The sequence below is a fragment of the Dietzia lutea genome (assembly GCF_003096075.1).
Taxonomy (GTDB): domain Bacteria; phylum Actinomycetota; class Actinomycetes; order Mycobacteriales; family Mycobacteriaceae; genus Dietzia; species Dietzia lutea.
This window is the reverse complement of the sequence record NZ_CP015449.1, coordinates 1,261,305-1,376,373: the sequence shown is the minus strand read 5'-3', so window position 1 is coordinate 1,376,373 and position 115,069 is coordinate 1,261,305. Positions and strand designations below refer to the sequence as shown.

Genomic DNA, 115,069 nt, shown 5'->3' with positions numbered 1-115,069 from the left:
CCTTGGCCTTGGCCAGGGCTGCCTCCGCCTCGCCGCGCGTGGCGTACGGGCCCATCCGGTTGTCCCAATTGGTCACCTTGCCCTGCAGTGCCTGACCTGTGGCGATGTCGTAGTACCACTGCTCTCCCGACACGGCGGACCTCCTCGGATCGACGGGCTGGACCTCTCCCCCGACCCTACTAGCGACGGCCCGGCGATGCGCGGCGTGACGACCCGCGACGCGAGAACGGGCGGCGCGGCGGCATGACGGTGGCGGCGCAGCGGGCCAGCACGTGCCGGGGCCATCCGGCGGGGCCCCGCCCGCGACCGGGCCGAGAGCCAGCGCATCCCCCTCCGGATGCGCTGGCTCTTCGTCTTGCGATGGGAAAATGGTCCATTTCGCCATCACAACCGGGCGATGTTCGAGCAAGGGGCCAGCGTAGGGCGAAGGGGCAGCGCGTCTGGGGGCGGTCGCGCTGCCCCTCTGCCCGCGCGGCCTTTCTGGTTGCGCCGCCGCTCTGTCCGCGCAAGCTCTCTGGTCGCGCTACCGGTTCGGTGCCGAACTGGTGGGGGCGGGGGGCTGGGCGAACGAGCCGGCCTGTAAGCCGGATCCTGTGCCCACCGCGTGCGGCGGGCGACGGCCATCCATCTGGGCACACCGTCACCGGGTACCTCGAGCGGTCCACCCGCGGACTCGGGCGAGCAGCCCTCCCCGTGCGTCACCGCACGTCCATCCGCGCAGTCGCACCGCGAGCGATGCGACCTTCGACCTTGCTCCGGGCGGGGTTTACCGAGCCACCCCGGTCACCCGGGGTGCTGGTGCGCTCTTACCGCACCGTTTCACCCTTACCGCGCCGGCGTGGGCGCGGCGGTCTGTTTTCTGTGGCACTGTCCCGCGGGTCGCCCCGGGTTGCCGTTAGCAACCGCCCTGCTCTGTGGAGTCCGGACTTTCCTCGGGCCGGGGCCTGGCCACCCGTGGGCGCCGGTTCCCCTGTCCGCGGCCGTCCGGCCGACTCGTTCGCCGCCCCAGTCTAGTCTCCGGCGCACGCCGGTCGAGGGCGAGGTGCCGCGTCAGTCGAGGTGCGAGGTGTCGTTGACCAGGTGGACCGACGTGGGCCCGTCGGAGTAGAAGCGCACGTCGGACACCGAGGCCAGGTCCAAATGCAGGCGGAACAGCAGTTCGTCGCCAGCGCCGAGGCCGGCACGGATGGCCAGCTTGATGGGGGTGACATGGCTGACCACCGCGACCACCTCTCCGGGACGCTCGGAGACGATGCGACGCAGGCCCCGCTCGACGCGCTCCCGCACCACCTCGAAGCTCTCGCCCCCCGGCGGCGGGACGGAGGTGTCGCCGAGCCAGCGGGAATGGGTGTCGGGGTCCTGCTCGGCGGCCTCGCGGAAGGTCAGCCCCTCCCACCGCCCGAAGTCGGTCTCGATGAGGTCGTCGTCCACGATCAGCGGCACGCCGGCGGCCTCGGCGGCGCGCTCGGCGGTGCCCAGGCACCGGCGCAGCGGCGAGGACACCACGGCGGCCAGGTCCGGCAGGGCGGCGAGCCGCCGGGCGGTGCGTTCGGCCTGGGCCAGGCCGAGGTCGGTGAGCTCGGGGTCGCCCTGGCCGGAGTAGCGCCGGTCGACCGAGAGGGCGGTCTGGCCGTGCCGGGCCAGGACGATACGGGTGGGCCGACCGGCCGCGCCGGTCCAGCCGGGACCCGCGCTCACTGGTTGCCGGTACGGACGACGATCACGCCGCATTCGGGGCAGGTGAGCACGTCGTCGGCCGGCGCGGAGCGGAACGCGGCCACGGTGCTGCGGTCCAGATCCATCGCGCAGGCCGAGCACCGGCCGCCGCCCAGGATCGCCGCGCCGACGCCGACCCCGGCGCTCTCCGCGCACCGGGCGTAGAAGTCGAGGAGCTCGGCGGGGATCCCCTCCGCCTCGCGCGCCCGCTCGGCCGTCGTGGCGGTGACCGCGTCCTCGAGCTCGGCCAGCGCGGTGTCGCGCAGTGTCCGCGCCATGCCGATGCGCGCATCGAGGTCGGTGACGATCGCCCCGGAGTGGCGGACGTCGGCCTCCATGGCCTCGTGGCGTTCGCTGAGCTCGCCGAGCTCTGACTCGAGCGCCTCCTGCCGACGGGCCAGCGAGCGCAGTTCGTAGTCCAGCTCGGTGGACTGGTGCTCGGACAGGCTGCCGGAGGCCAGCAGGTCGGAGTCGTGGGCGCGGCGACGGCGGACGGCGTCGAGGTCCGAGCGCAGCTTGGCCAGGGCGCGATCGAGGTCCTCGAGGTGGATCCGGGCCCGGGCGACGGACTCCGTGGCGGCGCGGCGCTCGGCCGTGAGACCGTCCAGCGTCTCCTGCTCGGGCAGGTGCTCTCGCCGGTGGGCGAGACCGGCCAGGCGCAGGTCGAGGTCGGCGATGTCGACGAGTCGACGCTGGTCGTGGGGATCGGCCTTCATGGGAGCCAAGACTACCGCTGCCCGCGCGCTCCCCCGGCGGCCACCGTCCACGGATCGGTCCGCAGGTCGCACACGCTCGCGGTGACCCCGGCGCCCTCCTCGAGCAGGGCCGCGGCCTGCGCGCACCACGGGAACTCCAGCGCCCAGTGGGCGGCTTCGACGAGCATCGGCCCGCCCTCGCGCAGGTGCTCGTCCACGACGTGGTGACGCAGATCCCCGGTGAGATAGATGTCGGCGCCGGCCGCGCGGGCGGCTCCGAGCAGCGAGTCACCGGAGCCGCCGCACAGGGCGACGCGCCGGACCTCGGCGTCCGGATCGCCGGCGGCCCGCACCCCCCACTCGGTGGTGGGCAGGCGGTCGGCGACGAGGCGGGTGAACGCGGCGAGGGTGGTGGGCTCGTCGAGATCGCAGATCCGGCCCAGCCCGGTGTCCTCCGGCCCGGGGCCGGGCCCGGCGTGGTTGACGAGGACGTCCATCGCGGGCACCTCGTACGGGTGCCCGGCCACGACGGCGCGCCGGACCGCGGAGCGCAGCTCGGGCGGGGCCACGAACTCGACGCGGGTCTCGGAGACCTGTTCGGGCTCGCCGATGCTTCCGATCGCCGGGTCGGTGCCGTCGCCGGGCCGGAAGCGCCCCGTGCCGCGCACGGAGAACGAGCACTCGGTGTAGCCGCTCATCCGTCCTGCCCCGGCCGCGAAGACGGCGTGTAGGAGATCGTCGAGGTCGTCGTCGGGCACTGTCACCACCAACCGGTCGACGGTGCCGTCTCCGGTCGGTGAGAGCGGGGCGCCGGCGGTGAGACCGAGCGCGTCGGCGAGGGCGTCGTTGACGCCGGGCCGCGCGGAGTCGGCGTTGGTGTGCGCGGCGTACAGGGCGCATCCGCCGGCGATGAGGCGGTGCAGCAGGCGCCCCTTGGGCGTGTCGGCGGCCACGGAATGCACGCCGCGCAGCAGCGGCGGGTGGTGGACGAGCAGCAGGTCGGCGCCCTCGGCGAGGGCGTGGTCGACGACGGCGTCGGTGGCGTCCACGGCCACGACGACGCGCGAGACCTCGGCGGCGGGGTCGCCGGCGACCAGTCCGACGCGGTCCCACGACTCGGCCAGGCGCGGCGGGTAGGCGCGCTCCAACAGGTCGATCACGTCGGCCAGGGTGGGCCTACCGGTGGTCATGCTCGCTCCCCTTCCAGTCGGTTCCGCGCCGCGCCGGCCTCCGCGTGCCAGGCGCCGACGAGCTCGTCCACCATCGTGCCCGGCCGCACGGCCAGCCGCAGGTAGGTCGCGTCGAGGCCGGGGAACGTGTCGCAGCGACGGGTGACCACGCCGCGGCGCACAAGGCCGCTGCGGAACGCCTCCGGATCGAGGCCCGGCGGGGTGCGGACCAGCACGAACGGCGCCGACGGGGGCACGGCCACCTCGATCCCGGCGGCGGCGAGGGCCTCGACCATCGCCTCCCGCTCCGCCGCGACGTCGACGCGCAGGCGGGCGAGCTCACCGTCCGCGTCCGTCCCGACGCACGCCCGGATCGCCTCCAGTTGGAGCGTGCCCAGCGGCCAGTGCGGTCGGTGCGCGGCGAGGTCGGTTAGCACGGCGGGGTCGCCGACCGCGTACCCCACGCGCAGGCCGGCCAGCGCCCACGTCTTGGTGAGCGAGCGCACCACGACCAGGCCGGGCAGGTCGGCGCCCGCGAGGGAGTGTTCGGGTTCGTCGTCCACCACGTCGCAGAACGCCTCGTCCACCACGGTGACGCGCCCGGGACGGCACAGCGCCGCGACGGCGGCGCGGGGGTGCAGCACCGACGTGGGGTTGGTGGGATTGCCGACGACGACGAGGTCCGCGTCCCCCGGGACCAGGGCCGGGTCGAGACGGAACGGATCCGGCAGAAGGACGCGCTCGACTTTGACGCCGGCCCGTCGCAGCTCCAGCTCGGGTTCGGTGAAGGACGGGTGCACCACGGCGGCGCGCAGGCGTTGCCGGGACGCGTGGCCGGCGAGGAGGTGGAACCCCTCCGACGCCCCGCCCAGGAGCAGGACGCGCTCGCGCATCACCCCGTGACGGGCGGCCACGGCCGAGACGGCGGCCTCGTCGTCGTCGCCGCCGGGATATCCCCCCAGGTCGACGAGGCGCGCGGCCAACCTGTCGCGCAGCCACGCCGGCGGCCCCGACCCGCGCACGTTGACGGCGAAGTCCAGGGCGCCGGGGACCAGTTCGGCGTCCCCGTGGTGACGCAGCGCCGCCCACGACGGCTCGTCGGCACGGACCCCGGTCGGTTCGGTCATGCCCGAAGCGTATGGGGCCCCGCCCGCGCGCCGACCACCGACCGGCGTGGCCCCCGCCTCTGGGAGGATGGGGGCATGACCGACCGCCCGATCCTCCTCGTGGACCTCGACGGCACCATCACCGACTCCCTCGACGGCATCGCCCGATCGCTGCACCACGCGCTCGACGTCGTGGGCACCCGCTGGGACGTCTCCCGCGACATCCGCTCGATCGCCGGGCCGCCCATGATCGACACCCTCGCCTCGCTCGGCCTGGCCGGCGCCGACCTCGACCGCGCGATCGACGCCTACCGCGAGCGCTACGACGAGGTCGGCTGGCGCGAGAACGCCGTCTTCACCGGCATGGACACGCTGCTGAACCGGCTCGCCGTGGACGGTTACCGGATGGCCGTGGCCACCAGCAAGGACCAGAACGCCGCCCGCAGGATCCTCGGCCACTTCGACCTGCTCGCGCCCTTCGAGTTCGTCGGTGGCGCCGACATCGGTGTGGGGCGGCTGGCCAAGGCCGACGTCGTCGCGCACTCCCTCGCCGCGATGGGGGTCGAGCCGGTGGCCGCCGCCGACGGGGGCACGGAGGCGGTGCTGATGATCGGCGACCGCGAACACGACATCGACGGCGCCGCCCGTTACGGCATCCCCACCGCTCTCGTGCGCTGGGGCTACGGCCGGCCCGAGGAGTGGGACCGTGCTCGCTGGTCGGCCGTCGACACGACAGGACTGGAGGAGATCATCCGTGGCTGGTGACCGCACGATTCGCGTGGTGTTCGTCTGCACCGGCAACATCTGCCGCTCCCCCATGGCCGAGGTCATGGCGCGGCACGAGTTCGACGAGGCCGGGCTCGGCGTCCGGGTGAGGATCTCCAGCGTCGGCACCGGCGACTGGCACGTCGGTCACGGCATGGACCCGCGCGCGGCGTCCGAGCTCGCGGCCCACGGCTACGACACCGCGCACGTGGCCGCGCACCTGTCCGACGACGACCACGACGCCGACCTGCTCGTGGCGCTCGACAGCGGCCACCGCGACCACCTCCTGCGGGCCGGCGTCGACCCCGACCGGGTCCGTCTGCTGCGCGCGTACGAACCCGGTGCCGACGGCGCGGACGTCGCCGACCCCTACTACGGCGACGACAGCGGCTTCACCCGCACGCGCATGCAGATCTCGCGCGCCCTGCCCGGCCTCGTCGCCGAGGTGCGCGACCTCCTGGGGTAGCGGCCACCACCGCGGCGGTACCCCGCCCCGCTCGCCCGATATCCTGGGGGCATGCGGATCCTGCGGCGCTTCCTGACCCCCGGGTGGGTGATCGGGGTTCTCGCGGCGATCCTGTTCGCCTGGGCGTGCTTCGCGTTCCTGGCCCCCTGGCAGCTCGGCAAGAGCGACGACCTCGAGGCCCGCAACGCCCGGCTGGTCGAGTCCGTCGAGGCCGAGCCCGCCCCGCTCGACGAGGTCGTGCGCGGCCCGCAGGACTACGCCGAGCGAGAGTGGCGGCTCGTGACCCTCGACGGCCGGTGGCAGCCGGAATCCGAGGCCCTGCTGCGGCTGCGGTCGGTCGACGGCGAGCTCGTCTACCACGTGCTGACCGTGTTCGACCCCGTCGACGGGCCGGACCTCCTCGTCAACCGCGGCTACGTTCAGGTGGGCGAGAACAACGCCGTCCCCGACTACCCCACGGCGCCCGCGGACGAGGTCGGGATCACCGCCCGCGTGCGCGTCGCCGAGCCCGGCCAGGCCGAGCCCGTGGAGCTCGACGGCCGTCCCACGGTCCGCGTCGTCGACCCGACCGTCATCGGCGACACCCTCGGGCACGACCTCCGGCCCGCCGGATACCTGCAGCTGACCGGCGACCAGCCCGGCTCGCTCACCCCCGCTCCGATCCCGGGCATCGAGAACGGGCCCTACCTGTCCTACGGACTGCAGTGGCTCGCCTTCGGCGTCCTCGCCCCGGCCGCCCTCCTCTACTTCGCGTGGGCCGAGATCCGCGCCCGGCGCCGCGACGACGACGCCGGGCTCGCCGGCCACACGGCGGGCACCGGTGCCGCCGCGTCGGGCGGTGGCCCGGACGGCGACGCGAGCTCCGGTGACGACGTCAGCGCGGTCGGCGGAGACGCCGTCGGCGGCGACGTGGACGACGGCCCGGCCCCCGGGAGCGGCGGCGACGCGTCGGCCCCGGGCGGCGAGGCCTCGACCGACGACGAGATCTCGGCCCGCGAACGCGCGATGCGCGCGCGCTACGGCGACCGCGACGCCGCCGAGCAGCGGCGCGCGTTCCGCCGCGCCGACCGCCTGCGCAGCTGACGAACCGCTCGACAACCGCCCGTCGCCCCAGCAGAATCCGGGGATGAGGATCCCGCGGCACGTCGTCAGCGTGACCACCGCCCTCTGCCTCGCGCTCGGCGGAACGGCCGCGTGCAGCCCGGCCGACCGCGCCGTCCTCCTCGCCTCCGCCTGTCCGGACTCCACCGCCTTCCCCGCGGCCCCCCGCCACGAGCCCGGGCAGGCCCACCTGATCGGTCAGGTGATCCGGAGCGGTCTGCCCACGGGTCCGATCCCCGGGTGGGACGACGTCGTCTCGGTCGCCGACGCCGGCCCCGCGCTGGCCGCCGTGCACGCCGGCGGGACCGTCTCCGTGGTGGGCGTCGACCACGAGGGCCTCCTCGCCGGGACGGCCGGCGGGGCCGGGCAGACCCTGATGCCGCGCCGGGTCCCCGGGGTCTCGGACGCGATCTCGGTGGCCGCGGTGGGGTCGGCGTTCCTCGTCACCCACGCGGACGGCACCGTCTCCGGCTGGGGCGACTCGTTCATCGCCTCCGGCGGTTTCCGGGGCGACTCCCCGGTCCGCACCACCCCGGCCGCGGTGCAGGGCGCCGAAGAGGTGGTCTCCGTGGCCGACGGCTCCCTCAGCGCCCTCGCCCTCCGGTCGGACGGCGGTGTCCTGGGCTGGGGCGTCAACCTCACCGAGATCCTCGGTGAACCGGCCGGGACCACGGTCCGCCGGATCCGCGACGCCCCCGGTGCGGTCAGTGTGTCCGACGCGAGCGGGGCCGCGGTGATCGCCACCGCGACGGGCGAGGTGTGCGCGTGGGGCAACAACGTCCACGGCCTGCTGGGCGTGGAACCGCGCGGCGGGCAGACCAACCGGCCCGTCCGCGTGGACGGTTTCGGTGACGCCGGGGTGGTGCAGGTCGCCGGCGGCCAGCACTTCGCGCTGGCGCTCGACTCGGCCGGCACCGTCTGGACCTGGGGACGCACCGTCACGGGGGTGCTCGGCGACGGCACGACCGACGACACCGTCCTCACCTCTCCGAGGCCGGTGCCGGGGCTGCCGCCGTTGCGGTGGATCGGGGCGAGGGAATCGTCCCCCTACGGGATCGACGGCTCCGGCGCGTTGTGGTCCTGGGGTCGCGGCCCCGTGCGCTCACCGGAGCCCGCTCGCGACGCCCGGCCCCGGCGCGTCCCGCTGCCCGGGCCGGCCCAGACCGTCTCGGGCGCCCTCGTCCTGCGGGCGCCGGTCGGGTGACCCGCGGGGCCCGGATCAGTCGGCTGACCCGCGGAGCCCGGATCGGGCGCCGGGCACGCCCGCGGCGGCAGCGCAGACGGCGGCCACCGCGGCCCCGATCTGCACCGCCCGCATGAGCCGGACGGCCCGGCGGATGTCGACGGGGCGCGGCGCGGGGCCGTCACCGAGACCGGGCCGCTGCTCCGTCCCGTACGGGTACGGGGTGGGCCCGCCGAGCCGGACGCCGAGCGCGCCCGCGCACGACGCCTCCGCCACGCCGGCGTTGGGACTCGGGTGGGACGACGCGTCCCGACGCCAGATCCGGATCGCCTCCGCGGGCCGCCCGCTCACGACAGGGGCGACGGCCGCCGTCAGCAGGCCCGCGAGCCGGGCGGCCGGCCACCCCAGCACGTCGTCGAGACGAGCCGACGCCCAGCCGAAGTCGAGGTAGCGCGGTGAGCGGTGCCCGACCATCGCGTCGAGCGTGTTGGCCGCCCGGTGGGCCGCCGCCCCGGCGGGGCCCGCGAGACCGGCCCAGAACAGGGTTGCCACCGCGGCGTCGGAGGTGTTCTCCGCGACCGATTCGACCACCGCCCGTGCGAGCTGGCCGGCGTCGAGCGCCCCGGGCACCCGGCCACACAACCACGGGAGCAGCCGCCGCGACCCCTCGACGTCGGACCGCTCGAGCAACTCCGCCTGGCGACGTGCGATCCGGAGTAGAGAGGTTCCGCCGAGGCAGGCCCACACGGTGGCCGCAGTGGTCGCCACACGCAGGGCGGGCCTGGTGGCCACGGCCGAGTCGAGACCGCGGGCGGCGGCCGTCACCCCGCCGACGAGCACGACGGTGAAGACGACACCGCGGGCCCGCACGGCCACGCGGCCCGCCGTCGTGTCGTGGGCGCCGGCGGTCTCGTGGGCCTCACCGGTGTCAGCGGGCGGGTGGAGCAGTCCCTCCAGACGCGAGGCCACCGCGCCGAAGCCGGCCACCGGGTGCCGCCTCGACGGGTCGGCCAGCGCCGCGTCGACGAGGAAGCCCAGGGCGATGCCGCATGCGCGGGCGCGAGAGGTGTCCATGGGGTGCGCGCGGAGGGAATCGAACCCCCGACCGCTGGTGTGTAAGACCAGAGCTCTAACCGCTGAGCTACGCGCGCGTGCACCGGCGCCTCACGGCCGCCGGCGCGGCTCAGATTATCCCACCGTGGGCCGCGCCTCCCCGCAGGGCCGTCGCGGAGCCCGAGGGCCCCTGCCCTACTTGCGCGGCATGCTGTTCTTGCGGAGCGCGAGCCGACTGCCGACCCAGTCCCCGATGGCCGCCGTCCGGGTCTGGAGCATCCCCGCAGTCTGGGCGGACTCCGCGATCACGGCGGGCTCCACGTGCCCGTCACGCCCCGTTTTGGGGGTGAGGACCCACACGGACCCCTCGTCCGCGAGCGGCGTGACGACGTCCATCAGCCGATCCACGAGGTCTCCGTCCCCGTCCCTCCACCAGAGCAGCACCGCGTCGACCACCTCGTCGGTGTCCTCCTCCAGCAGCTCCGATCCGACGGCGTCCTCGACGGCCTCGCTGATCGACTCGTCGCAGTCGGAATCCCATCCGACCTCCTGAACGAGCATGCCCTCCGTCAGATCGAGCTGACCAGCGACCTGGTCCGCTCCGTCCTGCTGGTTCGCCGCGGCGACCACCGTGGTGTTCCTCCCTCTATTCCGAGTAGTCCATCGAGGACTTTCGCTGACCAGGAACACTACCCGCGGACAGGCACCGGGGAAACGACTACCGCCCATTTACCGGCGCGCGGCATCCCGCGACGGTGTCGCGGGTCACGCTTTGGGGCACAATCGGAAACGACGGGCCGACGGTGGCCCGGTCCGAGCCCGACGCGGTCCACCACACACCCGTGGACCGCGGCGCGGGCCCGACGATGTACCACGACGAGTGGTGGCCCCACCGGACCGCCGCGGGTACGAATCACAGAAGTGAGGACGAGAAGCATGACCGAGAACGCAGGCCCCAGGAACGGTTCCGCACCCACCAACGTGCCGATCCTCCGCGAGGGCGTCGCGTCCTACCTGGCGGACTCCGATCCCGAGGAGACCCAGGAGTGGATGGATTCGCTCGACGGTCTGCTCGCCGCCGCCGGGCCCGAGAGGGCTCGTTACCTGATGCTGCGGCTGCTCGAACGTGCCTCGAAACAACGCGTGCCGCTCCCGGCGCTCACCTCCACGGACTACGTCAACACGATCCCCACCAGCCTCGAGCCGGAGTTCCCGGGCGACGAGGCGGTGGAGCGGACCTACCGCCGGTGGATCCGCTGGAACGCCGCGATCATGGTCCACCGAGCCCAGCGCCCCGGCATCGGCGTGGGCGGGCACATCTCGACCTACGCGGGCGCGGCGCCGCTCTACGAGGTGGGATACAACCACTTCTTCCGCGGCAAGGACCACCCCGGCGGCGGTGACCACATCTACTTCCAGGGCCACGCCTCCCCCGGCATGTACGCCCGCGCGTACCTCGAGGGCCGGCTCCGCGAACACGATCTCGACGGCTTCCGGCAGGAGAAGAGCCACCCGGGCCGATCCCTGCCCTCCTACCCGCATCCCCGCTCGATGCCCGAGTTCTGGGAGTTCCCGACGGTCTCGATGGGCCTCGGGCCCATCAACGCCATCTACCAGGCGCGGTTCAACCGCTACCTGCACAACCGCGGCATCAAGGACACCTCCCAGCAGCACGTCTGGGCGTTCCTCGGCGACGGTGAGATGGACGAGGTCGAGTCGCGCGGCGCGCTGCAGATCGCGGCCAACGACGCGCTCGACAACCTCACCTTCGTCATCAACTGCAACCTCCAGCGACTCGACGGGCCCGTCCGCGGCAACGGCCAGATCGTCCAGGAGCTCGAGTCCTACTTCAACGGCGCGGGCTGGAACGTCATCAAGGTCGTCTGGGGCCGTGAGTGGGACGCGCTGTTCGAGAAGGACACCGAGGGCGCGCTGGTCTCGCTGATGAACTCCGTCTCGGACGGCGACTACCAGACGTTCAAGGCCAACGACGGCGCCTACGTCCGCGAGCACTTCTTCGGCCGCGACCCCCGCACCGCCAAGCTCGTCGAGGACATGACGGACGAGGAGATCTGGGACCTGCGCCGCGGCGGGCACGACTACCGCAAGATCCATGCCGCGTACAAGGCCGCGCTCGAGCACACCGGTCAGCCGACGGTGATCCTGGCCCACACCATCAAGGGCTTCGGGCTGGGTCAGAACTTCGAGGGGCGCAACGCGACCCACCAGATGAAGAAGCTGACGCTGGACGACCTCAAGCTGTTCCGCGACAAGCAGCAGATCCCCATCACCGACGAGGAGCTCGAGGCCGACCCGACCCAGCCGCCGTACTACAACCCGGGGCCGAACTCCCCGGAGATCCGGTACATGCTGGACCGCCGTGCCGCCCTGGGCGGCCACGTGCCCGAGCGGCGACAGACCTTCACGCCGGTGAACGTTCCCGACATCGACGCCCTGAAGTCGCTGCGCAAGGGCTCGGGCAAGCAGGCCGTGGCCACGACGATGGCGCTCGTGCGTACGGCCAAGGAGCTCATGCGCGACGAGTCGCTGCGTGACCGTTTCGTGCCCATCATCCCGGACGAGGCCCGCACCTTCGGTATGGACTCGTGGTTCCCGACGCTGAAGATCTACAACCCACACGGCCAGAACTACACCTCGGTCGACCACGAGCTCATGCTGAGCTACAAGGAGGCCAAGAACGGCCAGATCCTGCACGAGGGCATCAGCGAGGCCGGCTCGGTCGCCGAGTTCACGGCCGCGGGAACCGCGTACGCCAGCCACGGCGAGCCGATGATCCCGCTCTACATCTTCTATTCGATGTTCGGCTTCCAGCGCACCGGCGACGGCATCTGGGCCGCCGCCGACCAACTCGCACGGGGCTTCCTGCTCGGCGCCACCGCCGGCCGCACGACCCTCACCGGCGAGGGCCTGCAGCACATGGACGGACACTCCCCGCTGCTGGCGGCGACCAACCCGGGCATCATCTCCTACGACCCCGCCTGGGCCTACGAGGTCGCGCACATCATGCGCGCCGGCGTCGAGCGGATGTACGGGCCGGGTTCCGCCCACGAGACGGAGACCGACGGCATCGACCGCAACGTCTCGTACTACATCACCCTGTACAACGAGCCCGTTCCGCAGCCGGCCGAGCCGGATGACCTGGACGCCGACGCGCTGCTGCGGGGCCTGTACCGGTTCCGTGCCGCCGAGTCCGGCACTCACAAGGCCGCCATCCTCGCCTCCGGCGTGGCCATGTACGCGGCGGTCGACGCACAGCGGATCCTCGCCGAGGACTGGGACGTCGCGGCCGATCTGTGGTCCGCGACCTCCTGGACCGAGCTGGCCCGCGACGGATTCGAGTGTGAGCGCCACGCCCTGCGCCACCCCGACCAGCAGCCGCGCACCCCGTTCGTCGCGGCGGCGCTGGCCGAGGCCGAGGGGCCCAAGGTCGCGGTGAGCGACTTTCAGAAGGCCGTGCCGGACCAGATCCGCGCCTGGGTCCCCGGTGACTTCACGGTCCTCGGCTGCGACGGGTTCGGGTTCTCCGACACCCGGCCGGCGGCGCGTCGCTTCTTCAACACCGACGCCGAGTCGATCGTCGTCGCCGTGCTGGCGGGGCTCGTCCGCGAGGGCGCCATCGAGAAGGTCACCCTCCTCGAGGCCGCGCGGCAGTACCGGATCGACGACGTCATGGCCGCCCCCGAGCCGACGACGGATCCCGGAGTGGCGTGACCGAGACGTCCGACCCCGTCACCGGGGAGAGCGAGCCGGAGCGCGTCCGGCGGCGGTCGTCCACGCCGCCGGACGACAGGCCGGTCTCCGACGCCCTCCTCAAGCGCATCACGCGGTACTCGGGGACCCTGTCCACCGAGGCGGTCCGCGCACTGGAGCAGGAACTGCCGTTCTTCGCCGAGCTGTCGGCGGACCAGCGGGCGGAGATCCAGCTGATCATCCAGAGCGCGGTCCGTGACTTCGTCACCTGGGTGCGCAACCCCGAGGCACCGCACACCGACACCATCGCCGGCTTCAAGCTGCTGCCCAAGGGCGTCGGCCAGGGACTCACCCTGCAGCAGACGGTGCAGCTCGTGCGCTCGACTCTCGAGTACTTCGAGCTGGTGATGCCCCGGATCACCCACAACGAACGACAGCGCGGTCTGATGATCGCGGCGGTTCTGAAGTTCGGCCGCGAGCTGGGGTTCACCGCGGCCTCGGTGTACGCCGCGGCGGCGGAGAACCGCGGCGCGTGGGACACGCGCATGGAGGCGATGATCGTCGACGCCGTGGTCCGCGGGGACCGGCACGCGGACCTCATCTCCGGTGCCTCCGCACTGAACTGGGACCCGACGACCGCGGCCACGGTCATCATCGGGACCCCGAGGGAGGACCTGGGTCTCGCCTCGGTGCCCGCCGTCCACAGGGCCGCCGTCTCGTCCGATCGGCACGCGCTGGCCGTGGTCCAGGGAGCCCGCCTCGTCGTCATCCTCTCGGGAGAGCTGGAGTCCTCCGCGTCGATCCCACCCGCCGTCCTCGACGCCTTCTCCTCGGACGCCCCCGTCGTCCACGGTCACACCGTGGGCTCTCTGGTCGAGGCCCCGGACAGCGCGGCGGAGGCGCTGTCCGGGGCGGCGGCGGTGAGCGGCTGGCCCGGCGCGCCTCGGCCCGTCGCGGCGATCGACCTCCTACCCGAGCGCGTCCTCGGGGGCGACCGCGGCGCGGCGGCGATGTTGGTCGACCGGATCGTCACACCCCTGCGGGGTGCGGACGCCTCCGTCGAGGACACCCTGCGGGCCTATCTCGATTCCGGCGGGCACGTGGAGAAGTGCGCCCGCGAGTTGTACGTCCATCCCAATACCGTCAGGTACCGCTTGAAGAGAGTGAGTCAAATCACTAAATTCGACCCCCTCACCGCGCGGGACGCGTTCGTGCTGAGAATCGCGCTCGTCCTCGGAAAGTTTGCCGAGCGAACTACTCAAGAGGGCTAAATATTCACTCGCGTCACAACCTGTAACGAATCTCCTCCTCCCGGAGATGGACGGGCGGCCAGCTCGCAATTTGTAGAAACCCCACAAAATCCGGGCCTGGTTTCTGGCTTCGGGAACATCATCTGAACGGGGCCCGGCCGTGTTGTCTGATACCCGTGCTTTGCCTAACCGCCCCTGGACAAGGGTCACAGAAGGCCGGGATGCTCGCGCCCTGGCTCGAGTTGCCCGGCGCCTCCGACCGTCTCGCCGACTGGTCCGCGTCGAGCGGACTGGATCTCGAACGCCTCGGCACCACGGCGACCCTGCAGGAGATCACCGACACCGCGGTGACCCAGCCGCTCGTCGTGGCCTCCGCCCTCCTCGGTGCCGCGGAGTTGCGCCGACGCGGTCAGGTCCCCTCCGACACGCTCGTCGCGGGCCACTCGATCGGCGAGATCGCGGCGCTGGCGATCGCCGGCGTTGTCTCAGAGGCGGACGCCCTGCGCCTCGCGTCGGTGCGCGGGGCCGCGATGTCACGGGCGTGCGCGGAGCGACCGACCGGAATGATCGCGGTTCTCGGCGGGGTCGAGGCCGACGTGCTGCTGGCCCTTGACAACGCCGGGCTCGCGCCGGCGAACCGGAACGGCGCGGGACAGATCGTCGCCGCGGGACCGCTCGAGGCCTGCGACGCGCTCGAGAAGAACCCGCCCACCCGGGCGCGCCTGCGGCGACTCGAGGTCGCCGGCGCGTTCCACACGAATCACATGGACTCCGCCGTCGACGAGTTCCGCGCGCTGGCCGACACGATCGAGGTGAACGATCCCGAGCTGACGCTGCTGTCCAACGCCGACGGCGTGGCCGTCGCCTCGGGGCGCGACGCCCTCGACCGGGTCGTCTCGCAGATCACCCATCCCGTGCGCTGGGACCTGTGCACGCAGACCATGCTCAAGCTGGGCGTCGACGCGTTCGTCGAGCTCCCGCCCTCGGGCGCCCTGGTCGGACTGGCGAAGCGCTCGATGCGTGACGTCGCCCGCCACGGCGTGACCGTCCCCGAGGACATCGAGACCGCTCTCGAGACGGTCCCCGCACTCAGCGGAGCCTGAGGCTCCCCCGACCACCCCCCGCTCATCGGCCGTCGTCGATGATCGGATACGAAAAACGTCCGTCGCGCCCGTCGGGCTCGACATCACCCATCAGAAAGGACACCACCACATGGCACGCACCGAGGCCGAGATCATCGCAGGACTCGCGGAAATCGTCGAGGAGGTCACCGGGATCGAGCCGTCCGAGGTGACTCCCGAGAAGTCCTTCGTCGACGACCTCGACATCGATTCGCTCTCCATGGTGGAGATCGCCGTGCAGACCGAGGACCGCTACGGAGTGGAGATCCCCGACGAGGACCTCGCCAAGTTGCGTACCGTGCAGGATGCGGTCGACTACATTCAGAAGATCGACCAGAGCTGATTTCCCGCCCCGCACGTCGGGGGCGGGGACGCGTTCAGGGCCGAAGGTGCGGTCGGTGCACCATGTCGAGCCCGCGTCCCCGCCCCGCGAGCAGGGCACTTCACAGATCGCCCCGCCCAGCGCGGGGCACCGGGCACGAGGTCCGGAAGCGGGACGGGGGTCCCGCTTCCGGTCAACGTCCGCCCACAAGCCAGTCCGGGGGTCCGTCACAGGTGCATGCTCCCTCCCCGGGACGTGCACCAAGGAAAGGACTGCACTCATGACCATCACCAGCGCTGTTGACCAGAACACCCAGATCGATCCGCGCGACCCCGTCGTCCGGCTCGAGAACCTCTTCGATCCCGCCTCGCTGGAGTTCATCACCGAACCCGACGCGTCGGGAGCCCTCGCCGCACGCGGCCTGATCGACGGTGTGCCCACCATCGCCTACGCCACGGACGCCACCGTCATGGGCGGCGCCATGGGCCTGGACGGGTGCCGGCACATCGTCCGCGCGATCGACGTCGCGATCGACGAGGAGCTGCCCATCGTGGGCGTCTGGCACTCGGGAGGCGCCCGCCTCGCGGAGGGTGTCGAGGCCCTGCACGCCGTGGGCACCGTCTTCGAGGCCATGGTCCGCGCATCGGGTCTGGTCCCCCAGATCTCCGTCGTACTCGGGCCCGCCGCCGGTGGCGCCGCCTACGGCCCCGCCCTCACCGACGTCGTCATCATGGCGCCGGCTGGCAAGATCTTCGTCACCGGGCCCGACGTGGTCCGCTCGGTGACCGGCGAGCAGGTCGACATGGAGGGTTTGGGCGGCCAGGACGTGCACCACCGCAAGTCGGGTGTGTGCCACATCGCCGCCGATGACGAGCGCGACGCCCTGAACCGGGCTCGCCGTCTGGTCACCCTCCTGACCGCGCAGGGCGAGTTCGATCAGCGCCTCCTCGAGGGCGACCACACGGACCTCGCCGGGCTGCTGCCGGAGTCGCCCAAGCGCGCGTACGACGTCCGCCCGCTCGTCCACGGCCTGCTCGACTCCTCCGAACTGGACGGCAACACCACGTTCGAGGAGCTGCAGTCCAAGTGGGCGCCCAGCATCGTCGTGGGCTTCGGGCGGATCGCCGGCCGCACCGTCGGCGTGATCGCCAACAACCCGCTGCGGTTGGGCGGGTGCCTCAACTCCGAGTCCGCGGAGAAGGCCTCCCGATTCGTCCGGCTCTGCAACGCCTTCGGCGTGCCGCTGGTCGTGATCGTGGACGTGCCAGGGTACCTGCCCGGCGTCTCGCAGGAGTGGGACGGCGTGGTGCGCCGCGGCGCCAAGCTCCTGCACGCGTTCGCCGAGGCGTCGGTCGCCCGCGTCACGCTCGTCACGCGCAAGATCTACGGCGGCGCCTACATCGCCATGAACTCCCGCGCTCTCGGTGCCTCCGCCGTGTTCGCGTGGCCGGACGCCGAGGTGGCGGTCATGGGCGCGAAGGCGGCCGTCGGCATCCTCCACAAGCGCACCCTCGCGGCCGCGCCGGAGGACGAGCGTGAGGCCCTGCACGAGCGGCTGGCCGAGGAGCACGCGGCGATCGCCGGCGGTGTCGGCCGCGCCGTGTCGATCGGGGTGGTCGACGAGGTCATCGAGCCGACCGACACCCGTCGTCGTCTCGCCGAGGCCCTGGACGCCGCTGCCCACACCCGCGGTCGGCACAAGAACATCCCGCTGTGACCTGACCCGTCGGGTCAGACCCACGCACGAGAAGGCGCCCGCCCCGGGAGATCCGGGAGCGGGCGCCTTCTGTCGTGAGTGCGGGAGGCGCGGCGGCTCAGCCTACGCGCGAGAGCCAGGTGACCTCGGAGGCGGCCGGGTGGCCGCGCAGCGGCTCGAGCGCGCGGTCCCACGGGGTGCCGAGCTCCGCCTCGACGGCGGCGTGGAAGGCGGCGGGGCCGGCCTTCATGAGGTGGCGCAGCCGGTTTTCGCTGATGACGACGTCACCGCTCGCGCCGGTCTGGCCCCGCCACATGCCGAGCTCGGGCGTGTGCGAGAAGCGTTCGCCGTCGACGAGGTCGCTCGGGTCCTCCGTCACCTCGAAGGACAGCATCGACCACTTGGCCAACGACTCAGCCAGCCGTGCGCCGGTGCCGACCGGGCCGATCCAGTCGACGATCGCCTTGCGAGCGCCCGGCTGGGCCGGCTGGTCTTCCCAGCGCATGGCCGAGTTGGCGTCGAGCGTGCTCGCCAGAGCCCACTCGACGTGAGGACACAACGCGGTCGGCGCGGCATGGATGAACACCACGCCGGTCGTCGTATCCGCGAAATGGTTATGGTCAGACATCACTTCACTCCCGACTCACTGAGGGACGTCTTCCCCAACGACCTCACGAAATCGTGTGAATGATGTGGCTTGTGTTGTTGTTGGTTTCTACTGTGCCCGAAGTGATCGGATTACACCAGTGACACTTCTGGACTCTCAGCAAAGTTACAGCACCGTGATTCCGGCGCCGGGCGCCGCCTCGGCGTGTCGGCGCGTCGGCCAGCCCACCGGGCGGCTCATCGATCAGCCCGGGCCGGACCCGGGCACCGACGGCTGCGCGGCTACTGCCCGAGCGCCGCCACGACGCCGTCGGACAGCTCCGGCCACAGCGGCTTGGCCCAGTCGCCGAAGTCGCGGTCGGTGAGCACGACCAACGCCGCGGACAGCGCGGGGTCGACCCACAGCAGCGTCCCCGACTGGCCGAAGTGGCCGAACGTCCCGGCCGAGTTCCGCGAACCGGTCCAGTGCGGGTCCTTGTCGCCACGCAACTCGTACCCCAGGCCCCACGGACACGGCTTCTGCGTCCCGTACCCGGGCACGATCCCGTCGAGCCCGGGGAACTGCTCGGTCACGGCCTCGGCCAGGGTCTCGGCGGCCAGCAGCCGCGGCGCGACGAGTTCGCGCGCGAAAGCCACGAGGTCGGCGAGGCTGGCGGAGGCACCGTGCCCGGCGGAGCCCTCGAGGGCGGTGGAAGCCATTCCGAGCGGCCGGCACACGGCCTCGTGGAGGTATTCGGGGAAATCGATCCCGGTGGAGTCGGCGATGTGGTCGGCCAACACCTCGAACCCGGCGGACGAGTAGATGCGTCGCCGGCCCGGTTCGGCGCGGACCTCGTCCCGGTCGGCGAAGTCGAGGCCGGAGGCGTGCGCGAGCAGGTGCCGCACGGTGGAGCCCTCGGGCCCGGCGGGATCCTCGAGGCCGATCGCCTCCTCCTCGACCGCCAACAGGGCGGCCGTGGCGACGAGCGGCTTGGTCACGGAGGCGAGGCGGTAGACGCGGCTGTCGTCGCCGTGCGTGGCGAGCGCGCCGTCGGATCCGACGACAGCGGCCGAGACGGTGTCCACCGGCCAGTCCGCGACCACCGCCAGCGCGGCGGCGAGCGCGTCTCGATCGACCTGGTCCGACATCGGTTCCTCCCTGGTTCGCGTCCGGCCGGCGGCGCCGCCGACAGTGCCCGTCAGTCTGTCAGGTCGGCGTGGACGCCGCGGGGAGGCGGGCGGACCGGCCCCCGAGGCGGGCCGTCCCCGAGGCGGACTGGCCCCCGAGGCGGGCCGTCCCCGCGAAGGCGCGCGGCGGTCAGGGCCGGGGCACGTCCCGGCGCCGGAACGCGGCGAGCCCCACGGCGACCAGCAGGGCGTCGGCCACGAGCAGGACGATCACGCCCGCGGTGTCGACGGGGCCGGTGGGGGCGGTGCCCACCGCGCCGAACGGCGACAGGCGCATCTGCGCCTCGGTGAGTCGGAGCGTCGGGCCCATGAGGGTGACGACGACGGCGAGGGCGAACGGAGCCCAGGCCAGGACCTGCAGTCGCGGGGCCGCGCCGAACAGGCAGACGGAGACCCCGACGAACAGCAGCGCGGCGGGGAGCTGCCACGCTCCCGCGCCGAGGATCCGGCCCGCCAGTTCCGGGTCGTCGAGCACCGCTGCCGCGGACACGGCGAACGCGGCCGCGCCGGCGAGCACGACCACCGCGGTGCCGGCCGCCACGACCGCCGCGTGCCCGGCCAGCCAGGACCACCGCGACCGCCCGGCGGCGAGCATGAGCTCGAGTCGACCCGAGGTCTCCTCGCCGCGCAGCCCGCCGAGGGTCTGCAGCGCGAACCCGGCGCCGAGGAACCCCGCGAACGCGACGAGCATCTGCACGATCGTGTCGACCAGGGCATCCGGGTCGCCCAGGAAGACGGCCAGGTCCGGATTGGCGACGATGGCCTCCACCGTGACGTCCATGAGGGCGCCGTAGACGGCCATGAGCGCGACCACGCCGACCGTCCAGCCGGTGAGCGCGCCGAGGTGCTGGTGGAGAGCGGCCCCGGCGTGGGAGGTGCGCCACCGCGACGCGGTGGCGGGTCCCGTGCGGGCGGGCACCATGCCCGAGCCGAGGTCGCGGCGGGCCGCGAGCCACAGCGCGAGGGCGGCCAGCGCGGCGGCGGTCGCGAGCGACACCGCGAGCGGGAGCGGGGCCGGCTCGCCGAACGGCCGGGTGAGACCGTGCCAGCCGAGCGGGGACGCCCAGCTCAGCCAGTTCTCCTCTGCGTCGCCGATGCCGCGCGTGACGAGGGTCAGTCCGGCCACCGAGAGCGAGGCCGTCCAGACGGTGCGGTGGTGCGCGAGGACCTGGGCGAGGACGGCGGTGGCCGAGACGTAGACCCAGCCGGTGGCGACGATCGAGGCCACGTACAGCGCCGCGCCGCCGCGGTCCACGTCGAGCGCCAGTGTCGCGACCCAGAGGCCGGCGCCCAGTGCGAGGAAGACCCCGGCGACGACGACGAGGGCCGCCGCCGCCGGGGCGAGCCGGCCGACCCCGCCCGCCACGAGTAGTTCGGGTCGTCCGGACTCCTCTTCCCGCCGGGTGGAGCGCGCGGTCAGGGCGATCGCCATGAGCGGGACCCCGAAGCCGACGAGGAACGAGTACTCGTTCATCACCACGCCGCCCGTGGTGTCGAGGCCGGCGACCCGCCCGGTGAGCATGACCATCGACTCGCCGACGGAGGCGCTGTACGCGGCGAGCTCCTCCGGGGTGTCGTAGAGCGTGGCGATGGACAGTCCGGTGGCGAGGAACAGGGCGACGGCCCCGGCGACCCACGCGACCATCGCCGGCCAGCCGGTCCGGAGCGCGATGCGGGCGAGCAGAGCCGTACCGGCCAGGGGTGCGCCGACGAGGGGTGCGCTCATCACCGGGCTCCGGAGTAGGCGCTGAGGAACAGGTCGTCGAGGCTGGGCGGGGTGGCGGTGAGGGTGTGGACGCCGGCGGCGTGGAGGATGCCGGCGACCTCCCCGAGCGCGGGCGCCGGGACGTGGCAGCGGACGTCGTACCGGCCGTCGTCGGCGTCGCCGATCCGCAGGTCGTCGACGCCGCTCACGCGCTCGAGCGCCCGCGGGTCGGTGTCGGTGACGGCGTGGACCTCGGTGGTGGTGTGGCGCCGCAGATCGGCCAGTGTGCCGGAACTGACGGTCCGGCCGTCGCGGATGATGCTCACGCGGTCGGCGAGCGATTCGACCTCCCCCATGATGTGGCTGGACAGCAGCACGGTCGCCCCCGCGTCGACGGCCTCGCGGACGCAGTCCTGGAAGACGCGCTCCATGAGCGGGTCCAGGCCCGAGGTGGGTTCGTCCAGCACGAGCAGGTCGGCGCCGGAGGCCAGCGCGGCGATGAGCGAGACCTTCTGCCGGTTGCCCTTCGAGTAGTCGCGGCTGCGCTTGGTGGGGTCGAGGCGGAACCGCTCGACGAGCTCGTCGCGCCGGGCCGGCTCGAGACCTCCCAGCGACCGGCCCACCAGGTCGATGCACTGGCCGCCCGTGAGCCGCGGCCACAGCGTGACCTCGCCGGGGACGTAGGCGACCCGCGAGCGCAGCCGGACGGCGTCGCGCCACGGGTCGGCGCCGAACACGGTCGCGGTGCCGGAGTCGGCGCGCACGAGCCCCAGCAGGACGCGGATGGTGGTGGACTTACCGGCGCCGTTGGGCCCCAGAAATCCGTGGATCTCGCCGCGCCGGACTTCGAGGTCCAACCCGTCGAGGGCCCGCACGCCCCCGAACGTCTTGACCAGCCCCTCGACCCGGATGACCCCGTCGTCTTCTGAACGCATGACCAGCTCCTTCGCCCGATTACTGAAGATCATCCCGCGTTCCACGTCACAATGTGGCCATGCGCTCCGCACTGTCACGAACTGGAATGTCCGGCCACCGCGCCTACACGCCGTCGCTCCGCGACCGCCTGACCAAGGCCGTCATGACCGCCGCCGGATACCTGCCCGGTCCCCTGCTGCGCCCCGTGGCGGGTGCCCCCCGGCGCGTCGACGGGCAGGTCCTCGACCCGCATTTCCAGGCCGGGCTCCGGGTCATCTCGCTCATGTCCGAGGGGGAATACCAGGACCTCACCCTCGAGCGGGCGCGCTCCGTCGTCGAGCGGTCGGCCTACACCGTCTCGGGGAGGAAGATCGACCTCGCCGTCGTCACCGACATCGTCCTCCCGCTCGGCGGTGCCGATCCCGACCGCGCCGACCTGCCCGCACGCCTGTACTCGCCCGTCGACGGTGACGAGGCGCTGCCGGTCCTCGTGTACTTCCACGGCGGCGGGTGGGTGCTCGGCAGCATCGACTCGCACGACGCGACGTGCCGCTACATCGCCGACACCGGCCGCCTCAAGGTCATCAGCGTGGACTACCGGATGGCGCCGGAGTTCCTCTTCCCCACCGCCGCCGAGGACGCCCTGGCCGCGTTCCGGTACGTCCGCGACCACGCCGCCGAACTCGGAGTGGACCCGCAGCGCATCGCGGTGGGCGGCGACAGCGCCGGCGGCAACCTCGCCGCGGTGGTGTGCCAGCAGACCCGCGACGCGGGCGAGAAGACCCCGGACTTCCAACTGCTGTTCGTCCCGGCGACGAACATGTCCGCCCGGACGCGCTCCTACGAGCTGTTCGGCGACGGGTACTTCCTCACCCGCGGCAACATGGACTGGTACGAGCGCACCTACATCCGCTCGGACGACGACCGCCTCGATCCCCGCGCGTCTCCCCTGCTGGCCACGGACTTCTCGGGGCTGCCGCCGGCGCACGTCGCCACGGGCGGGTTCGACCCGCTGCGCGACGAGGGCGAGGCGTACGCCCGCAGGATGGCCGACGCCGGGGTGAAGGTGTCGCTGCGGCGGCATCCCACGCTGGTCCACCCGTTCGTCAACGCGGTGGGCGCGACCCCGCTCGCCAAGGCCGCGTTGTCGGAGGCGGTGGGCGCGATGCGGATGGCGTTGGCCTACTGACGCCGGGCCGTCACCTAGAGGTCGTTCTCGCGGAGCCACGCGCGCAGCCGCCCGCGTGCGTTGCGCCAGGGTGACACCGTGTTCAGCTGGATCATCCGACCCGCGGTGTACGTCCGGTACCACGGCGCGCCGTACAGTTCCGTGTCGTCCAGACCGTCGACGAGCGCGACGATGTGGTCCTTCGCCGCCGCGAACCCGCCTAGCAGGTCCGGCCAGGAGTCCTCGGCGTGGTCGGCGTAGAACTTCTGCGCCAGCTCGCCCAGCTCGTTCCACGAGTAGCCCTGCGCGGGGAGATCCGGCTCGATCCCCGCCCGGCGATCGGCGTGCCACGACAGGACCAACTCGCTCCAGCCGACGAGATAGGCGACCAGATCAGCCGGGCTCATCCGGGCCCCGGCCCTATGCCCCGGCAGCGAGGCCTCACGGGCGCGCGAGGCCGGAACCCTCGCCAGGTCGGCGGCGAGCCTGTCGTACGACTCCGCGAGTGCTCCCAGCAGCTCGTCCCTGCCGCGTGGAATCGCCACCATCGACCTCTCCGCCGGCACCGACACGGTCATCCGGAGTGGGGCCAGCGGGGCTCGAACCCGCGACCAGCGGATTATGAGTCCGCGGCTCTAACCAACTGAGCTATAGCCCCTCGCGTGACGGGCGTCTCGCCCACACGCGCGGCGCAATCGTAGCAAGGCGTCAGGTCGCGCCGTCCGGCCACCAGACCTCACGGACGTCGGCCAGGCCGTCGTCCACGACCGCGGGCGGCTCGTCCCACACCTGCACCCGCCGCGCGGGTGCCTCGTAGGCCGGCGAGCCGGGGTCGCCGGAGCGCACGAAGCTCACCCACGAGCCGTGCATCGCCGCGACCAGGTCCGGCGGAGCGGGCGCGTCCAGGTACGCGCGCACGTTCGCGGCCTCGGGGACGGACCAGAAGAAGGGCAGGTCCGCGCAGTGCACCGCGCCGCGGCCCGCCGCCCACCGGAAGTCGTACACCCACGTCGGGCCGCCGGCCGCGATGCGGGTCTCGGCGGCCCGCACGACGGTCGAGTGGATGGTCGCCGCGTCGACGACCGCCCCCACCGCTCGACGCAGCGACCGCCCCGACGACTGACGGGCCAATGCCCGCAGGCCCGTGGTGGGCAGCTCCTGCGACCGCAGGATCATCGCAGCGCCCGGCACCAGCGCGGGGCCCGGGAGCGCGCGGACGAGTCCCTCGAACTCGGTGGCCGTGGAACCGATGAGCAACGGCACCCCGAGCCCCGGCCCCTCCCCGATCCCCTCGAGCGGCGGCACGGGGACCGTCTCGTTGCCGATGGTCGGCCGGAACGGCATGAGAAACGGGTTGTCCCTGCGGAGGCGGCGGTGGAACTCGTCGACCGCGCCCCGACCGCCCGCCGCCAACTCGGCGGCCGTCGCGCCCTTGGGGGCCTGCGCGGCCGGAGACCGCAGCACCGCGGGCGAGGAGGCGATCCCGCGGTGGAACAGCCCGGCCGCCGGCGGCGAGGCCAGCAGGCACAGCACGGCGCCGCCGCCCGCCGACTGGCCCGACACGGTGACCTGCCCGGGGTCACCGCCGAAGGCCGCGATCTCGTCGCGGACCCACTCCAGCGCCATGATCCAGTCGCGCACCCCACGGTTGTCCGGGGCGTCGGGGAACGAGGTGAAGCCCTCGACGCCCAGCCGGTAACCCACGGACACCACGACGATGCCCGCACGGGCGAACGCGGTTCCGTCGAACCACGGCTGATGCGACGACCCCGACTCCCACCCGCCGCCGTGGATCCACACCAGGACCGGATGCCCGGCACCCTCGGGAGGCGCCCACACGTCGACGTGCAGAATGTCCGTGCCCGCGACGATCGGCTCGGGGATCGCCGGATCCGGGTCGAAGCGCAGGCGCTGCGCGGTGGCCGCCGGACGCGTGGCGTCGCGGACCCCGGGCCATGAACTCCGCCTGACGGGCGCCGCGAACCGCAGATCGCCGACCGGGTCCTCGGCATACGGGATGCCGTAGAAGCGGACCACGTCCCCCAGGTCGGTCCCGCGCACACGGCCGGTGGACACGGTGACCTCGACGGCGCTTCCTGCTCCGGGACGACTCATGGCGTCAGAGTAGCGACCGGGCCCGGGGACCCAGCAGAGGCAGCAGTAGAACAGGACAGCAATGCGGAGCGCTGAACGCTGCTGCACGAAATTCTCGAATGGCCGTCGGCAGCGGAGCCACCTGCTTAAGTTAGTCCTTATCACAACGCCTGACGCTGGGAGAACACAGTGCCGACTATCGAAGAGTCAGTCCGCCACCTCGCCGCGAAGGTTCGCGACCTCAAGACGCACATCTCCACCGAGGAGGCGACGAAGACCGCGTTCATCGCCCCGTTCATCCAGGACGTCCTGGGATACGACATCTTCGATCCGCGCGAAGTCATCCCTGAGTACGTGGCTGATGTCGGGCGGAAGAAGGGTGAGAAGGTCGACTACGCGATCAAAGACGGGGACGACTTCCGGTTCCTGATCGAATGCAAGACAGTCGGATCCCCGCTGAGTCTGGACCATGCCACCCAGCTCGTGAGGTACTTCAACGTCACCGACACCGAGTTCGCGATTCTGACGAACGGCGAGGTGTACCACTTCTACGCCCAGCTCGACGCGGCGAACCGGATGGACGAAAAGCCGTTCATGACACTGGATCTGACCGACATCGACGCCCGGATCTTTCCCCATCTCGAAAAATGCACGAAGAGCAAGTTCGACGCCGAGACCATCGTCGCCTCCGCCGAGCAACTGAAGTACGTCGCGGAGGTTCGCAAAGTGATGGCGGCTGAGTTCAAAGAGCCGTCGGATGAATGGGTTCGCTACTTCGCCAGTCGAGTGACGGCGAAGCGGTTGACCGCGCAGGTCCTAGAGTTTTTCCGCGACATAGTCGGAACCGCTGGGACACAGTTCGTCCGTGACGAGGCGAACCGCCGATTGCGTACCGCGCAAGACCTCGACGAGGAGGTCACGGCGGATGTCGCAGCGCCCACAGCCCCTGTCGACGCGGAGAACGCGGCGACGGACTCGTCGGACGATGGCATCACCACCACGCCGGAAGAGACCGAGGCCTATCAGATCATCAGAGCGATAGCCCGGCAACGGGTCCCCGCCTCGAGAGTGACCATGCGCGACGCGAAGACCTACTGCGCCATCCTGTTCGACGACAATAACCGGAAGCCGATCGCCAGATTGCGGTTCAATTCCTCCAACTGGAAGATCGGCGTCTTCGATGCGGACCGTCAGGAAGTCCTGATCCCCATCAGCACTCTCGACGAGATCTACGACCACGCCGATGCCATTCTGGCCCGGATTTCCGCGATGGAGGAGGAGTAGATCCGCGCACCGCGCGGGGGGATACATGACGACCGACAGGGATCAGATCATCGAGCGGCTGGCAGACGTCGCCAGCGCGCTGGACACCCGCGACTGGGACGCACTCGGGGCGCTGTTCACCGAGACCGCGACGGGGTACGGAGCACGTGGCCGCGAGGCGATCGTCGAGCAGGTCCGCGATCATCTGGGCGGCTGCGGTCCCTCACAGCACCTGCTGGGGAACCACCGCGTGGAGCTCGGGTACGACGGCGACCCGGACCGCGCCCGCAGCCTCACCTACGCGCGCGTGCTGCACCTGGGTGCAGACGACCTCGCGGGACGGTCCTGGGAGTGCTTCGGCGAGTACTCCGACCTCTGGGGGCGCACGCGCGAGGGCTGGCGGATCGCCTCGCGGCGGTTCCACGTGCGCTTCGACCTCGGCGACCCGAGCGTGCTGCGCCGCGGCTGAGACGGGAAACGAAAGAGGGCCCGCGGCGACAACGCCACGGGCCCTCTCTGCAGGAGCTCCCCCAATTGGACTCGAACCAATAACCCTTCGATTAACAGTCGAATGCTCTGCCAATTGAGCTATGGGGGATCGCTACCGGCCTTCCGGCTGCTGTGCCGGATACCGAGAAACCACCTTAGTGTGAACCACGCCGAGGAACCAAATCGGCAGGTCAGGCAATGTCCGGTGTGGCTCCGACCGCCTGCTCCAGCAGGCCGCGCCGGTACTCCTCCAGCGCCACCAGATCACCGAAAAGTGCCGAATACCCCTCCGGGTCCTCCGCCGGACTCATCCGCTGCACCTTGGACTTCAGGTCGGCGATCTGCCCCGACACCCACACCTCCTGAAGGCGCGCGAGCACCCCGGAGATGTAGCGCGGCAACGCCTCCTCCGACACGCGCAACGTCTCCACCGCGAGCACCCCGACCAGACGACGCAGGCCCTCGTCCTCCAGCCCCTGCGACACCTCGGCCACCCAGTTGACGCCGCTCTTGCCCGCCGCACAGCCCCCGGACCGCGACAGCGCCTCCGCGATCGCCGCGTACGCCGGGTGGGTGTAGCACTCGTCCGGCAGCGAGTCGAACAACGGGCCCGCCAGGCCGGGGTACTGCAGGGCCGCCTTCACGGCCTCGCGTTGCGGCCACAGCACCGGATCACCGGGGGCGGGAATCGGCACGCCCCTCGGCACCTCCGGAGTCCGCGGGGCCTCGCCGCCGTCGACCTCGTCGTCGTCGTACCCCCCTCGACCACGACCCGCGCCACCACGCTCGGCCGCGTCCCACCCCGGGCGGGCTCCCCCGCCCGGACCGCCCGGTCCGCGCCGGCGCGGACCCGAACCCGCCCCGGCCGAGCGTGCCCGGCCCTTCTTGCGCGATTCCTCGCGGACCCGGCGCACCACGGTCGCCGGATCGTCCCAGCCCACCCACCCGGCGAGCTGACGGGCGTACTCGTCCCGCAGTGACGAGTCGCGGATGTCCGCCACCACCGGCACCGTGCGCCGAAGCGCCTCCACACGACCCTCGGCGTGGTCGAGGTCGTAGTCCTCCAGCATCGACCGGATCGCGAACTCGAACATCGGGACCCGCGCCGACACCAGGTCCCGCACCGCGACGTCGCCCTTGGTCTGACGCAGATCGCACGGGTCGAGCCCAGGCGGCGCCACCGCGACGAAGGTCCGGCCCGAGAACTGCTGGTCGCCCGAAAACGCCCGCAGGGCGGCCTTCTTGCCCGCCTCGTCGCCGTCGAAGGTGTAGATGATCTCGCCGCGGAAGTAGTTGTCGTCGAGCATCAGCCGGCGCAACGTCGACAGGTGATCCTCGCCGAACGCCGTGCCACACGCCGCGACCGCCGTGGTCACGCCCGCCGCGTGCATCGCCATGACGTCCGTGTAACCCTCGACCACCACCGCGCGCCGCTGCGAGGCGATCTCCCGCTTGGCCAGGTCAAGCCCGAACAGCACCTGCGACTTCTTGTAGAGCATGGTCTCGGGCGTGTTCATGTACTTGCCCAGCGTGTCGTCCTCGAACAGCTTGCGCGCACCGAAGCCGATCACCTCACCGGCCAGGTTGCGGATCGGCCACAGCAGCCGGCGGTGGAAGCGGTCGATGAGCGTGCCCCGCGAACTGGTCTTGGACAGCCCCGCCGCCTCCAGCTCCTTGGGCTCGAAACCCTGCCGCATGAGGTGCTTGCTCATCGTGTCCCAGCCGGCGGGGGCGTACCCGCAGCCGAAGTGCTGCGCCTGCGCCATGTCGAAGCCGCGGTCGGTGAGGAACGTCCGCGCCGTCTCCGCCTCCGGGTCCTGCGCGAGCCGCTCCGCGTAGAACTTCTGCGCCGCCGCGTTGGCCTGCGCCAGCCGGGAGCGCGTGCCGCGGTCGCGCTGGACCACCTGCCCGCCGCCCTCGTAGGAGATGCGGTAGCCGATCCGGTCGGCCAGCTGCTCGACCGCCTCGACGAAACCGATGTGCTCCATCTTCATGAGAAACGCGAAGACGTCACCGCCCTCGCCCGTGGAGAAACAGTGGAAGTAGCCGTGCTGCGGACGCACGTGGAACGAGGGGGTCTTCTCGTCCTTGAACGGGGACAGCCCCTTGAGCGAGTCCGCACCCGCCGGCTTCAGCGCCACGTACTCGCCGACGATCTCCTCGATACGGGTGCGTTCGCGGATCGCGGCGATGTCCTGCTCCGGAATCCGCCCTGCCATGCGCCCAGAGTAGCCGCCCGCGCGGCGGACCGGCGTGGCCCCTCTTCGAGGCCGATACGCTGGGCTCATGATCGCCGCTTCACCCCGTCCGGCCACCCCCGTCGTCCTCCGCCGCCTTCACCTCGCGGCGGCCTCGGTCCTCGCCGCGCTCCTGGTCTGCCTGACGGCGTGGGGTACGCCCAGCGCCGCCGCGGAGCCGCCGTCGAACCTGCGGCAGCAGCTCACCGACTCCGCGGGCGTGCTCGGGGGCGACACCCGCGACGTGGAGAGCCGACTGGCCGAACTACGCTCCACCGACCAGATCCAGCTGTGGGTGACCTTCGTCGACACCCTGGACGGCATCCCGGTCGAGCAGTGGTCGCGGCAGACCCGGGAGCTGTCCGACCTGGGCGCCTCCGACGCACTGCTCGTGGTGGCCGTGCAGGACGGCCGGTACTGGTTCGAGTTCGACGACCCGGAGGGCTCCCCCGCCGACGACCAGCGGACCGCCCAACAGATCGCCGACCGCGACATCGAGCCGCGCCTGGCCGACGACGACTGGGCCGGCGCGGTCATCGGCGCCGCCGACGGACTCGAGCGGCAGGGCTCCGGTTCCGAGGTCTCGCCGTTCGCGATCATCGCGGCGATCGCGGTGATCGTCGTCCTCGTCGTCGTCCTGGTCCTGGTCACCCGCCGACGGCGCGCCGCCCGCACCGCGCGGCAGGCGGAGGACGCCCGCGACATCCCCGGCGACGACACCGCGCGGATGTCCGCCCTGCCGATCGACGTGCTCGACGCCCGCGCCCGCGCCGGGCTCGTGGACGCCGACCAGGCCGTGGACGCCTCCGCCACCGCGCTTGAGACCGCCACCGGCGAGTTCGGCGACCTGCGCACCAGGCCGTTCCGTGCCGCGCTCGACGCGGCACGCTCGGAGGTCGCCGCCGCGCACGGGCTCGTCCAGCGGCTCGACGACGACATCCCCGAGACACCCGATCAGCGCAAGGCGATGCTGCTCGAGGTGGCCGCCCGCGCCGAACGCGCCGAGCGCGGGCTGGAGGACCAGGCGACGGCGTTCGGCGAGATGCGTGACCTGCTGATCAACGGCGGCGCCTCCGTGGACGCGCTCACGCGCCGCGCGGTGGCCCTGCGCGCCCGGCTTCCCGAGGCCGAGAAGACCATGTCCGACCTCCGCGAGAGGTTCCCGTCCGCGGTGCTCACCTCCATCGCCGACAACCTCTCGCTGGCCGAGCAGCTGCTCGACGCCGCCGAGGCAGAGACCGGCCGGGCCCGCGTCGCACTGGCCCGGCCGGTCGGCGAGCAGGGCGAGGCCGTGGACGCCATCACCTCCGCCGAGGGCGAACTCGCCCGCGCCGAGAAGCTGGTCGACGGCGTGGACCACGCCGCCGACGACATCGCGACCGCCCGACGAGACCTCGAGCCGCTCGTCGCCGAGGTCGAGGAGGAGCTGGAGATGGCCGCCCGCCTGCTGGCCTCCACCGACGTCAGCGACGCGACGAGCCGCGACCTCACCGCTGCCGCCTCCGCCGGCCGTGACGCCGTCGAGGCCGCCCGCCGGGACGGGCAGACGGACCCGTTGGGGACGTTCTCCCGGCTCATCGAGGTGGACCGCGACCTCGACGAGGCGCTCGCCGCCGCCGGACACGAGGCCGAGGCCGCGGGCCGGGCCCGCGCCGCCCGTCAGGCCGCCCTCACCCGCGCGGCCGGCGCGGTCCGCGAGGCCGACGACTTCATCGGCAGCCGCTCGTACGTCATCGGCCAGGCCGCCCGCACCCGGCTCGCCTCGGCGAAGAACTCCCTCGCCACCGCCGAGGCCACGGTCGGACCGGCCGCGTTCCCCGCCGCCGACCGGGCGCTCAACCTCGCCCGCGAGGCGCTGCGGCTCGCCCAGGACGACGCCTCCCGGCCGCAATACACCGGGCGCTACGGGGGCCCGCACGGCCCCTACGGGCGTGGGGGCCGCGGCGGGCGCGGCGGCTCCGGCACCGGCGCCCTCGTCGGCGGCATGATCGCCGGCGCCCTCATCCAGGGCATGACCCGCGGCGCCGGGTCCAGCTTCGGCTCGGGCTCCAGCTGGGGCGGCGGCCTCGGCGGCGGCGGAGGGTTCGGCGGGGGCTTCGGGGGCGGCGGGTTCTCCGGCGGCGGAGGCGGCGGCTGGGGCGGCGGAGGCGCGGGCGGGCGTTTCTGACCGCGCTGTCGGACCCGCTGGCTAGCCTCTCTGTTCATGACACGTCGGCGGAAAGTCCTCATCGCGGTGATCGCGGTACTCGTCCTCCTGGTCGGTGCCGTGGTCGCGGCCGGCGCGTACTTCCGCCCCCTGCTGCTCACCGGCACCGGATACGCCGCGCACAACGCGTGTGCCCTGCACTTCCTCGTCGGACGAGAGGACCACGAGTCCGATCTGCCGCCCAACCCGCTCGTGCCCTACCTGCGCACGGCGATCGACGACGAGGCCGGGACCGCCACCGCCTCCCTGCTCGGGGTCGGCTTCCGGCAGACCGCGCACGTCTCCGAGCACGGCTGCGCCCTCGGTGGCCGCGCCGCGGGAGCCGAGAGCGGTGAGCCGCCCCCGCCGCTGCTCGAGGACGGCGGCCCGGGCGTCCGGCTCGCCGAGGCGACCGATGTCCCGGACGAGGTCTCCGCGGCCCTCGCGGAGACCGCGGCGCACGAGGGGACGCGGGGCCTCGTCGTCGTCCATCGCGGCGAGATCATCGACGAGTGGTACGCCGACGGTTTCGGCCCCGACACCCGCCAGCTCGGCTGGTCCATGGCCAAGAGCGTGGCCTCCACGCTCGTCGGGCGTGCGCAGCTCGAGTTCCCCGGCGCCGACCTCGACCCGGCCACCACCGCGCTCCGCCCCGAGTGGACCGCCGAGCGGGCGCGGATCTCGCTCGACCACCTGCTGCGCATGACCTCCGGCCTCGAGTGGGACGAGGAGTACGACCTCGGCACCCCGGTCACCCGGATGCTCTACCTCGAGCCGGACATGGCCGACTACGCCGCCTCCCAGCCGCCCGCCCACGCCCCGGGTGAGTACCGCCAGTACTCCTCCGGCACCACCAACATCCTCTGCGACCTCCTGCACGAGCGCACCGGGATGGGACCCGAGATGGCCGAGGAGTTGCTGTTCCGCCCGCTCGGCATGCGCAGCGCCGTCCTCGAGGCCGACGCGTCCGGCGGGTCCGTGTGCAGCTCGTACCTGTGGGCGAGCCCCCGGGATTGGGCGCGGTTCGGCCAATTCGTGATGGACGACGGCGAGGTGGATGGACAGCGGCTGTTGCCCGAGGGGTGGATGGACTACGCGACCGCGGGCGTCGCGGCGGGCGGCGAACCCGAGCCCTACGGCGCCCAGTGGTGGCTCAACCAGGCCGGCGACGGCGGCCCGCTCCGATTCGACCGGATGCCGGCCGATGCCTACTGGGCGTCCGGCCACGATGGGCAGTACGTCGTGGTGGTCCCCTCGGCCGACCTCGTGGTGGTGCGCACGGGATTCACCCCCGGCTCGAGCCTCGACGAGGTGGGCGTGGACCGGCTGGTCGGCGAGGTCGCACGCGCGGTCGGCTGACCGGCGGGCGCCCCGCTCGTCCGGTCACCGCGACCTCTGACCGACGGCAGCGGATGGCCGGGGTCAGCCCCAGGCGGCCTGGATGCCGGCGCTCGCGCGGTCGACCCGCTCGAGCCGGCTCTCGGTGTACAGGGCGATCTGATCGACGATCACCCGCATGCGCGCAGCGTCGTCGGGGGCCGAGTCCCACAGGGGCCGCAGCACCGGGTCGAGGCCCGCCGGCGCGGACTGCGCCAGGAACTCCGCGACCCGGTGGATGCGGTCGCGTTGCCGGTCCTGCCTCAGGCGGTGCCCCGGATCGCTCATCACGTAGCGGACGGCCATCGTCTTGAGCATGACGACCTCGGCCTCGACCTCGATTGGCACCTCGAGATCGGCACTGTAGCGACCGTGCGGCTTCGCGCCGTGCACCTCGCGGGTCGCGTGGATGGCGGGCATGACGAACCGGCCGACCAGCTCGCTGGTGAGGGCCTTGAGCGCGACGAACCCGGCGAAGCTCTCGTCGAACGGTTGCACCGCACGGACCACCTCGAGCGAACCCAGGCGTCCGGCGGCCTGCTCCAGCTGGTCGGCGTCCGGGCCGCGGAACTCGGCCGCGCCCAGCTCGGCGAGCGCCGCGACCTCCGACCGGTCGGACAGCGACCGCAGGTCCAGGCGGCCCGCGACGATCGCGTCCTCCACGTCGTGTACCGAGTAGGCCACGTCGTCGGAGAAGTCCATGATCTGGGCCTCCAGGCACCGGGTGTCCCCGGGCGCGCCCTGCCGTATCCACGCGAGGGTGTCGGCGTCGTCGGCGTAGGCGCCGAACTTCCGCGTCCCCTCCCGCGGCAGCCACGGGTACTTGGTGGCGGCGTCGAGGGCGGCGCGCGTGAGGTTCAGCCCGACCCCGCGACCGTCGGCGTCCACGACCTTGGGCTCCAACCGGGACAGGATCCTCACGGTCTGCGCGTTGCCCTCGTAACCGCCGAACGAGCGGGCGACCTCGTCCAGCGCGCGCTCGCCGTTGTGCCCGTAGGGCGGATGGCCGATGTCGTGACTCAGACCCGCGAGGTCCGCCAGATCCGGGTCGCAGCCCAGGCCGGCGGCGATGCTGCGCGAGATCTGGGCCACCTCAAGCGAATGGGTGAGCCGGGTGCGGGGGGTGTCCCCGTCTCCGGGGCCCACGACCTGGGTCTTGTCGGCGAGTCGGCGCAGCGCCGCCGAGTGCAGGACACGGGCGCGGTCGCGGTCGAACGGGCTGCGCTCACTGGCCTTGCCCCGGGCGCGTCCCGTCCCCTCGTCCACGCGCCGCTCGGCGTCCGCCGCGTCGTACGCGTAACCCGTCATGCCCGTCCCCTCCGGGCGTCGCCGCCCCGTCGTCCCACGGTCACCGGCTCATCCCGGGAAGTCCACATCGCTGCCGACGATCCGGTGGTACTGGTACCAGAGCACCGCTCCGGTCTCCCGGATGATGCTCATGATCTGGTTCTCGCGCGTCCACACCGCCGGCCCGTGCCGGGTCGGCGACGTCCACGCGTCCAGTCCGGCATCGCGAGCCATCATCCGCGAGCGGTACGAGTGCGTCGGGTCGCTGACCAGCACCACCGAGTGTCCGCCCTGGTCGCGCACCGTCTGTGCCACGGCGTCCAGACTGCCCTCTGTGTTCGTACCGGTCTCCACGGCCAGGACGGCCTCGGGGGGCACGCCGAGCCGGGTCAGATAGGCCCGGCCGGACCCGGCTTCGGTGTACAGGTCACCGGGCTGACCGCCGCCGACCGTGATGATCTGCGGCGCGACCCCCTCGTCGTACAGCAGGGCCGCGTGCTCGAGCCGGGCCTGGAACACCGGGGTCGGCACGCCGTTGTACTGGGCGGCCCCCAACACGACGATCGCATCCGCCGGCGTGCGGTCGTCGATCCGCGCGACGTGCCAGACGCGGAACGCGATGAAACCGGGGATGACCAGGCACAACAGCAGTGCGATGGTCAGGACCCAGCTGACGGCCCTGGACACCGCGCGGAGCGGGGACCCGGATCTTCTCACCCGACCAGTGTGCCAGGGGCGCCCGTCAGCATCCGATCAGGCGCTGGGCGAGGTACCCCTCCACCTGGTCGATGGCCACGCGCTCCTGCGCCATGGTGTCGCGCTCGCGGATCGTGACGGCCTGGTCCTCGAGCGTGTCGAAGTCCACGGTGATGCAGAACGGGGTGCCGATCTCGTCGTGGCGACGGTAGCGCCGACCGATCGCCTGCGCATCGTCGAAGTCCACGTTCCAGTTCTTGCGCAGCTGGGCCGCCAGGTCGCGGGCCTTGGGAGACAGGTCGGCGTTGCGGGACAGCGGCAGCACCGCGGCCTTGATCGGGGCGAGCCGGCGGTCCAGCTTGAGCACCGTGCGGGTGTCCACGCCGCCCTTGGCGTTGGGGGCCTCGTCCTCGGTGTAGGCGTCGATGAGGAACGCCATGAGCGACCGGGTCAGACCGAAGCTCGGCTCGATGACGTAGGGCACGTACTTCTCGCCCGAGGCCTGGTCGAAGTACTGCAGATCCTCACCGGAGTGGGTCTGGTGCTGGGTCAGGTCGTAGTCGGTGCGGTTGGCGACGCCCATGAGCTCGCCCCACTCGTTGCCGGAGAACCCGAACTTGTACTCGAAGTCGATGGTGCCCGCCGAGTAGTGCGCGCGCTCGTCGTCGGGGACGTCGAAGCGGCGCATGTTCTCCGGGTCGATTCCCAGGTCGACGAACCAGTCCCAGCAGTCCTCGACCCAGCGCTTGAACCACTCGTCGGCCTCGTCGGGCTTGACGAAGAACTCGATCTCCATCTGCTCGAACTCGCGGGTGCGGAAGATGAAGTTGCCGGGCGTGATCTCGTTGCGGAACGCCTTGCCGATCTGACCGATGCCGAACGGCGGCTTACGCCGGGCCGTGGTCATGACGTTCTTGTAGTTGATGAAGATGCCCTGCGCGGTCTCCGGGCGCAGATAGTGCAGGCCGGTCTCGTTGTCAACAGGGCCGAGGTACGTCTTCATCAGGCCGGAGAACAGCTGCGGATCGGTCCACTGCCCCTTGGTGCCGCAGTTGGGGCACGCGATCTCGGTCATCGGGGCGTCGGCCACCGAGTCGAGCTTCTTCTTGGCGGCGTACGCCTCCTGCAGGTGGTCCTGACGCAGGCGGGTGTGGCAGTTGCGGCACTCCACGAGCGGGTCCGTGAAGGTCTCGACGTGGCCCGAGGCCTGCCACACCTGGCGGGGCAGGATGATCGACGAGTCCAGGCCCACGACGTCCTCGCGGCCGGTGACGAACGTGCGCCACCACTGCTTCTTGATGTTGTCCTTGAGCTCCACGCCCAGGGGGCCGTAGTCCCACGCCGAGCGCGTCCCGCCGTAGATCTCGCCACACTGGTACACCAGTCCCCGGCGCTTGCAGAGATTGACGACGGTGTCGATGACGGACGCTGAGGATGCCACGTCGGGGGTTCTCCCTCTGATGAGTCGGTTGGCGGAGGTCTCGGGTGGACCACCTCGGCGCGGGCCTGCGCCCGGGCACTTCTCACCAGGGTATCCGGTCGACCCCCCGGGTCTGGGATACTGGGGTCCCCTACCCGACACGGCGCCGGCGGCGACCGAGTACGACCTCGAGCCCGGAAGGTGGAGACGATGGAACCCGGACCCCGATCGACCGGTCCCCAACCGGTCGCGGACGTCCACGACTCCGACCACAGGGCCGCCCCGGTCCCCCTCCCTCCCGACGGCGTGGTGTCCGCGGCGGGAGAACTCCTGCGGGCCCTGTCCGCCCCACTGCGCATCGCGATCGTCCTGCAGCTGCGGGAGGGGCCGCGGTGCGTCCACGAACTCGTCGACGCGCTGGGGGTGGCCCAACCACTGGTGAGCCAGCACCTGCGTGTGCTCAAGTCCTCGGGCGTGGTCTCGTCCCACCGGCAGGGGCGCGAGATGCGTTACGAACTGCTAGACGGGCACATGCTCAACATCGTCGAGGCGGCCGTCGGGCACGCCGGGGAGCAGTAGGGTCATGACCTCTTCCGACAGGCCCATCGGCGTGCGCTCCACCCGACAGCGCAGCGCGATCTCGGGTCTCCTCGACGAGTCCAAAGGCTTCCGTTCGGCGCAGGACCTGCACGCCGAGCTGCGCGAGCGGGGCGACACGATCGGGCTCACCACCGTGTACCGCACCCTGCAGTCGATGGCCGACGCCGGCGCGGTCGACGTGTTGCGCACCGACTCCGGGGAGCTGATCTTCCGCAAGTGCTCCGACTCGCACCACCATCACCTGGTGTGCCGGGTCTGCGGGTTCACCGTGGAGGTCGAGGAACCGGGCGTCGAGGTGTGGGCCCACCGCGCGGGCCGGGCCCACGGGTTCGCAGATGTCAGTCACACCGTCGAGCTGTTCGGCGTCTGCGCGCGGTGCGCCGAGGCCGGCGCCGACGCGGGGAGCGGGGCCGACGCGGGGGGCGGGGCCGACGCTCGCGCGGGGTTCGAGCCCCCCGCCGACTGAGCCGCCGCTGGCCCGCCGCCCGAGCACAGCCGCCCGCCACCGACTGAGCCACCGCTGGCCCGCCGCCGGTCACAGCCGCCCGCCGCCATGTCGTCTGGCGCGTACCAATGCGCAGGCGAGACGCCATGCCCGCGCGCGGCTGTCTCCCGGGCGTAGATCCGCAGGCGCGAGACGCCATCCGCGGGAGCGGCTGCGCGGCATGCGCACGTGCGAGACGCCAGGCTCAGGAGCGAGACGCCATCCCCGAGAGCGGCTGCGCTACGTGCGCCCCGAGCGAGACGCCACACTCAGGGGCGAGACGCCAAGCTCGGGAGCGAGACGCCATCCCCAGGAGCGGCTGCGCTGCATGCGCGGCGCTGCAGCGCGAGTACGAGCCTCCGTCGTCAGGCGGGCGCGACACCGCCGAAGCGCCGGTCGCGTTCCGCGTACTCCAGGCAGGCCGCCCATAGGTCTCGGCGATCGAAATCCGGGAACAAGGTGTCCTGGAAGACGAACTCGGCGTACGCGCTCTGCCACAGCAGGAAATTCGAGGTACGCAACTCCCCAGACGGGCGCAGAAACAGGTCGACGTCCGGCATATCGGGCTCGTCGAGAAAGTCGGCGAAGTTCTCCTCGGTGATGTCGTCGGGCCCCAGCTCGCCGGCAGCCACACGTCGGGCGACGTCGCGCGCTGCGTCGACGATCTCGGCCCGGCCGCCGTAGTTGACGCACATGGCCAGGGTCATGACCGTGTTGTCGCGGGTGAGCTCCTCCGCCTCCTCGAGCTCCTTGATGACCGACCCCCACAGCCGCGGTCGCCGGCCGGCCCACCGCACGCGCACCCCGAGGGCGTGCATCTCGTCGCGGCGGCGCCGCAGGACGTCGCGGTTGAAGCCCATGAGGAACCGCACCTCCTCCGGGCTGCGCTTCCAGTTCTCGGTGGAGAACGCGTACGCGGACAGGTACGGGATGCCCATCTCGATACATCCCTCGACCACGTCCATCAGCACGGCCTCGCCGCGCTTGTGCCCCTCGGTACGGGGCAGACCGCGCTCCTGCGCCCAGCGCCCGTTGCCATCCATGACCAACGCGACGTGGCGGGGCACGAACTCGGCGGGGATGGCCGGCGGCCGCGCCCCCGACGGATGCGGAATCGGCGGCCGGACCGTGGCCGCCTGCGGCGCGGGACGCTTACGGAATCTGGGTAGTCCGGGCACGGGGCTCCTCAACGGGGATGACGGGGGCGGAATCGGCGGGCCAAGCCGCATCAGCGGGACGGCCGGCGGGACGAGCGGCATCGGGCCGGGCGGAATCGGGACGATCGGCGACGAATCCGTCGGCATCCGCGCCGATCAGCCCGCGGTCGACCAGTGGCAGGCTGCGCAGGTCGCGCTCGAGATGCCACTGCAGGTGCGCGGCCGCGATGCCGGAGGCCTGCCGCACCACCGCGGGCGAGGACAGCCCGACGGCGTCCCACCGCCCTGCCAGCAGCGAGGACAGGTGCTCGGCGACGCCCGGCGAGAGCATCGCACAGCCCTGCGGCCGGCAGTGCACGCACACGGTGCCGCCGGACGCGACGTGGAACGCCCGGTGCGGGCCGACGGCCCCGCAGCGCACGCAGCAGTCCAGGACGGGTTCCCAGCCGGAGGCGGCCATGGCGCGCAGGAGGAACGCGTCGGCGACAAGCCCCGGCGCGCGGCGGTGTTCGGCGAGGGAGCGCAAGGCGCCGACGGCAAGGCCGAGCAACCGCGGAGTGGGAGCACCCTCCTCGCCGGCCAGGCGTTCAGCGGTCTCCAGCACCACGCAGCCGGACGTGTACGCGGGGTAGTCCGCGACCAGCGGACGGGCGAGGGACTCGCGGCTGGTGGCCTGGCGTACCGTGCCCAGCCCGCTGCTGCCGCGACCCGGGGCGATCTGCACCTCCACCACCGCGAACGGCTCCAAGCTGGCGCCCATGCGGGAGCGGGTGCGCCGCACGGCGCGGGCCACGGCGCGGACAAGGCCGTGACGTTCGGTCAGCAGGGTGACGATGCGGTCGGCCTCGCCCAGGTCGTAGGTGCGCACGACGAGGCCCGTGTCGGTGAAGGGATGCACCCAGGCCTCCTTCCGTGTCGTTCGCCCGCACCGTATCGATCACCCGCGCGACCACGCGGGCGAGGCGTATCGCACGGTGCGGGTGTCCATTGTCCCACTGGCGGCCTAGAAGCCGAGGCGCCCCAGCATCTTGGGGTCGCGCTGCCACTCCTTGAGGACCTTGACGTGCAGGTCGAGGTACACCTTGGTGCCGAGCAGCGCCTCGATGCCGGCGCGAGCGCGGGTCCCGACCTCGCGCATGCGGGATCCGCCTTTGCCGAGCACGATCGACTTCTGGCTCTGCCGCTCGACGTAGACGGTGGCGTGGACGTCCACCATGTCGTCGCGGCCCTCGTGCGGCAGGACCTCCTCGATGGTCACCGCGATCGAGTGCGGGAGCTCGTCGCGCACGCCCTCGAGGGCGGCCTCGCGGATGAGCTCGGCCATGCGGGTCTCGTCGGACTCCTCGGTCACCACGTCGTCCGGGTAGAACTGCGGCCCCTCGGGCAGCAGCGAGGCGATGACGTCCGCCACCACGTCGACCTGCTCACCCGACGCGGCCGAGACCGGCACGACCTCGGAGTCCGGCCCGAGGAGCTTCGAGACGGCGACGAGCTGCTCCATGACCTTCTGCTTGGAGACGGTGTCGATCTTGGTCACCAGCCCCAGGAGCGGCGTGGTCGGGCACAGTTTGCGGACCTGTTCGAGGATCCAGCGGTCGCCGGGGCCGATCCGCTCGCCCGCGGGGATGCACAGGCCGATGAGGTCGACATCGGAGTAGGTGTCCTCGACCAGTGCGTTGAGCCGCTCCCCGAGCAGGGTGCGCGGGCGGTGCAGGCCGGGGGTGTCGACGAGGATGATCTGCGCGTCGGGCCGGTGGACGATGCCGCGGATGGCGTGCCGCGTGGTCTGGGGCTTCGCGGAGGTGATCGCGATCTTCTCCCCCACCAGCGCGTTGGTCAGCGTGGACTTACCCGTGTTGGGCCGGCCCACGAAACTGACGAACCCGCTGCGGTAGTTCTCGGGAGTGCTCATCGGTTGTCCTCGCGCTGGGGATGGTCGTCGGTGTCGTCGTCATCGGTCTCGGTGGGTGTGGCCACCACGGTGACCACCTTGACCCGCCCGCGCCGGTCGTGGCCGCCCTCGGCCCGCAGGTCGAGGCCGCTGGAGACGATGTGCGCCCCGGGCAGGGGCACGCGGCCGAGCTCGAGGGCGAGTAGCCCGCCGACGGTCTCGACCTCCTCGGACACCTCGTCGGGGAACTCGATGTCGAACAGGTCCGCGACCTCGTCCAGAGCGAGCCGGGCGGACAGGCGGTAGCGGCCGTCGCCCAGGTCCTCGACGGGCGGGACCTCGGTGGTGTCGTACTCGTCGACGATCTCGCCGACGATCTCTTCGAGGATGTCCTCGATCGACACGAGCCCGGCGGTGCCGCCGTACTCGTCGACGAGGATCGCCAGGTGATTGTGGTCGCGCTGCATCTCGGCCAGCAGGTCGTCGATCCGCTTGGCGTCCGGCACGAACACCGCCGGGCGCATCACCTCGGCGACGGGGGCGGCGCGCCCGTCGGGGTCGTCGAGGCGGGCCACGATGTCGCGGAGATAGACGACGCCCACCACGTCGTCGGAGTTGTCGCCGTCGACCACGGGGATGCGGGAGTAGCCGGACTTGACGGTGAGCCGCGCGGCCTGGCCGACGGTCTTGTCGGACTCGATCCACACCATCTCGGTGCGGGGGGTCATGACCTCGCGGGCGGTCGTGTCACCCAGTTCGAAGACCGACTGGATCATGCGGGACTCGTCGTCGGCCACGACGCCGCGCTCGCGGGCCATGTCGACGATCTCGAGCAGCTCGATCTCGGAGGCGAACGGGCCGTTGCGGAAGCCGCCGCCGGGGGTGACGGCGTTGCCGAGGCCGACCAGCAGTGTCGCGACGGGGCCCAGGACGACCCCGGTCACGGTCAGCGGCGTCGACGCGCCCAGTGCGAGCGTGTAGGCGTGCTGGCGGCCGAGGGTGCGGGGCCCGACCCCGGCGACGATGTACGCGGCGACGGTGGTGACGACGACCGCGGTGACCAGGGCCCAGGCGCGGGAGTCGATGAGCTCGTCGAACACCACGGTGAACAGCACGGCGGCGCCGATGAGGCTGAGCATGTGCAACAGGACGGCGACGTTGATGTACCGCGGGCGGGCGTCGAGCATCTTGGCCAGACGGGCGGCGCCGTAGCGGTTCTCCTTGGCCATCTCCTCGACGCGCGCCACGGAGACCGTGCTCAGGGCGGCGTCGAGTGCGGCGAACAGACCGGCGACGGGGATGAGCACCACGGCCGCGATGGCCGTGTAGATGGTGGCGTCCACGTCTCAGGCGTCCACTCTCGGGGACTCGTCGCGGTGGTCGTACCACTCGCCCAGGAGCTCGTTCTGAAGGCCGAACATCTCGCGCTCCTCGGCGGGCTCGGCGTGGTCGTAGCCCAGCAGGTGCAGGCACCCGTGGACCGTGAGCAGGGCGAGCTCGTGCGCGAGCGGGTGGCCGGAGCTGGCGGCCTGGTCGGCGGCGAACGCCGGGCACAGGACGATGTCGCCGAGCATGGCGGGGCCGGGCTCGGGCAGGTCGGGGCGGCCGCCGGGGGTGAGCTCGTCCATGGGGAAGCTCATGACGTCGGTGGGGCCGGGCAGGTTCATCCACGTGACGTGGAGGTCGGCCATGGTGTCCTTGTCGACGAGCGTGATCGACAGTTCGGCGGCCGGGTGGACGTCCATCCGGGCGATCACGAACGCGGCCACGTCGATGAGCTCGGCCTCGTCGACCTCCACGCCCGACTCGTTGGCGACCTCGATACTCATCGTCGGCGCTGCTCCCTGTTCCTGTGTGCGGTGCTGGGTCGGTCGCCCCGTTCGAGGCGGGCTTCGTGCTTGGCGTAGGCGTCGACGATCCGGCCGACGAGGGCGTGCCGGATCACGTCGCGGGACGTCAGTTCGGAGAAGTGGATGTCGTCGACGCCCGAGAGGATGTCGCGCACGACCTTGAGGCCGGAGCGCTGCCCGCCGGGAAGGTCGATCTGGGTGATGTCGCCGGTGACGACGATCTTGGAGCCGAAGCCCAGGCGGGTGAGGAACATCTTCATCTGCTCGGGCGTGGTGTTCTGCGCCTCGTCGAGGATGATGAACGAGTCGTTGAGCGTGCGGCCGCGCATGTATGCCAGCGGCGCCACCTCGATCACCCCGGCCGCCATGAGCTTGGGGATCGCCTCGGGGTCCATCATGTCGTGCAGCGAGTCGTACAGCGGCCGCAGGTACGGGTCGATCTTCTCGTGCAGGGTGCCGGGCAGGTAGCCCAGACGCTCCCCCGCCTCGACCGCGGGCCGGGTGAGGATGATGCGGCTGACCTCCTTGGCGCGCAGCGCGGCGACGGCCTTGGCCATGGCGAGGTAGGTCTTGCCGGTACCGGCGGGTCCGAGGCCGAACACGATGGTGTGGTCGTCGATCGCGTCGACGTAGCGCTTCTGCCCCACCGTCTTGGGCCGGATCATCCCGCCGCGGCGGGACAGCACGTCGGTGCCGAGCACCTCCTCGGGCGTGAGCGGTCCGGAGTCGGCGAGGATCTCCACCGAGCGCCGCACGGACGCGGGGGTGATCTCCACTCCCCTGCGTGCCTGCCGCAGCAGGTCGGACACGACGCGGGAGGCGCGGTCGACGTCGGGCGGCTCGCCGGAGATGGTCATGGTGCCGCCGCGTACGTGCAGGTCGGCGGCGAGCAGGTCCTCGAGGGCGCGGAGGTTGGCGTCGGCGGCGCCGAGTACCGCCATCGCCAGGTCGGGGTCGAGTTGGACCGCCGTGCGGGCGGGGGAGTCCCCGGCGTCGTGCCGGTCGCCGTCGGTGGGGGCGCCGGGGTCGGGGACTGCGTCGTTTCCTGGGGTGCTTACGTGGATCACTTCCCGTGTCGTGGTGCGGTTGGGTCGAGTGTAGACCGCGCGGCCGCCCATCTCGGGGTGAGAACGCCGAGTGCGGCCAACGCCACCGTCGCGGCGGTGGAGGTCCGGAGGACCTCGGGACCCAGGACGACGGGGCGGGCGCCGGCGGCGGTGAGGGCGTCGAGTTCGGCGTCGGAGACCCCGCCCTCCGGGCCGACGACGACGAGGATCCGCTCCTCCGTCGGTCCCGCGGTCACCGCGTCCGCGAACCCGGCGGCGCCCTCCTCGTGCAGGACGAGTGCGCTGGCCCCGGCCTCGACCTGGGCGGCGACGAGGGCGGCGAGCGCGGCGGAGTCGACGAGGTCGCCGATCTCCGGCTCCCAGGCCCGGCGGGACTGTTTGGCGGCGGCCCGGGCGGCGTTGGTCCACTTGGTGCGGCCCTTGTCGACCTTGGGGCCGGTCCACCGGCTCACGCAACGATCGGCCTGCCACGGCACGATCCGGTCGGCGCCGGCCTCGGTGGCGAGCTCGACGGCCAGTTCCGACCGCTCGGATTTGGGCAGGGCCTGGACGACGGTGACCTCCGGGGTCGGGCGTGGCACGTCGACCCGGGTGACGACCTCGGCCTCGACGCGGCCGGAGCTCGTCGTCGTCACCACACAGTCCGCCACCGCGCCCCGGCCGTCACCGACCCGGATCGCCTCGCCCGGTCGGACCCGCAGCGCCGATCCGGCGTGCCGGCCCTCGGGGCCGTCGAGCACGACCGTCTCGCCGACGGCGGGGACGGTGTCGGCGCGGAACAGGGACGGGGTCACGGGCGGCTCGGCATCAGGGATTCGCGGGTGTCGTGTCTCGGCGGCTCAGTGCCCGGCGACGGCGTCGCGCAGGCGGGAGAACAGCCCACCGCGGCGGGCGGTGTCCTCGTTGACGACCTCGGCCGAGTCACCGTCGAGGCGGCGCAGCTGCTCCACGAGGTCGCGGCGCTTGCGGTCGAGCCTCTCGGGGATGACGACCTCCATGTGGACCGTGAGGTCACCCGCGCCACCACCGCGGACGCGGGGCATGCCGCGTCCGGTGAGGGTGACGGTGTGGCCGGGCTGCGTGCCGGCCGGGATGTCGATCTGCAGGGGTTCGCCCACCACCGTCTCGAGCTCGACCTCGCCGCCGAGCATGGCGTCGACCACCGGCACGCGGACGGTGCAGTGCAGGTCCTCGCCGTCGCGGACGAACACCGGGTGGGTGCGCTCGTTGACCTCGATGTAGAGATCCCCGGCGGGCCCGCCACCGGGGCCGACCTCGCCCTGCCCGGCCAGGCGGATGCGCATGCCGCCGCCGACGCCGGCGGGGATCTTGGCCGAGACGGTGCGGCGCTTGCGGACGCGGCCCTGGCCGGTGCACTCGCCGCACGGGTCAGTGATGATCTCGCCCGTGCCCGCGCAGGTCGGGCAGGGACGGCTGGTCATGATGTTGCCCAGGAGCGAGCGCTGGACGGACTGGATCTCGCCCTGACCCTGGCACATTCCGCAGGTGGCCGGCGGCTTGTCGCTGGCCGAGCCCTTGCCGTGGCACGTCTCGCACAGCACGGCCGTGTCGACCTGGATCTCCTTGGTGACGCCGCTGGCGCACTCGTCCAGGCCGAGGGTGACGCGGATGAGCGCGTCGGAACCGGGCTGGACACGGCTGCGGGGGCCGCGTCCGCCGCCACCGGCCCCGCCGCCGAAGAACGCCTCGAAGACGTCGCCGAGTCCGCCGCTGCCGAAGCCCCCGCCGAACCCGCCGCCGTAGCCGCCACCACCGCCGGACGAGTCGAGCGGGTCGCCGCCCATGTCGACGATGCGGCGCTTCTCCGGGTCGGTGAGCACCTCGTAGATCGCGGTGATCTCGCTGAACTTCTCACGCGCCTCGTCCGACGGGTTGACGTCGGGGTGGAGCTCGCGGGCGAGCTTGCGGTAGGCGCGCTTGATCTCGGACTCCGAGGCGCCCCTATCGACCCCGAGGGTCCCGTAGTAGTCGCGTGACACGTGTGGCCTTTCGTCGTGAGGAAGATCTGTTCGCAGCGGGAAAGCGTACGGGCGTCAGCGCCCGGTGAGGAGCTCGCCCACGTAGTGGGCAACAGCGGCGACCGAGGCGATTGTTCCCGGGTAGTCCATCCGAGTGGGTCCGAGCACCCCCATCCCGCCGAACGTCTGCCCCTCAGCGCCGTACTGGGAGGACACCACCGACGCGCCGCGGATCTCGGCCGCCTGGGTCTCCTCGCCGATCTGGACGGTCACCCCGCCGGGTCCGCCCCGGCCCACGGAGTGGGCGGCGGTGAGCAGTCGCAGGATCACCACCTGCTCCTCGAGGGCCTCGAGGACCGAGCGCAGGGAGCCGTCGAAGTCGGCGGCGCTGCGGGTGAGGTTGGCGGTGCCGCCCAGGACGATGCGGTCGTCGGGGTGCTCCACGAGCGTCTCCACCAGCACTGTCACGCAGCGCTCCACGGCGTCGCGGTACTCGGGCCGGGCGCGCTCGCCCGTCGCGGCCAGGGCGTCCGAGGCGTCGGACAGGCGCTTGTCGGCGACGGCCTCGGACAGCAGGCCGCGCAGGTCGGCGAGGTGCCCGTCGGTGAGCGGCGCGGCCAGCTCAACCGTCCGCTGGTCGACACGGCCGGTGTCGGTGATGAGGACCAGCAGCAGGCGCGTGGGGGTTAGGCTCACCACCTCGAGGTGGCGCACCGTCGAGCGGCCGAGGACCGGGTACTGCACCACGGCGACCTGGCGCGTGAGCTGGGAGAGCAGGCGGGCGGCGCGCCGGAGCACGTCGTCGAGGTCGACCGCGCCCTCGAGGAACGCCCGGATCGCCCGTTTCTCGGCCCGCGAGAGCGGGGTGATCTCCTCGATCGAGTCGACGAAGTGGCGGTAGCCCTTCTCCGTGGGCACGCGCCCGGAGCTGGTGTGGGGCTGGACGATGAACCCCTCGGCCTCGAGCACCGCCATGTCGTTGCGGATGGTCGCGCTGGAGACGCCCAGCGAGTGGCGGTCGACGAGGGCCTTGGAGCCGACCGGCTCGTGGGAGGCGATGTAGTCGGAGACGATCGCGCGCAGGACCTCGGTCCTACGATCGGCCGTACTCGACATAGTCCGCTCCTCCCCTGTCCGTCGTTCCGCCGATTCTATGCCAGTTCCTGCGCCGACGGCCCAGTCGACGGCGTCAGACGAGCACGTCGCGGACGACGCCGTCGGCGAGCAGTCGACCCGCCTCGGTCAGCGCGTACCCGGGGCCGGCGGGATCGTCGGCCGGTCGGCGGCGCAGCAGCCCGGCCGCCACGCGCTCGTCGGCGCGGGCACGCTCGTCCGCGGTGAACGCGTTGTCGCCGAGCCCCTCCGCCAGCCGGAGCCCGGTCATGATCCGCTCGATGTGGCGGTCGGAGTCGTCGAGCAGTTCCCCGCCGTCGACGGGGAGCCGGCCGGCGTCGCACTCGGCGGCGTAGCGCGCGGGGTGCTTGACGTTCCACCACCGGGCCCCGGCGACGTGGGAGTGGGCACCCGGCCCGACGCCCCACCAGTCGCCGCCGCGCCAGTAGCCCATGTTGTGGCGGCAGTACGCCGAGGAGTCGGTGGCGAAGTTGGAGACCTCGTACCAGTGGAACCCTGCCCGGGCGAGACGGTCTGCCACCTGCTCGTATCGGTCGGCGAGCACGTCGTCGACGGTCCCCGGCATCTCGCCCCGGCGGATCCGGCGGGCCAGAGCGGTGCCGTCCTCGACGATCAGCGAGTAGGCGGAGACGTGGTCGACCCCGGCGCCGACGACCGCGTCGAGGGTCCGCGCGAGGTCGTCGTCGGTCTCCCCCGGCGTGCCGTAGATGACGTCGAGGTTGACGTGCTCGAACCCCGCCTGCAGTGCCTCGGCGACCGCCTCCTGCGGCCGACCGGGGGTGTGGGTGCGGTCGAGGATGCGCAGGACGTGCGCGGCGGTGGACTGCATGCCCAGCGAGATGCGCGTGAACCCGCCCTCGCGCAGGCGCGCGAAGAACTCGGGGGACGTGGACTCGGGGTTGCTCTCCGTGGTGACCTCCGCGCCGGGGGCCAGGCCGAAGGCGGCGTCGATGCGCGCGAGGAGGCCGACGAGGACGTCCGCGCCGACCAGCGACGGGGTGCCGCCGCCGATGAAGACGGTGTCGACCTTCGGGGGCGCGCCGGCGGAGGACAGCGCCTGCGCGGCCCGATCGATCTCGATCGCGGCGGCGCGTTCCCAGTCGACGGGTGAGGTCGCCGATCCGAGTTCGCCGGCGGTGTAGGTGTTGAAGTCGCAGTAGCCGCACCGGGTGGAGCAGAACGGCACGTGGAGGTAGATGCCGAAGGGCGCCTCGGGGTCGCGGGCCGGTGGCGTCGCCGCCAGCTCGGCCGGGTCGTGTGGCGCGATCGTCACATCTGACCGGTCTCGGTGTCCGATCCGGTCTCACCTCCTGTCGTGCCCGGGGTGGGCAGCGTCTCGATCGGCGGGGTCGTCGTCACCGAGAGCTCGTCGTCGTCAAGGACTGTAACCGCAGGCGCGCCGTACGTCGGTGCCCGGGAGGCGTCATCGGGGGTGCCCGGCCCCGCTGGGGCGTCCGGCACGGCGGTCGGCCGGGCGGGCCCGACGTCGCCGTCGGGCGTGGTCACCGCCGGAGCACTGTACGTCGGCGCCTCGGGGGCGTCCGCGCGGTCAGCCGACCGCGGTGCGGACCCGGTCGGCTTGGAGCCGGTGGGCTTGTTCTGTCGCTTCGCGGCCGCGCCCTTCTTCGCCGGGGCCTTCTTCGCCGGGGCCTTCTTCGTGGCGGCCTTCGCGGCTGGGGTCTTCCCTGCGGAGGTCTTTTTCGCAGGGGACTTTTCCGCCGGCGCCTTCGCGGCGGCGGACTTCTCTGCGGCGGCCTTCTTCGCCGGAGCCTTCTTCGCCGTGGCCTTCTTCGCCGGAGTCTTCTTCGCCGTGACCTTCTTCGCCGGAGCCTTCGCGGCGGCGGACTTCTTCGCGGGGGCCTTCTTCGCCGGCGCGGGGCGCTCTGCGACTTCGGTCGACTGCTCGTCGAGCGTGGCCACGGCCGTGGAGGTCTCCTCCCGTACAGCGACCTCGGCCCCGGCCGAGCCAGCCGGATCGCCACCGCCGTCGCGCTCGTCCGCCGCGGCGACGAACTCCGCGAGGGCGTCCTCGACCGCGTTCGCCAGCGGCCACGGATCCGGCACGAGGTCCTTGCAGCCGATGAACCCGAAGTGCAGGCGTCCGTCCAACGACATCACCGTGCAGTTCAGGCCCGCGCCGTGGAACACCGGGCCCATCGGCATCATCTTCTCGATCTTCGCGCCCAGGAAGTACAGCGGGAGATTGGGCCCGGGCACGTTGGAGACGACCAGGTTGTGCACGACCGGATGACGCTCGGAGAGCCGCAGCCGCGAGTACATGCGCACCGCGGACCCGAACACCGACGGCGCGGCGAACTGCGCCCAGTCGGTGAGCAGGTTGGCGTCCAGGGCGTCGGTGTGGTCCTTGGCGACGGTGTTCGCGTCACGGATCGCCTCGAGCCGCCCGACCGGGTCGTCGATGTCCGTGGCCAGAGACATGAACATCCCCGACACCCGGTTGGTGCCCGGCCTGGACTCCGCGGCGTGCACGGACATCGGCACCATCGCGATGAGCGGCTTGCGCGGCAGGGCGTCCAGCCCGTCGAGGTACTTGCGCAGGGCGGTGGAGCACACCGCCAGCACGACGTCGTTGACCGTCGTGCCGAAGGCGTTCTTCACGCGCTTGACGTCCGCGAGATCCACGCTGGCGAAGGAGATGGACCGGTGACCGGTGATGGTGCGGTTGAACGGGGTGCGCGGCGCCGTGAACGGCGCGGGCATCGCCAGTCCCTTGCGGGCCCGGTTGATCCACGACGGCAAGACGCCGAGCGTGCCGGGCAGCAACGAGGCGAGCCGCCACGGCGTCGCCAGGCGGGACAGCGCCCCGCCGACGGCGAGCTCCATGGCTCCGGAGCCACCGGCGCTCTGACCGACCAGCTCCTCGTCGAGGTCCGGGTCCTCCGGCGTCAGCGTGCACAGCTGCGAGAGCATGTTTGCTCCCGTGACGCCGTCCACGGTGGAGTGGTGCATCTTGGCGAACACGGCGACCCGGCCGTCCTGCAGGCCCTCGATGACGTACATCTGCCACAGCGGCATCGACCGGTCGATCGGCTGCCCGGCCAGGTGTGCGCACAGCTCCGCGAGTTCGTGGTCCCCGCCGGGGGCGGGTATGCCCACGCGGTGCAGGTGGTGGTCGATGTCGAAGTCCTTGTCCTCCACCCAGACCGGATGGTCCACGTTGAGCAGCGAGTCGTGCAGCTTGCGGCGGAACGGGGGCATCGCGGTGATCCGCCGGGAGAGTTCGTCCCGCAGGGCAGCGAACGAGTACCCGTCCGGCATCTCGGACACATCCAGCACGATCAGCCCGCACACGTGCAGGAGCTGGGACCTGGTCTCGAAGTAGAGGAAGCTGGCGTCGAGCCCACTCAAGCGCTGCATGGAGGGAGTGTACGTCCGGGTTTCGCCCCACGGGTCCCGTTGCGAACGGTTCCGTACACCGGATGTGAACGGGGTCTACAGGACCTCGACGAGGACCCATGCGATCACGACGAGCGCGATCAGCAGGACGAGGGCGAGTGTCACTCGCGACCGGGGCATCAGCGGACCTCCTTCCCGGTCTCGACTGTCCGTGGCGCGACGAGCGAGCGGAACCTCTGGACGAGCAGATCCGCGATCCACTCCACCGCCACGGCGGCGAGGAGGAACAGCGGGACCCCCATCGCGAGCATGATCGCGACCTGCAGGGGGAACGGCAGGGTTGCGAGCCAGAGCTCGACCCTGTCCCAGAACTGCAGGAACGCCGTCACGCAGGGATCCTACGACTGCCCGGTGGCGGCGGCGCGGCGGCCTCCCACCACCGAGGAGTCGAGCCCGCGTCGGCGCAGCAGGGCCGCCGTGTTCGGCTCGGACCCACGCATCCGCCGGTAGGCGTCGAGGAAGTCGATCGCGCCGCCCCGCGAGAGGACCTCGCGTCGCATCCGGTCCCCCGAGTCCCGCTTTAGCCCACCGCGCTCCACGAACCACTCGGCGGCGTCGGCGTCGAGCACCTCGGCCCAGAAGTACGAGTAGTAGGCGGCCGAGTACCCGCCGGCGAAGATGTGCTGGAAGTACCGCGACCGGTACCGCGGCTCGATGCCCGGTACGTCGAGGCCGGCATCGGCCAGTACGCGGGCCTCGAACGCGTCGACGTCGGCGACGGCCTCCGCCTCCTCCGGGGTGAGGGAGTGCCACTCGAGGTCGATGAGGGCAGCGGCGAGGTACTCCACGGTGGCCTGGCCCTCGCCGAAGCGCTCGGCCTCACGCATCCGCTCCACCAGCTCCTCGCCGATCGGCCCCCCCGTCTCGACGTGCCGCGCGTAGCGGGCGAGCATCTCCGGCCGACGAGCCCACATCTCGTTGACCTGGGACGGGAACTCGACGAAGTCACGCGGGACCGAGGTGCCCGAGAACACCGGGTACTCCACGTCCGACAGGAGTCCGTGCAGGGCGTGACCGAACTCGTGGAACATTGTCGTGACCTCGTCCATGGTGAGCAGCGTGGGCTGCCCCGCCGCGGGACGGGCGAGGTTCATGACGTTGACGATGACCGGGCGGGAGTCCAGGAGCCGGGACTGGTCCCGGAACGAGCTCATCCATGCCCCGCCGCGCTTGGTGGGACGGGCGTAGTAGTCCAACAACAGGAGGCCGACGCCAACATCCGGCTCCGCCCGCTTGTCGTCGAACACCTCGATCACGCGGACATCGGGCAGGTACCCGGCGAGATCAGTGCGCTCGGCGAAACGCAGCCCGTACAACTCCGACGCCGCGTGCATCACCCCGTCGCGCAGCACCCGCTCGAGCTCGAAGTACGGACGGACTGTCGCGTCGTCCACCCGGAACCGCTCGGCCCGCAGGCGCTCGGACTCCCACGCCCAGTCGGCGGGGTGCAATTCGCGCTCCTCGCCACCGAGCAGGTCCTTGGCCTCGTTGCGGGCGTTGGTCACCGCGGCGTCGACCACGTCGAGCAGCAGACCGCGGGCCGCCTCCGGGGTCCCGGCCGTCTCCACGGCGAGGACGTGTTCGGCGTGGGACCCCAGCCCGAGCAGGCGGGCGCGCTCGGCGCGCAGGCGCACGATCTCCAGCACGATCGGCGTGTTGTCGTGCCCCGGGGTCGCGCCCCGGCCCAGCGAGGCCTCCGACACGCGGCGGCGCAGGCCCGCGTCGTCGAGCCAGGCGGTGATCGGCTGGACCGTCGGCAGCCCCAGCGGGATCAGCCAGCCGTCCCGGCCCGCGTCGGCGGCGGTCGCGGCGAGCGTGGCACGCATCGACTCCGGCAGCCCGGCGAGTTCGGCCTCGTCGGTGACGGGGACGGCCAGTTCCGTGGTGGAGGCCAGCAGGTTCTCGCCGAACTCCGTGGTGAGCTCCGCGAGACGGGTGTCGATCGCGGTGAGGCGGGCCCGGTCCGCGTCGTCGAGCGCGGCACCGGCGCGGAGCAGGTCCCGGTAATGCCGGCGGACGAGCCGCGCGGTCTCGTCGTCGAGGTCCAGATCGCCGACCTCCAACGCGGAGTGGACCGCGTCGACGCGGGCGAACAGGCCCGGGTCCGTCATCACGGCGGAACGGTGCGCGGCCAGCAGTGGCGAGACGACCCGTTCCACGGCCAGGCGGGCGGGCGTGGCGTCCGGGCCGAGCAGTCCGTAGAAGACCGACAGGACCCGGTCCAGGGCCAGGCCCGAGCGCTCGAGCGCGACCACGGTGTTGTCGGCCGTCGGCGGCCCCGGGTTGCCCACGATCGCGGCGATCTCCGCCGCGTGATCGTCGATCGCGGTGCGGATGGCCGGTTCCAGGTCCTCGTCCCGCACCATCGCGAAGTCGGGCAGTCCGTACGGCAGCGGGGACTCGTCGAGCAGCGGGTGACGCGGGGCCTCGGGGCTCGGAATGGTCATGAGGGGCAGTCTACGTCGGCCACCGACCCGTCAGAGCCACTGCGCGGCGGTGTCCCACGCCAGCCTCACGGCCAGGATCGCGATGACCATGAGGAAGACGGTGCGGATGAACTCGTTGCCGCGGTTCATGGCCATGCGGGCCCCGAGGAAGCCCCCGGTGAGGTTGGCCAGGGCCATGCACCCGCCGAGGATCCACAGGACCTCGCCGTGCACACCGAACACGAGGATCGAGGCGAGGTTGGTGGTGAGGTTGGCGATCTTGGCGGCCACGGTGCCCTGCAGGAACCCGAACCCCAAGAACGCGACGATCGCGATGACGAAGAAGGATCCCGTCCCCGGGCCGAGGATGCCGTCGTAGAAGCCCACCACCACGCCGATGAGCGCCGAGCGCCACGCGCGGGACCAGCCCGAGTGCCGCTCCTCGTGGACACGCCCCAGGCTCGGCTTGAACCACGTGTAGGCCCCCACCGCGACCACCGCCACCAGGACGAGCGGGGTGAGCAGTTCCTTGGGGATGAAGCGGGCGACGGACGAGCCCGCCGCGGAGCCCGCGAAGGCGGCCACGACCAGCGGCGCGACCATGGCCACCGGGACCCGGATCCTGCGCAGATAGGTCGCCGTGGCCACGAGCGTCCCGGCCACCGACGAGAGCTTGTTGGTGCCGAGGATCTCCGGGGTGGAGGCGTCGGCGGGGAGCCCGATGACCAGCGCCGGCAACTGGATGAGTCCGCCCCCGCCGACCACCGAGTCGACCCAGCCCGCGACGAACGCCGCCAGCACCAGGGCCGCGAGGACCCACACCGAGACACCGACGGCGGACGACGAGGCTGCGCTCGCCAGGGAGAAGGGCATGCCGATAACTGTGCTGTAATCGGTTTGTGTATATCAACCCTTACGGCGCCGATCCGGTCACCCTGGCCGCCGACCTGGCCAACCGCCGCCCCCGCACGGCCCGCGAGCTGGTCGACCGCTGCCGTGAAGCGGGCGTGACCATCGATCGGAGCGCCACCGACGCGGACCTCGGGGAACTGCTGGCATTCCTCGACGACTGGCTCGTCGTCGTCGACACCACCGACCCCCGCGAGCGCGCCACCGCGCTCAACGCCCTCCTCGCCGACCACTCGGGACCGCCCCGCCTCACCGACCACGACGGGCACTGGCACGTCCACTACCGCGCCGACGACGTGAGCTTCGCCCGGGTGCTCACCGCCATGTTCTCGGTGGGCACCGCCCTGCACCTCACCTCGCGCGGCATCGACCGGCTCGCGCGGTGCGCGGCCGACGACTGCGACGCCGTGTTCGCCGACACCACCCGCAACGGGCGCAAGGCGTACTGCTCGACGCGCTGCACGAACCGGTGCGCGGTCCGCCGCCACCGCGCCCGGGGCTGACGCGCTCGGCGCCGGGACCCGAAGCCGGGCCGGACCGCGCCCGGCCCTACTTCTTGTCCGCGCTCGAATCCGCCGACAGCGCCGCGACGAAGGCCTCCTGCGGCACGTCCACGCGACCGATGGACTTCATGCGCTTCTTGCCCTCCTTCTGCTTCTCCAGCAGCTTGCGCTTACGGCTGATGTCGCCGCCGTAGCACTTGGACAGCACGTCCTTGCGGATGGCGCGGATGTTCTCGCGCGCGATGATCTTGGAGCCGATCGCCGCCTGCACCGGCACCTCGTACTGCTGACGCGGGATGAGCTCCTTGAGCTTGACCGTCATCTTGTTGCCGTACGCCTGGGCGTGGTCGCGGTGCACGATCGCGCTGAAGGCGTCCACGGCCTCGCCCTGCAGGAGGATGTCGACCTTGACCAGGTCCGCGATCTGCTCGCCGGCCTCCTCGTAGTCCATCGACGCGTAGCCCTTGGTGCGGGACTTGAGCGAGTCGAAGAAGTCGAAGATGATCTCGCCCATCGGCAGCACGTAGCGCAGCTCCACCCGCGTCTCCGACAGGTAGTCCATGCCCTTCATCTCGCCGCGCTTGGACTGGCACAGCTCCATGGTCGTGCCGACGAACTCGCTGGGCACGATGATCGTGCACTTGACGATCGGCTCGTAGACCTCGCGGTTCTTGCCCTCGGGCCAGTACGAGGGGTTGGTGACCTGGTGCTCGGAGCCGTCCTCGGCTATGACGCGGTACACGACGTTCGGGGCGGTGGAGATGAGGTCGAGGTTGAACTCGCGCTCCAGGCGGTCGCGCGTGATCTCCATGTGCAGCAGGCCCAGGAAGCCGCAGCGGAAGCCGAAGCCCAGCGCCACTGACGTCTCGGGCTCGTAGTCCAGGGACGCGTCGTTGAGGCGCAGCTTGTCCAGGGCGTCGCGCAGCACCGGGTAGTCCGAGCCGTCGATCGGGTAGAGGCCCGAGAAGACCATCGGATTGGGCTCGGCGTAACCGGGGAGCGGCTCGTCCGCGCCGTTCCGCGCGGCGGTGACCGTGTCACCGACCTTGGACTGACGCACGTCCTTCACGCCGGTGATGAGGTAGCCCACCTCGCCGGGGCCGAGCCCGCTCGTCGCCTTGGGTTCGGGCGAGATGATCCCCACCTCGAGCGCCTCGTAGGTGGTGCCCGTGGACATCATTTTGACCTTCTCGCGCGGCTTGAGCGAGCCGTCGACCACACGGACGTACGTGACCACACCGCGGTAGGTGTCGTACACCGAGTCGAAGATCATCGCCCGCGGCGGAGCCTCCGGGTCGCCGACCGGGGCGGGGATGGTCTCGCACAGCTTGTCGAGCAGCTCCTCGACGCCCGCACCGGTCTTGCCGGAGACGCGCAGGACGTCACCCGGCTCGCAGCCGACGATGTGGGAGATCTCCTCGGCGAACCGGTCGGGGTCCGCGGCCGGCAGGTCGATCTTGTTGAGCACGGGGATGATCTCGAGGTCGTTCTCCATGGCCAGGTAGAGATTGGCCAGGGTCTGCGCCTCGATGCCCTGCGCGGCGTCCACCAGCAGAATCGCACCCTCACACGCCTCGAGCGCGCGGGAGACCTCGTAGGTGAAGTCCACGTGGCCGGGGGTGTCGATCATGTGCAGGACGATCTCCTCGCCCTCGTGCGCGCCGGAGCGCGGCACCCAGGGCAGGCGGACGTTCTGCGCCTTGATGGTGATGCCGCGTTCGCGCTCGATGTCCATGCGGTCGAGGTACTGGGCGCGCATGAGCCGCTCCTCGACCACGCCGGTGAGCTGCAGCATGCGGTCGGCCAGCGTCGACTTGCCGTGGTCGATGTGCGCGATGATGCAGAAGTTCCTGATCCTGGCCGGATCGGTGAACGTCGTCTCTGCGAAGTTGGGAATCTCGATCACTCCTGGAGGCGGGCCCGGGTGCTGCTGGATTGCGGTCCGTCCGGGCGATCACCCCATTGTCACACGCCCGCAGCCCGAACACCCACCACGTATCGACCCGTGGGGACGGCGTCCACGGTGCCGTCGTCGAGGAACCGCGCGGTCGAGGCGGTCATGGCCCGCATGTTGGCCGTCATGCGCTCGTCGTCCCCGCGCGCGTCGAAAAATACCCCCAGGTCCGTCGCCGCCTCGGCGGGGAAGACCTCCTCCACGATCCCGTCGATCCGCGGTGCGCCCGGCGTGAGCGCGCGGACCACGACGTGCTGGGTGTAGGAGGTGGTGGACTGGGTGTCGATCGCCACCCGCGTGTGCTCCTCGAGCCACACACGCAGCCACTCCTCGCGCCCGATCCGCTCCGGCCGGCGCAGGAACGCGACGTTGGCCATCCCCTCGCAGCGCCCGTCGGGTCCGGGCGCCGGGGCCGGTAGGGGTTCGGACGCGGTGACCGACCACGCCGACACCGGCCCGAGCGCCCCCAGCGCCGTGAGCAGCTCGGCGCACGCGGCGGCCGAGGCGACGGGCACCCGGGCGCGGACCACCGCGAGCACGGGCCGCTCGGTGACGCGCACGTCGATCATCGCGCCGGCGACCTGTTCGTCGCGCACGTTGACCACGACCTCGTCGACCCCCAGCGCGGCGAGCGGCCCCGCCACGGCGTCCGCGACCCGCCCGCGCAACTCCTGCGCCCCCGACGGCTCGACCGGCCCGTCCAGCGCCCACACCACGGCCAACAGCATGTCCATGAGCAGATCCTATGGCGGTTACGCTGACGGGCATGGCAATCGACTGGGCCCGCGTGGGTCGCACGGCGGTCCGGATGGGCCGTAGATACGGACCGACGGTCGCGCGCGAGGTGCGCAGGCGTCTGGACGACCGGGGCGTCTCCCCCGCCCTCTCGCGTCAGGCCGGCACCCCGGGCCGGCCGGCCACCACGCGCACCGCACCCACCTCGAGCCGTGCGCGCACGATCTCCTACACCCCGGATCTGGACGGTCACGCCGACCCCGGCGAGATCGTGTGGACGTGGGTGGAGTTCGAGGAGAACGACGGACGCGGCAAGGACCGGCCGGTCCTGGTGGTGGGGCGCGACGGGGACCGTCTGCTGGGCCTCCAGCTCTCCTCGAGGGAAAAGAGGGACGACGACGAGGAGTGGCTCGGACTCGGATCGGGCCCCTGGGACTCCGAGGGCCGGCCGAGCTGGGTACGCCTGGACCGGGTGCTGGACGTCCCCGAGCAGGGCATCCGGCGCGAGGGCGCGATCTGCCCGCGGCAGAAGTTCGACGCTGTCGCCGAGCGGCTCCGCGCGGACTACGGCTGGCACTGACGCCGGTCCCACCACGACGCCTCCGCAGCGACGCCACCGCAGCCACGCCACCGCAGCCACCCCTCCGCAGCCTCGCCACCTATCGGATCTCCTAACGGATCCCGTAGGTGTAGCGAGATCCGATAGGTGGGGTGCAGCGACGAGTCTGTCCGTCATGGATGAGTCTGTCCGTGATGACCTGCCGCGGGACTTCGCGGTCTCCGTGGGCAGCCGCCGGGTGGCCGACTGGGCGGCCTCGCAATAGCGTCGACGGCGTCGGCGGACGTTTTGGCCGGTGAGACCGCCACTGGTAAAGTGGGCCGTCGGTGTCCACCGGACCACGTTCTACGTGTCCGCACGGACGAGACGACAGACATCAGATCGGCGGGATCCCCTCGTGGAGCCGTCGACACACGACACAAAGGTGTGACGAGTGGCCAACATCAAGTCCCAGATCAAGCGGAACCGCACCAACGAGCGCAACCGCCTCCGCAACCAGTCGACCAAGTCGGCTCTGCGTACCGCCATCCGCAGCCTGCGTGAGGCCACCGAGTCCGGTGACAAGGAGAAGGCCGGCGCCCTGCTCGTCGCCACCTCGCGTCAGCTCGACAAGGCCGCCAGCAAGGGTGTCATCCACCAGAACCAGGCCGCCAACAAGAAGTCGGCGCTGACCAAGGCCGTCAACAGCCTCTGAGGCACCCCGGCGCTCCCCGCCGGGAGCCGCCCAGCCCCGCGTCAGCGCCACCGACGCGTCGAGGCTCCGAGGGCCCACCCCGCACCACGTGCGCGGGGTGGGCCCTCGTCGTGTTCCCGACATCGGCGACCGGCTGAGCCGGGCGCCTGGCGTGCCGCGCGCCGGACGTGCCGCGCGCCGGGCGTGCCGCGCACCAGGCGATTGGTCCGGATCCGGGCGGGCAGACCTACAGGGACGCCAGCGACCCGACCTCGCGCACCGCGCGTTCGAGGGCGTAGTACGGGTTCTCCGCCCGCCCCTTGACCTCGCCGTTGAGCCGAGCGACCACCTGCAGCGCGGTGCCCAGCGTCTCGATGGACCAGTAGCGGGTCTGGGCGGTGACCTTCTTGACCTTCCACGGCGGCAGGCCCTGCTTCGCCAGCTCCGCCGGCGGCACGCCACGCTGCGTACCCACCAGGGCGATCGAGTTCACCGCATCCGCCAGCGCGTCGGCGAGCACCACCTCCGGCACCCCGGTGTGCAGCGCCCACTCGAGCGCCTCGATCGCGCCGGCCACGTCCCCGGTCACGGCGCGCTCGGCCACCGTGAACCCGCTGACGCCCACGAACCCGGAGTGGTAGCGCCGGACGGCCTCCACGTCGACCTTGCCGCCGGTGTCGGCCACGAGCTGCCCGCACGCCGACGCCAGTTGACGCAGGTCGGTCCCCACGGCCTCGACCAGAGCCTCACACGCCTCGGGGGCCACGCGCACGTCCAGGCCGCGGAACTCGGACCGCACGAACCCCACCACGTCCATGTGGCGGGTGATCTTGCCGGCCGCGTGCTCCTCCGCGCCGGCCTTGCGGAGGTCCGCCACCAGCGTCTTGGCGCGCCCGCCGCCGGTGTGCTGGACCACCAGGACCGTCTCCGGCGGCAGGTCCCGCGCGGCGTCGAGAACCGCGGCCTGGGCGTCCTTGCCCAGTTCCGCCGCGCCGGTGACGACCACGATCCGTGCCTCACCGAACAGTGACGGCGAGAGCAGCTCGAACAGCTGCGGCGCCGTCACCTCGGGACCGCCCAGCCGGGAGACCACCGGCGGGTCCTGCCCGGCCGGTGTGGCCGCGCGGACCGCCGAGACGACGCCCGTGGTGGCGCGCTCGGTGAGGAACTCGTCCTCGCCCAACACCAGGTGCAACACAGCGGGTGCGGACCCCGATGCCATCTGCGCTCCTCGTCGTCGTCATCGTCTTCGTCGTCGTGCCCCGTCATCGTGCCACGACCCCCCGACCGGTCGACCACTCCCCGACCCGCCGCTACGTTGGGGCACCGAGGCCGCCCCGCCGGGCGACGCCGAGGCGTCGCCCCCCGGCGCGCGGCATCGCACCCGACCCGGAAGGTAGGACATGAGCCAGGACCAGGACACCCACACCACCCGGACAGACCAGCTGACGTTCCAGAACCCCGTCACCCGGTACCCCTCCATCGAGCCCCCGGTGCAGCACCAGGACGAGCCCGGCCTGGGCGCCGACCTCGACCCCCGCGCCGACGTCGGCGAGCACTCCTACCGGGGCACCGGCCGGCTCACCGGCCGCAAGGCGCTCATCACCGGCGGTGACTCCGGCATCGGCGCAGCGGTGGCCGTCGCCTTCGCCCGCGAGGGCGCCGACGTCGCCATCCACCACCTGCCCGCCGAGGAGGCCGACGCCCGCGCAGTCGCGGAGATCATCGAGCGCGAGGGACGCACGGTGGCGCTCCTGCCCGGCGACCTCACCGACCGCGCGTTCTGCGAGGGCCTCGCCGATGCCGCGGCGGAAAAGCTCGGCGGGCTCGACATCCTCGTGAACAACGCCGGCAAACAGGTCGTGGCCCCGGATCTCGAGGACCTGCCCGACGACCAGCTCACCGACACCTACGGGGTGAACGTCATCGGGATGGTCCGCGTGACCAAGGGCGCGCTGCGGCACCTCGAGCCCGGGTCGACGATCATCAACACCACCTCCGTGGTGGCGTACATGCCCGCGCCGAACCTGCTGGACTACTCCTCGACCAAGGCCGCGATCAACAACTTCACCAAGGGCCTCGCGCAACAGCTCGCGCCCAAGGGCATTCGCGTCAACGCCATCGCGCCCGGCCCGATCTGGACGCCTCTACAGGTGTCGGACGGTCAGGAGAAGGAGGACCTGCCGGAGTTCGGCAAGTCCACCCCGCTCGGCCGCGCCGGGCAGCCCACCGAGCTCGCGCCCGCCTACGTGTTCCTCGCGTCGCCGGAGTCGAGCTACGTGGTCGGCGAGACACTCGCGGTGACCGGCGGCATGCCCACGCCGTAGCGCGGCCGCGGCGCGGGCCGGCCCGGGCGGTCAGGGCGGGCCGGCCCGGGCTCACGAGCGGCGCTCGCCGTCCTCCATCACCATCCGCTCGCGGGTGTCGCCGTGCACCGCCGTCCCCTCCGCGACCGGCTCGTGGAGGGCCCCCGACGTGTCCGGGGCGGGCGTCCCCTTGCCGATCTCGGACTCCGAGAGCTTCCCGGAGAACCGCTCGGTGAGCTCTTTGAACAGTCGGTGGGAGGCATGGGAGCCGCGCGCCTTGGGGCCGACCGGTTGCTCCTGCTGCGGGTCGACGCATGCGTCGACGATCGCGTCGACGACGATGTCCGGGTCGTCCATCGCCGCCAGCCTCGGCGCGTGGCCGGTGTAGTTGCCCACGTGATCCCACCAGGGCGTGTCGGCCGCCCACGGCAGGATGGTGCCGACTTTGATCGTCTCGTGCAGGCCCGCCAGCCGCAGCTCCTCGTTGAGCGAGCGGCCCAGGCTCGTGATGCCGGCCTTCACCGCGGCGTAGCTGGCCTGGTACGCGAGCGGCACCTCACCGGCGACCGAGCTGACGTTCACCAGCACGCCCTCGCCGCGCTCGGTGAACCGGCGCAGCGCCACGTGGGCACCGAACATCATCCCCTTGAGGTCCACGTCGACCAGCCGGGCGTGGTCGGCGAGCGGGATCTCCCAAAACAGGCCCATGACGCCGACCGCGGCGTTGTTGACCCAGACGTCGATGTGGCCGAACCGCTCCTCGGCGGCCGCCGCGAGCCGCTCGACGGCGTCGGCGTCGCTGACGTCGGTGGGCACCGCCAGCGCGGTGCCGCCGGAGTCGGTGATCTGCGCGACCACCCCGTCGAGGACGTCCGGGCGTCGGGCGGCGACGACGACGTGTGCGCCCAGCTCGCCCAGCTTCAGCGCCGTGCCGCGGCCGAATCCGCTCGAGGCGCCCGTCACCACGACCGTCCGTCCTGCCAGGTCTTCCCGATTGCTCATTCCTGCCTCCTGTAGGTCGGCGAAGTCGGGATCAGTTGTCGCGGTTCATGGTCCACCGCGCGCGCGGGGCGTGCATCCGGTCCGTGTCCCGGTCAGCGGAGGCGTCGGTGGAGGCGTCGGTGGCCCGGCCGTGGCCCGGGCAGCGGATGCGGCGAGGCGCGGTGCCCGCGATACTGGTCGGCGTGGATCCCGTGCTCGACGCCGTGCGGCGGTGGCGCCGCGAAGGAACGCCGTGCGCCCTCGCCCGGGTCGTGGACACCGGGGGGTCGGCGCCCCTGCCGGCGGGCGCCGCAATGGCGGTCGCCGGCACCGGCGACGTCGTCGGCGGGGTCTCGGGCGGCTGCGTGGACGGGACCGTGTTCGAACTGTGTCGGCAGGTCCTCGACGACGGTCGCCCCGCGCTTGCGCGGTTCGACGGATCCGACGGCTCCGCGCTGTCGGAGGGACCGACGTGCGGCGGGACGTCGGAGGTCTTCGTCCAACCCGTCGACGCCGCGGGCCACGCGCTGCTGGGCCGTCTCGACGAGATGCTGCGCGGCCGCGAGCCAGTCGTCCTGGCGACCGCTCTGACCGGCGACCGCGCCGGCGCCCACCTGCTCGTCGGCGCCGACGGCGCAGAGGACTCCCTCGGGGACGATGACCTCGACCGGCGCGTCGCCCGCCTCGCGGCCGGGCACCTCGGCCGGGCCGGCGCGGTCACGGTCGACATCGACGGCCGCGACGGCCCCGACCGGGCTGACCGCCCCGACGAGGCTGGCCACCCCGACGTCCGCGACGGGGAGAGCGACCGGGTGGCCCGCGTCCTGCTGCACTCCTTCGCCGCCCCCGCCCTGCTGATCTTCGGCGCCAGCGCGTTCGGCGAGGCCTTGAGCCGGGCCGGCGCGATGCTCGGATACCGGGTGGTGGTCTGCGACGCCCGGCCCGCGCTGAACCGACCGGAACGGTTCCCCGACGCCCACGAGGTCGTCACCCGCTGGCCGCACGACCACCTGGCCTCCGTGCCGGTCGACGAGACCACCGCCATCTGCGTGCTCACCCACGACCACAAGTTCGACATCCCACTCCTGAGCGCAGCCCTGCGCGGCCGCGCGGGATACGTCGGTGCGATGGGCAGCCGACGCGTCCACGCCGAGCGCCTGGAGTTGCTGCGGGCCGAGGGCCTCACCGACAGCGAGCTGGCGCGACTGCGCTCCCCCATCGGCCTGGACCTCGGTGCGCGCACCGCCGAGGAGACGGCCCTGTCGATCGCCGCCGAACTCGTCGCGCACCGGCGCGGCGGCTCCGGCGCCCCGCTGTCCGGGCTCGACGTGGCGATCCACCGGTGACCGGGCTCGTCCTCGCGGCCGGGGCCGGCCGACGGTTCGGCCGCCCCAAGGCCCCGGTCGAGTTCGACGGCACGCGGCTCGTCGACCGCGCCGTGGCCCTGCTCCGCGAAGGCGGTTGCGATCGCGTCGTCGTGGTCAGCGGCGCGGTCGAGCTCGCCGTACCAGGCGCCGAGGTGGTGCCGAATCCGCTGTGGGAGACGGGGATGGGATCGTCGCTCCGCGCCGGGCTCACGGCGATCGGCGAGGACGACGTCGTGGTGGTGCCCGTGGACATGCCCTGGCTCGGTGCGGAGGCGGTCCGGCGCGTCGCCGCCGCCGGATCCTCGCTGGCGGTCGCGACCTACGGCGGGATCCGCGCCCATCCGGTCCTCCTGGGCGCCGACCACCACGCGGGCGTCATCGACTCCGCGTCCGGCGACGCGGGGGCCCGCCACTACCTGCGGGCGCACTCCCACCTGGTCGCGGAGGTCCCCTGCGACGACACGGGGTCCCCACGCGACGTCGACCGGCCGGAGGACCTGCGTCCCTGACCGGCGACCACCGCGGCCGCCGCGCCCGGTGATCCCCCGGACCGGCGGCCGCCGCGGCGTCTACTGATCGACAGGCAGGTGCTCCAGGAGCGCGTCGGCGTGGACGGGGAGGTCGCGGATGCGTGCACCGGTGGCGCTATGGATCGCGTTGACCACGGCGGCCGCACTGCCGACGTTGCCGATCTCCCCCGCCCCGCGCGTGCCCATCGGGGTCGCGAACTCGTCGACCTCGTCGAGCCAGACCGCGTCGATGTCGGTGGCGTCGGCATGGGTGGGTACGTGGTAGTCCGCGAGATTCTGGGTGACGACGTGGCCGAACCGGGTGTCGCGGACGCTCTGCTCGTGCAGCGCCATGGACAACCCGAAGGTCATGCCGCCGATGAACTGCGACCGCACGGTACGGGGATTGACCACCCGGCCGATCGAGAAGACGCCGAGCATCCGCGGCACCCGGATCTCGCCGGTGTCGGCGTCCACGCGGACCTCCGCGAAGTGGGCGCCGAACGAGATCGCGCGATAGCGCTCGAGCTCGGGGTTGTCGCCGGCGGCAGCGGTGGTCTCCGCGCCCGCCGGCGGGTCGTCGCCGTACCTCGTCCGGAACCGCCCGGCCGCGGCGAAGATGGCCGAGCCCCACGACGAGATCCCGGACGAACCGCCGGCGACCGTGGCGTACGGCAGGGCGGTGTCGCCGATCTCCAGAGAGATGGCCTCGGCGGAAACCCCGAGGGCGTCCGCGGCGACCAGGGTGAGCGCGGTCCACGTGCCGGTGCCGATGTCCACGGCGCCGACCTGCACCCGGTAGCGGCCACCGCCCTCGGCACGGATCGTGGCCTGCGAACCGGGCTGCACCATGTGCGGGTACGCGGCGCTGGCGACGCCGTAGCCGACCATCCAGCGACCGTCCCGGCGGGACGCCGGCGTCGCGGGCCGCTCGGACCACCCGAAGCGATCAGCGCCCTCGCGCAGGCAGTCGACCAGACGCCGCGAGGACCACGGCCTCCCGGACTCGGGGTCCGTCTCCGGGTCGTTGCGCACCCGCAACTCGATCGGGTCCAGCCCGCATGCCTCGGCCAGCTCGTCCATCGCGACCTCGGCGGCGAACGCCCCCGGAGCCTCGCCCGGCGCCCGCATCCAGTACGGGGCCGGCACGTCCAGAGGGACGGCGTGATGGAAGGTCCGCCGGTTGGGCGCGGCGTACATCGAACGCGACGGCACGGCGGCCTGCTCGACGAACTCCTTGACCCGCGAACTCTGCGACCACGCCTCGTGACCGATCGCGGTGAGGCGCCCGTCCGCGTCGGAGGCCAGCCGGATCCGCGAGACCGTCCGCGGGCGGTAGCCCACGAAGACGAACATCTGCTGCCGGGTCACCGCGTACTTGATGAGCCGACCCGGCAGGTGGATGGCCCCCAGCGCCACCAGCACGTCGTGGGCGTGCGGCGCGCCCTTGGAGCCGAACCCGCCGCCGACGTGCGGGGCGATCACCCGGATCTGCTCGGTCTCCAGCCCGAGGACGGGGGCGAGCGTGGAGGCCACGCCGTGCGGGGACTGCGTGGAGTCGTACATCGTCAACAGCGGACCGTCCGGATCCCAGTGGGCCGAGACGGCGTGCGGTTCCATCGGGTTGTTGTGCTCCTCCGGCGTGGAGTAGCTCTGGTCCACCACGTGGCCGTCCGCCTGCGCCCGGGCGAGGGACGGCCCCATCTCGCCGGTCGCCGACGCGGGCTCGTACCCGCCGTTGACCACCTCGGGCTCGTAGTCATCCGGGTGGTCGGTGCGGAACCCCACGTCGTGGGGCTGCTGGTCGTACTCCACCCGCACCAGCGACTGCGCCCACCGGGCCGCCTCCGCCGTCTCGGCCAGGACGAGACCGATCGGCTGGCCGCGGTAGAGCACGTCGGTGTCCTGGCAGATCACGTACTCGCGCTCGGAGGTGTCGGCCAGCCGCGGCGCGTTCCACGGCGTGAGGACGGCGAGCACCCCGGGCTGCGACTCGGCCTCGGAGGTGTCCATCGAGGTGACGGAGCCGCGCGCGATGGTGGAGGTGACCGGGTGGAGGAACACGGGCTCGCCGGGGCCGGTGTGCTCCGCGGCGTACTGTGCGGTCCCGGTGACCTTGGCGGGCCCGTCGAGCCGCGGGGTCGAGGTGCCGATGGCGCTCATCGCGGACCCTCCTCTCCGGTGATGCCCGCGCGGCCGCCCGTGGCCTCCGCGGCGAGGTCGCGCAGGACGGCGATGATGGTCCGCCGTAGCAGCGGGACCTTGAACTCGGCGCCCTCTACGGGCGTCGCGTCCGCGAGTTCGGCGTCCGCCGCTTCGGCGAACGCCGCGGTGCTCGCCGCGCGCCCGGTGAGCAGCTCCTCGGCCCTGGCCGCCCGCCACGGCTTGTGCGCCACCCCGCCGCACGCGATCCGGACGCCGGTGATCACCTCGTCGTCGTCGATCTCCAGGTGCGCGGCGACGGAGACGAGCGCGAACGCGAACGACGCCCGGTCGCGGACCTTCCGGTAGGTCGAGACGGCGCCGGTCACCGGCGGCGGTAGCTCCACCGCGACCACCAGTTCGTCTCGCTCGAGGACCGTGTCGAGATGCGGCCGGTCCCCCGGCAGGCGGTGGAAGTCCGCCGCCGGGATCCGGCGCTCACCACCGGGCCCGAGGGCCACCACCGTCGCGTCGAGCACGGCCAGCGCGACGGCCATGTCGGAGGGGTGCGTGGCGATGCAGTCGTCCGAGTGACCGAACACGGCGTGGTAGCGGGTGTACCCACCGATCGCGGAGCACCCACTGCCGGGCTCACGCTTGTTGCACGGTGTGGTGACGTCCTGGAAGTAGACGCAGCGGGTGCGTTGGAGGAGGTTGCCGCCGGTCGTGGCGAGGTTGCGCAGCTGCGGCGAGGCCGCCGAGAGCAGCGCCCGGCTCAGCACCGGGTAGTCCCTCCGGATGAGCGGATGCGCGGCGAGGTCGGCGTTGCGGACGTTGGCGCCGATCCGCGCCCCGCCCCCGTCCAGTGGGTCGACGGTGTCCAACGGGAGCCGGGACACGTCCACGACGACGTCGGGGGTCGCCACCCCGAGCTTCATCAGGTCGACCAGGTTGGTGCCGCCGGCCAGCGGCCTCGCACCGTCGTGCTCGCTGAGCAGCGCGACCGCCGCGTCGGTGTCCTCCGGGCGCTCGTAGCGGAACGGTCTCATGGTCGGGCCCCTTCCCGGTCGGCGGGCGCGGAGTCCCGGACCTGCCGGATCGCGGCGACGATGTTCGGGTACGCCGCGCACCGACACAAATTGCCGCTCATCCGTTCCCTGATCTCCTCGTCGGTCAGCTCGACCTCGGCGTCGAGGTCCTCCGTGACGTGGCTCGGGGCGCCCTGTCCGGCCTCGTCGAGCATCCCCACGACGCTGCACACCTGCCCGGGTGTGCAGTACCCGCACTGGAACGCGTCGGTGTCGACGAACGCCTGCTGGACCGGGTGGAGCCCTTCGTCGGACAATCCGGCAGCCGTGACGACGTCCCGGCTGTCCTGTGCCACCGCCAGGGACAGGCACGAGGTGACCCGGCGGTCGTCCACCAGCACGGTGCACGAACCGCATTGGCCGTGGTCGCACCCCTTCTTGGGCGAGTAGTTGCCGATCCGATCGCGCAGCGCGTCCAGCAGCGTGGTCCGCGTGTCCACCGTGACCTCGTGCTGCGCGCCGTCGACCCGGAGCGTGATGCGCATCTCCATGAGCCGACTGTAAGTGCGCCCGTGGGGTGGGCGCGACCGGTCGGCGGGAGCCGCGCGCGGTGGCCGATGCCCGGCCTGCGCTTACCCTCGGGGGTCCGGGGCCATCCCACCGCGGGCCGCCCGACCGCGACGGAGAGGACGCACACGTGACGACGACGCAGGCCGAGGCCACCGATCCCCTCGAGGTGGCGAACCGCGTCTTCGGATGGGACGAACTGCGGCCGCCGCAGGCCGAGGCGATCCGGGCGGCGGTGAGCGGCCGGGACGTGCTGGCCGTCCTGCCCACCGGATACGGCAAGTCGGCGATCTACCAGCTCGCCGGGATCATGTCGGAGGGACCGTGCATCGTGGTCTCCCCGCTCATCGCGTTGCAGACCGACCAGTGCGAGGGGCTCAACGAGCTCGCCGACGACGCCCCCACCCGATCGCTGGCGATCAACTCCTCGATGGGCGCGCGGGCGCAGGCCGAGGCGTGGGACGACGTCCTCGCCGGGCGCGTCGACTTCGTGTTCCTCACCCCCGAGCAGCTGGCCAAGAGCGAGGTCCTCGACCGCCTCCGCGAGGCGGGCCCGAGCTTTCTCGTCGTGGACGAGGCGCACTGCGTCTCCGCCTGGGGGCACGACTTCCGCCCCGACTACCTCCGCCTCGACGCCGCGCGGCACCGAATGGGGTCGCCGACCGTCATCGCCCTCACCGCGACCGCCTCGACGCCGGTGCGGGAGGAGATCCTCGACCGGCTGGCCATGTACGACGCGCTCGTGCTCGCCGGCGGCTTCGACCGGCCGGAGCTGCACCTCGCCGTGCGGCGCCACGTGGAGGACGACGACAAGAAGGACGCGGTCGTGGAGCGGGCCGTCGAACTGGCCGGGCCCGGGCTGGTCTACACGGCGACCCGGAAGTCCACCGAGGACTACGCGGCTCGCATCGCCGAGCGCGCGGCCGCCGCGGACCGTCCGTTGCGGGTCCGCGCCTATCACGCCGGGCAGAAGGCGGCGGAGCGCGAGGAGACGCTGGGTGCCTTCCTCGACGGTGACCTCGACGTGGTGGTTGCGACGAACGCGTTCGGGATGGGCATCGACAAGGAGGACGTGCGGTTCGTCCTCCACGCCGACATCCCCGACTCGCTCGACACCTACTACCAGGAGGCCGGGCGCGCGGGACGCGACCGCGAGCCGGCCACCATCGAACTGCACTACCGCAGCGAGGACCTCGGACTGCGCAGCTTCTTCTCGTCCCACAGCGCGGACGAAGAGGTGATCCGCGCCGTCGTCCGTCACCTGCGCCGAGCGGACGGGCCGGAGCGGCTGAGCCGGCTGAAGAAGGCCGTCGACGCGGGCGGGAAGCGCGTCACGGGCGCGGTCAACCTGCTCGAGGCGGCCGGGGTGCTCACCTCCGACAAGAGGGGGGTCGAGCTCGTCGAGGACGTGCGTCCCAAGGAGGCGGTGCGCCGCGCGGAGGAGATGTCCGAGACGCTCGAGCGGATCGATCGGTCCCGGATCGAGATGATGCGCGGGTACGCGGAGACCGACGGGTGTCGACGCCAGTTCCTGCTCGGCTACTTCGGTGACGAGCTCGCCGATCCCTGTGGGAACTGCGATACCTGCGACGCCGGCACGGCCGTGGACATCACTCATGACGCGGTCGACTTCCCCCTCCAGTCCGCGGTGGTCCACCGGGAGTGGGGATCAGGGATCGTCATGAGTGTCGACGACGACCGTCTCACCGTGTTCTTCGAGGAGCAGGGGTACCGGACTCTGTCCCTGGATCTCGTCCGCGAGCAAGAGCTGCTCACCCGGGCGTGACCGTCGGCGAGCCGGGCAGGCCGGCCGCGACGCCGGCGACGGTGTCGAGCCACCACAGCGCGGGCGCGCACGCCGCGGCCAGCACCACGGCCCCGCCCTGCCACAGCGGGCCGAGCGCGGCGGCCGCGGTGCCCAGCACCGTCACGACCGGCACCGCGGGGGCGACCGCGATGTTCGCGGGTAGCGCCCACGGCCCGGACCCGAGCCCGGAGGCCACGAGGATCGGGAGCGTGGCCACGTGCGCGACGAGGCAGACCGCCAGGACGTCGGCGGCGGGGCCGGGCATCCACGGTCGGCGGAGCCGCTGGGCCACCGGCCTCGCGGCCACCACGAGCGCGGCCGTCGCGGACACGGACAGGACGAAACCCGCCCCCGTCGCCGTCGCGGGGTCGAGGAGTGCCACGAGGAGGACGATCGCCGCCAGCGCCGCCAGTGGCCTACCGGTGCGGCGCGCGCCCAGTGCGGCCAGGCCGATCGCCCCCGTCCCCGCCGCGCGCAGCACGGCCGGCTCCGGGCCGACCACCGCGACGAACCCGGCCAACGCGAGGGCCGCGGCCAGGAGGCGACCACGACGGCCGATCCCCGCCGCGGCGGCCGCGAGCAACACCGCTCCGACGACGTAGGTCGTGTTGGCACCCGAGACGGCGGCGAGATGCGCGAGCCCGGACGCGCGGAACTCGTCCCGAGTCTCGGCCGACACGCCACCCTCGTCGCCGAGCACGAACGACGGCAATAGACCCGCGGCCTCCCCGGAGAGGGCCCGGTCGGACACCTCCCGGAAACGGTGCCGTACCGCCGCGGGGATCCGGCCGCCCCAGCCCGGCGGACCGGTGATCCGGGGTGGCGCGAGAGCCCGGAGGCCCGGCGGCTCGCCGACCGATCGGGGTTCCAGCACCGTCACCGATGTGGTGACCCGGGTCCCCGGCGGCAGGCCCCGCCAGCCCTCCCGCGCGAGGAGCACCACGTCGAGCTCGCCGCGGCGCGCCGCGGTACCCGTCCCGGTGACCTCGACCCGCACGGGCACCATGACCCCGCCGCTGCGGACCGGCCGGTCGAACCCTGTCACCACCGCCTCCACACCGGTGCGGGCGCCCACCAGATCGACCAGCGGGTGCGCGGCCAGCACGTGCGTCCGCGCCGCCTGGGCCCCCGCCGAGACCGCACCGACCGCGCACGCCAGCGCCACCACCCCGAGTGCGACGTGGTCGATCTTCGCTCTGCCACCCGCGCCCGTCGACCACACCGCGGCCACCGCGGCGGCGGCCAGCAGCACCACCGCGAGAGCGGCCGCGACGGCCGGGCGGAGCGCGACCGTCGCAGCGGTGGCGACGAACACCGCGAGCGTGGGCACCACCAGCCGGAGGTCGCGGGCCGCCGGCGTCCGGGACGCCGCGTGAGCCGGCGCCCGGGGCTCCGGATCTGTCACACCGTCACCAGGGGCCGCAACTTCGCCAGCGTCGCCGGACCTATCCCGTCGACCTCGACCAACTGGTCGATGCTGGTGAACGCACCGTTGGCCGACCGCCACGCGAGGATCGCCGCCGCGGTGACCGGCCCGACCCCGGGCAGGGACTCCAGGGCGGCGGCGTCAGCGGTGTTGAGATCGACCGGCCCGGCGCCCGTTCCGGCGGGTGCCGGCGCGGAAGGCCCGGCCGCCGGGGCGCCCGGGACGACGGGAGGCTGGGCGGGGCCGGGCCCGACGATGTCGCTCCGCGGCCCCCTCGGCCCGTCCGGCCCGGGGGCCAGACCGACGAGGATCTGCTCGCCGTCCGCGACCCTGCGCGCCAGGTTGAGCCCGTCCCGGTCCCCGCCCTCGAGGACCCCGCCAGCGCTGTCGAGTGCGTCGGCGACCCTGGCGCCGGGCGTGAGGGTGACCAGCCCACTGCGCCCCACCAGGCCGACCACGGAGACGACGAGGGGGCCTTCCGCGGCGTCCGGGTCGGCTCCCGCAGCGGCCGTCGCAGGTGCCGTCGGCGCGGACGGCGTGGGGGCCGGGCCACCGCCCGCCGACGCCGCGTCCGACTCCGCCAGGGGCAGCTCGGGAACGGGCGGACCCGCCGGGACGGCGGCGAGCAGCCTGTGCACGGAGAACGCCCCGAGAGCGAGGACCACCACCACCAGCGCGACGCCGGCGAGACGATCGGGTGCCCACCGGATGCGGGCCCACCACGGCGGGTCGGCCCATGCGGCGATGTCCGGCTCCTCGGCGGGGACGCGCTCCGGCCGGGCTCCGTCCGGATCGGGTTCCGCCCACGGCACCCGGGCCGACTCCGCGGCCGGTTCATAACTCCGACCGACCGCCTCCGGCGCGAGCGCACCGGCCAGTCGCTGCAGTGCGGCCGCCCGCGTCGGATTCCGCTCGGGATCGGCGGGACGGGCCCGGGTCTCGGTTCGCATGGGCGCGACGCTAGACCGGCGCCCTCCCCCACCCGCTCCGGAACGCGGTCCTCAGTCCACGTCCTGTGGAGAGGGGGACGGGATGGGGAATTCGGTGTCCGTCAGGTCCGTCACCGACACACCCACTGTTCCGGGGCCCAGATGCCACGCGAGGACCTCGTCGAATTCGACGACGATGACGCGCTCCGGGAACGGGGTCTGCTTGCGGATCTCCGCGGCCATCTCCCCGGCCCGTTCCGCGGCCTCGTGGTGGTGGATGACGACCAGGACGTCGCCCCGGGAGAGATCGTCTCGAAGCAGCGCGCGGAGGCGCTCATGGGCCTTCGTGGTGGTGCGTGCCTTCGCGGCGAGGTCGACCGATCCCGACCGCAGCACGATCACCGGACGCATCGCCAGCGCGCTGCCGAAGATCGCGGCCAGGGCGCTGATCCGGCCGCCCCGCCGTAGATGCTCGAGCGACTCGAGGGCCGCGTACGTCGAGGCGCCCCGACACAGACGCTCGGCGAGGTCGTAGGTCGCCGACAGCCCGAGCCCGTTGTCCGCGGCCCACGCGCACTGGGCGACCGCGGCACCGAAGGCCATCCCCGCCCCCCGCGAGTCGGAGACGAGGACGCGGCCACCGAACCGGGTGGCGGCGTCGCTGGCCGACTGCCAGGTCCGCGAGAGCTCCTTCGACAGGTGCACCGAGACGACACCCGTGCAGTCCGGGTCGGCGAGGAGGTCGGCGTAGATGGCCGCGAGTTCGTCAGGGGTCACCGCCGCGGTGGAGACGGCCTTGTCGTCCTCCTCCACGACGTGCAGCGGCACGACCGTGATGCCGAAGGCGCGCACCCACGCGGCCGGCAGATCCGCGCAGGAATCGGTGACCAGTCGGATCGTCACGGGGCGTCCACCGGCGGTGTGATCCCCGCGTTCCACTGGTCCAGGCGCCACAGGAAGGCCCGTGCCGCGTCGGTGGTGGGCGCGACCTCCGGCTCGGCCTGCGACTCGTCCGGGTCAGCGGGGCGCGGGTGGGCGGACAACTGCACCCAGCAGGTGTTGCCGAGCCCGTTGAACATCGGGTAGTGCTCCACGGGCAGTTCGAGCAGTGCCCCGGTCAGCGCCGCGATGGCGCCACCGTGCGCGACGATCACGGCCGGGTGCTCCCCCCACTCCGGAGACGACTCGACGAGCTCGTCGACGACCTCGCGGGTACGGCGCGCCACATCGATGCGGCTCTCCCCGTCCGGCGGCGACCAGCGTGGACTGCTGCGCCACCGCAGCCTCGCGTCCGGCCACTGCTCGTCGACCTCCGAGTGGCTCATCCCCTGCCAGGTCCCCAGGTTCGTCTCGCGCAGCCGCGGATCGGTGCGGACATCCAGTCCCACCTCGGACGCCAGCGCCTTCGCCGTCTCGTGCGCACGCTGGAGATCCGAGGACAGGATCGTCCACGGCCGTCGGGGCGCCAGGGCCCGGCCGACGGCGTGCGCCTGCCGGACCCCGAGCTCACTGAGTTCGGTGTCCAACTGCCCCTGCATCCGCAGCGAGGCGTTGTAGTGCGTCTGGCCGTGACGCAGCAGGATGAGACGTCGGGTCACCGAGGAGTTCAGAGCTCCTGATCCCGCTGTGGCTCCTCCGGGGCGAGCGAGTCATCGGCCCCGCCGGCGGCAGCGGCATCCGAAGGCCGGGACGTCTCGACGCCCTCGATCTCCACGACCGGGCAGTCCTTCCACAACCGGTCGAGCGAGTAGTAGTCGCGCTCGTCGACGTGCTGCACGTGCACGACGAGCTCGTTGTAGTCGAGCAGGGCCCAACGACCCTCGCGGGTGCCCTCGCGGCGCAGTGGCTTGTGTCCGGCCTCGCGGAGCTTGTCCTCGATCTCCTCCACGACGGAGTTCACCTGCCGCTCGGTGTCCGCGGACGCCAGGACGAAGCAGTCGGTGATGACGAGTTGGTCGGAGACGTCGATGACGACGATGTCGGTCGCCAGCTTGTCGTCTGCGGCGCGGGCCGCGACGGCGGCCATCTCCAGGGCCTCGGGGCTTGCGGTCACTGGGGGTTCTCCTCGGGTTGCGAATCGATGGGGACGGGAACCCGGTGCACCGGGGCCGTCGCTACTGGGGTGCCGTCCAGACGGGTGGAGCCCTCCGGTCGGTACAGGTTGCGTTTGGCGATGTACTGCACGACCCCGTCGGGTACCAGGTACCAGACGGGGGCGCCGTCGGCCGCACGGCGGCGGCATTCGGTGGACGAGATGGCCAGGGCCGGGATCTCGAGCAGGTAGACCCGCCCGTCCTCGATCTCGGTGAGATGGGTGTCGGACAGCTCGAAACCGGGGCGGGAGACGCCGACGAACGTGGCGAGCTCGAACATCTCCTCCCAGCCGCGCCAGGTCAGGATCTTCTCCAACGCGTCGGCACCGGTGATGAAGAACAGCTCGGTCTCCGGGTGCTGACGGAGGAGGTCCTTGAGGGTGTCGACCGTGTAGGTCGGCCCCTGGCGATCGATGTCCACGCGGCTGACCGAGAAGCGCGGGTTGGAGGCCGTCGCGATGACGGTCATGAGATAGCGGTCCTCGGCCGGGGAGACCTCCCGGCTACGCTTCTGCCACGGCTCGCCCGTGGGGACGAACACGACGTCGTCGAGATCGAACCGATGAGCCACCTCGCTGGCCGCCACGAGGTGACCGTGGTGGATCGGGTCGAAGGTTCCGCCCATCACTCCGATGCGGCGCCGCGAGCCGTCGGCGGTTCCCGTCGTGGTCATGGTCACCGAGTCTATCGGGCCGGGGTGGCGCGTACTCGTCTGCCGCTCCCCGCCGCCCCGGTCGCTCACACGGGCAGCAGGCTGGAGACGACCGCCGTGAGCTGCTCGACGTTGCGGCACTCGTGCATCGGCACGTACTGGGAGTACAACTTGGCGGCCGAGTCGCCGGTCCCCCACTGCCGCTGCGGTTCCGGGTTGAGCCAGTGGGTGTGCCCGACGCGCTCGCTGACGAACTCCAGCGCCCCGACCGCGGGATCGCGGTAGTTGTTGCGGCCGTCGCCCAGGATGAGCAGCGACCCCGTCCTCGTCAGCGTATGGGCGTACCTGTCGGCGAATCCCTCGAGAGCGTGCCCGTAGTCGGAGTGCCCGTCGTAGGTGATGATCTCCGCCTCCCGCACCATCCTGCTCATCGCCGTCCCGAGGTCGGAGCCCGATTCGAAGAACGAGGTCACCTCGTCGGTGGTGTCGACGAACGCGAAGACCCGCACCCGGGAGAACTGCTCACGGAGCGAGTGCACCAGCTGGAGGGTGAAGTGACTGAAGCCCGCGACCGACCCGGACACGTCGCACAGGACCACCAGCTCGGGCCGGGCCGGACGCGGCTTGCGCAGGACCAGCTCGACGGGGACCCCTCCCGTGGACATCGACCGACGCATGGTCTTGCGCATGTCGATGGCACCGTGCCGGTGGCGGCGACGCCGCGCGGCCAGGCGACTCCCGAGCTGGCGCGCCAGCGGCCCGACCCGGCGACGGAGCGCCTGCAGATCCTGGTCGTTGGCGCGCAGGAAGTCGACCTGCTCGGCCGCCGGGCCGACCGCGTACTGGGCCACCCGGTCGCGCCCCACGGTCTCGGCGGTGCGGCGACGCGTCTCGTCGGCGACCTCGCGTAGGAACCCGCGCACCAGGTCCGCCGCGGCGTTGGCGGCCGCGGTCTTCTCCGCGTGCCGCTTGGAACCGTCGGGGTCGAAGGGGTCGGCGCCGAGTAGACCGTCGAGGATCCTCTGCATGATCGAGTTGGTGTCCAGCGGGCTCAACGCCTGGTAGGCGGAGTAGCGCGGGCCGTTGACCGAGTCGTACGAGCCGAGCTGCTCCACCAGGAGTTCGGCGAGCGCCCGGGCCTTGGCGCGCGACTCGTCGGTGTCCTCCAGAAGCAGCGAGGCAATGAGGTCGTTCAGGGCGTCGGGATCCACCTTGCCGTCGTCGTCGGTCGGGATCTCCACCTCGAGCGTCACCGCGTCGCCCGGGGTGTGGCCGCCGACGGCGGCCGGGAACCACAGGTCGAAGAGCTGGTCGAACACCCCGCGGTGCGTGGGCTTGTGCAGGATCGTCGAGGCCAGCGCCTCGCGCAGCGCGGCGCGGTCGAGCAGGTCGACGTGCACCATCGCCGAGGCCGCGTCGACCGCCTCGCTGGGCCCGACGGGGATGCCCTTACGGCGCAGTGCGTCGACGAAGTCGACGAGGTGGCCGGACAGGCCACCCGGGCTCTTCTGGGTCATCTCCCCCGCCTCCCGATCATCTCCTGCGTCCGTCCGCTAGTTCAGCCGCAGTTCGGCGGCCGCGCGCAGCTGGTCGGACTGGTGTTTGAGGACCACGCCGAGGGTCTGCAGGACGGTCTCGTCGTCGATCGTGTCCAGGCCCAGCGCCACGAGCGTGCGACCCCAGTCGATCGTCTCGGACACGCTCGGCACTTTCTTCAGCGCCATTGCGCGCAACACCCCCACGACGCGCACGAGCTGCTCGGCCAGCCGGTCGTCCAGCTCGGGCACCCGGGACGCGAGGATCTTCCGCTCGAGCTCGGGCGTCGGGAAGTCCAGGTGGAGGTAGAGGCAGCGTCGCTTGAGCGCCTCGGACAGCTCGCGGGCGGCGTTGGAGGTCAGCACGGCGAAGGGCCGGCGGGTCGCCTCGATCGTCCCCAGCTCGGGGATGGTCACCGCGAAGTCGCTGAGCACCTCCAGCAGCAGGCCCTCGATCTCGATGTCGGCCTTGTCCACCTCGTCGACCAGCAGCACGGTGGGCTCGCTGCGCCGGATCGCGGTGAGCAGCGGCCGTGACAGGAGGAACTCCTCGGAGAACACGTCGTCGCGCGTGGAATCCCAGCCCTCGCCCTGCCCGGCCTGGATCCGCAGGATCTGCTTGGCGTGGTTCCACTCGTAGAGCGCGCGGGCCTCGTCGACGCCCTCGTAGCACTGCAGCCGGATGAGTTCCGCCTCGGTCGCGGCGGCGACGGCCCTGGCCAGTTCCGTCTTGCCGACGCCCGCCGGACCCTCGATGAGCAGCGGCTTGCCCAGCCGGTCGGCGAGGTAGACGACCGTCGCCGTCGACCGGTCGGCCAGGTACCCCTGCTCCCCGAGGGCGTCGATGACGTGGTCGATGCTCTCGAACGCCGGTCGTTGTCCGGTACGGGCTCGGTCCATGGGGCGGGTCCTCTCGGTGGGGTGATCTGGTGCGAACCGCGCGGATGCGGCCTGCTCGGGCGCGGGTGCCTTACGGCCGCACGTGCCCCTTGCCGTGGGCGATCCACTTCGTGCTGGTGAGTTCCTCGAGCCCCATGGGACCGCGGGCGTGGAGCTTCTGAGTGGAGATACCGATCTCGGCCCCGAAGCCGAACATCTCCCCGTCGGTCCAGGCGGTGGAGGCGTTGACCATTACCGCCGCCGCGTCGACACGGGCGCAGAACTCGTCGGCCACGTCGATGCTGCGGGTGGAGATGGCCTCGGTGTGGCCCGACGACCAGCGGGCGATGTGGTCGATCGCCTCGTCGACGCCGTCGACGACCTTGAGGGCGATGTCCATGCTGAGGTACTCCTCGCCCCAGTCCACGTCGTCGGCGGGGACGAGACCCTCCCGGTCGCCGTGGACGGTGACGCCGGCCGTGCGGAGGGCGCCGACGACGCGGTCCACGGCGGCGTCGCCGAGGGCGGCGTCGAGCAGGACGGTCTCGGTGGCGTTGCAGACGCTGCAGCGGCGGGTCTTGCCGTTGAGCAGGAGGCTGATCGCCTCGTCGAGGTCCGCGTCTCCGTGGATGTAGAGGTGGCAGTTACCGGTGCCGGTCTCGATGGCGGGGACCTTGGCGTTCTCCACCACGGCCTGGATGAGGCCCGCGCCTCCCCGGGGGATCACGACGTCGACGAGGCCACGCGCCTGGATGAGGTGGGTGACCGACGAGCGGTCTTCCGAGGGCAGCAGCTGCGCGGCGTCGACGGGCAGGTCGTGCTCGGCGAGCACCCCGCGCAGCACCTCGACGAGCGCCTCGTTGGAGTTGCGTGCCGAGCGGGAGCCGCGGAGGAGCGCCGCGTTGCCCGACTTGAAGGCCAGACCGAACGCGTCGACGGTGACGTTGGGCCGCCCTTCGTAGATCATCCCGACCACGCCCAGCGGCACGCGGACCTGACGGAGCTGGAGTCCGTTGGGCCGGGTCGACCCGCGGGTGACGGTCCCGATCGGGTCCGCCAGACCGGCGACCTGGCGCAGTCCGCCGGCGATGCCCTCGATCCGGTCGGCGGTCAGGCGGAGCCGGTCGAGCATGGCCTCTCCGGTACCGGCCTCGATCTGCTCGGCGATGTCCGCCGCGTTGGCTTCGAGGATCGTCGACTCCGCCGCCACGAGGGCGTCGGCGGCGGCGAGCAGCAGCGTGTTCTTGCGGTCGGCGGTCAGCAGCGCCAGCTCGCGAGAGGCGGCGCGGGCGCGACGGGCGGCGCCGTGGACGGCGTCGCGCACCGGGTCCGCGGCCGGCCGATCGGCGTCCGTCTGGCCGGCGAGGTCGGGGGCGTCGAGGTGGCTGGTGGTCATGCGGGCCAGCTTACCGATCGGTGGCTCGCCGACGGCGCAGGTGACAGCGTGACCGGACGCTCGCGGGGGGATCTCGAGTCGGCTGGCCAGCCGGAGGCCCGGGCACGCAGCGCCCGACCCGGCCAGGCCACCTGCCGGCGCTGAGGAGGTCACGCCGCCCTCGCCGGAGTCCCGGGTGGGATCCATCGGGGCATACCGGGGCGTGCCGGGTCCGGGACCGTGCGCCACTGGCCGGGCCCGTCACCGATCCACCCGTGGTGGACAGGACACACCAGCGCCAGGTTCGACACCGTCGTGGGACCGCCCCGCGACCAGTCCGTCACGTGGTGGCCCTGACACTTCGCCGCCGGCTGCTCGCACCCCGGATGGGTACACCCACCGTGCGCGGCATACAGCACCAGCCGCTGGATCGCCGAGGCCAACCGACGAACCCGACCCCGGTCCACGTCGATTCGGCGCAGCTCCTCGCGCCCGTCGCGCAGCGCTGACAGAAACCAGGACCGTCGTCCCGCCAACGAAACCGCCTGCCCGGCGCTCAGCTGCACCCCGCCGTCGGTGCCGACCAGCCCGCCGGGCCCACCGGCCTCCACCGCGTCGATCTGCTCCGGCGTCAGGCGCACCACGATCGCCGCCACCCCGCGGCTCGCGCCCGGCTCCACCGCCAAGCCCAGAGCCAGCACGTGGCAGAGCGCGTCATAGGCCCGCTGGCCCGCAGTACGCGTGTCGTCCGCAGCCAATGCCTCCGGGCCGGCCTGCTCACCAGACTCCGGATCCGCCGGCGCGGCGATGCACTGCCCCGGGCCGCCGAACCGGGCGATCACCGCCGCGAGCAGCGCTTGCAGGCGCGGCTCGGCCGTGATCCCCATGCTCGCCAGCCCATCTAGACCCGGCCGATGCGCCCGCAACTCCCGCCGCTTCTGCTGCATCTTCTCCAGCCGCTCCAGCCGGCCCGGATCCGCCTTGGCCAACTCCCTCGCCGCCGCCGCGGTCAGTGCCCGCACGCTGGCCCCCGCCTGCGCCAACCCCGTCAGGTGGCGGGACAAATCCTCCCGCGCCTCATCGGGGGTGCCCTCGGGCAGTTCGGCGACCGCCTCACCGATCGCCCGCTCCTGCCCGGCGGTGATCCGGCCCCGTCGATGCGCCTCCATCGCGGGAGATCCTTCACGACGCCCGGCGTCGATCCGGGCCCGGCACTGCCCCGCCGTCAACCCCAGATCCTTGCCCAGCGACGTCGCCGCCGAAGACACCGACCGGCCCGCACGTTCCGCACGGCCGGCCGCCTCCGCAGCCCCCGCAGCACTGATGGCCTCTACACGCCGGGACACCTCCTCCAGCCGCCGCAACACCACAGGCAACTCCGACTCGGACACCTCCGACCAGCACACCGACGCGAGCTGCTCAACGCTCGTCGTCGTCGACTCCACCAGGTCCGAGATCATGTCCCTATCCTACCGCCGCAATCGCACCTGGGTTCGAACATTAAGTCCCGGTTCAATAACCCCATTAGGCTATCTACCTGCCGCGATGTGGTGGACGGGGCCGGACGGAGTCGAGTATTTCGCCGGGCGGCAGGTCCCTCTTGCACCTTTCGATGCAAACGCCGCGATGCGGCCTTTCTCCCCTCGAGAGCTGGCCCGGTCGGTTCCTACCGTGAGAAGCAGTCGCACCCACCGCGGCCACCTCACCGAAGGAACCGGTCATGACCGTCGCCGAAACCCCCACCGACACCGCCACTGCCATCACGCGCCGACTGCGGCCGCGGCCGCGGCCGCACGAGATCATCCGCCGCCACCCGCTACCCGCGTTCTTCGTCCTCGCCAACCTGCTCAGCTGGATCGCGTGGACGCCCTACGTCCTCTCCGAGACCGCGCTCGGTGTCCTGCCCGTCACGCTGAACTCGATCGTCGGTGTCCTCCCCGGCGCGTACCTCGGCCCGATCTTCTCGGCCTTCCTCGTCACCGCCGTCACCGAGGGGCGGGCCGGGATACGCAGCTGGGTCCGGCGACTACTGCGCTGGCGGGTTCCGGGTCGCTGGTACGCGGTCGCCCTTCTCGGGGTGCCCGGCGGGATGCTGCTCACCGGCTTGGCGTTCTCCGGCGGTGAGATCCACGCGCCGTCGCTCATGGCGCTGAGCATGTACGTGCCGCTTCTGCTCTTCCAGTTCGTCACCACGGGGCTCGCGGAGGAGCCGGGCTGGCGTGACTTCGCGCTACCCCGGTTGCAGGACCGGTTCAGCCCGCTGGTCGCGTCGATGATCCTGGGGCCGATCTGGGCGCTGTGGCACTTCCCGCTGTTCTTCACCGAGTGGGGCGGGTATCCGGACGCGAGCTGGACCCGCGCGACGTCGTTCCTGCTGTTCTGCCTAGGCTTCAACCTGGTCATGACCTGGATCTTCAACCGCACCGGCCAGAGCCTGCCGTTGGCGATCCTCGCGCACGTAAGCGTGAACACCTTCGCCTCCCTGATGTGGGACGAGATGTTCCCCGGCATAGACGGCGACGGCTGGATGTACGCGCTGGCCGTGGGCGCGCTCGTGGCCGGTGCGGCCGTGGCCGTCCTCACGCGCGGCCGGCTCGGCTACCGCGGCCCGCTCGGCTACCCCGGCCGGCTCGGCCGGTAGGACCCGCGTGGCCTCGGGGGTCTCACCGACCCTCGGGGTCCGGCACCGCGACCACGCGGTTCTGGTACGCCCACACCACCGCCTGCAGCCGGGACCGCACGCCGAGCTTGGGCAGCATCCGCGCCAGGTGCGACTTCACCGTGGAGACCTCCACCACCAGCGACCGTGCGATCTCCTCGTTGGACATCCCCCGCGCGAGAAGCTGCAGGATCTCCAGCTCGCGGGCGGTCAGCTCCGACCGCGCGCGGTCCGCGGTCACCGGCTGCAGGCTCCGGCGCTCGGCGAACTCGCTCATCACCCGCCGCGTGAGCGCCTGGTCGATGGTCCCGTGCCCCGCCGCCACCCGGCGGACGGCGGCGGCGATGTCGTCCGGTTCGGAGTCCTTGAGCAGGAACCCGGACACGCCCACCTCGAGCGCTCCGAACAGGTACTCGTCGAGGTCGAAGGTCGTGAGGATCAGGACGGGGATCTGCGGATCGGCCCCGGCACCGCACAGCTCACGGGCCACCGAGAGGCCGTCGCGGCCCGGCACCCGGACGTCCAGGCAGGCGACGTCGGGCACCAGTTCCCGCGCCATCTCGAGCGCCTCGGGGCCGTCGGAGGCGGTGCCGACGACCTCCATGTCGGGCTCACCACCGAGGACGGCGGCGAGCCCCGCCCGGGCCGGCGCGTGGTCCTCGGCGATCAGGACGCGGATCACCCGTCGCCCCCGTCCGTCGGCTCGGCGCGTGGCACCGCGAGTCGCACCAGCCAGCCGCCGTCGGTGGGGCCGCAGGTCAGGTCGGCGCCGATCATGTCCGCGCGCTCGCGCATCCCGAGCAGCCCGAATCCCCCGCGCCCGCCCGGCGTCGTGGGCGTCTCGCCGTCGTCGACCACCGTCACCACGAGCCGCTCCCCCCGGTCGTCCATGCTCACCACGCACCGCGCCCCGGCGGCGTGGGCGGCGACGTTGGCCATTGACTCCTGCACCATCCGGTAGACGACGAGGTGGGCGAGCGCGCCGAGACCGTCGCCGGGCGTCCGACCGTCGGGGCCGGCGTGCACGACCAGCTCCACCTCCGCTCCGGACGGGCGCCGGGCGTCGACCAGTTCGCGCACGGCGGGCACGGTCCTCGCCGCCCGGGTGTCGTCGCCGTCCTCGCGCAGCAGTCCCACCACCCGGCGCAGCTCCGTGAGCACGGATCGACTCTGCTGCCGGATCTGTGCTGCGGACTGCTTCGCGGCCTCCGGGTCGGTGTCGATCTGTCGGTCGATCGCCGCGGCCATGAGGGCGATCCCGGACATGTGGTGCGCGGCGATGTCGTGGAGTTCCCGGGACATGGCCGTCCGCTCGTGGGCCGCGGCGGCACGGACCGCCGTTTCGCGTTCACGATCCAAGGCGGCCAGCTCGCCGAGCCGCGCGGCGCGTGCGTCACGCCTCGCGGCGATCATCACCCCCACCGCGGCCGGGCCGCCCACGATCAGGCCGGCCTGCAGGAGCGCGGCGACCGCCGCGAGCCCCGCGCCCAGGTCGCCCAGCCTGAGCTCGCTGGCGAGGTGCCCCGCGACGACCAGGCCGAAACCGACCGCGGCCACGACGCCGGTCCTCCGGTCCGGCCGGGCGAGGACGGCGAGGAACACCGCGACCGCCGTGGCCAGGACGGTGAGGCTGAAGAGCCCTCCGGGGGCGAGCACCACGATCAGCGCGGGCAGGGCCGCCCCCACGAGGAGCACGACGCGCGGCGCGCGGCCCGACCACAGCAGGGCGCACGCCTGAGCGAGGAGCACCCCCGCCGCGACCCACCACGCCGGGCCGCCGACGGACGGTATCCCGGGGTGTCGTCGACCCCGGAGGCGGCCCATACCGGGAGCAGGACCGCGCCGGCGAGGGCCGCCGGGGCGACGAGCGCCGCCGGGAGGAGCCTCAGTCCCGTGGTCGACGCACGCACCTGCACGGGCCCCTACGCGCGCACGAGTACCGCGACCATGAAGCCGCTGTCGTCGTCGAAGGGCCGCAGATCCCAGGTCGACCACCGCTGCTCGACCCGCAGTCCGGCGCGCTCGGCGTCGAGGTCGAACTCCTCCCGCGTCCAGCCGCGGTCGAGCCCGAATCCCACGACCAGCCTGCCGGACCGTCCGTCGGTGGACGCCGATGCCGGCGCCAGGCGGGCGGCGAGGTTGGCCAGGACGGCGCCGCGGTCGGCCGGGTCGACAAAGGCGAGGACGTTGCCGGCCGACACGGCCAGGTCGAAGGGGCCGGCGGCCCAGCCGCCGTCAGCGAGGTCCGCGACCTCCCAGGTGGCGTCGGGGCACTGTTCGCGCGCCCGGTCGACGAGGTAGGGGTCGATGTCGACGCCGGTGACGCGGTGGCCGCGGGCGTGGAGGTAGACGCCCATCCGTCCCTGGCCGCAGCCCACGTCGAGGACGCGCGCGCCGCGCGGCGCCATGGCGTCGGCGAGCCGCGCCTCGCCGTCGATGTCGACGCCCTCGGCGATCATGTCGTCCCAGCGCCGCGCGTATCGCCGCGAGTGCTCGGGGTCGGCCTCCACGATCTTCTTCCATGTCTGCGCCATGCGGTCCAGTATGGCCGCCGCGGTGCGGCGCTGCCGAGGGCGGTGACGACGACGAGGGCATGGTCCGCGCGGCCGGCGGACGGGGCGGGTCAGGAGCCCAGTCGGCGCAGGAGTCGGAAGGTGGTCATGTCGGCACCCCTGGTCTGGTTCACGAGGGTGGTCGCCGCGACCCCGCCGAGGTGATCGACGACGGCGATCGACCGGAACCCGCCGGTTCCGCCGTTGTGCCAGAGCACCCCGCATCCGGCCCGGTGCCACCCGAGCCCCATCTGCGTGGGACCGCCCGGCGGGGTCGTGTGGGTGAGCCGGATGGCGTCGGCCAGGGCGGTGCGCGACGGGTCGAGCTGCGCGGCGTGGTAGCGCGTGAGATCGGCGGCCGTGGAGCGCAGTGCGCCGGCGCCGGGGATGCCCGGCAGGGGCCAGGGGTCGGCCGGGCGCCCACGACTGCGGTGACCCACCGCGAAGCGGCGCCGCTGCTCCTCGGTGAGCAGCTCGTCGGTGACCGTGTCGGGCATGCCGAGCGGGGCGCAGATCCGGTCGCGGACGAGGGTGCCGAAGTCGGTGCCGGTCGCGGTGGTCAGTGCGATACCGAGGAGGCCTGCGCCCAGGTTCGAGTACGCGGGCGTGCCCCGCCCCGGGGCTCGGCGGAGTCGGACGCCCCGGAGGCCGTCCAGCACGTCCTGCTCGGTGAGATCGGCGTACGGGTCCGTGCCGTGGCGCAGGTAGGCGAGGTTCTCCCGCAGGCCGAGGCGGGCGGGCGACCGCGGGAGCCCGGAGGTGTGGGTCGCCAGGTGCTGGAGCGTGATCTGCTCCCCGTCGCGGCTCGGGACGTCGACGCCGGCGGGGAGCAGCTCGCGGACCGGGGTGTCGAGCCGCCACCGGCCGCGCACGACGCCGTCGGCGAGCAGCAGGGCGGTGAACGTCTTGGTAATGGAGCCGATCTCGAACAGCGTGTGGGCGTCGGGGGCGCGTCCACGGCCCGCGTCACCGCGCGCGGCGACGTGGGTGTCCTCGGGAGGCCCGGCGGCGACGACCACCCCCACCCGGCGGTGTGCCAACCGTCCCGCCGCCTGCTCGACCTGTCCCGAGATGCCCCGCCCGTCGCTCGTCACGGCCACCAGTTAACGCCGGTCGGGGTCGTCGCCGCACCCTCGTGTCGTAGTGGTGGGGCACGATGGGCCCATGACCTCGCCGGCGGACCGTCCCCTTCCCGACAGCCCGACGACAGCGCATCCCGCGTCCCTGCGGGCGCGTGCCGACGAACTCCTGGGGGCCCTGGCGGGGCCGGGCGCACGGCTGCGGGAGGACCAGTGGACCGCGATCGAGGCGCTGGTGGCCGACCGTCGGCGCGCCCTGGTGGTCCAGCGCACCGGCTGGGGCAAGTCCGCGGTGTACTTCATCGCCGCGCGGCTGCTCCGTGAGCTCGGTTCCGGTCCCACGGTGATCGTCTCGCCGCTGTTGGCGCTCATGCGCAACCAGGTCGAGGCGGCGGCCCGGGCCGGGGTGCGGGCGGCGACCATCAACTCGGCCAACATGACCGAGTGGGACGAGGTGCGCGCGTCCGTCCGGGCCGGAGAGGTGGACGTGCTGCTGGTGAGCCCCGAGCGGCTGAACAACCCGGATTTCCGCGACACCGTGCTGCCGGCGCTCGCCGCGGACGCCGGGTTGGTCGTGGTCGACGAGGCGCACTGTGTCTCCGACTGGGGTCACGATTTCCGGCCCGACTACCGCCGGATCCGCACCCTCCTCGCCGACCTGCCGGAGGGGGTGCCGGTCCTGGCCACCACGGCCACGGCCAACGACCGCGTGGTGCGCGACGTGGCCCAGCAGCTCGGCGTGGGCGTGAGCGGTCTCGCGCGGCAGGCTCCGGCCGCCGACGACTCCGGCGCCTCCGACACCATCGTGCTCCGCGGCGGACTGGACCGCGAGTCGCTCCGACTGTCGGTGGTGGAGATCGACGACTCCGAGACGCGCGCGGCCTGGCTGGTGGAGAACCTCGACTCGCTGCCGGGTAGCGGGATCGTCTACTGCCTCACCGTCGCCGCCGCCGAGGACATGGCCGAGCTGCTCACCTCGGCCGGGCACCGCGTCAGCGCCTACACGGGGCGTACCGACTCCGGCGAGCGGGAGGAACTCGAGCGCGCCCTCCTGGACAACGAGGTCAAGGCGCTGGTCGCCACGTCCGCGCTGGGTATGGGTTTCGACAAGCCCGACCTGGGGTTCGTCGTCCACCTGGGGGCGCCGCCCTCCCCCATCTCCTACTACCAGCAGATCGGCCGCGCCGGACGCGCCGCGGACCGGGCCGAGGTCGTCCTGCTCCCGGGGCCGGAGGACCGCGCGATCTGGAACCACTTCGCGTCGTTGGCCTTCCCTCCGGAGGACGTCGTCCGGCGGGTCCTCGACGCACTGGAACCCGACCGGCCGCAGTCGACGCAGGCTCTGGAGCCGGCCGTGGATCTGGGCCGGACGCGGCTGGAGATGGTGCTCAAGGTCCTCGACGTGGACGGCGCGGTCCAGCGGGTGCGCGGCGGCTGGGTCTCAACCGGGCGGCCGTGGCACTACGACGCCGAGCGCTACGCGGGTCTGGCGGAGGCGCGGCAGGCCGAGCAGCAGGCGATGATCGCCTACGAGCGCACCGACTCCTGCCGCATGGAGTTCCTGCGCGCGCAACTCGACGACCCCACCCTCGACCCGGCGTCGACCGGGTGCGGCCGCTGCGACAACTGCACCGGCGAGCGCCGCACCTCGGACGTCGATTCCGGCGCGTTGACCCGGGCACGCGAGGCGCTGGAGCGGCCCGGCGTGGTGCTGCCGCCCCGCCGGCAGTGGCCCACGGGCCTGGCCAAGCTCGACGTACCGCTCAAGGGCAAGATCGCCGACGGTCCCGCCGAGGGACGCGCTCTCGCGCGCCTCACCGACCTCGGCCTGGGGCAGAAGCTGCGGGCGCTGCTCGCCGAGCCCGATCAGGACGCGCCCGAATGGCTGACACGCGCGTGCGTACCGGTCCTGCGGGAGTGGGGCTGGTCCGAACGGCCCACCGGGGTCGTCGCGCTGGTCTCCGGCGAGCAGCCGCAGCTCGTCGCTAGCCTCGCCGGCGCGCTGGCGCGGATGGGGCGCATGGAGCCGCTCGGCGAGCTCACCCGCGACCCGGCGCTGCCGCCGGTGACCGCGCAGAACTCGGCCTACCGCGTGGCGCAGCTGTGGGGCACGTTCTCCGGCCCGGCCACTGCGCCGGACGGGCCGGTCCTGCTGGTCACCGACGTTCTCGGCACGGGCTGGACGGTCACCGAGGCGGCGCGCCACCTGCGGGAGAGCGGGGCCTCCGCGGTCCTGCCCCTGGCCGTCGCCGCCGCGGGTTAGGCGACCGCCGGTGATCGACAGGGTGGCACCGGCAGGGGATCATCGACCCATGGTCACTTCGACGAGACCGTCGCCCACGGCCCGGCCGGGCACCTCCACGACCCGGTCTGATCGGTCATGAGCGTCCTGACGGTGGCCGCCCTGTCGCTGGGCTTCGTGCTGCTCATCGGCGGCGGTGAAGTGCTGGTGCGGGGCGCCGGCGGTCTGGCCGCCGTCCTCGGGATCTCCCCGCTGGTGGTGGGACTCACCGTCGTCGCGTTCGCCACCTCGGCGCCGGAACTCGCGGTGAGCGTCGATGCCGCGCTGAGCGGATACCCGGGATTGGCCGTCGGCAACGTCGTGGGCAGCAATATCGCGAACATTCTGCTCATCCTGGGGCTGACCGCGATCGTCGCCCCTCTGGTGGCGACGTCCCGGATCGTGCGAGTCGACATCCCCATCATGGTGCTGTTCTCTCTGGTGGTGCTTCTGGTGGCTCTCGACGGCACGATCAGCTTCCTCGACGGTCTGCTGCTGTTCGCCGGCCTCGTGACCTATACGACCGCGACGATCGTCATCGCGCGCAAACAGGATGGAGACCGGGCCACCGAGGCATTGGACACCGCGGCCGGTGACGGCGCGGGCGAGACGACGCCGACCGGCGGCGACACCTCGCGCCCGGTCCTCCTCAACAGCGCTCTCGTGATCGCCGGGGTGGCGCTGCTCGTGATCGGGGCACGGCTACTCGTCACCGCGGCCAGTGATCTCGCGTCGGCCTGGGGGATGAGTGACCTGGTCATCGGTCTCACGGTGGTGGCCATCGGCACTTCCCTCCCGGAACTCGCAACGAGCCTCGTGGCGGCGATCCGCGGCGAACGCGACCTCGCCATCGGCAACATCGTCGGTAGCAACATGTTCAACATCGGCGCGGTTCTCGGAATGACCTCGCTCATCACGCCGATCGGGGTCGCCCCAGGGGCCATCCGCTTCGACCTGCCGATCATGCTCGCCGTCTCGCTGGCTCTGCTCCCGATCGCCTTCACCGGGATGGCGATCAAGCGGTGGGAGGGACTGCTCTTCGCGGGGTTCTACGCCGCGTACGTCGCCTACGTGGTGCTGCAGGCCGCCGACCACGACGCGTTGGATCCGTTCAGCGCCGCCATGCTCTGGTTCGTCATCCCCATCACCGCGCTGTGGCTGATCGTGTTGGCCACCTACGAACTCGGTGTCCGGCGGGTACGCGGTCAGGCCCGCGGCCGGCCCGTCGCGAGAGACGACGGCGGCCGCGAGGGCGGTTGAGGGGAGGCGGCCCCGCAGCGGCCGCCGGACGGCTCAGACCTCTCGCGCCATCGCCCGGCCGGCCTTCATGCCGGAGAAGATGCACCCGCCGAGGAACGTGCCCTCGAGCGAGTTGTAGCCGTGGACTCCGCCCCCGCCGAATCCGGCGACCTCGCCCGCGGCGTACAGGCCCGGGAACGGCTCGCCTCCGGGCGTGAGGCACTGGGAGTCGAGCGTCGTCTCGATCCCTCCGAGGGTCTTGCGCGTCATGAGGTGCACCTTGATCGCGATCAGCGGGCCACCCGAGCCGGCGGCCGAGCTCTTGCCCGGGCCGGAGTCGGCGAGCAGGCGGTGCGGCTTGGCCAGGCGGGTGAGCTTGTCGGTGAGGACCCGCCGCGAGTTGTGGATCGCCTGGACCTGGGCGTCCTTGGCGAACGGGTTGTCCATCTGCCCGTCCATCGCCAGGACGAACTCCCGCACCTTCTCCACGTCCAGCTCCGGCTCGCCCTCGCGCAGCAGCGCGTTCATGCCGGCGACCATCTCCTCGAGCGTGTCCGCCACCACCCAGTCGACGCCCTTCTCGGCGAAGTCGGCGATCGACGGGGGCAGCCCGCTGCCCGCCTTGGACGCGAACTTCCTGATGCTCTTGTCGGTCAGCTCGGGGTTCTGCTCGGAGCCGGAGAGGATGAACTCCTTGCCGGCTATCGCCGAGTCGAGGATGAACCACGAGTAGTCCTGGCCGGCTCGGCGGATCGCCTCGATGGACGCCGTGGTGTGGAAGCCCGGGAAGAGCGGCACGGGCATCCGGTCGCCGTTCGCGTCGAGCCACAGGGTGGACGGTCCAGGGATGATGCGGATCGCGTGGGAGGGCCACACGGGCGCGAAGTGGGCCACGCCCTCGGTGTAGTGCCACATGCGGTCGCGGTTGATGAGGTTGGCGCCGGACTGCGCGGAGATCTCCAGGATCCGTCCGTCCACGTGCTCGGGAACCCCCACGATGAGGTCCTTCGGCACGTCGCCGAGACGGTCGGCGGGCCAGTACTTGCGCACCAGATCCGGGTTGCCGCCGATCCCACCGGAGGCCAGCAGCACGGCCTTCGCCCGGAACTCGAACTCCCCGGTCTCCTCGCGGGACGAGGCGACGCCGCGGTCGTGGTCGCAGGGCACCAGCGTCGCGCCTCGTACGCCCACCGCGCGGCCGCCGTCCAGCACGATCTCGTCCACCCGGTGGCGCACCGCGAAGCGGACCAGGCCGGCGCGGGCGGCGTCGCGGACGGGCTCCTCGAAGACGCGGACCACCTCGGGCCCGGTCCCCCAGGCCACGTGGAAGCGCGGGACGGAGTTGCCGTGCCCCGCCACGTCGCCGCCGCCACGCTCGGCCCAGCCGACGGTGGGGATGATCCGCAGGCCCAGGTCGTGGAGGTACCGACGCTTCTCCCCCGCGGCGAACTCGACGTACGCACGCGCCCACTGCCGCGGCCAGTGGTCCTCGGCGCGGTCGAACCCGGCCGAGCCGAGCCAGTCCCGCCACGCGAGTTCGAGCGAGTCCTTGATGCCGATCCGTCGCTGCTCCGGGGTGTCCACGAGGAACAGCCCGCCGAGAGACCAGAACGCCTGCCCGCCGAGGTTCTTCTCGCTCTCCTGGTCCACCACGAGCACCTTCTTGCCCGCGCGCGTCGCCTCGTAGGTCGCCACGAGGCCGGCCAGGCCGTGCCCGACCACGATGATGTCCGGGGCGAACCCGGGCTCGGGCGCGGGCAGCGGTCCGGCGTTGGCGGCGCGGGACGTCGACGGCGGCTGCCACGCCGGGTAGACGGGGTGGACGGGCCGGGCCTCGCCGGTGGTGCGTGCGGAACGGGACGCGAAACTGGTCATGGGTCCAGTGTGCCCGGTCACTCCAGGAGGTGGCGCAGGTATCGCTCGGGTGCGTCGAGGTAGCGACGGTAGTGGTCCACCATCGCGAGGTCCTCCCACCGCGCCCGGTGCATCCCCTCGTCGGAGAGCTCGTACACCGCGGCGCCGGGGACCGAGGCGAGGATCGGCGAGTGGGTCGCCATGAGCACCTGCGCACCGCGCCGGTCGGCCAGCTCGAGCAGCAACGCCACCAGCCGGAGCTGCGCGTCGAACGACAGGCCCGCCTCCGGTTCGTCCAGGACGAACAACCCGCCGCCGTCGAACCGGGAGGTGGTGAGGATGTCCCAGAACGCTTCGCCGTGACTGCGCGAGTGGAAGTACTCCGCGGGTCCTGAGGTCTGATCCGCCTGCGAGGACTGCAGGTAGGTGAACATGCCGTGCATGGTCTCGGCGCGCAGGAAGTAGCCCCACCGGGACGCGGCTCCTCCGCGGACCAGGCGCAGGTCCGAGTTCAAGGATGACTCCGACCTCCACGTGACGTCCCGGCCGTTGACGGACCCGCCCTCGGCGCCGAGACCGAAGGCCATGGCGACGGCCTCGACGATCGTCGACTTGCCGGCGCCGTTCTCGCCGACCAGCACGGTGAGGTCGTCCAGCTCGAGCCCCTCGCGGAGCAGCTGCGCGACCGCCGGGATCGAGTACGGCCACTGGTCCGCCGGCCAGGGGAGGTCGGGGTCGGGCGCGGCCGTCACCCGGACGACCGGGCGGGGGTCCAGGACACGGTCTCGGCTCACCCGGCCACGGTACCGTTGCCCTCATGCGGATCCACCAGATGAACTGCGGGACGTTCGCGGGCCTGGCCCCCACGCGCGTACTGCTGCTCGAGGCGCCGGGCGGCCTCGTGCTGGTGGATTCGGGGATCGGGCTGGCGGACATCGCCGACCCCGCCGGCCGCCTCGGCGCCGCGCGCCACGTCCTGCGCCCCGCGCTGCGCGAGCGCGAGACGGCGGTCCGTCGCATCGAGGCCCTGGGGCTGGATCCGCGGGACGTGCGGCACATCGTCCTCACCCACCTGGACCTCGACCACATCGGCGGCCTCGCCGACTTCCCCGACGCGCAGGTGCACGTCTCGGCGCAGGCCCTCACGTGGGCGGTGCGCACGCCGCGCTTCCTGGAGCGTCGGCGTTACCGCCGCCGCCAGTGGGCGCACGGGCCGCGCTTCACCGAGTACTCGTTCGGCGCGGACCGGTGGGAGGGCTTCAGGGTGCGCCCCCTGGGCCATGTCGCCGAGGGGATGCTGCTCGTGGACCTGCCGGGGCACACCGTCGGGCACGCGGGGGTGTTCGTACCGGGTCGCGGTGGCGTCCCGGCCGCGGGTGGGGACGGCGACGACGACAAGGACGTCCTCCACGCCGGTGATGCCTTCTACCACCGGGGCCAGCTCGGCTCCACGGGCCGGGTGCCGGCGTGGGTCCCGGCCATGGAACGCGTCATGGCCCTGGAGCCGGCCGCGGTCGCGGTGACCCACGCCCGACTCGCCGAGTTGGCCGCTCGCCGCGGCGACTCGCTGGACGTGGTGTGCGCGCACGACCCCTCGGGACCCGGGGGCCTGTAGATGGTCCGCGTCCGCGACACCGCCTGGACACCGGCCGAGCGCACCCGGCCGGACGCCGACCTGCCCGAGCGCGCCGACGCCCTCGCGGACCTCATGCGCGGCCGCCGCACCGTCTTCCTCACCGGCGCGGGCATCTCCACGCCCTCGGGCATCCCCGACTACCGCGGGCCCGACTCGCCGGGCCGCACCCCCATGACCTACCAGCAGTTCGTCGGCGACCCCGCGTTCCGCCGTCACTACTGGGCCCGCAACCACCTGGGGTGGCGGCACATGGAGGCCGCCCGCCCCAACGCCGCGCACCTGCTGCTCGCCGAGTGGGAGCGGCGCGGCACCCTCACGGGCGTCATCACGCAGAACGTGGACCTGCTCCACCTCAAGGCCGGCAGCCGCCGACTCGTCGACCTGCACGGCACCTACGCGGTGGTCACGTGCCTCGCCTGCGGGCTCCGCCAGAGCCGGTGGGCCCTGCACGAGCAGCTGGACCGTCTCAACCCCGGCTTCGCCGAACGCGTCGCGACCCGCGGCGCGATCGAAGTCGCCCCGGACGCCGACGCCGTCCTGGAGGACACCGCCGACTTCCACATGGTGGACTGCCCGCGTTGCTCCGGAGTGCTCAAGCCCGACATCGTCTACTTCGGCGAGAACGTCCCCGCGCACCGCGTGCAGGAGGCCAACGCCCTGGTGGACGGGTCGGACCTCGTCGTCGTCGTCGGCTCGTCACTCACGGTGCGCTCCGGCTACCGGTTCGTGCGACGCGCGGTGACCACAGGCACGCCCGTCGCGGTGATCAACCGCGGCCGCACCCGCGCGCACGACGAGGCCACCCTCACGATCGACGGCGACTGCGTCGAGGTCCTCACCAGAGTCGACCGAGCGCTGGGCACGTAGACCGCGGCCGGCGGCGAGCACCGCGCGGCCCGGCCCCCCGGGGTGCGGTCGCTGTGCGGGCCGCCACAGGCGCACACTGGGACCATGAGCACAGATCTGAGCCCCGCCGCCGCGCTGGACCGACTCCTCACCGGCAACCGTCGCTACGTCGACGGCGCCAACCTGCACGCCCACCAGGACCCCGCCCGCCGCGCCGAACTCACCGGCGAGCAGCACCCCTTCGGCCTCGTCTTCGGCTGCGCCGACTCGCGCGTGCCCGCCGAGGTCGTGTTCGACCAGGGGCTGGGCGACCTGTTCGTCGTCCGCAACGCCGGCCACATCGTCGACCCGTCCGTGCTCGGCTCGATCGAGTTCGGCGTCGACGTCCTCGGCATCCCGCTCACCCTCGTGCTGGGGCACACCTCGTGCGGCGCGGTCGGCGCCACCATCACCGCGATCGACTCCCACTCCACCCCGTCGGGCTACCTGCGCGACGTCGTGGAGCGCATCGCCCCGGCCGTGTTCGAGGCTCGGCGCGACCCGGACGCCGGGTACGACGACGTGGTGATCGAGAACGTCCGGCAGACGGTCACCGCGATCCGCGAGAAGTCGGCGGCCGTCGACCGCGCGATCACCGAGGGCCGCACCGCGATCGTCGGCGCGATCTACAACCTCGAGGCGGGGACCGTCACACCCGTCCACACCGAGGGCACGGTCAACGGGGGCTGATCCCCGCGCCGGTCAGACGGCGACGAGATCGTCCGCGTGCACCAGCGGGCGGCCCTGGCCGGCGGCGCCCGTCCCCGACTGCCGCTCGGCGAGCCGGGAACGGACCTCGATCGAGTCGTACTGGGCGATGCCCCGGGCCACGACCCGCCCGCCCGAGTCGTGGAGCTCGATGACGTCGCCGAAGTGGAACAGCCCGTCGACGCCGGTGACCCCGGCGAGTAGCAGCGACCGACGCGAACCCGTCACCGCGCGCACGGCGCCGTCGTCGAGAAGCACCGCGCCGCGCGCGTCGGCGGCGTGGCGGACCCAGAAGCGGCGGGCGGTCATCCGCTCGGGGCGGGCCGCGAAGACCGTCCCGACGGTCGGCTCGGCGGCGAGCGCCTCGGCTGCCCGCTCCGCGGAGGTGAGCAGGACCGGGATCCCCGCGTCGGCGGCCAGGCGGGCCGCCGCGAGCTTGGAGGCCATACCGCCGGTACCGAGCGCTCCCCCGGCGCCGGCCACCACGCCGTCGAGGTCTCCCTCGCCGCCGACCATGGTCACCGCGGTCGCGTCGCCCTTGCGGGGGTCCGAGTCGTAGAGGGCGTCGACGTCCGAGAGCAGGATGAGCGCGTCGGCGCTGATGAGGTGGGCGACCAGGGCCGCCAGCCGGTCGTTGTCGCCGAAGCGGATCTCGTTGGTCGCCACGGTGTCGTTCTCGTTGATCACCGGCACCGCCCGCAGGGTGCGCAGGCGGTCCAGGGTGCGCTGCGCGTTGGCCGCACTGTCCCGGCGGCCGATGTCGGCGGCGGTGAGCAGGACCTGCCCCACCACCCGGTCGTAGCGGGCGAACGAGTCACCCCATGCGCGCGCCAGTTCGAGCTGCCCGACGCTCGCGGCGGCCTGCTTGGCGGACAGCGTCGCGGGCCGGGTGGTCATGCCCAACGGGGCCATCCCGGCGCCGATCGCACCCGAGGACACCACGAACACGTCCGACCCGCCGGTCATCCGCGTCTGGCAGACGTCCGCGAGGGTGTCCAGCTCGTCGCGCCGGATCCCGCCGTGGAAGCTGGTGATCGCGGACGAGCCGATCTTGACCACCACGCGGCGGGCCGTGCCGATGCGACGGCGCAGCTCCCGCTCGGTGGTCACTCCAGGATCTCCTCGTCCGGGTCGATGAGGCCGCGGCGCACGCGCTTGCGGTACTTACGCTCGGTGGCGCCCACGCGCTCGTCGGACTCGAGTCGGATGTCCGTGCCGCGGCCGGTGCGCATGAGGTCGACGCCGGCCGGGGTCTGCGGCTCCCACTCGAACGAGACGTCGCCGATCGTGACCGTGCAGCCCTCCTCGGCGCCGGCCTTGATGAGCGCGTCCTCCACGCCGATCCGGGCGAGGCGGTCGGCGAGGAAGCCCACGGCCTCGTCGTTCTCGAAGTCGGTCTGACGGATCCAGCGCTCGGGCTTGACGCCGGTGACGACGAAGTCGCCGGGCGAGGCGGGGTCGGGGTGGACGTCGAACTCGCCGGCGTCCACGGCCCTGGGCCGGATGACGATGCGCTCGGGCGCGGCGGGCGGGTTGGCCTTCCGGTGCGCCTTCACCAGCTCGTAGAGCCCGAAGCGCAGCTCGTCGAGTCCCTTGTGGGCGACCGCGGAGATGGCGTACACGGGCCACCCCCGGGCCTCGAACTGCTCGCGGACCATCTCGGCCATGTCGGCGGCGTCGGGTACGTCGATCTTGTTGAGCACCACCACGCGCGGCCGGTCGGACAGGTCGCCGATCCCGGCGTCGGAGAGCTCGGATCGGTACGCCGCGAGCTCCGCCTCGAGGGCGTCCACGTCGGAGACCGGGTCGCGGTCGGACTCGAGGTTGGCGCAGTCGACGACGTGGGCCAGGACGGCGGTGCGCTCGATGTGGCGCAGGAAGTCCAGGCCGAGCCCGCGGCCCTCGCTGGCGCCGGGGATGAGGCCGGGGACATCGGCGATCGTGAAGGTGTCGTCGCCGACCGAGACCACCCCGAGGTTGGGCACCAGGGTCGTGAACGGGTAGTCGGCGATCTTGGGCTTGGCCGCGGAGAGCACCGAGACGAGGGAGGACTTGCCGGCGGACGGGAAGCCCACGAGCCCGACGTCGGCCATCGACTTGAGCTCGAGCGTGACGTCGCGGACCTCGCCGGGCTCGCCCAGCAGGGCGAAGCCGGGCGCCTTCCGGGCGCGGGACGCCAGGGCCGCGTTGCCGAGACCGCCCTTGCCTCCCTCGGCGGCGACGAACCGGGTGCCGGTGCCGACGAGGTCCGCGAGGACCTCACCGTTCTCGTCGAGCACGACGGTGCCGGGCGGGACCGGGAGCACGAGGTCGGCGCCCTGGGCGCCGTTGCGGTTGGCACCCATACCGGGCTGGCCCTTGCCGGCGCGGGCGTGGGGCCGGAAGTGGAAGTCGAGCAGGGTGTGGACCTGCGGGTCCACGACGAGCACGACGTCACCGCCGTTACCGCCGTTGCCGCCGTCGGGCCCGCCGAGCGGCTTGAACTTCTCGCGATGCACGGACGTGCAGCCGCGGCCGCCGTCCCCCGCCGCGAGGTGGAGGACGACGCGGTCGACGAATCTCGACATGGTGGGGACTCCTCCTGGTGACGGACGACGGTGGATTGGTGGGGCTGGCGCAAATACTCTCGGGGGCCGGGTGTGGGGTCGATCAGACCCCGCCCGGCCCCCGAGGGCGATTCACGTGTGGTTCGGTCGGCTAGGAGGCTCAGGCCTCGGCGCCGGCCGACACGATGTTCACGGTCTTGCGGCCGCGCTTGGTGCCGAACTCCACCGCACCGGCGGAGAGGGCGAACAGGGTGTCGTCGCCGCCGCGGCCGACGTTCACGCCCGGGTGGAACTTGGTGCCGCGCTGGCGCACCAGGATCTCGCCTGCGTTGACCTCCTGGCCACCGAAGCGCTTGACGCCGAGACGCTGCGCGTTGGAGTCACGACCGTTACGGGTGCTGGACGCGCCCTTCTTGCTTGCCATGTCCGAGTCCCTCCTTCAGGGAGCACGCCCGAGGGCGCTGAGCTGGTGGCCTTGCCGGCCGGTGACGGATTACTTGATACCGGTGATCTTGACGACCGTCAGCTTCTGACGGTGGCCCTGACGCTTGTGGTACCCGGTCTTGTTCTTGAACTTGTGGATCCGGATCTTCGGGCCCTTGGTCTGCTCGACGATCTCGCCGGAGACGGTGACCTTCGACAGGGCGTCGGCGTCGGAGGTGACGGCCGAGCCGTCCACCACGAGGATCGGGGACAGCGACACGGAGGTTCCGGCCTCGCCCTCGATCTTCTCGACCTTGACCTGGTCCCCTTCGGCGACCTTGTACTGCTTGCCGCCGGTCTTGACGATCGCGTACATCGAGGGCTTCCCCTTGCTTCTCGGGTGTGCGGCCGCCGGGGCGACCGCACCTGGTGTGCGGTGTTCTCTCATGCTCGCCGGCTCGCGCCGGTCGGAGGTCGTCGGCCACGCCGGTCCGTGTGGACCGGGCCCGCGACTCCTCGCGCGGCGACATAGCGCCGCGACGAGCGACCTGTCAAGGTTACGGTCCGGCGGCGCAGCAGGTCAAACCGACCGCGCCGCCGGACCCGCGGCCCGGCCTCTCAGTCGCTCGTGGGAGCCGTCGTCGACCGGGTCGCGCGTCGCCTCGCGGGGCGTTTGCGCGGCTCGGCGACCACGGCGGTCGGCGCCTGCGCCAGCGGCGCGGCCTCGACCTCGGCCGGGGGTTCGCCCGAGGCCGCCGGAGCCGCAGACGCCGCCGTGGCGGCGCCGGCCGCGCTCCCGGTCACCGCGGTGTCCGCCGCGGCGGCACCCGCCTCGCGACGGGTCGACCGGCGCCGGGGCCGCTGGCCGGACGCGGCGTCGGTGGCCGTGGCGCCGGTGGACGCGCCGGCTGCGGCCCCGCCCCCCGACGTCGCGGACTCGACCTCGTCCACGACCGTGTCGGCCTCGGCCACCGCTTCGGACTCGGCCTGCGGTGTCTCGACGACCTCGGTCGCGGCGGTGTCCGCGGCGGCGGTCTCCGGGGCGGGAGCGTTGCTCGCCGCCCGCCGCGACGCGCGACGCCGCCGCGCGGGGCGGGTGACGCCCACGGCGTCGGAGGAGTCCGCCTCACTCGCCTCGGGGACCGCCGCGGGAGCGGTCTCGCCGGCAGTGGAGGTCGCCTCCGCCGCCGGGGTCGCGGCCGCGGCCCCTGCCGCGGACGTCGCCGACGGGGCGTCGGCCTCGTCAGCACGGGCCTCGGCAGCACCGGCCTCGGCCGGCGGGGCGGTCACCACGACGGGTGCGGCGGCATCGGCGACCTTCTGGTCCGCCGAACCGGTGTCGGCGCTGGCCTTCTGACCGGCCGAGCGGGAGTCGTCGGCCTCGGTCGGCGATGCGCCCACAGGGTCGGTCGTGGCCGTGCCCGCGGCGTCGGTACCGCCGGCGTCGGCCTCGGCGTTCTGCCGGGCGATCGCCAGCGCGGCCGGGTGGGCGGCCGGCGCGGGGCCGTCCTTGCGCGGTGCCTGCTTGGGCGCGCCCGAGTCGGACTCCCCGGAACCCTTGCCGTTTCCGTTGCCGTTGCCGCCGCGACGACGTCCGCGCTTGGCGCCCGGCTCGTCGGCGTTGTGCGACTCGGTGTGGAGGGGGTCGGCGTGGACGATGAGCCCGCGGCCCTGGCAGTGCTCGCACGGCGTGGAGAACGCCTCGACCAGGCCGGTGCCCAGCTTCTTGCGGGTGAGCTGGACCAGGCCGAGCGAGGTGACCTCGGAGACCTGGTGCCGGGTGCGGTCGCGGCCGAGCGCCTCGGTGAGTCGGCGCAGCACGAGGTCGCGGTTGGCCTCGAGGACCATGTCGATGAAGTCGATGATCACCATGCCGCCCACGTCGCGCAGGCGCAGCTGACGCACGATCTCCTCGGCGGCCTCGAGGTTGTTCTTGGTGACGGTCTCCTCGAGGTTGCCGCCGGAACCGGTGTACTTGCCGGTGTTGACGTCGATGACGGTCATGGCCTCGGTGCGGTCGATCACCAGGGAGCCACCGGACGGCAGCCACACCTTGCGGTCGAGCGCCTTGGCCAGCTGCTCGTCGACACGGTGGGTCGCGAACACGTCCACGTCGGGATTGTCGTGCCGTTCGAGCCGTTCGACCATCTCGGGTGCGACGCGCGAGACGTAGCCGTGGACCGTGTTCCAGGACGTCTCGCCCTGGATGACGAGCTTGGAGAAGTCCTCGTTGAACAGGTCGCGGACGACCTTGACCAGCAGATCGGGCTCCTCGTACAGCGCGACGGGCGTGCCGGAGCCGGAGTCGGTGCGCTTGGCGGCCGCCTCGGAGATCTCGGTCCACTGCGCGGCGAGCCGTTCGACGTCGCGACCGATTTCCTCGGCGCTGACGCCCTCGGCGGCGGTGCGGATGATGACGCCGGAGCCCTCGGGGACGACCTCCTTGAGGATCCCCTTCAGGCGGCGCCTCTCGGTGTCGGGCAGCTTGCGGGAGATGCCGGTGGAGTTGCCGTCGGGGACGTAGACGAGGAACCGGCCGGCCAGCGAGATCTGGGTCGACAGGCGGGCGCCCTTCTGCCCGACGGGGTCCTTGGTGACCTGGACCAACACCATGTCGCCGGACTTGAGCGCCTGCTCGATACGCCGGGCCTTGCCGCCGAGCCCGGCGGCCTCCCAGTTGACCTCGCCGGCGTAGAGCACGCCGTTGCGGCCGCGTCCGATGTCGACGAACGCCGCCTCCATGCTGGGCAGGACGTTTTGCACGCGGCCGAGGTAGACGTTGCCGACCATCGAGCGGGCGGACTCGGTGGTGACGAAGTGCTCGACGAGCACCTTGTCCTCGAGGACGCCGACCTGGGTCATGAGGCCCTTGCCGTCGGTCCGCTGCTTCTCGCGGACCACCATGACGCGGTCCACGGCCTCGCGGCGGGCGAGGAACTCGGCCTCGGACAGGATCGGCTGGCGGCGGCGGCCGGCCTCACGGCCGTCGCGCCGACGCTGGCGCTTGGCCTCGAGTCGGGTCGAGCCGGTGATGCCCTGGACCTCGTCGGGGGACGTGCCGGAGCCCTGTCCCCCGCGTCCGGTGCGGCGGCGTGGGTCGCGCTCGTGGACCTCCGTGTGGGGCGGGTCGTCGCTGGACGTCTGGACGTCGTCGGCGCCGGAACCCCCGCCGCGACGACGACGACGGCGACGCCTCCTCGAGCCCGACGGGGCGCCCGAGGAGTCGTCGGACTCGTCTCCGTCGTCGTCTCCGGAATCGTCCTGCCCGTCGGCGTCGTCGGCCGTCCGGTCCGCGGCGTCGTCGGCCGTCCGGTCCGCGGCGTCGTCGGAGCGGTCGCGGCCCGTCCCGCGGCCCGTCGTCCCGGCGTCCTCGGACGCGTCGGCGACGTCGGAGTCCCCGGAGGGCGCGGTGGCTGCGGAGCGGTCGTCGGCGTCACTGTCGTCACTGTCGGCGTCGTCGGACCGGGCGGTGCCCGCGTCCGGACCGGAGGCGGTGTCCTGGCCGTTCTGCTCGTCGACGCCCTCACCACGCCCGCGGCCGCGGCCCCGACGGCCACGCCGACGACGACGGGTGCCGCCGTCACCGGACTCGGACTGTTCGGTCGAGTCGGCCCGCGACGTCGAGTCGGACTGCGCCGTGGAGTCCGACTGCGCGGTCGAGTCGGCCTTCTCGGTGGCCGCGGCGGTGTCCTCGGGCGAGAGGAACAGGGGGGAGAACGAGGGGGTCGCGGTGGAGCGACGACGACGGTTGCCGGGCTCGGCGGCGCCCACCTCGCCGGTGACGATCGCGATCTCCGGCAGCGGCGGCCTGTTCCTCGCGTCGGCCTTTCCACTCCCGGTGCCGGCGGCCCCCGAGCGGGTGTCCTCGGCCGGGATGGTCTCGTCGGCGGTCCTTGCGGCGCTCTTCTCCGCCGCGGTGGCCTTCTCGGCGGTCTTCTCGGCGGTGGTCTTGCGCGCCGGACTCTTACGGGCGGACGCCTTCCGGGCGGATCCGGTCCCGGCCGTCTCCCCCTCGTCGGGGGCCACGTCCGCTCCCGTCGCCTCGGCGGCGGTCTTGCGCGCCGGGGCCTCGTTCGCAGGGGCCTTCTCCGCAGGAGACTTCTTCGCCGCTGACTTCTTGGCGGCGGCCTTGCGCGCCGGGGCCTTCTTCGCGGGCGCCTCTGCGGCAGGAGCCTCCGCTGCCGTGGCCTCCGCCGCATCGGCGGGCTGCTCGGTGGCGGACTGCTCGGCGGCGGGGGCCACCCGGCCGACCGCGGCGTCACCGGCCGGCGCGTCGGAACGGCTGTTGAACCAGGTCAGCAGCACGTCCCGGGTCACGCCGGACTGGGCGCTCTTGATCTCCACCCCGATCCCGGCCATGGCGGCCAGGAACTCCTTGCTGGTCATGCCCACGGCCTTGGCCGCGGCGTGCGCGCGCATCCTCTCGGGCAGCGCGGCGAGGTCGTCGATTGTCAGGTTCGGATCCGACACGTGTCTCCTCCGGCCGGACTCCGGGCGCGATCACGTCACCGGAAAACCGGTGACCCACGCCGCCGCACGGGGTCGGGCGTCTTCTGGTCTCGGCCCCGCCGTGGCGGGGCAACGTCTTGTGGTCCGCGGTACCGGGACGAACCGGGCCGCGGGTGGCGGGCGCCCGTTCCGGGGCGGACTGGTGGTCCACTCGCCAGGATGGGCTTCGACCATTCTCCCACACCGGGCGCCGGAACGTCGCCGTCCGGGCACCACGAAATGGCGACGCGCCCGTCGGGCCGGGGGCCGACGGGCGCGTGGGCAGCGTCGTCGCTGCAGGGGCGGCGGGAACTACAGACCGGGGAACCAGAGCGCGATCTCGCGCGCCGCCGACTCCTCGGAGTCCGAACCGTGGACGAGGTTCAGCTGGGTCTCGAGGCCGAAGTCGCCGCGGATGGAACCCGGCGCGGCCTTCTCGACGGGATCGGTGCCACCCGCGAGCTGTCGCCACGCGGCGATCGCACGGGGTCCCTCGAGGACGCCGGCGACGACGGGACCGGAGGTGATGAACTCGAGCAGATCGCCGTAGAACGGACGCTCGGCGTGCTCCGCGTAGTGCTCGGCCGCGGTCTCCTGCGGCACCCGCCGCATGTCCATGGCGACGATCCTGAGCCCCTTGGCCTCGATACGGGACAGGATGGTGCCGGTCAGGCCGCGCTCGACTCCGTCGGGCTTGATGAGGAAGAAGGTTCTCTCGGTCACGGCGGCAATGCTACAAGCACATAGACGGCCGGGGTCGCGCGGCAGGGCCGCTCAGTCGTGCTGACTGGGCAGGTATCCTCCGGCCATCCGTCCCGCCAGGTCGCGGCGCAGGAACAGGATGTACCCCCACACGGCCGCGAACAACAGGCCGGAGACGCCCATCGACCAGTGCACGGCCCACCCCGCCACGGCCAGGGCCGCGAGGGTCAGGTTCATGGGGATCGCCCAGGGCTTGCGCTGGAGTCCGCTGGCCACGAGCATCGCGATCGCCAGCAGACTGACGAACCACACCTTCCACGGTTGGAAGTGCGCGCCGTCGTCGAGCCGCGCGATCACCGTGAGCACCAGGCCGATGACGATCGCCTCGAGCACCAGGGTTCCCGCCATGATGCCCCGCAGGCCCTTCCACGGGTCCACCGACGGCTCGTGTGCGGTGCCCCGGGGTCCGGGGGTCGGGTCGGTCACTGTGCGTCCTTTCCGAACAGGCTGCGGGCGGCACCGGCGGTCACCACGGAGCCGGTGACGAGGACGCCAACGCCGGAGACGTCGTCGTCCGCGGTCGGGTCCGGGACGCCCACGAGATCCAGGGCGGCGCTGACCGCGTCGGGCAGGGTGTCCACCACGTGGACGCGCTGCGCGGTGAACCGCTCCTCCGCGATCCTGGCCAACTCGTCGATCTCCATCGCCCGCGGTGACGCCGAGCGGGTGACGACGACCTCCTCGACCACGGGCTCCAGCGCCGCGAGGAAGGCGTCGGCGTCCTTGCCGTCGAGCATGGCGACCACGGCGACCAGTCGCTTGAAGTCGAACTCCGAGGTGACGGCCTCGGCGAGCGCGCGACCCCCGTGGCCGTTGTGGGCCGCGTCCACCAGGACGGTGGGGCTGGAGCTGAGCCGTTCGAGACGGCCGGGGTTGTCGACCGCGGCGAAGCCGGCGCGGACGAGTTCCGGGTCCAGCGCCCTGTCGGGCCCGGCACCGAAGAACGCCTCGACCGCGGCCAGGGCGGTCGCGGCGTTCTCGGCCTGGTGCTCGCCGAACAGGGGCAGGAACACCTCGGGGTACTCGCCGCCGAGCCCGCGCAGGGTGAGCTGCTGTCCGCCCACGGCGAGACGCCGCTCCACGACGTCGAACTCGGAGCCGAGACGCGCCACGACCGCGCCGACCTCGACCGCACGGCGGATCAGCACCTCCATGGCCTCGGGCTCCTGCCGGCCGATCACGGCGACCGGGTCCCGCGGCAGCAGGTCGTCGGAGGGGCCCGGCTGGATGATCCCGGCCTTCTCCCCCGCGATCGTCGCGAGGTCCTCGCCGAGGTATTCGGTGTGGTCCAGGCCCACGGGGGTGATGACGGAGACGGCCGGCCGCACGACGTTGGTGGCGTCCCAGGTCCCGCCCATCCCCGTCTCGATCACCGCGACGTCGACGGGCGCGTCGGCGAACGCGGCGAACGCCATCGCGGTGAGCACCTCGAAGTAGCTCATCCGCGGGCCGCCCGCCTCCTCGGACCGCTGGTCGACCAGTTCGAGGTAGGGCTGCAGCTCGCGATAGGTGTCGACGAAGGTCCGCGCCGTGATCGGCTCGCCGTCCATCGCGATGCGCTCGGTGACGCTCTGCAGGTGCGGGCTGGAGTTACGCCCGGTGCGCTGGTGCAGCGCCCGGAGCAGGGCATCGATCATCCGGGTCACCGACGTCTTACCGTTCGTCCCGGCGACGTGCACCACGGGGTACGCGTGCTGCGGGTCGCCGAGGATCGAGGTCAGCTCGGCGATCCGGTCCAGGCTCGGCTCGAGGCGGGACTCGGGCCAGCGGGTGGCCAGCTCCTCCTCGACCGCCGCGAGCTCGGCCGTGTCGGCCTGCCACTCGGGGCTGCCCACCTCGGGGATCGGGCGCGGCGGCAGGTGGTCGTCACCGTCGCTCTCCTCGTCCCCCGGGATGGGCCCGCCGAGTGGTACGCCCGACACGAGCCCGTCCTCGCCGAGCATCTCGGCGACGTCCTCCTCGGTCGGGGTGTCCCATCCCTCCTCCGGATCGTGGGGCGGGAGCCACTCGCGGTCACTCACGCGGAGCCACTCCCCGCCGGCATCGCCTCGAGACGGGCGGTGATCCGGGCGACCTCGGCCTCCGCCAGGTCGCGCCGGGCCCGGATCTTGTCGACGACGTGGTCGGGCGCCTTGCCCAGGAACGCCTCGTTGCCGAGCTTGGCGCCCGTGGTCTCGAGTTCCTTGTGGGCCGCCGCGAGATCCTTCTCCAGGCGACGACGCTCGGCGGCGAGGTCGATCGTCCCCGACGTGTCGATCTCGACGTCCACTGTCGACAGGCCGAGCCGGACCTCGAGCGACGCCGTGGCCGTGAAGTCGTCGGCGGCCGTCGTGAGGCGGGCGAGCGAGGCCACCTGATCGAGCAGATCGGCCGGCAGGTCCGCGCCGTCCACGCCACCGATACGCGCCGGCACGCGCTGACCGGGATTGAGGCCCTGGTCCGAGCGGAACCGACGGATCTCCGTGACCAGCGTCTGGGCGTCGCCCACCCGCCGCACCGCGTCGGAAGCGTCGTCGGCCGGGACCACGTCAGTCGGCCACGGGGCGATCACGAGCGATTCACCGCCGGTGAGTGCGGTCCAGAGGGTCTCGGTGACGAACGGGATCACGGGGTGCAGCATCCGCAGCAGCACGTCCAGGACGTGGCCGAGCACGAGCCTCGTTCGCTCGGCCCGCTCGGAGACGCGGGACTCGTCGTCGTTCCCGAACTGGACCTTCGCGAGCTCGAGATACCAGTCGCAGACCTCGTCCCACGCGAAGTGGTAGAGGGCCTCGCAGGCCTTGGAGAACTCATAGCGCTCCAACGCCTCGTCGACGGTCTCCCGCACCTGCCCCAGACGGTGCAGGATCCACCGGTCGGCGTCGGTGAGATCCGCGGCGTCGGGCACCGGCCCGACCTTCGCGCCGTTCATGAGGGCGAACCGGGTGGCGTTGAAGAGTTTGGTCGCGAAGTTGCGCGAGGCCTGGGCGGAGTCGTCGCCGACGGACAGGTCGCCGCCGGGGTGCGCGCCACGCGCGAGCGTGAACCGCAGCGCGTCCGCGCCGAAGCGGTCCACCCAGTCCAACGGGTCGATGCCGTTGCCCTTGGACTTGGACATCTTCTGACCGTGCTCGTCACGGACCAGCCCGTGGAGGAAGACGTCGGTGAACGGGACCTTGCCCGGCGCGGCCTTGTCGCCGCTGAGCGCGCGGCCCACGAACGTGCCGAACATCATCATGCGCGCCACCCAGAAGAACAGGATGTCGTAGCCGGTGACCAGCACCGAGGTCGGGTAGAAGCGCTCGAGGTCGGTGGTGCGCTCGGGCCAGCCCATCGTGGAGAACGGCCACAGCGCAGACGAGAACCACGTGTCGAGGACGTCGGCCTCCTGCGTGTACCCGGCGGGCGGCTCCTCGTCGGGGCCCACGCACACCACCTCGCCGTCCGGCCCGTACCAGATCGGGATCCGGTGGCCCCACCAGAGTTGGCGCGAGATACACCAGTCGTGCATGTCGTCGACCCAGTCGAACCACCGCGGTTCCTGGCTCGTCGGGTGGATCACCGTGTCGCCGTCGCGGACGGCGTCGCCGGCCATCTTCGCCAGTTCCTCGACGCGGACCCACCATTGCAGCGACAAGCGCGGTTCGATCGGCTCCCCGGAACGCTCCGAGTGACCGACCGAGTGCAGGTAGGGCCGGACCTCCTTGACGATCCGCCCCTGCGCCGCGAGGTCCTCGCGGACCGCCGCGCGTGCCTCGAAACGGTCCATGCCGTCGTAGCGGGTGCCGGTGCCGGTGATGTGGCCGGTGGCGTCCATGATCGTGGGCATCTCGAGACCGTGCCGCTGGCCGATGGCGAAGTCGTTGGGGTCGTGCGCGGGCGTGACCTTGACGGCGCCCGTGCCGAACTCGGGGTCCACGTAGTCGTCGGCGACCACACGCATGGTCCAGCCGTCTCGGAACGGATGCGGGATCTCGGTGCCCACCAGATGCGCGTAGCGCTCGTCGTCCGGGTGGACGGCGATCGCGGTGTCGCCGAGCATGGTCTCGAGACGGGTCGTGGCCACGACCAGGTGCGGCTCGGAGTCGTCCATCGAGCCGTAGCGGAAGCTGACCAGCTCGCCCTCGACGTCGGAGTACTTGACCTCGATGTCGGAGATCGCGGTCTGTAGCGTGGGCGACCAGTTGACCAGTCGCTCCGCGCGGTAGATCAGCCCCTGGTCGTAGAGCTCCTTGAAGATCGTCTGGACGGCGCGGGACAGGCCCTCGTCGAGGGTGAACCGCTCACGCGACCAGTCCACACCGTCGCCGAGGCGACGCATCTGCTCGCCGATCGTGCCGCCGGACTCACGCTTCCACTCCCAGACCTTCTCGATGAACGCCTCACGACCGATCTCGTGACGGTCGATCCCCTCGTCGCGGAGCTTCCGGTCCACCAGGGTCTGCGTCGCGATGCCGGCGTGATCCATGCCGGGGAGCCACAGCACCTCGTACCCCTGCATGCGCCTGCGCCGCGTGAGCACGTCCATGAGGGTGTGGTCGAGCGCGTGTCCCATGTGCAGACTGCCGGTGACGTTCGGTGGGGGCAGGACCACCGAGTACCCGGGCTTGACGCTGGACGCGTCGGCCTCGAAGTAGCCGGCGTCCACCCAGCGCTGATACAGCTCGGCCTCCACCTCACCTGGGTTCCAGGAGGCGGGCAGGGCGTCCGCGCGGTCGGCGTTCGGAGGGGAAGCGGCTGGAGTCGTCACCCGGCCATTCTAGGCCGTGCCCACCGGGGCCTGGCACACGCCGTCGAGACCCCTCGACGCGGGGTCAGTCCGCCAGGCCGAGCGCGCGCACCGCGTCCCGCTCGGAGACCAGCTCCGCCACCGAGGCATCGATGCGAGCCCGCTGGAACTCGCCGATCTCCAGGCCCTCGACGACCTCCCACTCGCCGCCCCGGCTGCGGCACGGCAACCCCGTCACCACGTCGGGGACCGTGCCGTACTCGCCGCCCGACGGCAGCGCGACGGTCGTCCAGCTCTCGCCGGACGTGCCACGCACCCAGTCCCGCATCTGGTCGACCGCCGCGCCGGCCGCGGAGGCGGCCGACGACGATCCCCGGACGGCGATGATCTCGGCACCACGGCCCGCGACGCGCGGGATGAAGGTGTCGGCCAGCCACTCGGGGTCGAGCCCGGCGGTGACCGGCTCGCCTCCGCGCGTCAGATAGGTGACGTCGGGGAACTGGGTCGCGGAGTGGTTGCCCCAGACCACCACCCCGTCGAGCTCGGACACCCGGGCCCCCAGCCGCGTGGCCAGCTGGCTCAGCGCGCGGTTGTGATCGAGCCGCATGAGCGCGGTGAAGCGTCCGGCTGGGACGTCGGGCGCGTGACGGTGGGCGATGTACGCGTTCGTGTTGGCGGGGTTGCCCACGACGACCACGCGGATGTCGGCGGCGGCGTGGTCGTTGATCGCCCGCCCCTGCTCGCGGAAGATCGCCCCGTTCGCGGTGAGGAGATCAGCCCGCTCCATGCCCTTCCCGCGCGGTCGGGCACCTACGAGGAACGCCGCGTTCGCACCGTCGAACGCCGCCGTCACGTCGTCGGTGATCTCGATCGAGTCGACGAGGGGCAGCGCGCAGTCCTCGATCTCCATCGCCACGCCCTCGGCGGCGACCACGGCCGACGGGATGTCGAGGAGCCGTAGGCGGACCGGTGTACCCGGCCCGAAGACCAGGCCGGACGCGAGCCGGAACAGCAGCGAGTAGGCGATCTTGCCGGCCGCACCGGTGACGGTGACGGTGACCGGTGTGTTGGTGCTCATGTCCGAGGGCCTCCCGGGGACGACGACGGGGTCGGTCCCCACAGTAGTGAGGAACCGACCCCGTGCCGTGTGCCCGCTCGTCGGCCGCGTGCCCACTGCCGGGCGGGCGGTGATGCCGGGCGGGCGGTGATGCCGGGCGGGCGGCGCTGATCAGGCGTGGACCGGCGCAGCCGTCTTCTGACGGACCTCGTCGATCGTCACGTCGGGCGCCAGCTCGACCAACCGGAAGCCCTCCTCGGTGATGTCGAGGACGCACAGATCGGTCACGACCCGCTGGACACAGGCCTTTCCGGTGTACGGGAGGGTGTTCTCCTCCATGAGCTTGAGATCGCCCTTGCGGGTGACGTGGTCCATCATCACGATCACACGACCGGCACCGTGGACGAGGTCCATGGCACCGCCCATCCCCTTGACCATCGCGCCCGGGATCATCCAATTGCTCAGGTCGCCGTGCTGTGAGACCTGCATCGCACCCAGCACCGCCACGTCGACGTGCCCGCCCCGGATCATGGCGAACGAGTCCGAGGAGCCGAAGAAGGCCGCGCCGGGCGCGGCGGTGATCGTCTCCTTGCCAGCGTTGATCATCTCGGGGTCCAGCTGCTCACGGGTCGGGTAGGGGCCGACGCCCAGGATCCCGTTCTCCGAGTGGAGGGTGACGCGCACACCCTCGGGGAGGTAGTCGGGGATCAGCGTCGGCATCCCGATGCCGAGGTTGACGTACTGGCCGTCGGAGAAGTCCGCGGCGATCCGGGCGGCCATCTGCTCATGGGTCCAGCTCATTACTGATCCTCCCCCTTGCTGCTGAGCTTCTCGATCTCCACGCCGGTCTCCTGGCGTCCGACCTCGACGATGCGCTGGACGTAGATACCGGGCAGATGGACGTCCGCGGGGTCGATCTCGCCCTCGCGGACGACCTCCTCGGCCTGGACGATCGTGACCCGGCCGGCCATGGCCGCATCCGGGTTGAAGTTGCGGGCGGTCCCCCGGAACTGCAGGTTGCCGGCGGTGTCCGCGCGGTGCGCGTGCACCAGGGCGAAGTCGGTGACGATCGACCGCTCGAGGACGTACTGCTCGCCGTCGAAGACCCGCACCTCCTTAGGCTCGGAGGCGACGGCCACTCCGCCGTCTCCGTCGTAGCGCAGCGGCAGGCCGCCCTCGGCGACCATCGTGCCGACGCCCGCCGGGGTGTAGAAGGCGGGGATGCCCGCACCGCCGGCGCGCATGCGCTCGGCGAGGGTGCCCTGAGGGGTGAGCTCCACCTCGAGCTCACCCGACAGGTACTGCCGGGCGAACTCCTTGTTGGCTCCCACGTACGAGGCGGTGGTCCGGGTGATACGGCGCGCCTCCAGCAGCTTTCCGAGGCCGAAGCCGTCGGTCCCGCAGTTGTTACTCACCGTCTTCAGATCGCCCGCACCCTGGTCGAGGAGCGCATCGATGAGGACGGCGGGGATGCCGACCAGACCGAAACCTCCCACGGCGAGGGACGCGCCGTCCGGGATGTCCGCGACCGCCTCGGCGGCCGAGGAATAGATCTTGTTGGTCATGTCACACACGATAGCGCGCGTTCGCATCTTGCACAAACGTTCGCCCTTCGCACCGCTTCGGCGTATCGTGGACCGCATGAGGGCCCGGATCGCGCCCGCCCGGGAAACCGGGCACGGTGCCGGACCGCCCGACGAACGCCGATCGAGGAAAGGACGAGTCCATGCCCGCCACCCTGTCCCACGAGGTCAGCGGACCTCGCTCCGCGGACACCCCCGTCGTCGTCCTGCTGGGATCGCTCGGTTCCGATCGCTCCATGTGGGACGCGCAGGTCCGCGACCTGGCGCGTGACCACACCGTGGTGGCGGTCGACCACCGCGGCCACGGTGGGTCGGACGTCGTCACCGGGCCGTGCACGATCGCCGATCTCGCCGGCGACGTCACCGCCCTCCTCGACTCGCTCTCGGTGGACCGGTTCCACGTCGTCGGCCTCTCTCTGGGCGGCGCGGCGGCACAGTGGCTCGCCGTCCACGAGGCCCCGCGGGTGCGGTCGGCGGCCCTGCTGTGTACGGCGGCGAGGTTCGGCGAGCCGTCAGGGTGGGTCGAGCGTGCCGCCGCGGTCCGCGAGGGCGGGACCGCCGCCGTCGCCGACGCCGTCGTCGCCCGGTGGATCACCTCCGCGCGCGCGGATGCCGACCCCGAGCTGGTGGCCCGGCTCCGCGAGATGGTCCTCGCCACCCCGGCAGAGGGGTACGCGGCGGCCTGCGAGGCCCTGTCCGGCTGGGACAACCGCGCCGACCTCGGACGGATCACCTGTCCGACCCTCGTGCTCGCCGGCGACGAGGACCCCTCGACCCCGCCCGCGGTGCTCGAGGAGATCGCCGACGGCGTGCCGGGCTCGGAGTTCGTCACCCTCTCCCCCGCCGCGCACGTCCCCACCGTCGAGATCCCCGAGCGCGTCACCGAACAGCTGCGGGCCCATCTGACCGCCGCCGGACAGAAGGAGACGGAGTGACACACGGCGATGTCGTGAGCCCCTCCGCGGGAGCCACGGTCGAGTCCGACCGCTCGGCCTCCCCCGACTTCGTCCAGTCACTCGCGCGCGGACTGTCGGTGATCCGCGCATTCGACGCCCGCCGGCCCCGGCAGAGTCTCAGCGACGTCGCGCGCAACACCGGTCTGACCCGGGCGACCGCCCGCCGTTTCCTGCACACGCTCGTCGAACTGGGTTACGTCGACACCGCCGATTCCGTCTTCTGGTTGACCCCCCGGGTGCTCGACCTCGGCTACAGCTACCTATCCGCCCTCCCTCTGACCGACCTCGCACAGCCGCACCTGGAGAAGCTCAGCACCCGACTGGGCGAGTCGTCCTCGGTCGCGGTGCTCGACGGTGCCGACATCGTCTACGTCGGCCGCGTCCAGGTCCGCCGCATCATGACCATCGGTATCACCATCGGGACCCGGTTCCCCGCGTACGCGACGTCGATGGGGCGGGTCCTGCTCGCGGCCCTTCCCGCCGAGGACCTCGACGCCTACCTCGACGCGACGGATCTGCGAGCCCTGACCCCTCACGGACTCGCCGAGGAGGGTGCACTGCGCGCCGAACTGTCGCGGGTGGCCGAACAGGGCTGGTGCGTGGTCGACCAGGAGCTCGAACCCGGCCTGCGTTCGGTCGCGGCTCCGGTCCACGACCGCGGCGGCGCGGTCCGGGCCGCGCTCAACGTCTCCACCCATGCCGCCAGATACTCCCCCGAGCAACTCCACGACGAGCTCATCCCCGAACTGCTGGCCACGGCGCGCGCGCTCTCGGCCGATCTCGCCATCGTCAACCGCTGACCCCGACCCGAGGAGCACCCATGCGTGATGTCGTCATCTGCCAACCCCTACGCACCCCCGTCGGACGCTTCGGAGGGGTGTTCCGCGACCTCGACGCGAACACCCTCGCGACCGGCCTGCTCACCGCTCTCGTCGAGCACACCGGCCTGACCGGCGCCGACGTCGACGACGTCATCCTGGGCCAGGGATCACCGAGCGGCGAAGGACCGGCGATCGGACGCATCGCCGCGCTCGACTCCCCCCTGGGGATCGAGGTGCCGGGCATGCAGCTCGACCGTCGCTGCGGTTCCGGCCTCCAGGCGATCATCACGGGCGCGCTCCAGGTGGCCTCCGGCGGCATGGATCTCGTGGTGGCCGGTGGCGTGGAATCCATGAGCCAGGTGGAGTTCTATGCCAGCCCGTCCCCCCGGTGGGGGATCAAGGGCGACGGCATCTCGCTGGTCGATCGCCTGGGCCGGGCCCGCACGACCGTCGGCGGCCTGTCCCACGTCATCGACGGCGGGATGATCGAGACCGCCGAGAACCTCCGGCGCGAGTACGGGATCGGCCGCGAGGAGCAGGACCGTCTGGCCGTCCAGTCACACCAGCGGGCGGTAGCCGCACAGCAGTCCGGCGTGTTCGGCGAGGAGATCGTCCCGGTCTCAGTCCCGCAGCGCAAGGGCGACGACCAGGTCGTGGACACCGACGAGCACCCGCGCGCGGATTCCAGCGTGGAGGCCCTCGCGAAGCTCCGCCCGATCATGGGACGTGCGGACTCCGAGGCCACCGTCACCGCCGGCAACGCCTCCGGTCAGAACGACGGCGCCGCGATGTGCGTGGTCACCACCGCCGACAGGGCGGCCGCTCTCGGCCTGACCCCGATCGTGCGTCTGGCCTCCTGGGCCGTCGCGGGCGTCGCCCCGGAGACCATGGGCATCGGTCCGGTCCCCGCGACCGCCAAGGCGCTCGACCGGCTGGGCCTCACGCTGGCCGACATGGACGTCATCGAACTCAACGAGGCGTTCGCCGCCCAGGCTCTGGCCGTCATGCGTGAGTGGGACATCGACCCCGCCTCCGAGCACCTCAACCCGCACGGGTCCGGCATCTCACTCGGGCATCCCGTCGGCGCGACCGGCGCCCGGATGCTCGCCACCCTCTCCCGCGAGATGGTCCGCCGGGACGCGCAGTGGGGCCTGGAGACCATGTGCATCGGCGGCGGCCAGGGCCTCGCCGCGGTGTTCGAGCGGGTCTGACGCCGACGCCGCGACCGCGAGCGCCCACCCGGGAGCGCCGGCCCCCGGGACGGCCGCGCCAGGGCATTCCGCCAGCGCGGGTGCGGCTGGGTGCGCTGCGCCTTCGACCCGCGCTGGCGGAAAGGCCCGTTACCGCAGCGCACCCCGGGGTTTCCGTACGGAGAGGCAGCGTGAGCCGAAGAGCCAGCACACCTCGCGGGGGTGGCGCTGCGCCTCTGCCCGCGGTAGTCGCGGAGCGGGGGACACCGACCGGCTCGTCCGGCGCTCGGTGCCCGGAACAGCGCCCCGCCGCCCGGCTCTCCTGAGAAACGACGACGCACCCGGGGCGGACCGCGTGTTTCGCGTTCCGCCCCGGGGGCGCCCGTCATGCCGCCGTCAGTCGTCGATCCGCGACGGGTGGCGGGTCAGCGCCATGACCTCCATGTCCATGTAGGGGAACAGCGGGAGTCCTTGGAGCAGCTCGTGGAGTTCATCGGCCGACTCGACGTCGAAGATGCTGATGTTGGAGTACTGGCCGACGATGCGCCAGAGTTCCTTCCACTTTCCCGAACGCTGCAGCTCCTGGCTGTACGCCTTCTCGCGCGCCACCGTCTCGGCGCGCACCTCCGGGTCCAGGTCGTGCGGGATCTTGACGTCCATCCGGACGTGGAACAGTGCCATTGTCGGCCTCTCCTTCGTGTCTGTGGTGTGGGTCGGGCGGTGATCAGCGGCGGGTGAAGCGCTCGACCGCGTCGTGGTCGAGCTGCACGCCGAGTCCCGGCCCCTCCGGGAGGTGCACGCGGCCCTCTTCGTAGCGGATCGGCGTGGTGACGTACGTCTCGGCCAGCAGCAGCGGGCCGAACAGCTCCGAGCCGTAGTTGAAGCCGGGCTCGGCGCATGCCAGGTGCAGCGAGGCGAGCGTGCCGATCGGCCCCTCCAGGGAGGTGGCGGCGTGGCAGGCGATCCCGGCGGCGCGGGCGATGGCGACCGTCTCCTTGCCCCGGGTCAACCCGCCGAGCTTGGTGGTCTTGACGGCGATGACCCCGGCGGCGTCGCGGCGGGCGACCTCGAGTGCGTCGTGCGGCGACTGGACCGACTCGTCGGCCATGAACTGCACCGGCAGGGACCGGTTGAGCTCGGCGAGCACCTCGACCTGCTCGGTGGGGGTCGGCTGCTCGATGAGCTCGATCCCGGCCTCCACCAACGCGGGCAGGTGGACGTTGGCGGTGAAGCGGTCCCAGCGGGCGTTGATGTCGACCCGCAGGCCGGCGCGACCGTTCAGCCGCTCCGCGAGCGCGGCGATCCGGGCCACGTCCTCCGCCGGCTCCAGCGCGCCCATCTTCAGCTTGAAGGTGCGGTGCCGGTCCGCCGCCATGAGCTCGTCGATCTCGGCGACCATCTCCTCGAGCGGCATCGCGCCGAGCGCCCAGGTGCACTCGATCGAGTCCCGCACCGCTCCGCCGAGGAGCGAGCGCACGGGCACGTCGAGCGCGCGCGCCCACGCGTCGAACATCGCGATCTCGAGGGCGGCCTTGGCGAAGCGGCCGCGGGCGACGACGCCCTCCATCGCCTCGAGCACGGCGGGGATCTCGTCCACCCGCCGGCCCACGGCGACCGGGGCGAGGTACTTCTCGACCAGCACCTGCATGGTCTCGGCCGACTCGCCTCCCCACCAGGGCCCGCCCGGCGTCACGCCCTCGCCGTACCCCACGACCCCGGACTCGGTGGTCACGGAGACGAGCAGGATCGCCTGTGCGGTGGCGGTGGTCGTCGCGAACTTGTGCGGCCGGATGAGCGGCACGTCGAGGATCCGCGTCTCCACGGAACGGATGGTCAGGTCAGACATGGGGGTCCTTTGCTGGGTCGGCCGGTGAACCGCCGAGGCCCCGGCCGCTCGTGGCGACCGGGGCTGACGGAGGGGTACTGCGCGAGTCGGGCCCGGTCAGGCCACGTAGCGCTTCTCGGAGACGGGATCCAGCACGAAGTCGTACTCGACCTCGTCGATGCCGTCGGCGTTGGGCTCCGGATGCAGAACGAGCTCCGGCTTGACCGCACCGGCGACATCGTCGTCGACCCACTGGCCACCCTCGAAATACAGCTGGGTGGTGATGAGGCGCTTGCCCGGCGCGGTCACCTTGAGGTGCAGGTGCGCGGGACGCCACGGGTGGCCGCCATAGCTGGCGATGAACTCACCGGTCGGCCCGTCGTGCGGGATCTGGTACGGCGCCGGCTGGACCGTGGTGATGTGGAAGTGCCCCTCGGCGTCGGTGCTGAACGTGGCACGCAGGTTCCACGTCGGGATCCCGAGCCCGTCGTCGAACTGCGAGTAGTAGCCGTCGGAATCGGCGTGCCACAGCTCGACCGTGGCACCCTCGATGCCCTTGCCATCCAGGTCACGGACCTGGCCGCGGAAGATGAACTGGGTCCCCTTCTCGTCCTCACGCATCGGCATGACGCCCTTGGAGCCCAGGTTCGGGGCATCCGGCACGTAGTACGGCCCCTCGATGGAGCCCTTGGTGCCGCTGAAAATCCGGCTGTTGGAGTCCTCGATGAAGTGCTCGAGGAAGACGTCCAGCCACAGCGGCCACTCGCCACCCTCACCGACCTCGATGAGCCACTGCTTCAGGACGCGGTACTCGTCGTAGGTGACCTCGTGCTCATAGATCACCTCCGACAGCTTGGTCAGAACATCCTTGTAGATGGCGGCCGCCCGCTCCTGGGAGGTGTCGGAGGTGAAGCGATTGCCCTTGAACTTGTCGGTGGCGGCGCTTCCGGAGCCGGCGGCGCTCGGGACTGCGGTGCTGGTCATGTCGCTCCCTCGAATGGTGTCGGATGTGGGGGTGGATCGGACCGGCTGGCCCGGTCGATGTCCCCACTGTGCGCTGAAAGTGATGTGTCGTCAATCACCGGCCTCAACATCCATAGAGAACAAACCGTGCGCTCTCCGAACAGTCGAATAGCGAACTCGCAGGTCGGCGGTGTGGACTCTGGTCCGCGTTCGCAATGCGAACAGCGGTCACCTAGGTACGACTAGGAGGTGCCCTAGTGTGATAGAACGCACATGCTGGCACCGTGGAGTCACACCGGAAGGCGGCCGCATGGCGGCCGGAACCGACCCACGCTAGGAGCCCTCGATGTCAGAACGACTCGACCACGTCCAGGCCACCCTCGAGACCGCGCTCGAGGACCGGCCCGAGGACGGCATCATCCGTGCCAACCGCCGCATCTTCACCGATGAGGAGATCTTCGAACTCGAGATGAAGCACATCTTCGAGGGCAACTGGGTCTACCTGGCCCACGAGAGCCAGATCCCCGAGGTGGGTGACTACTTTACGACCGACATCGGCCGCCAGCCCGTCGTGATCACCCGCGGCAAGGACGGGCAGCTCAACTGCCTCATCAACGCCTGCTCGCACCGGGGCGCGATGCTCTGCCGACGCAAGACGGACAACCGCACCACGCTGACCTGCCCGTTCCACGGGTGGACGTTCTCCAACTCCGGCGAACTGCTCAAGGTTAAGGACCCCCGCGACGCCGGCTACCCCGAGCAGTTCAACACCGACGGCTCCCACGACCTGCGTCGCGTGGCCCGCTTCGAGAGCTACCGCGGCTTCCTGTTCGGCAGCCTCAACCCCGACGTGCTGCCACTCGAGGAGCACCTCGGCGACAGCCGCACGATCATCGACATGCTGGTCGACCAGTCCCCCGAGGGCCTGGAGGTCCTGCGCGGCTCGTCCACCTACACCTTCGACGGCAACTGGAAGCTCCAGGCGGAGAACGGTGCCGACGGCTACCACGTGTCGGCCACCCACTGGAACTACGCCGCCACCACCGCGCGCCGCGGCTCGGGTGAGTCGAAGAACGAGACCAAGGCCATGGACGCCGGCACCTGGGGCAAACAGGGTGGCGGCTACTGGTCGTTCGACCACGGTCACCTGCTCCTGTGGATGTGGTGGGGCAACCCCGAGGACCGGCCGCTGTGGGAGCGTCGCCGGGAGCTCGCCGAGCAGATCGGTGAGAAGAAGGCCGAATTCATGGTGGGCGCCTCGCGGAACCTGTGCCTCTACCCGAACGTCTACCTCATGGACCAGTTCTCCTCGCAGATCCGGCACTTCAAGCCCATCTCGGTCGACAAGACCGAGGTGACGATCTACTGCATCGCCCCCAAGGGCGAGAGCGCGGAGGCGCGCGCGGCCCGCATCCGCCAGTACGAGGACTTCTTCAACGCCACCGGGATGGCGACCCCGGACGATCTGGAGGAGTTCCGCTCCTGCCAGAAGACCTACCTCGCCGACGCCGCGCCGTGGAACGACATGACCCGCGGCAGCACCCACCAGATCACCGGCCCGGACGAGACGGCCCGCGGCCTGGGCATGGAGAACGTGCTGTCCTCCGGCGCCAAGACCGAGGACGAGGGCCTCTACCCCGTCCAGCACTCCTACTGGGTCCAGACGATGCAGCGTGCGGTCGAGGCCGAGACGGCTGCACGTGAGGCCGACGAGCGTCTGGCACGCGAGGCGGCGGCCGGCCCCACGTCGCATCCCGCGACCGTGTCCTCCGACGCCTGAGCCGCCCGCAGCCCGACCCACCCTCCACGCCCACGAAAGGCCTGATCATGACCGCACCGGCCGTCGCGTCGATCTCCGTCGACGAGATCTCCGCTTTCCTGTTCCGCGAAGCACGGCTGCTCGACGACCGCCAGTTCGAGCAGTGGATCGAGTGCTACCGCGAGGACGCCATGTACT

At 72.2% G+C, this 115,069-nt stretch carries 102 protein-coding genes, 3 tRNA genes, 1 other RNA gene and 2 pseudogenes (2 of these 108 only partly in view); 34 read left to right on the top strand and 74 right to left on the bottom strand.

The window, feature by feature from the left end:
- The 6 genes and pseudogenes from A6035_RS18200 to cobC form a co-directional block, all read right to left on the bottom strand.
- Positions 1-133 carry the 5' portion of an SPOR domain-containing protein gene (locus A6035_RS18200; RefSeq protein ID WP_159149620.1) on the bottom strand. Its footprint begins 41 nt before the window's first position, so only the first 133 of its 174 coding nucleotides appear in the window; its start codon is at positions 131-133; its stop codon lies beyond the left edge, outside the window.
- A 431-nt stretch (positions 134-564) separates the two neighbouring features.
- An RNA gene (rnpB, locus tag A6035_RS06220) (RNase P RNA component class A) lies at positions 565-996 on the bottom strand.
- Positions 997-1,050: 54 nt separating this feature from the next.
- A pseudogene (locus tag A6035_RS06215) lies at positions 1,051-1,704 on the bottom strand (histidine phosphatase family protein); the annotation flags it as partial.
- Positions 1,695-2,432, bottom strand: a complete 738-nt coding sequence (locus A6035_RS06210) for a zinc ribbon domain-containing protein (RefSeq protein ID WP_108847057.1) — start codon at positions 2,430-2,432, stop codon at positions 1,695-1,697. The gene A6035_RS06210 and the pseudogene A6035_RS06215, both read right to left, overlap by 10 nt.
- Before the next feature lie 11 nt (positions 2,433-2,443).
- Positions 2,444-3,601, bottom strand: a complete 1,158-nt coding sequence (locus tag A6035_RS06205) for a Nif3-like dinuclear metal center hexameric protein (RefSeq protein WP_108847056.1) — start codon at positions 3,599-3,601, stop codon at positions 2,444-2,446.
- A complete protein-coding gene (cobC, locus tag A6035_RS06200) occupies positions 3,598-4,707 on the bottom strand; it encodes an Rv2231c family histidinol phosphate aminotransferase CobC (RefSeq protein WP_108847055.1) in 1,110 nt (369 codons plus the stop codon). The genes A6035_RS06205 and cobC overlap by 4 nt, the downstream gene beginning before the upstream one ends.
- 75 nt (positions 4,708-4,782) lie before the next feature.
- On the opposite strand from cobC, the gene A6035_RS06195 reads away from it, so the two are divergent.
- The 4 genes from A6035_RS06195 to A6035_RS06180 are packed head-to-tail and all read left to right on the top strand — an operon-like array spanning position 4,783 to position 8,222.
- Entirely contained in the window at positions 4,783-5,451 is a 669-nt protein-coding gene (locus A6035_RS06195; protein ID WP_108847054.1) for an HAD hydrolase-like protein, read from the top strand.
- Positions 5,441-5,917, top strand: a complete 477-nt coding sequence (locus A6035_RS06190; RefSeq protein WP_108847053.1) for a low molecular weight protein-tyrosine-phosphatase — start codon at positions 5,441-5,443, stop codon at positions 5,915-5,917. Before A6035_RS06195 ends, A6035_RS06190 begins: the two co-directional genes overlap by 11 nt.
- Positions 5,918-5,968: 51 nt before the next feature.
- The gene (locus A6035_RS06185; RefSeq protein WP_108847052.1) at positions 5,969-7,000 is read left to right on the top strand and encodes an SURF1 family cytochrome oxidase biogenesis protein; all 1,032 of its coding nucleotides are present in this window, start codon (positions 5,969-5,971) and stop codon (positions 6,998-7,000) included.
- Positions 7,001-7,043: 43 nt separating this feature from the next.
- Positions 7,044-8,222 (top strand): RCC1 domain-containing protein, encoded by a 1,179-nt coding sequence (locus A6035_RS06180; RefSeq protein WP_108847051.1) that lies wholly within the window; start codon positions 7,044-7,046, stop codon positions 8,220-8,222.
- Between the two features lie 15 nt (positions 8,223-8,237).
- On the opposite strand, the gene A6035_RS06175 is transcribed toward A6035_RS06180, so the two are convergent.
- The 3 genes from A6035_RS06175 to A6035_RS06165 form a co-directional block, all read right to left on the bottom strand.
- A complete protein-coding gene (locus A6035_RS06175) occupies positions 8,238-9,275 on the bottom strand; it encodes a CobD/CbiB family cobalamin biosynthesis protein (RefSeq protein ID WP_108847050.1) in 1,038 nt (345 codons plus the stop codon).
- Positions 9,276-9,279: 4 nt separating this feature from the next.
- Positions 9,280-9,352: transfer RNA gene (locus A6035_RS06170), tRNA-Val, on the bottom strand.
- Positions 9,353-9,449: 97 nt separating this feature from the next.
- Positions 9,450-9,884 carry a DUF3052 domain-containing protein gene (locus tag A6035_RS06165; protein WP_007628241.1) on the bottom strand — a complete coding sequence of 145 codons (435 nt, stop codon included), beginning with the start codon at positions 9,882-9,884 and terminating at the stop codon, positions 9,450-9,452.
- Positions 9,885-10,190: 306 nt separating this feature from the next.
- Here A6035_RS06165 and aceE point away from each other — a divergent pair, with 306 nt between their 5' ends.
- From aceE to A6035_RS06140, 5 genes are all read left to right on the top strand, one after another.
- On the top strand, positions 10,191-12,986 hold the full coding sequence (aceE, locus tag A6035_RS06160) for a pyruvate dehydrogenase (acetyl-transferring), homodimeric type (RefSeq protein WP_108847049.1): 2,796 nt from the start codon (positions 10,191-10,193) through the stop codon (positions 12,984-12,986).
- Positions 12,983-14,236 (top strand): PucR family transcriptional regulator, encoded by a 1,254-nt coding sequence (locus A6035_RS06155; protein ID WP_108847048.1) that lies wholly within the window; start codon positions 12,983-12,985, stop codon positions 14,234-14,236. The genes aceE and A6035_RS06155 overlap by 4 nt, the downstream gene beginning before the upstream one ends.
- A 155-nt stretch (positions 14,237-14,391) precedes the next feature.
- Complete coding sequence (locus A6035_RS06150) at positions 14,392-15,318, top strand: ACP S-malonyltransferase (protein WP_108847047.1); 927 nt, start codon at positions 14,392-14,394, stop codon at positions 15,316-15,318.
- A 109-nt stretch (positions 15,319-15,427) separates the two neighbouring features.
- On the top strand, positions 15,428-15,679 hold the full coding sequence (gene acpM, locus A6035_RS06145) for a meromycolate extension acyl carrier protein AcpM (protein WP_007629089.1): 252 nt from the start codon (positions 15,428-15,430) through the stop codon (positions 15,677-15,679).
- 259 nt (positions 15,680-15,938) lie between these two features.
- Complete coding sequence (locus A6035_RS06140; RefSeq protein ID WP_108847046.1) at positions 15,939-17,375, top strand: acyl-CoA carboxylase subunit beta; 1,437 nt, start codon at positions 15,939-15,941, stop codon at positions 17,373-17,375.
- 97 nt (positions 17,376-17,472) lie between these two features.
- Here the strand turns inward: A6035_RS06140 and A6035_RS06135 are convergent, their stop codons facing one another.
- From A6035_RS06135 to A6035_RS06120, 4 genes are all read right to left on the bottom strand, one after another.
- Positions 17,473-17,982 carry a DUF3145 domain-containing protein gene (locus A6035_RS06135; RefSeq protein WP_043567216.1) on the bottom strand — a complete coding sequence of 170 codons (510 nt, stop codon included), beginning with the start codon at positions 17,980-17,982 and terminating at the stop codon, positions 17,473-17,475.
- Positions 17,983-18,242: 260 nt separating this feature from the next.
- Complete coding sequence (locus A6035_RS06130) at positions 18,243-19,088, bottom strand: serine hydrolase domain-containing protein (protein ID WP_108847045.1); 846 nt, start codon at positions 19,086-19,088, stop codon at positions 18,243-18,245.
- A gap of 169 nt (positions 19,089-19,257) precedes the next feature.
- Complete coding sequence (locus A6035_RS06125) at positions 19,258-20,853, bottom strand: ABC transporter permease (protein WP_108847044.1); 1,596 nt, start codon at positions 20,851-20,853, stop codon at positions 19,258-19,260.
- Entirely contained in the window at positions 20,853-21,767 is a 915-nt protein-coding gene (locus A6035_RS06120) for an ABC transporter ATP-binding protein (protein ID WP_167400714.1), read from the bottom strand. The genes A6035_RS06125 and A6035_RS06120 overlap by 1 nt, the downstream gene beginning before the upstream one ends.
- A gap of 59 nt (positions 21,768-21,826) precedes the next feature.
- On the opposite strand from A6035_RS06120, the gene A6035_RS06115 reads away from it, so the two are divergent.
- Entirely contained in the window at positions 21,827-22,936 is a 1,110-nt protein-coding gene (locus tag A6035_RS06115; protein ID WP_244192551.1) for an alpha/beta hydrolase, read from the top strand.
- 14 nt (positions 22,937-22,950) lie between these two features.
- Here A6035_RS06115 and A6035_RS06110 read toward each other — a convergent pair whose 3' ends face one another.
- From A6035_RS06110 to A6035_RS06100, 3 genes are all read right to left on the bottom strand, one after another.
- Positions 22,951-23,463 (bottom strand): ClbS/DfsB family four-helix bundle protein, encoded by a 513-nt coding sequence (locus A6035_RS06110; protein ID WP_244192550.1) that lies wholly within the window; start codon positions 23,461-23,463, stop codon positions 22,951-22,953.
- Between the two features lie 36 nt (positions 23,464-23,499).
- Positions 23,500-23,573, bottom strand: a tRNA-Ile gene (locus A6035_RS06105).
- Positions 23,574-23,623: 50 nt separating this feature from the next.
- A complete protein-coding gene (locus tag A6035_RS06100) occupies positions 23,624-25,030 on the bottom strand; it encodes a carboxylesterase/lipase family protein (protein ID WP_244192549.1) in 1,407 nt (468 codons plus the stop codon).
- A gap of 168 nt (positions 25,031-25,198) precedes the next feature.
- Here A6035_RS06100 and A6035_RS06095 point away from each other — a divergent pair, with 168 nt between their 5' ends.
- Complete coding sequence (locus A6035_RS06095; protein WP_108847040.1) at positions 25,199-26,293, top strand: type I restriction enzyme HsdR N-terminal domain-containing protein; 1,095 nt, start codon at positions 25,199-25,201, stop codon at positions 26,291-26,293.
- 25 nt (positions 26,294-26,318) lie between these two features.
- A complete protein-coding gene (locus tag A6035_RS06090; RefSeq protein ID WP_108847039.1) occupies positions 26,319-26,741 on the top strand; it encodes a nuclear transport factor 2 family protein in 423 nt (140 codons plus the stop codon).
- Between the two features lie 56 nt (positions 26,742-26,797).
- On the opposite strand, the gene A6035_RS06085 is transcribed toward A6035_RS06090, so the two are convergent.
- Together A6035_RS06085 and dnaG are read right to left on the bottom strand one after the other, a co-directional pair.
- Positions 26,798-26,870: transfer RNA gene (locus A6035_RS06085), tRNA-Asn, on the bottom strand.
- Positions 26,871-26,952: 82 nt separating this feature from the next.
- Positions 26,953-28,980, bottom strand: coding sequence for a DNA primase (gene dnaG, locus A6035_RS06080; RefSeq protein ID WP_108847038.1), 2,028 nt, complete (start codon positions 28,978-28,980; stop codon positions 26,953-26,955).
- A gap of 67 nt (positions 28,981-29,047) precedes the next feature.
- Between dnaG and A6035_RS19155 the strand changes: the two genes are divergently transcribed.
- Both A6035_RS19155 and A6035_RS06070 read left to right on the top strand, forming a co-directional pair.
- Positions 29,048-31,165, top strand: coding sequence for a TPM domain-containing protein (locus A6035_RS19155; protein ID WP_108847037.1), 2,118 nt, complete (start codon positions 29,048-29,050; stop codon positions 31,163-31,165).
- Between the two features lie 36 nt (positions 31,166-31,201).
- Positions 31,202-32,542, top strand: coding sequence for a serine hydrolase domain-containing protein (locus A6035_RS06070; protein ID WP_167400713.1), 1,341 nt, complete (start codon positions 31,202-31,204; stop codon positions 32,540-32,542).
- A 63-nt stretch (positions 32,543-32,605) separates the two neighbouring features.
- On the opposite strand, the gene A6035_RS06065 is transcribed toward A6035_RS06070, so the two are convergent.
- Genes A6035_RS06065 through A6035_RS06055 form a run of 3 tightly spaced genes read right to left on the bottom strand, consistent with a single transcriptional unit; the run spans position 32,606 to position 35,984 of the window.
- On the bottom strand, positions 32,606-33,868 hold the full coding sequence (locus A6035_RS06065; RefSeq protein WP_108847035.1) for a deoxyguanosinetriphosphate triphosphohydrolase: 1,263 nt from the start codon (positions 33,866-33,868) through the stop codon (positions 32,606-32,608).
- Positions 33,869-33,916: 48 nt separating this feature from the next.
- The gene (locus A6035_RS06060) at positions 33,917-34,534 is read right to left on the bottom strand and encodes a YdcF family protein (protein WP_108847034.1); all 618 of its coding nucleotides are present in this window, start codon (positions 34,532-34,534) and stop codon (positions 33,917-33,919) included.
- Between the two features lie 55 nt (positions 34,535-34,589).
- The gene (locus tag A6035_RS06055; protein WP_061913756.1) at positions 34,590-35,984 is read right to left on the bottom strand and encodes a glycine--tRNA ligase; all 1,395 of its coding nucleotides are present in this window, start codon (positions 35,982-35,984) and stop codon (positions 34,590-34,592) included.
- Positions 35,985-36,173: 189 nt separating this feature from the next.
- Here A6035_RS06055 and A6035_RS06050 point away from each other — a divergent pair, with 189 nt between their 5' ends.
- Positions 36,174-36,542, top strand: coding sequence for an ArsR/SmtB family transcription factor (locus tag A6035_RS06050; RefSeq protein WP_235026848.1), 369 nt, complete (start codon positions 36,174-36,176; stop codon positions 36,540-36,542).
- 4 nt (positions 36,543-36,546) lie between these two features.
- A complete protein-coding gene (locus tag A6035_RS06045; RefSeq protein WP_108847032.1) occupies positions 36,547-37,029 on the top strand; it encodes a Fur family transcriptional regulator in 483 nt (160 codons plus the stop codon).
- A gap of 383 nt (positions 37,030-37,412) precedes the next feature.
- Here A6035_RS06045 and A6035_RS06040 read toward each other — a convergent pair whose 3' ends face one another.
- The 15 genes and pseudogenes from A6035_RS06040 to A6035_RS05975 all read right to left on the bottom strand — a co-directional run bounded on the left by A6035_RS06040 (position 37,413) and on the right by A6035_RS05975 (position 52,841).
- On the bottom strand, positions 37,413-38,162 hold the full coding sequence (locus tag A6035_RS06040; protein WP_235026788.1) for an isoprenyl transferase: 750 nt from the start codon (positions 38,160-38,162) through the stop codon (positions 37,413-37,415).
- A 37-nt stretch (positions 38,163-38,199) separates the two neighbouring features.
- On the bottom strand, positions 38,200-39,102 hold the full coding sequence (gene recO, locus A6035_RS06035) for a DNA repair protein RecO (protein WP_108847030.1): 903 nt from the start codon (positions 39,100-39,102) through the stop codon (positions 38,200-38,202).
- Positions 39,103-39,207: 105 nt separating this feature from the next.
- Entirely contained in the window at positions 39,208-40,116 is a 909-nt protein-coding gene (gene era / locus A6035_RS06030; protein ID WP_061229648.1) for a GTPase Era, read from the bottom strand.
- Positions 40,113-41,438 (bottom strand): hemolysin family protein, encoded by a 1,326-nt coding sequence (locus tag A6035_RS06025; protein WP_108847029.1) that lies wholly within the window; start codon positions 41,436-41,438, stop codon positions 40,113-40,115. The genes era and A6035_RS06025 overlap by 4 nt, the downstream gene beginning before the upstream one ends.
- 3 nt (positions 41,439-41,441) lie before the next feature.
- Positions 41,442-41,924 carry an rRNA maturation RNase YbeY gene (ybeY, locus tag A6035_RS06020; RefSeq protein WP_007626431.1) on the bottom strand — a complete coding sequence of 161 codons (483 nt, stop codon included), beginning with the start codon at positions 41,922-41,924 and terminating at the stop codon, positions 41,442-41,444.
- Complete coding sequence (locus A6035_RS06015; protein ID WP_108847028.1) at positions 41,921-43,012, bottom strand: PhoH family protein; 1,092 nt, start codon at positions 43,010-43,012, stop codon at positions 41,921-41,923. Before A6035_RS06015 ends, ybeY begins: the two co-directional genes overlap by 4 nt.
- Positions 43,009-43,806 (bottom strand): 16S rRNA (uracil(1498)-N(3))-methyltransferase, encoded by a 798-nt coding sequence (locus A6035_RS06010; protein WP_108847027.1) that lies wholly within the window; start codon positions 43,804-43,806, stop codon positions 43,009-43,011. The genes A6035_RS06015 and A6035_RS06010 overlap by 4 nt, the downstream gene beginning before the upstream one ends.
- 45 nt (positions 43,807-43,851) lie before the next feature.
- The gene (dnaJ, locus tag A6035_RS06005) at positions 43,852-45,012 is read right to left on the bottom strand and encodes a molecular chaperone DnaJ (protein WP_108847026.1); all 1,161 of its coding nucleotides are present in this window, start codon (positions 45,010-45,012) and stop codon (positions 43,852-43,854) included.
- Positions 45,013-45,066: 54 nt separating this feature from the next.
- A complete protein-coding gene (hrcA, locus tag A6035_RS06000; protein WP_108847025.1) occupies positions 45,067-46,107 on the bottom strand; it encodes a heat-inducible transcriptional repressor HrcA in 1,041 nt (346 codons plus the stop codon).
- Between the two features lie 73 nt (positions 46,108-46,180).
- Positions 46,181-47,392 (bottom strand): radical SAM family heme chaperone HemW, encoded by a 1,212-nt coding sequence (hemW, locus tag A6035_RS05995; RefSeq protein ID WP_244192590.1) that lies wholly within the window; start codon positions 47,390-47,392, stop codon positions 46,181-46,183.
- Positions 47,393-47,394: 2 nt separating this feature from the next.
- The gene (locus A6035_RS18640) at positions 47,395-48,045 is read right to left on the bottom strand and encodes a histone H1-like repetitive region-containing protein (protein WP_244192589.1); all 651 of its coding nucleotides are present in this window, start codon (positions 48,043-48,045) and stop codon (positions 47,395-47,397) included.
- 69 nt (positions 48,046-48,114) lie between these two features.
- A pseudogene (locus tag A6035_RS18635) lies at positions 48,115-49,503 on the bottom strand (WS/DGAT/MGAT family O-acyltransferase); the annotation flags it as partial.
- 158 nt (positions 49,504-49,661) lie between these two features.
- Positions 49,662-49,871 (bottom strand): hypothetical protein, encoded by a 210-nt coding sequence (locus tag A6035_RS05985; protein ID WP_108847022.1) that lies wholly within the window; start codon positions 49,869-49,871, stop codon positions 49,662-49,664.
- A gap of 9 nt (positions 49,872-49,880) precedes the next feature.
- A complete protein-coding gene (locus A6035_RS05980; protein ID WP_108847021.1) occupies positions 49,881-51,989 on the bottom strand; it encodes a M3 family metallopeptidase in 2,109 nt (702 codons plus the stop codon).
- 30 nt (positions 51,990-52,019) lie between these two features.
- A complete protein-coding gene (locus A6035_RS05975) occupies positions 52,020-52,841 on the bottom strand; it encodes a TSUP family transporter (protein WP_108847020.1) in 822 nt (273 codons plus the stop codon).
- 26 nt (positions 52,842-52,867) lie between these two features.
- On the opposite strand from A6035_RS05975, the gene A6035_RS05970 reads away from it, so the two are divergent.
- A complete protein-coding gene (locus A6035_RS05970) occupies positions 52,868-53,380 on the top strand; it encodes a CGNR zinc finger domain-containing protein (protein ID WP_108847019.1) in 513 nt (170 codons plus the stop codon).
- A 46-nt stretch (positions 53,381-53,426) separates the two neighbouring features.
- Here A6035_RS05970 and lepA read toward each other — a convergent pair whose 3' ends face one another.
- A complete protein-coding gene (lepA, locus tag A6035_RS05965; RefSeq protein WP_108847018.1) occupies positions 53,427-55,286 on the bottom strand; it encodes a translation elongation factor 4 in 1,860 nt (619 codons plus the stop codon).
- Between the two features lie 59 nt (positions 55,287-55,345).
- Positions 55,346-56,068 carry an EthD domain-containing protein gene (locus tag A6035_RS05960; RefSeq protein ID WP_108847017.1) on the bottom strand — a complete coding sequence of 241 codons (723 nt, stop codon included), beginning with the start codon at positions 56,066-56,068 and terminating at the stop codon, positions 55,346-55,348.
- Positions 56,069-56,100: 32 nt separating this feature from the next.
- Here A6035_RS05960 and A6035_RS05955 point away from each other — a divergent pair, with 32 nt between their 5' ends.
- Complete coding sequence (locus tag A6035_RS05955) at positions 56,101-56,649, top strand: type II toxin-antitoxin system PemK/MazF family toxin (protein ID WP_167400712.1); 549 nt, start codon at positions 56,101-56,103, stop codon at positions 56,647-56,649.
- A gap of 412 nt (positions 56,650-57,061) precedes the next feature.
- Positions 57,062-57,322 (top strand): 30S ribosomal protein S20, encoded by a 261-nt coding sequence (gene rpsT, locus A6035_RS05950; RefSeq protein ID WP_007629872.1) that lies wholly within the window; start codon positions 57,062-57,064, stop codon positions 57,320-57,322.
- Positions 57,323-57,548: 226 nt separating this feature from the next.
- On the opposite strand, the gene holA is transcribed toward rpsT, so the two are convergent.
- Complete coding sequence (gene holA / locus A6035_RS05945) at positions 57,549-58,523, bottom strand: DNA polymerase III subunit delta (protein ID WP_108847015.1); 975 nt, start codon at positions 58,521-58,523, stop codon at positions 57,549-57,551.
- Between the two features lie 181 nt (positions 58,524-58,704).
- Here holA and A6035_RS05940 point away from each other — a divergent pair, with 181 nt between their 5' ends.
- Positions 58,705-59,628, top strand: coding sequence for an SDR family oxidoreductase (locus tag A6035_RS05940; RefSeq protein ID WP_108847014.1), 924 nt, complete (start codon positions 58,705-58,707; stop codon positions 59,626-59,628).
- Between the two features lie 51 nt (positions 59,629-59,679).
- Here A6035_RS05940 and A6035_RS05935 read toward each other — a convergent pair whose 3' ends face one another.
- The gene (locus tag A6035_RS05935; protein ID WP_108847013.1) at positions 59,680-60,609 is read right to left on the bottom strand and encodes an SDR family NAD(P)-dependent oxidoreductase; all 930 of its coding nucleotides are present in this window, start codon (positions 60,607-60,609) and stop codon (positions 59,680-59,682) included.
- Positions 60,610-60,692: 83 nt separating this feature from the next.
- Here A6035_RS05935 and A6035_RS05930 point away from each other — a divergent pair, with 83 nt between their 5' ends.
- Both A6035_RS05930 and A6035_RS05925 read left to right on the top strand, forming a co-directional pair.
- On the top strand, positions 60,693-61,934 hold the full coding sequence (locus A6035_RS05930) for an XdhC family protein (protein ID WP_425267518.1): 1,242 nt from the start codon (positions 60,693-60,695) through the stop codon (positions 61,932-61,934).
- Positions 61,931-62,464: a nucleotidyltransferase family protein gene (locus A6035_RS05925; protein WP_007629887.1), complete on the top strand. Its 534-nt coding sequence runs from the start codon at positions 61,931-61,933 to the stop codon at positions 62,462-62,464. The genes A6035_RS05930 and A6035_RS05925 overlap by 4 nt, the downstream gene beginning before the upstream one ends.
- 60 nt (positions 62,465-62,524) lie before the next feature.
- On the opposite strand, the gene A6035_RS05920 is transcribed toward A6035_RS05925, so the two are convergent.
- Genes A6035_RS05920 through A6035_RS05910 form a run of 3 tightly spaced genes read right to left on the bottom strand, consistent with a single transcriptional unit; the run spans position 62,525 to position 66,185 of the window.
- Positions 62,525-64,627: a xanthine dehydrogenase family protein molybdopterin-binding subunit gene (locus tag A6035_RS05920; protein ID WP_108847011.1), complete on the bottom strand. Its 2,103-nt coding sequence runs from the start codon at positions 64,625-64,627 to the stop codon at positions 62,525-62,527.
- Positions 64,624-65,655 carry an FAD binding domain-containing protein gene (locus A6035_RS05915; protein WP_108847010.1) on the bottom strand — a complete coding sequence of 344 codons (1,032 nt, stop codon included), beginning with the start codon at positions 65,653-65,655 and terminating at the stop codon, positions 64,624-64,626. Before A6035_RS05915 ends, A6035_RS05920 begins: the two co-directional genes overlap by 4 nt.
- A complete protein-coding gene (locus tag A6035_RS05910; protein WP_108847009.1) occupies positions 65,652-66,185 on the bottom strand; it encodes a (2Fe-2S)-binding protein in 534 nt (177 codons plus the stop codon). Before A6035_RS05910 ends, A6035_RS05915 begins: the two co-directional genes overlap by 4 nt.
- A 146-nt stretch (positions 66,186-66,331) precedes the next feature.
- Here A6035_RS05910 and A6035_RS05905 point away from each other — a divergent pair, with 146 nt between their 5' ends.
- Positions 66,332-67,987 (top strand): RecQ family ATP-dependent DNA helicase, encoded by a 1,656-nt coding sequence (locus tag A6035_RS05905; RefSeq protein ID WP_108847008.1) that lies wholly within the window; start codon positions 66,332-66,334, stop codon positions 67,985-67,987.
- Here A6035_RS05905 and A6035_RS05900 read toward each other — a convergent pair.
- From A6035_RS05900 to A6035_RS05855, 10 genes are all read right to left on the bottom strand, one after another.
- Complete coding sequence (locus A6035_RS05900; RefSeq protein WP_108847007.1) at positions 67,974-69,413, bottom strand: ComEC/Rec2 family competence protein; 1,440 nt, start codon at positions 69,411-69,413, stop codon at positions 67,974-67,976. The two genes, A6035_RS05905 and A6035_RS05900, sit on opposite strands and share 14 nt — an antisense overlap.
- Positions 69,410-70,384: a ComEA family DNA-binding protein gene (locus A6035_RS05895; RefSeq protein ID WP_108847006.1), complete on the bottom strand. Its 975-nt coding sequence runs from the start codon at positions 70,382-70,384 to the stop codon at positions 69,410-69,412. Before A6035_RS05895 ends, A6035_RS05900 begins: the two co-directional genes overlap by 4 nt.
- A gap of 51 nt (positions 70,385-70,435) precedes the next feature.
- The gene (locus A6035_RS05890; RefSeq protein ID WP_108847005.1) at positions 70,436-71,266 is read right to left on the bottom strand and encodes a DegV family protein; all 831 of its coding nucleotides are present in this window, start codon (positions 71,264-71,266) and stop codon (positions 70,436-70,438) included.
- Positions 71,263-71,961: a histidine phosphatase family protein gene (locus A6035_RS05885; RefSeq protein ID WP_108847004.1), complete on the bottom strand. Its 699-nt coding sequence runs from the start codon at positions 71,959-71,961 to the stop codon at positions 71,263-71,265. The genes A6035_RS05890 and A6035_RS05885 overlap by 4 nt, the downstream gene beginning before the upstream one ends.
- 8 nt (positions 71,962-71,969) lie before the next feature.
- Positions 71,970-72,416, bottom strand: a complete 447-nt coding sequence (gene rsfS / locus A6035_RS05880) for a ribosome silencing factor (protein ID WP_108847003.1) — start codon at positions 72,414-72,416, stop codon at positions 71,970-71,972.
- Positions 72,413-73,129 carry a nicotinate-nucleotide adenylyltransferase gene (gene nadD / locus A6035_RS05875; protein ID WP_108847002.1) on the bottom strand — a complete coding sequence of 239 codons (717 nt, stop codon included), beginning with the start codon at positions 73,127-73,129 and terminating at the stop codon, positions 72,413-72,415. Before nadD ends, rsfS begins: the two co-directional genes overlap by 4 nt.
- A gap of 65 nt (positions 73,130-73,194) precedes the next feature.
- Positions 73,195-74,625 carry a vWA domain-containing protein gene (locus tag A6035_RS05870; protein ID WP_108847001.1) on the bottom strand — a complete coding sequence of 477 codons (1,431 nt, stop codon included), beginning with the start codon at positions 74,623-74,625 and terminating at the stop codon, positions 73,195-73,197.
- A 36-nt stretch (positions 74,626-74,661) separates the two neighbouring features.
- Positions 74,662-75,543: an AAA family ATPase gene (locus tag A6035_RS05865; RefSeq protein WP_108847000.1), complete on the bottom strand. Its 882-nt coding sequence runs from the start codon at positions 75,541-75,543 to the stop codon at positions 74,662-74,664.
- Positions 75,544-75,613: 70 nt separating this feature from the next.
- Complete coding sequence (locus A6035_RS05860) at positions 75,614-76,918, bottom strand: glutamate-5-semialdehyde dehydrogenase (protein ID WP_244192548.1); 1,305 nt, start codon at positions 76,916-76,918, stop codon at positions 75,614-75,616.
- A 149-nt stretch (positions 76,919-77,067) separates the two neighbouring features.
- Positions 77,068-78,357 carry an HNH endonuclease signature motif containing protein gene (locus A6035_RS05855; protein WP_108846999.1) on the bottom strand — a complete coding sequence of 430 codons (1,290 nt, stop codon included), beginning with the start codon at positions 78,355-78,357 and terminating at the stop codon, positions 77,068-77,070.
- 260 nt (positions 78,358-78,617) lie between these two features.
- Between A6035_RS05855 and A6035_RS05850 the strand changes: the two genes are divergently transcribed.
- Positions 78,618-79,538, top strand: coding sequence for a type II CAAX endopeptidase family protein (locus tag A6035_RS05850; protein WP_108846998.1), 921 nt, complete (start codon positions 78,618-78,620; stop codon positions 79,536-79,538).
- 22 nt (positions 79,539-79,560) lie between these two features.
- On the opposite strand, the gene A6035_RS05845 is transcribed toward A6035_RS05850, so the two are convergent.
- The 4 genes from A6035_RS05845 to A6035_RS05830 form a co-directional block, all read right to left on the bottom strand.
- Positions 79,561-80,238, bottom strand: a complete 678-nt coding sequence (locus A6035_RS05845) for a response regulator (RefSeq protein ID WP_108846997.1) — start codon at positions 80,236-80,238, stop codon at positions 79,561-79,563.
- Positions 80,235-81,380: a sensor histidine kinase gene (locus tag A6035_RS05840; protein ID WP_162533986.1), complete on the bottom strand. Its 1,146-nt coding sequence runs from the start codon at positions 81,378-81,380 to the stop codon at positions 80,235-80,237. The genes A6035_RS05845 and A6035_RS05840 overlap by 4 nt, the downstream gene beginning before the upstream one ends.
- A gap of 98 nt (positions 81,381-81,478) precedes the next feature.
- The gene (locus tag A6035_RS05835) at positions 81,479-82,090 is read right to left on the bottom strand and encodes a class I SAM-dependent DNA methyltransferase (RefSeq protein ID WP_108846995.1); all 612 of its coding nucleotides are present in this window, start codon (positions 82,088-82,090) and stop codon (positions 81,479-81,481) included.
- Positions 82,091-82,179: 89 nt separating this feature from the next.
- Positions 82,180-83,202 carry a serine hydrolase domain-containing protein gene (locus tag A6035_RS05830; RefSeq protein WP_162533985.1) on the bottom strand — a complete coding sequence of 341 codons (1,023 nt, stop codon included), beginning with the start codon at positions 83,200-83,202 and terminating at the stop codon, positions 82,180-82,182.
- Between the two features lie 70 nt (positions 83,203-83,272).
- Here A6035_RS05830 and A6035_RS05825 point away from each other — a divergent pair, with 70 nt between their 5' ends.
- Positions 83,273-85,450, top strand: coding sequence for a RecQ family ATP-dependent DNA helicase (locus tag A6035_RS05825; RefSeq protein WP_108846993.1), 2,178 nt, complete (start codon positions 83,273-83,275; stop codon positions 85,448-85,450).
- A 117-nt stretch (positions 85,451-85,567) separates the two neighbouring features.
- Positions 85,568-86,728, top strand: coding sequence for a calcium/sodium antiporter (locus A6035_RS05820; RefSeq protein ID WP_108846992.1), 1,161 nt, complete (start codon positions 85,568-85,570; stop codon positions 86,726-86,728).
- 33 nt (positions 86,729-86,761) lie between these two features.
- Here the strand turns inward: A6035_RS05820 and A6035_RS05815 are convergent, their stop codons facing one another.
- Both A6035_RS05815 and A6035_RS05810 read right to left on the bottom strand, forming a co-directional pair.
- A complete protein-coding gene (locus A6035_RS05815) occupies positions 86,762-88,582 on the bottom strand; it encodes an FAD-binding dehydrogenase (protein ID WP_108846991.1) in 1,821 nt (606 codons plus the stop codon).
- Positions 88,583-88,599: 17 nt separating this feature from the next.
- Positions 88,600-89,355 carry an AAA family ATPase gene (locus A6035_RS05810; RefSeq protein WP_108846990.1) on the bottom strand — a complete coding sequence of 252 codons (756 nt, stop codon included), beginning with the start codon at positions 89,353-89,355 and terminating at the stop codon, positions 88,600-88,602.
- 23 nt (positions 89,356-89,378) lie between these two features.
- Between A6035_RS05810 and A6035_RS05805 the strand changes: the two genes are divergently transcribed.
- The 3 genes from A6035_RS05805 (at position 89,379) to A6035_RS05795 (ending at position 91,772) form a co-directional block, all read left to right on the top strand.
- A complete protein-coding gene (locus tag A6035_RS05805; RefSeq protein WP_108846989.1) occupies positions 89,379-90,176 on the top strand; it encodes an MBL fold metallo-hydrolase in 798 nt (265 codons plus the stop codon).
- On the top strand, positions 90,177-91,064 hold the full coding sequence (locus A6035_RS05800) for a Sir2 family NAD-dependent protein deacetylase (RefSeq protein WP_108846988.1): 888 nt from the start codon (positions 90,177-90,179) through the stop codon (positions 91,062-91,064).
- 84 nt (positions 91,065-91,148) lie between these two features.
- Positions 91,149-91,772, top strand: coding sequence for a carbonic anhydrase (locus tag A6035_RS05795; protein WP_108846987.1), 624 nt, complete (start codon positions 91,149-91,151; stop codon positions 91,770-91,772).
- Positions 91,773-91,784: 12 nt separating this feature from the next.
- Here A6035_RS05795 and proB read toward each other — a convergent pair whose 3' ends face one another.
- The 12 genes from proB to A6035_RS05735 form a co-directional block, all read right to left on the bottom strand.
- Positions 91,785-92,900 (bottom strand): glutamate 5-kinase, encoded by a 1,116-nt coding sequence (gene proB / locus A6035_RS05790; RefSeq protein WP_108846986.1) that lies wholly within the window; start codon positions 92,898-92,900, stop codon positions 91,785-91,787.
- On the bottom strand, positions 92,897-94,357 hold the full coding sequence (obgE, locus tag A6035_RS05785) for a GTPase ObgE (protein WP_108846985.1): 1,461 nt from the start codon (positions 94,355-94,357) through the stop codon (positions 92,897-92,899). The genes proB and obgE overlap by 4 nt, the downstream gene beginning before the upstream one ends.
- A 139-nt stretch (positions 94,358-94,496) precedes the next feature.
- Complete coding sequence (rpmA, locus tag A6035_RS05780; protein WP_108846984.1) at positions 94,497-94,760, bottom strand: 50S ribosomal protein L27; 264 nt, start codon at positions 94,758-94,760, stop codon at positions 94,497-94,499.
- 69 nt (positions 94,761-94,829) lie between these two features.
- Complete coding sequence (gene rplU, locus A6035_RS05775) at positions 94,830-95,135, bottom strand: 50S ribosomal protein L21 (protein WP_108846983.1); 306 nt, start codon at positions 95,133-95,135, stop codon at positions 94,830-94,832.
- Positions 95,136-95,377: 242 nt separating this feature from the next.
- Entirely contained in the window at positions 95,378-99,229 is a 3,852-nt protein-coding gene (locus A6035_RS05770; RefSeq protein ID WP_108846982.1) for an Rne/Rng family ribonuclease, read from the bottom strand.
- 330 nt (positions 99,230-99,559) lie between these two features.
- Positions 99,560-99,970, bottom strand: a complete 411-nt coding sequence (gene ndk / locus A6035_RS05765) for a nucleoside-diphosphate kinase (RefSeq protein ID WP_007628950.1) — start codon at positions 99,968-99,970, stop codon at positions 99,560-99,562.
- Positions 99,971-100,021: 51 nt separating this feature from the next.
- Positions 100,022-100,435, bottom strand: coding sequence for a DUF4233 domain-containing protein (locus A6035_RS05760; protein ID WP_108846981.1), 414 nt, complete (start codon positions 100,433-100,435; stop codon positions 100,022-100,024).
- Positions 100,432-102,030 (bottom strand): bifunctional tetrahydrofolate synthase/dihydrofolate synthase, encoded by a 1,599-nt coding sequence (gene folC / locus A6035_RS05755; protein ID WP_200836470.1) that lies wholly within the window; start codon positions 102,028-102,030, stop codon positions 100,432-100,434. The genes A6035_RS05760 and folC overlap by 4 nt, the downstream gene beginning before the upstream one ends.
- Positions 102,027-104,738 carry a valine--tRNA ligase gene (locus A6035_RS05750; protein ID WP_108846980.1) on the bottom strand — a complete coding sequence of 904 codons (2,712 nt, stop codon included), beginning with the start codon at positions 104,736-104,738 and terminating at the stop codon, positions 102,027-102,029. Before A6035_RS05750 ends, folC begins: the two co-directional genes overlap by 4 nt.
- A gap of 64 nt (positions 104,739-104,802) precedes the next feature.
- Entirely contained in the window at positions 104,803-105,795 is a 993-nt protein-coding gene (locus A6035_RS05745; protein WP_108849107.1) for a malate dehydrogenase, read from the bottom strand.
- A gap of 150 nt (positions 105,796-105,945) precedes the next feature.
- The gene (locus tag A6035_RS05740; protein WP_108846979.1) at positions 105,946-106,575 is read right to left on the bottom strand and encodes a CoA transferase subunit B; all 630 of its coding nucleotides are present in this window, start codon (positions 106,573-106,575) and stop codon (positions 105,946-105,948) included.
- The gene (locus A6035_RS05735; RefSeq protein ID WP_108846978.1) at positions 106,575-107,339 is read right to left on the bottom strand and encodes a CoA transferase subunit A; all 765 of its coding nucleotides are present in this window, start codon (positions 107,337-107,339) and stop codon (positions 106,575-106,577) included. The genes A6035_RS05740 and A6035_RS05735 overlap by 1 nt, the downstream gene beginning before the upstream one ends.
- Before the next feature lie 161 nt (positions 107,340-107,500).
- Between A6035_RS05735 and pcaD the strand changes: the two genes are divergently transcribed.
- The 3 genes from pcaD to A6035_RS05720 are packed head-to-tail and all read left to right on the top strand — an operon-like array spanning position 107,501 to position 110,345.
- On the top strand, positions 107,501-108,292 hold the full coding sequence (pcaD, locus tag A6035_RS05730) for a 3-oxoadipate enol-lactonase (RefSeq protein ID WP_108846977.1): 792 nt from the start codon (positions 107,501-107,503) through the stop codon (positions 108,290-108,292).
- 14 nt (positions 108,293-108,306) lie between these two features.
- The gene (locus tag A6035_RS05725) at positions 108,307-109,113 is read left to right on the top strand and encodes an IclR family transcriptional regulator (RefSeq protein WP_108849106.1); all 807 of its coding nucleotides are present in this window, start codon (positions 108,307-108,309) and stop codon (positions 109,111-109,113) included.
- 20 nt (positions 109,114-109,133) lie between these two features.
- The gene (locus A6035_RS05720; RefSeq protein WP_108846976.1) at positions 109,134-110,345 is read left to right on the top strand and encodes an acetyl-CoA C-acetyltransferase; all 1,212 of its coding nucleotides are present in this window, start codon (positions 109,134-109,136) and stop codon (positions 110,343-110,345) included.
- A 375-nt stretch (positions 110,346-110,720) separates the two neighbouring features.
- Here the strand turns inward: A6035_RS05720 and catC are convergent, their stop codons facing one another.
- The 3 genes from catC to catA all read right to left on the bottom strand — a co-directional run bounded on the left by catC (position 110,721) and on the right by catA (position 113,133).
- The gene (gene catC / locus A6035_RS05715) at positions 110,721-111,005 is read right to left on the bottom strand and encodes a muconolactone Delta-isomerase (protein ID WP_108846975.1); all 285 of its coding nucleotides are present in this window, start codon (positions 111,003-111,005) and stop codon (positions 110,721-110,723) included.
- A gap of 43 nt (positions 111,006-111,048) precedes the next feature.
- On the bottom strand, positions 111,049-112,170 hold the full coding sequence (locus A6035_RS05710; protein WP_108846974.1) for a muconate/chloromuconate family cycloisomerase: 1,122 nt from the start codon (positions 112,168-112,170) through the stop codon (positions 111,049-111,051).
- A 96-nt stretch (positions 112,171-112,266) separates the two neighbouring features.
- Positions 112,267-113,133 carry a catechol 1,2-dioxygenase gene (catA, locus tag A6035_RS05705; protein ID WP_108846973.1) on the bottom strand — a complete coding sequence of 289 codons (867 nt, stop codon included), beginning with the start codon at positions 113,131-113,133 and terminating at the stop codon, positions 112,267-112,269.
- A 325-nt stretch (positions 113,134-113,458) separates the two neighbouring features.
- Between catA and benA the strand changes: the two genes are divergently transcribed.
- Positions 113,459-114,892, top strand: coding sequence for a benzoate 1,2-dioxygenase large subunit (benA, locus tag A6035_RS05700; RefSeq protein ID WP_108846972.1), 1,434 nt, complete (start codon positions 113,459-113,461; stop codon positions 114,890-114,892).
- A gap of 47 nt (positions 114,893-114,939) precedes the next feature.
- Positions 114,940-115,069 carry the start of a benzoate 1,2-dioxygenase small subunit gene (gene benB / locus A6035_RS05695; protein ID WP_108846971.1) on the top strand. It continues 380 nt past the right edge of the window, so only the first 130 of its 510 coding nucleotides appear in the window; the start codon lies at positions 114,940-114,942; its stop codon lies beyond the right edge, outside the window.

Bases quoted from the DNA above. Each gene is read 5' to 3' on its own strand.
- A6035_RS06210 (WP_108847057.1), bottom strand. From the start codon at position 2,432: ATGAAGGCCGATCCCCACGACCAGCGTCGACTCGTCGACATCGCCGAC.
- A6035_RS06205 (WP_108847056.1), bottom strand. From the start codon at position 3,601: ATGACCACCGGTAGGCCCACCCTGGCCGACGTGATCGACCTGTTGGAG.
- cobC (WP_108847055.1), bottom strand. From the start codon at position 4,707: ATGACCGAACCGACCGGGGTCCGTGCCGACGAGCCGTCGTGGGCGGCG.
- A6035_RS06195 (WP_108847054.1), top strand. From the start codon at position 4,783: ATGACCGACCGCCCGATCCTCCTCGTGGACCTCGACGGCACCATCACC.
- A6035_RS06185 (WP_108847052.1), top strand. From the start codon at position 5,969: ATGCGGATCCTGCGGCGCTTCCTGACCCCCGGGTGGGTGATCGGGGTT.
- A6035_RS06180 (WP_108847051.1), top strand. From the start codon at position 7,044: ATGAGGATCCCGCGGCACGTCGTCAGCGTGACCACCGCCCTCTGCCTC.
- A6035_RS06175 (WP_108847050.1), bottom strand. From the start codon at position 9,275: ATGGACACCTCTCGCGCCCGCGCATGCGGCATCGCCCTGGGCTTCCTC.
- aceE (WP_108847049.1), top strand. From the start codon at position 10,191: ATGACCGAGAACGCAGGCCCCAGGAACGGTTCCGCACCCACCAACGTG.
- acpM (WP_007629089.1), top strand. From the start codon at position 15,428: ATGGCACGCACCGAGGCCGAGATCATCGCAGGACTCGCGGAAATCGTC.
- A6035_RS06140 (WP_108847046.1), top strand. From the start codon at position 15,939: ATGACCATCACCAGCGCTGTTGACCAGAACACCCAGATCGATCCGCGC.
- A6035_RS06135 (WP_043567216.1), bottom strand. From the start codon at position 17,982: ATGTCTGACCATAACCATTTCGCGGATACGACGACCGGCGTGGTGTTC.
- A6035_RS06130 (WP_108847045.1), bottom strand. From the start codon at position 19,088: ATGTCGGACCAGGTCGATCGAGACGCGCTCGCCGCCGCGCTGGCGGTG.
- A6035_RS06125 (WP_108847044.1), bottom strand. From the start codon at position 20,853: ATGAGCGCACCCCTCGTCGGCGCACCCCTGGCCGGTACGGCTCTGCTC.
- A6035_RS06120 (WP_167400714.1), bottom strand. From the start codon at position 21,767: ATGCGTTCAGAAGACGACGGGGTCATCCGGGTCGAGGGGCTGGTCAAG.
- A6035_RS06115 (WP_244192551.1), top strand. From the start codon at position 21,827: ATGCGCTCCGCACTGTCACGAACTGGAATGTCCGGCCACCGCGCCTAC.
- A6035_RS06110 (WP_244192550.1), bottom strand. From the start codon at position 23,463: ATGGTGGCGATTCCACGCGGCAGGGACGAGCTGCTGGGAGCACTCGCG.
- A6035_RS06100 (WP_244192549.1), bottom strand. From the start codon at position 25,030: ATGAGTCGTCCCGGAGCAGGAAGCGCCGTCGAGGTCACCGTGTCCACC.
- A6035_RS06090 (WP_108847039.1), top strand. From the start codon at position 26,319: ATGACGACCGACAGGGATCAGATCATCGAGCGGCTGGCAGACGTCGCC.
- dnaG (WP_108847038.1), bottom strand. From the start codon at position 28,980: ATGGCAGGGCGGATTCCGGAGCAGGACATCGCCGCGATCCGCGAACGC.
- A6035_RS19155 (WP_108847037.1), top strand. From the start codon at position 29,048: ATGATCGCCGCTTCACCCCGTCCGGCCACCCCCGTCGTCCTCCGCCGC.
- A6035_RS06070 (WP_167400713.1), top strand. From the start codon at position 31,202: ATGACACGTCGGCGGAAAGTCCTCATCGCGGTGATCGCGGTACTCGTC.
- A6035_RS06065 (WP_108847035.1), bottom strand. From the start codon at position 33,868: ATGACGGGTTACGCGTACGACGCGGCGGACGCCGAGCGGCGCGTGGAC.
- A6035_RS06050 (WP_235026848.1), top strand. From the start codon at position 36,174: ATGGAACCCGGACCCCGATCGACCGGTCCCCAACCGGTCGCGGACGTC.
- A6035_RS06045 (WP_108847032.1), top strand. From the start codon at position 36,547: ATGACCTCTTCCGACAGGCCCATCGGCGTGCGCTCCACCCGACAGCGC.
- era (WP_061229648.1), bottom strand. From the start codon at position 40,116: ATGAGCACTCCCGAGAACTACCGCAGCGGGTTCGTCAGTTTCGTGGGC.
- ybeY (WP_007626431.1), bottom strand. From the start codon at position 41,924: ATGAGTATCGAGGTCGCCAACGAGTCGGGCGTGGAGGTCGACGAGGCC.
- hrcA (WP_108847025.1), bottom strand. From the start codon at position 46,107: ATGTCGAGTACGGCCGATCGTAGGACCGAGGTCCTGCGCGCGATCGTC.
- A6035_RS05980 (WP_108847021.1), bottom strand. From the start codon at position 51,989: ATGACCATTCCGAGCCCCGAGGCCCCGCGTCACCCGCTGCTCGACGAG.
- A6035_RS05975 (WP_108847020.1), bottom strand. From the start codon at position 52,841: ATGCCCTTCTCCCTGGCGAGCGCAGCCTCGTCGTCCGCCGTCGGTGTC.
- A6035_RS05960 (WP_108847017.1), bottom strand. From the start codon at position 56,068: ATGGACATGCTGTTGGCCGTGGTGTGGGCGCTGGACGGGCCGGTCGAG.
- A6035_RS05955 (WP_167400712.1), top strand. From the start codon at position 56,101: ATGGCAATCGACTGGGCCCGCGTGGGTCGCACGGCGGTCCGGATGGGC.
- holA (WP_108847015.1), bottom strand. From the start codon at position 58,523: ATGGCATCGGGGTCCGCACCCGCTGTGTTGCACCTGGTGTTGGGCGAG.
- A6035_RS05940 (WP_108847014.1), top strand. From the start codon at position 58,705: ATGAGCCAGGACCAGGACACCCACACCACCCGGACAGACCAGCTGACG.
- A6035_RS05935 (WP_108847013.1), bottom strand. From the start codon at position 60,609: ATGAGCAATCGGGAAGACCTGGCAGGACGGACGGTCGTGGTGACGGGC.
- A6035_RS05920 (WP_108847011.1), bottom strand. From the start codon at position 64,627: ATGAGCGCCATCGGCACCTCGACCCCGCGGCTCGACGGGCCCGCCAAG.
- A6035_RS05915 (WP_108847010.1), bottom strand. From the start codon at position 65,655: ATGAGACCGTTCCGCTACGAGCGCCCGGAGGACACCGACGCGGCGGTC.
- A6035_RS05910 (WP_108847009.1), bottom strand. From the start codon at position 66,185: ATGGAGATGCGCATCACGCTCCGGGTCGACGGCGCGCAGCACGAGGTC.
- A6035_RS05895 (WP_108847006.1), bottom strand. From the start codon at position 70,384: ATGCGAACCGAGACCCGGGCCCGTCCCGCCGATCCCGAGCGGAATCCG.
- nadD (WP_108847002.1), bottom strand. From the start codon at position 73,129: ATGACCACGACGGGAACCGCCGACGGCTCGCGGCGCCGCATCGGAGTG.
- A6035_RS05870 (WP_108847001.1), bottom strand. From the start codon at position 74,625: ATGACCCAGAAGAGCCCGGGTGGCCTGTCCGGCCACCTCGTCGACTTC.
- A6035_RS05865 (WP_108847000.1), bottom strand. From the start codon at position 75,543: ATGGACCGAGCCCGTACCGGACAACGACCGGCGTTCGAGAGCATCGAC.
- A6035_RS05860 (WP_244192548.1), bottom strand. From the start codon at position 76,918: ATGACCACCAGCCACCTCGACGCCCCCGACCTCGCCGGCCAGACGGAC.
- A6035_RS05855 (WP_108846999.1), bottom strand. From the start codon at position 78,357: ATGATCTCGGACCTGGTGGAGTCGACGACGACGAGCGTTGAGCAGCTC.
- A6035_RS05850 (WP_108846998.1), top strand. From the start codon at position 78,618: ATGACCGTCGCCGAAACCCCCACCGACACCGCCACTGCCATCACGCGC.
- A6035_RS05840 (WP_162533986.1), bottom strand. From the start codon at position 81,380: ATGGGCCGCCTCCGGGGTCGACGACACCCCGGGATACCGTCCGTCGGC.
- A6035_RS05835 (WP_108846995.1), bottom strand. From the start codon at position 82,090: ATGGCGCAGACATGGAAGAAGATCGTGGAGGCCGACCCCGAGCACTCG.
- A6035_RS05825 (WP_108846993.1), top strand. From the start codon at position 83,273: ATGACCTCGCCGGCGGACCGTCCCCTTCCCGACAGCCCGACGACAGCG.
- A6035_RS05820 (WP_108846992.1), top strand. From the start codon at position 85,568: ATGAGCGTCCTGACGGTGGCCGCCCTGTCGCTGGGCTTCGTGCTGCTC.
- A6035_RS05815 (WP_108846991.1), bottom strand. From the start codon at position 88,582: ATGACCAGTTTCGCGTCCCGTTCCGCACGCACCACCGGCGAGGCCCGG.
- A6035_RS05805 (WP_108846989.1), top strand. From the start codon at position 89,379: ATGCGGATCCACCAGATGAACTGCGGGACGTTCGCGGGCCTGGCCCCC.
- A6035_RS05800 (WP_108846988.1), top strand. From the start codon at position 90,177: ATGGTCCGCGTCCGCGACACCGCCTGGACACCGGCCGAGCGCACCCGG.
- A6035_RS05795 (WP_108846987.1), top strand. From the start codon at position 91,149: ATGAGCACAGATCTGAGCCCCGCCGCCGCGCTGGACCGACTCCTCACC.
- obgE (WP_108846985.1), bottom strand. From the start codon at position 94,357: ATGTCGAGATTCGTCGACCGCGTCGTCCTCCACCTCGCGGCGGGGGAC.
- rpmA (WP_108846984.1), bottom strand. From the start codon at position 94,760: ATGGCAAGCAAGAAGGGCGCGTCCAGCACCCGTAACGGTCGTGACTCC.
- rplU (WP_108846983.1), bottom strand. From the start codon at position 95,135: ATGTACGCGATCGTCAAGACCGGCGGCAAGCAGTACAAGGTCGCCGAA.
- A6035_RS05745 (WP_108849107.1), bottom strand. From the start codon at position 105,795: ATGAGCACCAACACACCGGTCACCGTCACCGTCACCGGTGCGGCCGGC.
- A6035_RS05740 (WP_108846979.1), bottom strand. From the start codon at position 106,575: ATGAGCTGGACCCATGAGCAGATGGCCGCCCGGATCGCCGCGGACTTC.
- A6035_RS05735 (WP_108846978.1), bottom strand. From the start codon at position 107,339: ATGACCAACAAGATCTATTCCTCGGCCGCCGAGGCGGTCGCGGACATC.
- pcaD (WP_108846977.1), top strand. From the start codon at position 107,501: ATGCCCGCCACCCTGTCCCACGAGGTCAGCGGACCTCGCTCCGCGGAC.
- A6035_RS05720 (WP_108846976.1), top strand. From the start codon at position 109,134: ATGCGTGATGTCGTCATCTGCCAACCCCTACGCACCCCCGTCGGACGC.
- catC (WP_108846975.1), bottom strand. From the start codon at position 111,005: ATGGCACTGTTCCACGTCCGGATGGACGTCAAGATCCCGCACGACCTG.
- A6035_RS05710 (WP_108846974.1), bottom strand. From the start codon at position 112,170: ATGTCTGACCTGACCATCCGTTCCGTGGAGACGCGGATCCTCGACGTG.
- catA (WP_108846973.1), bottom strand. From the start codon at position 113,133: ATGACCAGCACCGCAGTCCCGAGCGCCGCCGGCTCCGGAAGCGCCGCC.
- benA (WP_108846972.1), top strand. From the start codon at position 113,459: ATGTCAGAACGACTCGACCACGTCCAGGCCACCCTCGAGACCGCGCTC.